General features: G+C 48.5%; 103 protein-coding genes, 1 tRNA gene and 2 rRNA genes (1 of these 106 running past the window's edge). 33 read left to right on the top strand and 73 right to left on the bottom strand.

What is annotated here, in order from left to right:
- Both EDI28_RS20825 and bolA read right to left on the bottom strand, forming a co-directional pair.
- A protein-coding gene (locus EDI28_RS20825) for a TRAP transporter substrate-binding protein (protein ID WP_199287469.1) crosses the window boundary here: on the bottom strand, positions 1-896 show its 5' portion. It extends 190 nt beyond the left edge of the window; the window shows 896 of its 1,086 coding nt (coding positions 1-896); the start codon lies at positions 894-896; its stop codon lies off the left edge, out of view.
- A 257-nt stretch (positions 897-1,153) separates the two neighbouring features.
- Positions 1,154-1,471, bottom strand: coding sequence for a transcriptional regulator BolA (bolA, locus tag EDI28_RS20820; protein ID WP_128785813.1), 318 nt, complete (start codon positions 1,469-1,471; stop codon positions 1,154-1,156).
- Between the two features lie 174 nt (positions 1,472-1,645).
- Here bolA and EDI28_RS20815 point away from each other — a divergent pair, with 174 nt between their 5' ends.
- From EDI28_RS20815 to yajL, 9 genes are all read left to right on the top strand, one after another.
- On the top strand, positions 1,646-2,770 hold the full coding sequence (locus EDI28_RS20815; protein WP_128785812.1) for a methyltransferase: 1,125 nt from the start codon (positions 1,646-1,648) through the stop codon (positions 2,768-2,770).
- Positions 2,771-2,834: 64 nt separating this feature from the next.
- Positions 2,835-3,404: a YajG family lipoprotein gene (locus tag EDI28_RS20810; protein WP_128785811.1), complete on the top strand. Its 570-nt coding sequence runs from the start codon at positions 2,835-2,837 to the stop codon at positions 3,402-3,404.
- The gene (locus tag EDI28_RS20805) at positions 3,404-3,958 is read left to right on the top strand and encodes a peptidylprolyl isomerase (protein WP_128785810.1); all 555 of its coding nucleotides are present in this window, start codon (positions 3,404-3,406) and stop codon (positions 3,956-3,958) included. Before EDI28_RS20810 ends, EDI28_RS20805 begins: the two co-directional genes overlap by 1 nt.
- A gap of 42 nt (positions 3,959-4,000) precedes the next feature.
- Positions 4,001-4,363 (top strand): hypothetical protein, encoded by a 363-nt coding sequence (locus EDI28_RS20800; protein ID WP_128785809.1) that lies wholly within the window; start codon positions 4,001-4,003, stop codon positions 4,361-4,363.
- A 194-nt stretch (positions 4,364-4,557) separates the two neighbouring features.
- On the top strand, positions 4,558-5,940 hold the full coding sequence (locus EDI28_RS20795) for an AmpG family muropeptide MFS transporter (protein WP_128785808.1): 1,383 nt from the start codon (positions 4,558-4,560) through the stop codon (positions 5,938-5,940).
- Positions 5,941-6,303: 363 nt separating this feature from the next.
- A complete protein-coding gene (locus tag EDI28_RS20790; RefSeq protein WP_128785807.1) occupies positions 6,304-7,089 on the top strand; it encodes a nucleoside-specific channel-forming Tsx family protein in 786 nt (261 codons plus the stop codon).
- 365 nt (positions 7,090-7,454) lie between these two features.
- Positions 7,455-8,294 carry a nucleoside-specific channel-forming Tsx family protein gene (locus tag EDI28_RS20785; protein WP_128785806.1) on the top strand — a complete coding sequence of 280 codons (840 nt, stop codon included), beginning with the start codon at positions 7,455-7,457 and terminating at the stop codon, positions 8,292-8,294.
- 134 nt (positions 8,295-8,428) lie between these two features.
- Positions 8,429-9,334, top strand: a complete 906-nt coding sequence (panE, locus tag EDI28_RS20780) for a 2-dehydropantoate 2-reductase (protein ID WP_128785805.1) — start codon at positions 8,429-8,431, stop codon at positions 9,332-9,334.
- Complete coding sequence (gene yajL, locus EDI28_RS20775) at positions 9,324-9,947, top strand: protein deglycase YajL (RefSeq protein WP_128785804.1); 624 nt, start codon at positions 9,324-9,326, stop codon at positions 9,945-9,947. Before panE ends, yajL begins: the two co-directional genes overlap by 11 nt.
- Before the next feature lie 151 nt (positions 9,948-10,098).
- Here the strand turns inward: yajL and thiI are convergent, their stop codons facing one another.
- From thiI to pomA, 3 genes are all read right to left on the bottom strand, one after another.
- Positions 10,099-11,547 carry a tRNA uracil 4-sulfurtransferase ThiI gene (gene thiI / locus EDI28_RS20770; protein WP_128785803.1) on the bottom strand — a complete coding sequence of 483 codons (1,449 nt, stop codon included), beginning with the start codon at positions 11,545-11,547 and terminating at the stop codon, positions 10,099-10,101.
- 160 nt (positions 11,548-11,707) lie between these two features.
- Positions 11,708-12,625, bottom strand: coding sequence for a flagellar motor protein MotB (locus EDI28_RS20765; protein ID WP_128785802.1), 918 nt, complete (start codon positions 12,623-12,625; stop codon positions 11,708-11,710).
- Positions 12,626-12,636: 11 nt separating this feature from the next.
- Positions 12,637-13,398 (bottom strand): flagellar motor protein PomA, encoded by a 762-nt coding sequence (gene pomA, locus EDI28_RS20760; RefSeq protein ID WP_128785801.1) that lies wholly within the window; start codon positions 13,396-13,398, stop codon positions 12,637-12,639.
- Positions 13,399-13,610: 212 nt separating this feature from the next.
- On the opposite strand from pomA, the gene xseB reads away from it, so the two are divergent.
- From xseB to dxs, 3 genes are read left to right on the top strand one after another with little or no spacing between them, the layout of a single operon-like run.
- Positions 13,611-13,853: an exodeoxyribonuclease VII small subunit gene (xseB, locus tag EDI28_RS20755; RefSeq protein ID WP_075763721.1), complete on the top strand. Its 243-nt coding sequence runs from the start codon at positions 13,611-13,613 to the stop codon at positions 13,851-13,853.
- On the top strand, positions 13,846-14,748 hold the full coding sequence (gene ispA, locus EDI28_RS20750; protein ID WP_128785800.1) for a (2E,6E)-farnesyl diphosphate synthase: 903 nt from the start codon (positions 13,846-13,848) through the stop codon (positions 14,746-14,748). The genes xseB and ispA overlap by 8 nt, the downstream gene beginning before the upstream one ends.
- Positions 14,749-14,772: 24 nt before the next feature.
- On the top strand, positions 14,773-16,632 hold the full coding sequence (gene dxs, locus EDI28_RS20745) for a 1-deoxy-D-xylulose-5-phosphate synthase (protein WP_128785799.1): 1,860 nt from the start codon (positions 14,773-14,775) through the stop codon (positions 16,630-16,632).
- 51 nt (positions 16,633-16,683) lie between these two features.
- Here dxs and EDI28_RS20740 read toward each other — a convergent pair whose 3' ends face one another.
- From EDI28_RS20740 to glyA, 10 genes are all read right to left on the bottom strand, one after another.
- Positions 16,684-18,801 (bottom strand): hypothetical protein, encoded by a 2,118-nt coding sequence (locus EDI28_RS20740; RefSeq protein ID WP_128785798.1) that lies wholly within the window; start codon positions 18,799-18,801, stop codon positions 16,684-16,686.
- A gap of 131 nt (positions 18,802-18,932) precedes the next feature.
- Complete coding sequence (gene pgpA / locus EDI28_RS20735) at positions 18,933-19,418, bottom strand: phosphatidylglycerophosphatase A (RefSeq protein WP_128785797.1); 486 nt, start codon at positions 19,416-19,418, stop codon at positions 18,933-18,935.
- A 3-nt stretch (positions 19,419-19,421) separates the two neighbouring features.
- A complete protein-coding gene (gene thiL, locus EDI28_RS20730) occupies positions 19,422-20,396 on the bottom strand; it encodes a thiamine-phosphate kinase (RefSeq protein WP_128785796.1) in 975 nt (324 codons plus the stop codon).
- Between the two features lie 64 nt (positions 20,397-20,460).
- Positions 20,461-20,931, bottom strand: coding sequence for a transcription antitermination factor NusB (gene nusB, locus EDI28_RS20725; protein WP_128785795.1), 471 nt, complete (start codon positions 20,929-20,931; stop codon positions 20,461-20,463).
- The gene (gene ribH, locus EDI28_RS20720; RefSeq protein WP_128785794.1) at positions 20,931-21,401 is read right to left on the bottom strand and encodes a 6,7-dimethyl-8-ribityllumazine synthase; all 471 of its coding nucleotides are present in this window, start codon (positions 21,399-21,401) and stop codon (positions 20,931-20,933) included. Before ribH ends, nusB begins: the two co-directional genes overlap by 1 nt.
- Positions 21,402-21,631: 230 nt before the next feature.
- Positions 21,632-22,735 carry a bifunctional 3,4-dihydroxy-2-butanone-4-phosphate synthase/GTP cyclohydrolase II gene (gene ribBA, locus EDI28_RS20715; RefSeq protein ID WP_128785793.1) on the bottom strand — a complete coding sequence of 368 codons (1,104 nt, stop codon included), beginning with the start codon at positions 22,733-22,735 and terminating at the stop codon, positions 21,632-21,634.
- 23 nt (positions 22,736-22,758) lie between these two features.
- Positions 22,759-23,415: a riboflavin synthase gene (locus tag EDI28_RS20710; protein ID WP_128785792.1), complete on the bottom strand. Its 657-nt coding sequence runs from the start codon at positions 23,413-23,415 to the stop codon at positions 22,759-22,761.
- A gap of 25 nt (positions 23,416-23,440) precedes the next feature.
- Complete coding sequence (gene ribD / locus EDI28_RS20705) at positions 23,441-24,568, bottom strand: bifunctional diaminohydroxyphosphoribosylaminopyrimidine deaminase/5-amino-6-(5-phosphoribosylamino)uracil reductase RibD (RefSeq protein WP_128785791.1); 1,128 nt, start codon at positions 24,566-24,568, stop codon at positions 23,441-23,443.
- Positions 24,569-24,624: 56 nt separating this feature from the next.
- Entirely contained in the window at positions 24,625-25,074 is a 450-nt protein-coding gene (gene nrdR / locus EDI28_RS20700) for a transcriptional regulator NrdR (RefSeq protein ID WP_075763701.1), read from the bottom strand.
- Positions 25,075-25,359: 285 nt separating this feature from the next.
- Entirely contained in the window at positions 25,360-26,610 is a 1,251-nt protein-coding gene (gene glyA / locus EDI28_RS20695; RefSeq protein WP_128785790.1) for a serine hydroxymethyltransferase, read from the bottom strand.
- A 450-nt stretch (positions 26,611-27,060) separates the two neighbouring features.
- Here glyA and EDI28_RS20690 point away from each other — a divergent pair, with 450 nt between their 5' ends.
- Positions 27,061-27,672, top strand: a complete 612-nt coding sequence (locus tag EDI28_RS20690) for a DUF6198 family protein (protein ID WP_428431536.1) — start codon at positions 27,061-27,063, stop codon at positions 27,670-27,672.
- Between the two features lie 197 nt (positions 27,673-27,869).
- On the opposite strand, the gene glnB is transcribed toward EDI28_RS20690, so the two are convergent.
- From glnB to purL, 4 genes are all read right to left on the bottom strand, one after another.
- Positions 27,870-28,208 carry a nitrogen regulatory protein P-II gene (glnB, locus tag EDI28_RS20685; protein WP_128785788.1) on the bottom strand — a complete coding sequence of 113 codons (339 nt, stop codon included), beginning with the start codon at positions 28,206-28,208 and terminating at the stop codon, positions 27,870-27,872.
- A 120-nt stretch (positions 28,209-28,328) separates the two neighbouring features.
- Entirely contained in the window at positions 28,329-28,736 is a 408-nt protein-coding gene (locus tag EDI28_RS20680; protein WP_128785787.1) for a hypothetical protein, read from the bottom strand.
- 187 nt (positions 28,737-28,923) lie between these two features.
- Positions 28,924-29,601: an HAD family hydrolase gene (locus EDI28_RS20675; RefSeq protein ID WP_128785786.1), complete on the bottom strand. Its 678-nt coding sequence runs from the start codon at positions 29,599-29,601 to the stop codon at positions 28,924-28,926.
- Positions 29,602-29,840: 239 nt separating this feature from the next.
- A complete protein-coding gene (gene purL / locus EDI28_RS20670) occupies positions 29,841-33,761 on the bottom strand; it encodes a phosphoribosylformylglycinamidine synthase (RefSeq protein ID WP_128785785.1) in 3,921 nt (1,306 codons plus the stop codon).
- 418 nt (positions 33,762-34,179) lie between these two features.
- Between purL and mltF the strand changes: the two genes are divergently transcribed.
- Both mltF and EDI28_RS27035 read left to right on the top strand, forming a co-directional pair.
- Complete coding sequence (gene mltF / locus EDI28_RS20665) at positions 34,180-35,709, top strand: membrane-bound lytic murein transglycosylase MltF (RefSeq protein WP_128785784.1); 1,530 nt, start codon at positions 34,180-34,182, stop codon at positions 35,707-35,709.
- A gap of 246 nt (positions 35,710-35,955) precedes the next feature.
- Positions 35,956-36,108: a hypothetical protein gene (locus EDI28_RS27035; RefSeq protein WP_164918599.1), complete on the top strand. Its 153-nt coding sequence runs from the start codon at positions 35,956-35,958 to the stop codon at positions 36,106-36,108.
- Between the two features lie 106 nt (positions 36,109-36,214).
- Here EDI28_RS27035 and tadA read toward each other — a convergent pair whose 3' ends face one another.
- A complete protein-coding gene (gene tadA, locus EDI28_RS20660; RefSeq protein ID WP_128785783.1) occupies positions 36,215-36,736 on the bottom strand; it encodes a tRNA adenosine(34) deaminase TadA in 522 nt (173 codons plus the stop codon).
- Between the two features lie 370 nt (positions 36,737-37,106).
- Here tadA and EDI28_RS20655 point away from each other — a divergent pair, with 370 nt between their 5' ends.
- Complete coding sequence (locus tag EDI28_RS20655; RefSeq protein ID WP_128785782.1) at positions 37,107-38,237, top strand: S-(hydroxymethyl)glutathione dehydrogenase/class III alcohol dehydrogenase; 1,131 nt, start codon at positions 37,107-37,109, stop codon at positions 38,235-38,237.
- Positions 38,238-38,319: 82 nt separating this feature from the next.
- Entirely contained in the window at positions 38,320-39,165 is an 846-nt protein-coding gene (fghA, locus tag EDI28_RS20650; RefSeq protein ID WP_128785781.1) for an S-formylglutathione hydrolase, read from the top strand.
- Between the two features lie 73 nt (positions 39,166-39,238).
- Here fghA and EDI28_RS20645 read toward each other — a convergent pair whose 3' ends face one another.
- The 4 genes from EDI28_RS20645 to guaB form a co-directional block, all read right to left on the bottom strand.
- Positions 39,239-40,798: an AbgT family transporter gene (locus EDI28_RS20645; protein ID WP_128785780.1), complete on the bottom strand. Its 1,560-nt coding sequence runs from the start codon at positions 40,796-40,798 to the stop codon at positions 39,239-39,241.
- A 219-nt stretch (positions 40,799-41,017) separates the two neighbouring features.
- On the bottom strand, positions 41,018-41,146 hold the full coding sequence (locus tag EDI28_RS27565) for a hypothetical protein (RefSeq protein ID WP_267900013.1): 129 nt from the start codon (positions 41,144-41,146) through the stop codon (positions 41,018-41,020).
- A 60-nt stretch (positions 41,147-41,206) separates the two neighbouring features.
- Complete coding sequence (guaA, locus tag EDI28_RS20640; RefSeq protein WP_128785779.1) at positions 41,207-42,790, bottom strand: glutamine-hydrolyzing GMP synthase; 1,584 nt, start codon at positions 42,788-42,790, stop codon at positions 41,207-41,209.
- Positions 42,791-42,903: 113 nt separating this feature from the next.
- The gene (gene guaB / locus EDI28_RS20635; protein ID WP_128785778.1) at positions 42,904-44,367 is read right to left on the bottom strand and encodes an IMP dehydrogenase; all 1,464 of its coding nucleotides are present in this window, start codon (positions 44,365-44,367) and stop codon (positions 42,904-42,906) included.
- Positions 44,368-44,625: 258 nt separating this feature from the next.
- On the opposite strand from guaB, the gene xseA reads away from it, so the two are divergent.
- Positions 44,626-45,975 (top strand): exodeoxyribonuclease VII large subunit, encoded by a 1,350-nt coding sequence (gene xseA, locus EDI28_RS20630; protein ID WP_128785777.1) that lies wholly within the window; start codon positions 44,626-44,628, stop codon positions 45,973-45,975.
- An 81-nt stretch (positions 45,976-46,056) separates the two neighbouring features.
- On the opposite strand, the gene EDI28_RS20625 is transcribed toward xseA, so the two are convergent.
- Complete coding sequence (locus EDI28_RS20625) at positions 46,057-47,670, bottom strand: ABC transporter ATP-binding protein (RefSeq protein ID WP_128785776.1); 1,614 nt, start codon at positions 47,668-47,670, stop codon at positions 46,057-46,059.
- Between the two features lie 197 nt (positions 47,671-47,867).
- Positions 47,868-48,092 (bottom strand): zinc ribbon domain-containing protein, encoded by a 225-nt coding sequence (locus EDI28_RS20620; RefSeq protein ID WP_128785775.1) that lies wholly within the window; start codon positions 48,090-48,092, stop codon positions 47,868-47,870.
- 227 nt (positions 48,093-48,319) lie between these two features.
- Here EDI28_RS20620 and EDI28_RS20615 point away from each other — a divergent pair, with 227 nt between their 5' ends.
- Positions 48,320-49,756 carry a GH1 family beta-glucosidase gene (locus tag EDI28_RS20615; RefSeq protein WP_128785774.1) on the top strand — a complete coding sequence of 479 codons (1,437 nt, stop codon included), beginning with the start codon at positions 48,320-48,322 and terminating at the stop codon, positions 49,754-49,756.
- Between the two features lie 126 nt (positions 49,757-49,882).
- Positions 49,883-50,887: a LacI family DNA-binding transcriptional regulator gene (locus EDI28_RS20610; RefSeq protein WP_128785773.1), complete on the top strand. Its 1,005-nt coding sequence runs from the start codon at positions 49,883-49,885 to the stop codon at positions 50,885-50,887.
- Positions 50,888-51,067: 180 nt separating this feature from the next.
- On the opposite strand, the gene EDI28_RS20605 is transcribed toward EDI28_RS20610, so the two are convergent.
- From EDI28_RS20605 to trmJ, 21 genes are all read right to left on the bottom strand, one after another.
- Positions 51,068-51,943 (bottom strand): alanyl-tRNA editing protein, encoded by an 876-nt coding sequence (locus tag EDI28_RS20605; RefSeq protein ID WP_128785772.1) that lies wholly within the window; start codon positions 51,941-51,943, stop codon positions 51,068-51,070.
- 139 nt (positions 51,944-52,082) lie between these two features.
- Positions 52,083-53,570, bottom strand: coding sequence for a ribosome biogenesis GTPase Der (gene der, locus EDI28_RS20600; RefSeq protein ID WP_128785771.1), 1,488 nt, complete (start codon positions 53,568-53,570; stop codon positions 52,083-52,085).
- Positions 53,571-53,751: 181 nt separating this feature from the next.
- Positions 53,752-54,909: an outer membrane protein assembly factor BamB gene (gene bamB / locus EDI28_RS20595; protein WP_128785770.1), complete on the bottom strand. Its 1,158-nt coding sequence runs from the start codon at positions 54,907-54,909 to the stop codon at positions 53,752-53,754.
- A gap of 11 nt (positions 54,910-54,920) precedes the next feature.
- A complete protein-coding gene (locus EDI28_RS20590) occupies positions 54,921-55,532 on the bottom strand; it encodes a YfgM family protein (protein ID WP_128785769.1) in 612 nt (203 codons plus the stop codon).
- 13 nt (positions 55,533-55,545) lie between these two features.
- Positions 55,546-56,814, bottom strand: coding sequence for a histidine--tRNA ligase (hisS, locus tag EDI28_RS20585; RefSeq protein WP_128785768.1), 1,269 nt, complete (start codon positions 56,812-56,814; stop codon positions 55,546-55,548).
- Between the two features lie 103 nt (positions 56,815-56,917).
- Entirely contained in the window at positions 56,918-58,033 is a 1,116-nt protein-coding gene (ispG, locus tag EDI28_RS20580) for a flavodoxin-dependent (E)-4-hydroxy-3-methylbut-2-enyl-diphosphate synthase (protein WP_128785767.1), read from the bottom strand.
- Positions 58,034-58,050: 17 nt separating this feature from the next.
- The gene (rodZ, locus tag EDI28_RS20575; protein ID WP_128785766.1) at positions 58,051-59,034 is read right to left on the bottom strand and encodes a cytoskeleton protein RodZ; all 984 of its coding nucleotides are present in this window, start codon (positions 59,032-59,034) and stop codon (positions 58,051-58,053) included.
- The gene (pilW, locus tag EDI28_RS20570; RefSeq protein ID WP_128785765.1) at positions 59,024-59,779 is read right to left on the bottom strand and encodes a type IV pilus biogenesis/stability protein PilW; all 756 of its coding nucleotides are present in this window, start codon (positions 59,777-59,779) and stop codon (positions 59,024-59,026) included. Before pilW ends, rodZ begins: the two co-directional genes overlap by 11 nt.
- Positions 59,780-59,855: 76 nt before the next feature.
- Entirely contained in the window at positions 59,856-60,977 is a 1,122-nt protein-coding gene (rlmN, locus tag EDI28_RS20565; protein ID WP_128785764.1) for a dual-specificity RNA methyltransferase RlmN, read from the bottom strand.
- A 235-nt stretch (positions 60,978-61,212) separates the two neighbouring features.
- Positions 61,213-61,641 (bottom strand): nucleoside-diphosphate kinase, encoded by a 429-nt coding sequence (gene ndk, locus EDI28_RS20560; protein ID WP_128785763.1) that lies wholly within the window; start codon positions 61,639-61,641, stop codon positions 61,213-61,215.
- A gap of 88 nt (positions 61,642-61,729) precedes the next feature.
- Complete coding sequence (gene pepB, locus EDI28_RS20555) at positions 61,730-63,007, bottom strand: aminopeptidase PepB (RefSeq protein WP_128785762.1); 1,278 nt, start codon at positions 63,005-63,007, stop codon at positions 61,730-61,732.
- Positions 63,008-63,107: 100 nt separating this feature from the next.
- Complete coding sequence (pepB, locus tag EDI28_RS20550; RefSeq protein ID WP_128785761.1) at positions 63,108-64,397, bottom strand: aminopeptidase PepB; 1,290 nt, start codon at positions 64,395-64,397, stop codon at positions 63,108-63,110.
- A gap of 495 nt (positions 64,398-64,892) precedes the next feature.
- Entirely contained in the window at positions 64,893-65,093 is a 201-nt protein-coding gene (gene iscX, locus EDI28_RS20545; RefSeq protein WP_128785760.1) for a Fe-S cluster assembly protein IscX, read from the bottom strand.
- 102 nt (positions 65,094-65,195) lie between these two features.
- On the bottom strand, positions 65,196-65,534 hold the full coding sequence (gene fdx, locus EDI28_RS20540; RefSeq protein ID WP_128785759.1) for an ISC system 2Fe-2S type ferredoxin: 339 nt from the start codon (positions 65,532-65,534) through the stop codon (positions 65,196-65,198).
- A 2-nt stretch (positions 65,535-65,536) separates the two neighbouring features.
- Positions 65,537-67,393 carry a Fe-S protein assembly chaperone HscA gene (hscA, locus tag EDI28_RS20535; RefSeq protein ID WP_128785758.1) on the bottom strand — a complete coding sequence of 619 codons (1,857 nt, stop codon included), beginning with the start codon at positions 67,391-67,393 and terminating at the stop codon, positions 65,537-65,539.
- A gap of 38 nt (positions 67,394-67,431) precedes the next feature.
- Entirely contained in the window at positions 67,432-67,947 is a 516-nt protein-coding gene (gene hscB / locus EDI28_RS20530) for a co-chaperone HscB (RefSeq protein WP_128785757.1), read from the bottom strand.
- 73 nt (positions 67,948-68,020) lie between these two features.
- A complete protein-coding gene (gene iscA, locus EDI28_RS20525) occupies positions 68,021-68,344 on the bottom strand; it encodes an iron-sulfur cluster assembly protein IscA (protein WP_128785756.1) in 324 nt (107 codons plus the stop codon).
- Positions 68,345-68,362: 18 nt separating this feature from the next.
- Complete coding sequence (iscU, locus tag EDI28_RS20520) at positions 68,363-68,749, bottom strand: Fe-S cluster assembly scaffold IscU (RefSeq protein ID WP_075763642.1); 387 nt, start codon at positions 68,747-68,749, stop codon at positions 68,363-68,365.
- Positions 68,750-68,783: 34 nt separating this feature from the next.
- Positions 68,784-69,998 carry an IscS subfamily cysteine desulfurase gene (locus tag EDI28_RS20515; protein WP_128785755.1) on the bottom strand — a complete coding sequence of 405 codons (1,215 nt, stop codon included), beginning with the start codon at positions 69,996-69,998 and terminating at the stop codon, positions 68,784-68,786.
- A 31-nt stretch (positions 69,999-70,029) separates the two neighbouring features.
- A complete protein-coding gene (gene iscR / locus EDI28_RS20510) occupies positions 70,030-70,536 on the bottom strand; it encodes a Fe-S cluster assembly transcriptional regulator IscR (protein ID WP_128785754.1) in 507 nt (168 codons plus the stop codon).
- A 112-nt stretch (positions 70,537-70,648) separates the two neighbouring features.
- The gene (gene trmJ / locus EDI28_RS20505; RefSeq protein WP_128785753.1) at positions 70,649-71,380 is read right to left on the bottom strand and encodes a tRNA (cytosine(32)/uridine(32)-2'-O)-methyltransferase TrmJ; all 732 of its coding nucleotides are present in this window, start codon (positions 71,378-71,380) and stop codon (positions 70,649-70,651) included.
- A 232-nt stretch (positions 71,381-71,612) separates the two neighbouring features.
- Here trmJ and suhB point away from each other — a divergent pair, with 232 nt between their 5' ends.
- Both suhB and EDI28_RS20495 read left to right on the top strand, forming a co-directional pair.
- Positions 71,613-72,413, top strand: a complete 801-nt coding sequence (gene suhB / locus EDI28_RS20500) for an inositol-1-monophosphatase (protein ID WP_128785752.1) — start codon at positions 71,613-71,615, stop codon at positions 72,411-72,413.
- Positions 72,414-72,578: 165 nt separating this feature from the next.
- Positions 72,579-73,271 carry a leucine-rich repeat domain-containing protein gene (locus EDI28_RS20495; protein WP_128785751.1) on the top strand — a complete coding sequence of 231 codons (693 nt, stop codon included), beginning with the start codon at positions 72,579-72,581 and terminating at the stop codon, positions 73,269-73,271.
- 87 nt (positions 73,272-73,358) lie between these two features.
- Here EDI28_RS20495 and secF read toward each other — a convergent pair whose 3' ends face one another.
- The 6 genes from secF to EDI28_RS20465 all read right to left on the bottom strand — a co-directional run bounded on the left by secF (position 73,359) and on the right by EDI28_RS20465 (position 80,211).
- The gene (gene secF, locus EDI28_RS20490; RefSeq protein WP_128785750.1) at positions 73,359-74,306 is read right to left on the bottom strand and encodes a protein translocase subunit SecF; all 948 of its coding nucleotides are present in this window, start codon (positions 74,304-74,306) and stop codon (positions 73,359-73,361) included.
- 12 nt (positions 74,307-74,318) lie between these two features.
- Complete coding sequence (gene secD / locus EDI28_RS20485; RefSeq protein ID WP_128785749.1) at positions 74,319-76,172, bottom strand: protein translocase subunit SecD; 1,854 nt, start codon at positions 76,170-76,172, stop codon at positions 74,319-74,321.
- A gap of 25 nt (positions 76,173-76,197) precedes the next feature.
- Positions 76,198-76,533, bottom strand: coding sequence for a preprotein translocase subunit YajC (gene yajC, locus EDI28_RS20480; protein WP_128785748.1), 336 nt, complete (start codon positions 76,531-76,533; stop codon positions 76,198-76,200).
- 22 nt (positions 76,534-76,555) lie between these two features.
- Positions 76,556-77,683 carry a tRNA guanosine(34) transglycosylase Tgt gene (gene tgt / locus EDI28_RS20475; protein WP_128785747.1) on the bottom strand — a complete coding sequence of 376 codons (1,128 nt, stop codon included), beginning with the start codon at positions 77,681-77,683 and terminating at the stop codon, positions 76,556-76,558.
- Between the two features lie 254 nt (positions 77,684-77,937).
- Entirely contained in the window at positions 77,938-78,990 is a 1,053-nt protein-coding gene (queA, locus tag EDI28_RS20470; protein WP_128785814.1) for a tRNA preQ1(34) S-adenosylmethionine ribosyltransferase-isomerase QueA, read from the bottom strand.
- A gap of 75 nt (positions 78,991-79,065) precedes the next feature.
- A complete protein-coding gene (locus EDI28_RS20465; protein WP_128785746.1) occupies positions 79,066-80,211 on the bottom strand; it encodes a S1 family serine peptidase in 1,146 nt (381 codons plus the stop codon).
- A 217-nt stretch (positions 80,212-80,428) separates the two neighbouring features.
- Between EDI28_RS20465 and EDI28_RS20460 the strand changes: the two genes are divergently transcribed.
- Together EDI28_RS20460 and EDI28_RS20455 are read left to right on the top strand one after the other, a co-directional pair.
- On the top strand, positions 80,429-80,887 hold the full coding sequence (locus EDI28_RS20460; RefSeq protein ID WP_128785745.1) for a CBS domain-containing protein: 459 nt from the start codon (positions 80,429-80,431) through the stop codon (positions 80,885-80,887).
- A gap of 14 nt (positions 80,888-80,901) precedes the next feature.
- Positions 80,902-81,486 carry an acyl carrier protein phosphodiesterase gene (locus EDI28_RS20455; protein WP_128785744.1) on the top strand — a complete coding sequence of 195 codons (585 nt, stop codon included), beginning with the start codon at positions 80,902-80,904 and terminating at the stop codon, positions 81,484-81,486.
- A gap of 200 nt (positions 81,487-81,686) precedes the next feature.
- Here EDI28_RS20455 and aceA read toward each other — a convergent pair whose 3' ends face one another.
- The 3 genes from aceA to EDI28_RS20440 form a co-directional block, all read right to left on the bottom strand.
- Positions 81,687-82,991, bottom strand: coding sequence for an isocitrate lyase (aceA, locus tag EDI28_RS20450; RefSeq protein ID WP_128785743.1), 1,305 nt, complete (start codon positions 82,989-82,991; stop codon positions 81,687-81,689).
- Between the two features lie 132 nt (positions 82,992-83,123).
- Entirely contained in the window at positions 83,124-84,737 is a 1,614-nt protein-coding gene (gene aceB / locus EDI28_RS20445) for a malate synthase A (protein ID WP_128785742.1), read from the bottom strand.
- 600 nt (positions 84,738-85,337) lie between these two features.
- A complete protein-coding gene (locus EDI28_RS20440) occupies positions 85,338-86,234 on the bottom strand; it encodes a hydrogen peroxide-inducible genes activator (RefSeq protein WP_128785741.1) in 897 nt (298 codons plus the stop codon).
- Positions 86,235-86,365: 131 nt separating this feature from the next.
- Here EDI28_RS20440 and EDI28_RS20435 point away from each other — a divergent pair, with 131 nt between their 5' ends.
- Positions 86,366-86,974, top strand: coding sequence for a peroxiredoxin C (locus tag EDI28_RS20435; protein WP_075763625.1), 609 nt, complete (start codon positions 86,366-86,368; stop codon positions 86,972-86,974).
- 216 nt (positions 86,975-87,190) lie between these two features.
- On the top strand, positions 87,191-87,928 hold the full coding sequence (locus EDI28_RS20430; RefSeq protein ID WP_438942810.1) for a copper homeostasis protein CutC: 738 nt from the start codon (positions 87,191-87,193) through the stop codon (positions 87,926-87,928).
- Positions 87,929-87,988: 60 nt separating this feature from the next.
- Here EDI28_RS20430 and EDI28_RS20425 read toward each other — a convergent pair whose 3' ends face one another.
- Positions 87,989-89,128: an alpha/beta hydrolase gene (locus EDI28_RS20425; protein ID WP_164918598.1), complete on the bottom strand. Its 1,140-nt coding sequence runs from the start codon at positions 89,126-89,128 to the stop codon at positions 87,989-87,991.
- Positions 89,070-89,474, bottom strand: coding sequence for a hypothetical protein (locus EDI28_RS20420; RefSeq protein WP_128785738.1), 405 nt, complete (start codon positions 89,472-89,474; stop codon positions 89,070-89,072). Before EDI28_RS20420 ends, EDI28_RS20425 begins: the two co-directional genes overlap by 59 nt.
- A 291-nt stretch (positions 89,475-89,765) precedes the next feature.
- Here EDI28_RS20420 and ppk2 point away from each other — a divergent pair, with 291 nt between their 5' ends.
- Positions 89,766-90,569: a polyphosphate kinase 2 gene (gene ppk2, locus EDI28_RS20415; protein WP_128785737.1), complete on the top strand. Its 804-nt coding sequence runs from the start codon at positions 89,766-89,768 to the stop codon at positions 90,567-90,569.
- A gap of 5 nt (positions 90,570-90,574) precedes the next feature.
- On the opposite strand, the gene phoU is transcribed toward ppk2, so the two are convergent.
- The 4 genes from phoU to EDI28_RS20395 are packed head-to-tail and all read right to left on the bottom strand — an operon-like array spanning position 90,575 to position 96,021.
- Positions 90,575-91,288, bottom strand: coding sequence for a phosphate signaling complex protein PhoU (gene phoU, locus EDI28_RS20410; protein ID WP_128785736.1), 714 nt, complete (start codon positions 91,286-91,288; stop codon positions 90,575-90,577).
- An 11-nt stretch (positions 91,289-91,299) separates the two neighbouring features.
- Positions 91,300-92,118 carry a phosphate ABC transporter ATP-binding protein PstB gene (pstB, locus tag EDI28_RS20405; RefSeq protein ID WP_128785735.1) on the bottom strand — a complete coding sequence of 273 codons (819 nt, stop codon included), beginning with the start codon at positions 92,116-92,118 and terminating at the stop codon, positions 91,300-91,302.
- A gap of 18 nt (positions 92,119-92,136) precedes the next feature.
- On the bottom strand, positions 92,137-93,750 hold the full coding sequence (pstA, locus tag EDI28_RS20400) for a phosphate ABC transporter permease PstA (RefSeq protein ID WP_128785734.1): 1,614 nt from the start codon (positions 93,748-93,750) through the stop codon (positions 92,137-92,139).
- 45 nt (positions 93,751-93,795) lie between these two features.
- Positions 93,796-96,021, bottom strand: a complete 2,226-nt coding sequence (locus tag EDI28_RS20395) for an ABC transporter permease subunit (RefSeq protein ID WP_128785733.1) — start codon at positions 96,019-96,021, stop codon at positions 93,796-93,798.
- A gap of 181 nt (positions 96,022-96,202) precedes the next feature.
- Here EDI28_RS20395 and EDI28_RS20390 point away from each other — a divergent pair, with 181 nt between their 5' ends.
- From EDI28_RS20390 to ppx, 3 genes are read left to right on the top strand one after another with little or no spacing between them, the layout of a single operon-like run.
- Positions 96,203-96,706: a glycine cleavage system transcriptional repressor gene (locus tag EDI28_RS20390; protein ID WP_128785732.1), complete on the top strand. Its 504-nt coding sequence runs from the start codon at positions 96,203-96,205 to the stop codon at positions 96,704-96,706.
- A 46-nt stretch (positions 96,707-96,752) separates the two neighbouring features.
- A complete protein-coding gene (gene ppk1, locus EDI28_RS20385; protein WP_128785731.1) occupies positions 96,753-98,849 on the top strand; it encodes a polyphosphate kinase 1 in 2,097 nt (698 codons plus the stop codon).
- Positions 98,842-100,341 carry an exopolyphosphatase gene (gene ppx / locus EDI28_RS20380; RefSeq protein ID WP_128785730.1) on the top strand — a complete coding sequence of 500 codons (1,500 nt, stop codon included), beginning with the start codon at positions 98,842-98,844 and terminating at the stop codon, positions 100,339-100,341. Before ppk1 ends, ppx begins: the two co-directional genes overlap by 8 nt.
- Here ppx and EDI28_RS20375 read toward each other — a convergent pair.
- The 5 genes from EDI28_RS20375 to EDI28_RS20355 form a co-directional block, all read right to left on the bottom strand.
- Positions 100,338-101,312 (bottom strand): PstS family phosphate ABC transporter substrate-binding protein, encoded by a 975-nt coding sequence (locus EDI28_RS20375; RefSeq protein WP_128785729.1) that lies wholly within the window; start codon positions 101,310-101,312, stop codon positions 100,338-100,340. The two genes, ppx and EDI28_RS20375, sit on opposite strands and share 4 nt — an antisense overlap.
- A gap of 80 nt (positions 101,313-101,392) precedes the next feature.
- Positions 101,393-102,697, bottom strand: a complete 1,305-nt coding sequence (gene phoR, locus EDI28_RS20370) for a phosphate regulon sensor histidine kinase PhoR (protein ID WP_128785728.1) — start codon at positions 102,695-102,697, stop codon at positions 101,393-101,395.
- A 102-nt stretch (positions 102,698-102,799) separates the two neighbouring features.
- Positions 102,800-103,489, bottom strand: a complete 690-nt coding sequence (gene phoB, locus EDI28_RS20365; protein ID WP_128785727.1) for a phosphate regulon transcriptional regulator PhoB — start codon at positions 103,487-103,489, stop codon at positions 102,800-102,802.
- A 176-nt stretch (positions 103,490-103,665) separates the two neighbouring features.
- Positions 103,666-107,451 (bottom strand): AAA family ATPase, encoded by a 3,786-nt coding sequence (locus EDI28_RS20360; protein ID WP_128785726.1) that lies wholly within the window; start codon positions 107,449-107,451, stop codon positions 103,666-103,668.
- Between the two features lie 20 nt (positions 107,452-107,471).
- On the bottom strand, positions 107,472-108,707 hold the full coding sequence (locus EDI28_RS20355) for an exonuclease SbcCD subunit D C-terminal domain-containing protein (RefSeq protein ID WP_128785725.1): 1,236 nt from the start codon (positions 108,705-108,707) through the stop codon (positions 107,472-107,474).
- Between the two features lie 154 nt (positions 108,708-108,861).
- Here EDI28_RS20355 and rdgC point away from each other — a divergent pair, with 154 nt between their 5' ends.
- From rdgC to EDI28_RS20340, 3 genes are all read left to right on the top strand, one after another.
- A complete protein-coding gene (gene rdgC, locus EDI28_RS20350; RefSeq protein ID WP_199287470.1) occupies positions 108,862-109,773 on the top strand; it encodes a recombination-associated protein RdgC in 912 nt (303 codons plus the stop codon).
- A gap of 207 nt (positions 109,774-109,980) precedes the next feature.
- Complete coding sequence (gene trhP, locus EDI28_RS20345; protein ID WP_128785723.1) at positions 109,981-111,372, top strand: prephenate-dependent tRNA uridine(34) hydroxylase TrhP; 1,392 nt, start codon at positions 109,981-109,983, stop codon at positions 111,370-111,372.
- A gap of 5 nt (positions 111,373-111,377) precedes the next feature.
- The gene (locus EDI28_RS20340) at positions 111,378-111,632 is read left to right on the top strand and encodes a YfhL family 4Fe-4S dicluster ferredoxin (protein ID WP_128785722.1); all 255 of its coding nucleotides are present in this window, start codon (positions 111,378-111,380) and stop codon (positions 111,630-111,632) included.
- Between the two features lie 111 nt (positions 111,633-111,743).
- Here EDI28_RS20340 and mepA read toward each other — a convergent pair whose 3' ends face one another.
- The 6 genes from mepA to rrf (EDI28_RS20310) all read right to left on the bottom strand — a co-directional run bounded on the left by mepA (position 111,744) and on the right by rrf (EDI28_RS20310) (position 115,312).
- Positions 111,744-112,568 (bottom strand): penicillin-insensitive murein endopeptidase, encoded by an 825-nt coding sequence (gene mepA / locus EDI28_RS20335; RefSeq protein WP_128785721.1) that lies wholly within the window; start codon positions 112,566-112,568, stop codon positions 111,744-111,746.
- Between the two features lie 145 nt (positions 112,569-112,713).
- Positions 112,714-113,694: a sugar-binding transcriptional regulator gene (locus tag EDI28_RS20330; RefSeq protein ID WP_128785720.1), complete on the bottom strand. Its 981-nt coding sequence runs from the start codon at positions 113,692-113,694 to the stop codon at positions 112,714-112,716.
- Positions 113,695-113,979: 285 nt separating this feature from the next.
- Positions 113,980-114,699, bottom strand: coding sequence for a 4'-phosphopantetheinyl transferase family protein (locus EDI28_RS20325; protein WP_128785719.1), 720 nt, complete (start codon positions 114,697-114,699; stop codon positions 113,980-113,982).
- Positions 114,700-114,893: 194 nt separating this feature from the next.
- Positions 114,894-114,970, bottom strand: a tRNA-Asp gene (locus EDI28_RS20320).
- Between the two features lie 31 nt (positions 114,971-115,001).
- Positions 115,002-115,117 (bottom strand): 5S ribosomal RNA (rrf, locus tag EDI28_RS20315).
- Positions 115,118-115,196: 79 nt separating this feature from the next.
- A 5S ribosomal RNA gene (gene rrf / locus EDI28_RS20310) occupies positions 115,197-115,312 on the bottom strand.
- Positions 115,313-115,343 lie beyond the last annotated feature (31 nt).

Below are 115,343 nucleotides of genomic sequence, written 5' to 3'. Positions count from 1 at the left end.
TGTTCATTGATCAGAACATCCAGCGCCTGCACGTTCTTAACCATATACTCATCCAGCATATCTTGATTAATCGCACGGGCGGCAACTTCTATAATCTTTTTTAAATCATCCGGTAACGCTTGATACGCATTTTTATTAATCAAGAACTCCAGCGTCGTGCCCGGCTCTTGCCATCCCGGATAATAGTAGTACCTCGCAGCATTATGTAAACCAAATGCCAAATCATTATAAGGACCAACCCACTCAGTGGCATCTATTGCACCGGTTTCTAGCGCCGTAAACAGCTCGCCGCCGGGTAGACTAACAGGGATCCCACCGGCACGCTTCAAAACATCAGCAGCATAGCCGGGCAATCGCATTTTTAATCCTTTCAGATCAGCGATCGTCTTAATCTCTTTGTTAAACCAGCCGCCCATCTGAGCACCGGTGTTCCCCCCAGCCATGGGGACCACACCATAGGGCTCATAAAGCTCCTGCCATAATTCAAGGCCACCACCATAGTGCAGCCAGGCATTCATTTCCTGGGCCGTCATGCCAAAGGGAATAGCAGAAAAAAGCGATGCTGCCGGAATTTTCTCCTGCCAATAAAATGCTGCCGAGTGCCCCATTTGCGCCGTTCCTTTAGAAACAGCGTTAAACACTTCAAAGCTCGGTACCAACTCGCCAGCACCGTAAACTCTAATAACCAGCCGGCCGTGGCTCAGTTCATTAACTTTTTCGGCAAACCTCTCGGGTGCCAGTCCCAGGCCAGGAAATCCTTTAGGCCATGATGTGACCAATTTCCACTCCACAGCCTTAACCTGCTGTTGATAACTCTCGCTGTCCTGTTCTCCACACCCAACCAGGCCGATGGCCAACAGTAATCCAACTACGATTTTACGGCTACGTCTTATCATTCACTACCCTTCTACCCTCTGAACTTACCTCTGCTATTAATCGCAATGGTTCAAGTTCTTACAAGTATAGCCAGCTCACCGACACTGGCTGGCGCCAATCACACAGTACTTCGATTGGCATAGCGCTTCGCTCTCTGAGAATGAATATTCAATAATACGTGATTGATAAAGATAATGATGCTCGTCGATTCAAAGTTTATGACTAAAAAAACCGCAACAAAATGCGGTTTATCAATTAGTTCAACTTGGGTATAAACTCAATCGGTCAGTTTAGAACCGCCTCGGCAAGAAGGTGACAAGGGGGCTCCATCAAACAGATTCTGCCATTCACTTTCAGTGTAGGTGTGCATAGCCAATGCATGAATGTCATTTGCCAGCTCATCAGAAAGCGCCTTATTTACAGCGCGGTGACGGCCAATCAAGCGGACACCTTCAAACTGCTTACTCACTATCACGACTTTAAAATGGCTTTCGGAGCCTGCCGGGACATTGTGCATATAACTTTCATTCACCACTTCAAGGTGTACAGGTTCAAATGCTTGCTGCAATTTTTCTTCGATACGATCCTGAATCATAACTCTCACCCTCATCGCTACTATAGCCAAACAACAATTTTTTACTTTGATATCCGACCTTAAGACCTCAGACCGTAATAAATAAGCCATAAAGGCTGTGTTTTTGTTTGCAGCGCAGGCATGTTCTGCGAAAATGGATAACTAAATTGTAAACATACCTTAAAGTAATCGGTAATGAAACCAGAGCTAACCCTGCACGAGCGTACGCTGAAACTTACGCGTTACCCGGTACGAAAAAACGAAACCCTACAAGCATGGGATGCGGCAGATGAATATCTCATCAACCATACTCAAGAGATGGAGCTGGATCCGAAGCGACCAATCCTTATCATGAATGACAGTTTCGGTGCGCTAAGTTGCTGGTTCTCTCAAAATTGCAAAGTCACCAGTGTAACCGACTCGTTCATCACCAAGAAAGGAAGCATTGCCAATCTCGAAGCCAATCAACTGCCACATGTTAAAATCGTTGATTGCCTTGCAGACCTGCCGGATAACCCGCAGCTGGTTTTGCTGAAGCTACCAAAAAACAACCGTCTGCTCACCTGGCAGCTTCAACAGCTATGCAACTTGCTGCCAAAAGACTGTAAGGTAATTGGCGCTGCAAAAGCCAAAGATATTCATACTTCGACGCTAAAGCTGTTTGAGAAATTTCTAGGCGAAACCAAAACATCGTTGGCTGTAAAAAAAGCACGCCTGGTTTTCTGCGAGCCGGATTCTGCACTGGCAAAACCGTTGCCGGCACCGCAGCAATGGGATGTCCCAGAACATAATCTAACGATGACGAACCATGCCAATGTCTTTTCAAGCGACAGCTTAGATATTGGTGCTCGCCTGCTACTTGACAATATCCCGCAAGATGGCAAATACACTGAGATTATCGACTTAGGTTGTGGAAACGGAATCATTGGCCTCAAAGCCGCCCAACTGAACCCACATGCAAACGTTACCTGCGTCGATGAGAGCTATATGGCAGTTGCCTCTTGCAAAGCCAACGCCAAACTTAATCTGGAAACACCGGAACAACTAACTGCTATGGTGGCAAACTGCTTAGAGGATGTTCAGCATAACAGTGCCGATCTCATCTTATGCAACCCTCCTTTCCACCAGCAGGCGGCCATCACTGATCATATAGCTTGGCAAATGTTTTGTGACTCAAAGCAAGTTCTCAAAGGTAAAGGCCAGTTAATTGTGATTGGTAACCGCCACCTGGGCTACGATGAGAAACTGAGCCGCTTATTTGGTAATGTGTCGGTCATCGCTCAGAATAATAAGTTTGTGGTTTATCAATCTGGAAAATAACCCATTGTTTTACTATTTAGCTGCTGTTTGCCCGCTGCAGCTTTTGTTAAGGATAGAAATAAGTATGAAGAAGCTCTTTGTTGCCGCCACTGTTTTGGCCCTGACTGCCTGTACGGCTCCATCTGAACCTCAGCTAACAATTGCACCGACTCCTGTCATTGCCACACAAGCTACCGCGCACGGGAAAGCCCTGAGCCTGGAAAGCCGTGATCTACGAACCGCCCAATTTATTGCTGTTGTCGATAGCGGCCGCCAGAATGTTCAGCCACTGCATGCAACGCAGAATTTACGTATAACGCTTGAAGATGCCTTGTCACGCCAGCTGAGATCACAAGGTTACGTGATTACACAGGACAGCCAGGGAACCCTACGCCTTGATATCCTGGAAGCGATGATCAACGTCAAGCACAGCATGATGAGTCATGAGCTAAACAGCAAGCTACAACTTCAGCTAGTTGTTGAGTCCACTGCCGGCAAGTTCGTCAAGCGATACTCAGGCAAGTCCGAGCGCACAGGCACAATGAGTGCTTCTATGGGAGATATGGAAGAGGCGATGAACAGTCTAATCACTGCCGTACTGAAAGACATTCATGCCGATCCTGAACTGAACAACTACATGCAGGAGAACCTGTAATGCACCGCTACCTTTTCGCTTTGCTACTGAGCTTTGCGTTACCAGTCAGTGCTGCCACACAAGTACTGGTTACGACTAACCTCGGTGAACTGACTGTCCAGCTGGATGAAAAGAACGCGCCGCTATCAAGCCAGAACTTCCTGCGTTATGTGGAAGACGGCAGCTACGTCGGTACTATTTTTCACCGCATAATCCCAGGATTTATGGCACAGGGAGGCGGTTTCGACAAAGATTTACAACGTCGACCAAGCTATGAGCCGATAAAAAATGAATCTGCCAACGGTGTTAGCAATGCTCGAGCAACCATCGCGATGGCGCGTACCCAGGATCCTGATTCGGCGACTCGTCAGTTTTATATCAATTACCAGAACAATTCATTCTTGGATGCTCAAGGCAGCCGTCCGGGTTATGCTGTATTCGGAAAAGTTGTGAAGGGCTTCTCAGTTATAGAAAAAATGGCTGAAATTCCTACCACAACTATCCGCTCTATGGGTATGAAAGATGTCCCGCAACAGCCTATAGTTATTAAAGCTATTACTATTATCAAAGAGTAGACTAACGTCACCTGGCCGTTAGTCTACGACCAGGTGACTGCTATGCTTACACTGATCTCATCTCGGCCAGATGTTTCTTCTGAATTGGTCAATCAGCATATCTCTGACTATGCGCCAGCCTTGGCATTAAGTGCACTCGGAACACTGAGTGGCGATGTCAGCTACAACTCCATGACAAAAACCTGTACCGAGCATCTGCATGATTGGTGGAAACTTTCTGTAGCATCAGGCCCCCCCACAGACAGCTATGAATCCGCCTATTGGTACCTGCTCCATTTACTCGAATCGCTGGAAGAACATGAACTGTTGGGTAACAACTTTATTCAGTTCAAAGTAACAACCACAGCCCAGTTTTTACTTGGACTCGGTGAACACCAGAAAAAAATGCAGGGGATTCGGCCGTAATAAAAAACAGAATTCCGCAGCCCCCCACCCTAGCCCTCCCCTTCAAAAGGGAGGGAACAAAAAAATCAGCGACTCACTCCTCCTTCGCTCTAGGATTGCCCCCTCAATCTTTTACTGTCTTTTTACTGAAGTTCTCCGTAGCTTTATTTTATAATCGGGAAAAGCGGTAACGCTGTAATGATTTTGAGGAAGACATGGAACAATCAATCAACGGTAACAATTTAGGCTGGCGCGTTTATTTCGAAAAGAAAGTGCTAATCATGCTCGCTCTGGGCTTTTCTTCCGGTCTTCCTCTACTACTGGTATTTGGCACCTTGTCATTCTGGCTTCGCGAAGCCGAAGTCAGCCGCACGGACATCGGCTTTTTTAGTTGGGTGGCTTTGGCGTATGGCTTTAAGTGGATCTGGTCACCGTTAATTGACCGTTTTCCTGTTCCGATTCTGTCCGGTCTATTAGGTCGCCGCCGTGGTTGGATGGTATTTTCACAACTCCTCATCATCGCCTCGTTGTGTGGCATGGCGATGAGCAACCCGCAGCTCGACCTCGTACAATTGGCTGTCTTTGCCGTAATTGTTGCCTTTTCTTCAGCCTCGCAAGATATCGTCATTGATGCTTACCGGATTGAAATGGCCTCAGAAAGACTTCAGGCAGCCCTTGCAGCAGCCTATATGACAGGCTATCGGTTAGCGATGATCTTAGCTGGTGCTGGTGCATTGGCTTTTGCTGCCTGGTTTGGCTCCGACAATGGCTATGATGTCAATGGATGGAAGCATGCCTACTTCATCATGGCAGCCTTCATGCTTGTCGGCCTAATCACAGCATTGTGCATCCACGAACCGAGTATTGACAGTGCTGAGATTGACAATATTGAACGTAACTACCGTCGACAACTCACTGAAAATGGAATGGATCCGAAACTAGCAAGAGTCGCAGCATGGTTCTATACCGCCGCGGTAATGCCATTTAAGGACTTCTTCTCCCGCTATGGCCGTGATGCCCTACTCATTCTCGTACTCATTGGCTGTTATCGAATTTCAGATGTTGTTATGGGTGTGATGGCAAATGCCTTCTACGTCGATATGGGATTCAGCAAAACCGAAGTAGCCTCTGTATCCAAAATATACGGAGTGATCATGACCTTGTTGGGTGCAGGCCTCGGCGGTATTTTAGTCAGCAAGTTCAATACACTACGTATTCTTGCCCTGGGCGCAATATTGGCAGCAGGCACCAATATCTTGTTTATGTTGTTTACCTATATGGGCAATAGCCTACCTATGCTGACATTGGTGATATCAATCGATAACCTGAGTGCCGGTATTGCGACCGCAGCATTCATCACCTATATGTCCAGCTTGACTAATGTTGCATTCTCAGCAACTCAATATGCCCTGTTCAGCTCTATTATGTTGTTGTTTCCAAAGTTTATTGCCGGTTTTTCAGGCCTGTATGTCGATACGTTTGGATATAACATTTTCTTTTTAACAACAGCGCTTATTGGTTTGCCTGTTTTATTGTTGATCTATGCTGTCGACAGAAACTCAAACTCAGCTTCTGAAACCAGTTCTGAAGCGGGTTGATCAACAATACTCACCACAAATTCGAGTGCATCGCCAAAACCGAAAGTATTCTGTTGACGAATAATGCCTTCACCTTCCATTTATAACCCTTTAGTGCCTAAAAAAGCCCCTTCAAACCGCTCTTAGATGAGCGGTTTATCACTTGGTTCAGAAAATATTCATTAAAAACATCAAAAATAACGATCGAGATCACTATCACCCCACATTGTAATCGATTACAGAAGATCGAGTTCACGTTTGGAAAAGGATCGCGCAATCGTTACATTCACAAGAGTGACATAAAGCAATAGAATCACCGCCATAAATACGGACAACCCCAAAACTATAAGTCCGACTCTTAAAAACAATTAGCGAGAATTAACCATGCGTAAATCACTAGTAGCACTGAGCGTATTAGCGGCAACCGCTCTACCAGCAGCAGTAAATGCAGCAGACTATTCTGATGACATCCACAAGAACGACTACAGCTGGTCACAGTTCAACCTGATGTATGCTTTTGACGAGCTACCAGGCGAATCAAGCCACGACTATCTTGAAATGGAATTCGGCGGCCGCTCTGGTATCTTTGATCTATACGGTTATGTTGATGTGTTCAACCTGACTAGCGATCCAGATAGCGACAAAGCAGGCAAAGAAAAAATCTTCATGAAGTTCGCTCCTCGTATGTCTCTTGATGCGGTAACGGGCAAAGACCTGTCTTTCGGTCCAGTTCAGGAGCTTTACCTTGCGACTCTTATGGAGTGGGGTGGTAACTCTGGCGTTAACTCTCAGAAAATTGGTCTTGGTTCTGACGTAATGGTTCCTTGGTTTGGCAAAGTAGGCCTAAACCTATACGGAACATACGACTCAAACAAAAAAGATTGGAACGGTTACCAAATCTCAACTAACTGGTTCAAGCCATTCTACTTCTTCGAGAACGGCAGCTTCATCTCTTACCAGGGTTACATCGATTACCAATTCGATATGAAAGATGAGTACTCTACAGCGAGCAACGGTGGTGCGATGTTCAACGGCCTGTACTGGCACTCTGATCGCTACGCAGTGGGTTACGGCCTGAAAGCGTATAAAGACATCTACGGTATCAAAGACTCTTCTGGCTTCAAGTCTAGCGGCGTTGGTCACTACGTAAGTGTAACTTACAAGTTCTAAGTGAATATTGTACCTAACATGATAAAGGCACCTGATGGTGCCTTTTTGCTATTTGCCATAAATTAATCTCGAAAATAAGATTGAAATTACTTCCGAGACACCTCTGCTTTCTATTTCTTTTTCTTCCATATTTTTCCTGTCTCTTTTACCAGTAACTGAGAAAAACGGCTTAGCAATAAGACGGAAAAACAGCGCTGAGAATTTGCGCTAGCCTTTGCTGTATGAGTGCGAAGTATATTTTTACTCCTATAACACGCTCACGACATACTTCTTGTTCTGTCTATTCTGACAATTGCATTTTGTAAAAATGCACAAAATGGCAAGAAGAATTACAAGCAATGGCAAATGGTTAGCGAGAAGTCATCATGTATAAAACTCTGGCAGCTCTTAGTATCAGTACCGCCCTCGCCCTACCCGGTGTGAGTTTCGCCGTCGATTACTCCGACGACATCAGAAAAAATGACTACAAATGGTTCACTTTTAACCTGATGCAAAGTATCAATAACCGCATCCCATTCGGGTTTCAGGATGATACCTACTTCGAGATGGAATTCGGGGGACGATCCGGCTGGCTGGATCTCTATGGCTATCTGGATGTGTTTGATGTTCTAAACTCCAGCAACTCAGACCGTAACAAACCCGAAGGCAGTAACGACTTTGCGGATAACTTTTTCTTCAAATTTGCACCAAGAGCTTCATTAGACGCTATCACAGGTAAGGACCTGTCCTTTGGACCAGTACAAGAACTCTATATTTCGACCGTCACGAACGTTGGTGACAACGCTTTATTCGAACACTACATCGGAATTGGTTCTGATGTTCAGGTGCCGTGGTTCGGAAAAGTGGGACTCAACACCTATGCCCGCTATGTCCGCGAGAATTTTGGGGCGGACAATGAAAGCGAATGGGATGGTTACATGATATCCACCAACTGGTTTAAACCGTGGTATACCCTCAGCAGTGGTGACTTTATCACCTACCAGGGCTATCTCGATTACAAGTTTGGTGCTTCGAAAATTTCAGATGACGTCAACCGAACAACCACAGCCGTAGAGTGGTTCAACGGTATTTACTACCACACCCCGCAATGGGCTTTTGGTTACGGACTGAAGTATTACCACAATATGGCACTATTTAAAGATGGCGGCTTTGCAGGTGATACAACAGGTTGGGGCCACTACTTTTCGGCTAACTACAAGTTCTAGCATTCCTTGTTACGCTAAGATAAACACTCAGAAGGCACATCCTATGATGTGCCTTCGCTTACCTGTTCAACCCTAACGACAGAAAATGCTATCCTGAGCCCAATACAAAATTAGACAACAAAGGGAGAGTTCAGGTGAAATTGACCGTTGTCGGTGCGGGGGCCGTAGGCCGTTTATGGGGATGTAAACTAGCGGTGCATCACAAGGTACATTTCTGGACCCGGGATAGCACCCCAACTCTAGCTATACAGCTGAACCCACTTGAGCCACAAAGCCCACATGAATCCTACTCTTTTTCAGCCAATCAACCTGAAGCGCTGAAAGACTCGGACTGTGTTCTTATTACCGTCAAAGCCTTTCAAGTCGAACAGGCCATTCGCGATATCCAGCCCTATCTTAGGCAGGAAACATCCGTGGTCATCATGCACAACGGGATGGGGAGCCAACAAGTCACCCATCAACTGTTGCCTGATAACCCCCTTTTATATGCCACTACCTCACAGGCGGCATTTCGTCCTGACAGCCAACAGGTAAGCCACACCGGACTAGGACAAACCTGGATTGGTGCCCTGAATACCGCAGGCAAGGCACACCACTATTTGTCCTTGGTACTTGATGACGCCCTATCTCCCTGCCAGTGGCACGAAGATATCAACCTCCCGCTATGGCAAAAGCTGGCGATAAACTGTGCCATCAACCCGCTGACGGCTATCTACCAATGCCGTAATGGCGAACTGGCCGGTAAGGCATTCACCCATCAACTCAATGATATCTGTGACGAGGTTGCCCAAGTTATGACGGCAGAAGGCTACTCAATTAACAGCGGCGAGCTCAGACAGTTGACGAGCAAGGTCATCAATGCCACAGGCCAAAACTTTTCTTCTATGAATCAAGACATTTGCCAGCATAGAACCACAGAAATCGACTATATTACTGGCTACCTAATTGCACGGGCACAAGCACACCGGATAGCCGTTCCGGTGAACACCCGGCTATGGCAACAAATTAAACAACTGGAGCAACAATATAATGACCAATGACGCTCAGCTGCAACGACCTATCAAAGTAGCAGTATGTATCGCCCCCGGTACCGAAGAGATGGAAGCGATCAATACTATCGATATCCTGATCCGTGCTGGCTTTGAGGTTACGACTGCCAGTGCAGCATCTGACGGCGCATTAATCGTAGCGGGCTCGCGTGGTATCAAGCTTGTTGCTGATGTCGCACTCGTTTCTATTGCCGATGACCCGTTTGACTGCGTGGTGCTGCCAGGCGGTCTCGGCGGCGCCGAGTGCTTCCGTGACAGCCCGTTACTGATAGAATTTGTCAACCAGCATAAATATGACGGCAAGCTGGTTGCCGCTATCTGTGCCGCTCCGGCCGTTGTTCTTGAGCATCACCAGATGTACCCAAAAGCCATTATGACTGCCCACCCGGCTTTCATGGAACAGATCCCAGAAGATCGCCGCCGTACCAAGCGTGTGGTCTTTGATGTCAACGGTAACCTGCTAACCAGCCAGGGACCGGGTACCTCGCAGGAGTTTGCTTTGGAAATTATCGTCCGTCTGGCAGGCAAAGAAAAAGCCGCAGAAGTGGCCAAACCGATGGTCGTATGGCCGAACATGCATTATGACGTGTTGCCGAGGGTGTAGGCTGTTTCGCTTAACCCCACCCTCCCCTTCAAAAGGGGAGGGAACTAGTACTGCTCATCATGTCTTGCCTCCACTTTTCCTTGGATCCAAAAAAAACGAGAGCCGAAGGGGCTCTCGTTTGTATTGGTCAGCGTTTCAGGCACTATCCCAATTAAGGGCGATAAACCTTAACGTTATCAAAACCGTTTTCTTTCAGGTACAGTGCCTGCAGGCGACTCATCACACCACGGTCACAGTACAGAAGGTAAGTATTGTCTTGCGGAAGATCTCCGAACTGCGTCGCCAGCTTGTAGAACGGCAGATGCTTAATCTCGACATTTTCAATTTGCAGCGGATTTTCATCTTCTTCGTCCGGGCTGCGGATATCCAAGACAATTGAGCCACTATCGATCTGATCAACCAGCTCAATCTCCGGAGCCTGCTCTTGGCTTTCTTTTTCGATATCACGAATATCAATCACACGGGCCTCTTGAACCACACGATCGAGCACTGCAAAATCAAATTTCGCCTCTTCAGCTTCCAGCTTGTCTTTTACCGCTTTCACTGTCGGGCTTTTCGAGATCACACCGCAAAATTCCGGCATAGTCTTGGCAAAATCTTCGGTGCCAATATCACGAGCGACATTAATGATGTCTTCTTTGTCCCAGTTGATCAACGGTCGAAGAATCAAGCTGTCGGTCACGCCATCAATCATACGGAGGTTGGTCAAAGTCTGGCTTGAAACCTGGCCAAGCGCTTCACCTGTTACCAGTGCCTGGATACCAAAGCGCTCTGCAACCTGACCGGCAGCACGCATAAACATACGCTTAAGTACAACGCCCATCTGGCCATCGGCAACATTTTCCAAGATTTCAGCAACTACCGGCTCAAAATCAATCGCAATGAATTTAACTTTGGCTGAGGAACCGTATTTCTTCCAGATAAAATGTGATACCTGCTTTACGCCGATTTCATGAGCCGGACCACCTAGATTAAAGAAGCAGTAATGGACCTTGCTACCACGCTTGATATGCAGGTAACTCGATACACCGGAATCAAAACCACCGGAAATCAAACTCAGTACATCTTCCTGTGTACCTAGCGGGAAGCCACCCAAACCTTTATGGCGAGCCAATACTTGGTTCAAAATACCGTTTTCAATCTCGATATTTACCGTCACATCGGGCTTTTTCAGTTTAACCTTGGCTGATTCTACCGCCTGGTTCAAGCCACCACCGACATAACGCTCTAACTCAATAGAGGTGAAATCATGCTTACCGACACGTTTCGCGCGGACACAGAATGTTTTGCCGACAAGATCATCACGAACAAGATCCAGTGTTTTCTCATAGATATCATGCATATCTGTGAAGTCAGTTTGATTAACTTCCAGCACATGATGAATACCCGGAGTCTGCGTTAGTGCAGCCAGTACCTGCTCACGAATAGTCTCATCCTTCACCGTGACTTCAATGTAAGTACGGCGGTTAACGACCGACACAGAATCAGACAAACGCTGAAGAATAATGCGAATATTACTCTCTAGGATTTTAGTAAAGCGCTTACGAATAGATTCACTCTTTACAAAAATCTCAGGATGGGGTTTAACGATAAATTTCATAACACGCTTCGCTACACAGGGCCAAACACAATACCAAAAGGAGCAATACCCAAAGGAATCAAAGGCGCGGATTATACAGCAAGCAAGCAGTTGCTGAAACAAGGATATTCAAGGCAGTCTCACCCGCCTTGTATCCAATCCCAATAGATTTAGTGTAGGCTTAATTTTCAGCACTAGGCACTTCATCAGAATAATAGGGTTCACCCTGCATAATAGAAATCTCGACTCGGCGGTTCTCTTTGCGCAGAGCCTCGGTCTTGTTGCTGTTAAGCGGTGCCGTATCCGCCAGACCAACCACTCGCAAACGCTTATGATCAAAGCCGTCCACCTTTTCCATCTCCTGAGCAACCGACACCGCGCGTTGCGCGGACAAATCCCAGTTAGAACGATATAACTCAGAATCCAGCTTCTGGTTATCAGTGTGGCCGGATACACGGATCACGCCAGGCACATCTTTGACTAAATCGGCAACCTGTCTTACCAGCGGTCGAAACTTCGGCTGCAAAAATGCCGAACCTGCAGGAAATGAGCCTTTCTCCTTGATCCGAATCACCACCTGCTGACCAAAACTTTCAACTTCAACCGCACCGTCTTGAATTTCTCGGTCTAGTGCTTTTTGCAAGACCTCCAGCAACTGCTCCTGCGCCTCAGACGATTCTGACTGACTGTTCTGATTCAGCTCTGTCGATACCTCGGCACTCTGGCCCCCCGTTAGCTTGCCCGCGTCACGTTGGGTACCACCAGCCCGATCTGACTCTCCTTCATGAAAATCCAAAGAACGCTGAGTCATATCAATCGTCTGCTGCATGATCACCTCAATCGGCGTCGGTTCTGGGCGGCCAGGTCTGAATTCCTGGGCAATCACGCTGGTTCCCTTCGGAATATCTTTGACCTCTAGCATGTTCTGCACACCAAAGGCAAATTTCATCGAGCCGGCTATCTGCTTAAACTTCAGTACATCCATCTCAGAAAATGATAGCAAGAGTACAAAGAAACACATCAACAGCGACATCAGATCGGCGAACGTACCCATCCATGGTGGTAGCCCCGGGGGGGGACATTTGCATTCATCTTCCATAATCCCTCCCGTTACTCATCGCCGTCTATGCTACGTTTTTTCTCATTCAGGTAGTTTTTCAGGTAACCATCGATAACCCGAGGGTTTTGGCCATCCTGAATCGCTAATACCCCATCCAAAATCAGGCGACGATTGAGCTTCTCTTCATCTTTACGCAACTCAAGCTTGGCCGCTATAGGCAGCATCACCATGTTTGCCAAAACTGCACCGTACAGCGTGGTCAATAGGGCAACAGCCATCGCAGGACCGATCGATTTCGGGTCGTCCATATTTGACAGCATCGCAACCAGGCCGATCAACGTACCAATCATCCCCATCGCAGGTGCGACATCACCCAATGCTTTAAAAATACCCGCCCCCTGCTCATGACGCTCGTTAGTCAGGGCAATATCTTTCTGCAACGTCGCCCGGACCACATCCGCATCATGGCCGTCGACCAGCAAATCTATCCCCTTGCGCAAGAAGGAGTTTTCCACTTCCATTTCTTCCAGCGCAAGAAAGCCCCCCTTACGTGCGGCATCAGCCATCTCGACAACCTTGGCAATTAAATCCTCAGGATTATCTGTTTTGAACATAAAGGCCTTGGCGGCAATTTTTGCTGCGCCAAAAAACTGCCCGATGCTGTACTGCATTAACACTACGAACATCGAGCCACAAAATACGATCAGTATCGACTGCGTATCAATGAACATACTGATACTACCGCCCAGTACCATCGCCATGATGACAAAGGCAAATGACCCGATTAAACCTATGAGGGTAGCCAAATCCACCGGTAATTCTCCAACTTGCGACACGTAGCCAAAATGATTTATCTGGGTATTCTATCGAACTCAGACTATATCGGCAGCATTGAATTTTGATTTAGCTTTCTTGATAGCAAAAGTCGAAAATTACTGTTTGTGACACACAATCCTGTGACATAATTTGACGCTGTAAACTCTCTACGTTATTTTTCCAGCACTTAAATCAAAGTGAACCCTTTATGGCAGCTAAAAAACCTGAAAATATGGCATTTGAAGCCGCACTGGATGAACTAGACAGCATCGTAAATGAGCTGGAATCCGGTGACATTGCGCTTGAAGACGCATTGAAGAAATTTGAGCGTGGCATTGCGCTGGCTCGTAGCAGCCAGCAAAAACTGACTCAGGCCGAGCAACGCGTGGAAATTCTGCTTCAGGCAGATGATGAGGCTCCCCTGACTGAATTTGATGCAGACAATGAATAAAAATACCCCCCTGTCACAGTCTCTGCAGTATTACCGCCAGCGTAGTAACCAACAGCTGGCACAATGGCTGTCGGCTCAGCCTTACGCTGAACAACCTCTGATCGAGGCCATGAAGCACGGTACATTGCTTGGTGGCAAGCGAGCTCGCCCTTTTCTGACCTATGTAACAGGTCTGATGCTGGGTGCCGACTATGCTAATCTAGATACTCCAGCGGCAGCAGTGGAATGCATTCATGCCTATTCATTAATTCATGACGACCTGCCGGCAATGGATGATGATAATTTGCGTCGTGGCCAGCCAACCTGTCACATCGCCTTTGACGAGGCAACAGCAATTTTGGCTGGTGACTCTCTGCAAACGTTGGCCTTTGAAATTTTGGCCTCTGGCACGTTGAGTGAAAGCGGCGAAAAATACCGCATCCGGATGGTTCAAGAATTGGCGCAGGCGTCAGGAGCCGCAGGTATGTGTATGGGACAGGCACTGGATCTGGCCGCAGAAGGCCAAGAAGCGACACTGCAGCAACTTGAAACAATACACAAACACAAAACGGGGGCCTTGATCCGCTGTGCTATACGCCTAGGTGCGCTGGCCGCAGGAGATAAAGGAGCCGAGATATTGCCCCAGCTCAACCAATATGCAGATGCTATCGGGTTGGCTTTCCAGGTTCAGGACGATATTCTGGACGTTACCAGTGATACGGAAACCCTGGGAAAACCGCAAGGTTCAGATCTTGAGCTAGAAAAAAGCACCTACCCGGCCCTGCTCGGATTGGAAGGAGCGAAACAAAAAGCTCAGCAACTTTATCAAGAAGCGCTACAAGCATTGGACGCAATACCCTACAATACAGACCAATTAGAAGTTTTTGCCCGATACGTCATCGAGCGCAATAACTAAAATCAGTAAAAGCGCCGAAATGTTATGACACTGGATATTTCAAAATACCCTCATCTGGCTCTGGCAAACACTCCAGATGAACTTCGCTTACTGCCAGCTGACAGCTTGCCGACAGTCTGTGATGAGCTACGTTCCTACTTACTGAAATCAGTAAGCCAAAGCAGCGGCCATTTTGCCTCTGGCCTGGGTGCCGTCGAACTGACGGTTGCCCTACACTATGTCTACAATACCCCGTTTGATCATCTGATTTGGGACGTAGGCCATCAGGCATACCCGCATAAAATTCTTACAGGCCGCCGCGAAGCGATGCCGACAATCCGCCAGAAAGACGGGGTTCACCCTTTTCCATGGCGTGAAGAAAGTGAGTACGACGTACTCTCCGTCGGCCACTCCTCCACGTCGATCAGTGCCGGCCTTGGCATGGCGATAGCCGCCGAGAAAGAAGGTCTTGGCCGCAAAGTCGTTAGCGTTATCGGTGACGGAGCGATCACGGCCGGTATGGCATTTGAAGCAATGAACCACGCCGGTGATGTACATTCGGACATGTTAGTGATCCTGAATGACAATGAAATGTCCATTTCGGAAAACGTCGGAGCGCTGAATAACCACCTTGCTCGCTTGCTGTCTGGCAACCTCTATACCACCATCCGAGAAGGTGGCAAGAAAGTACTGGCAGGGGCTCCGCCAATCAAAGAGCTGGTCAAGCGTGCGGAAGAACACATTAAAGGCATGGTTGTCCCTGGCACCATGTTTGAAGAGCTGGGCTTTAACTATATCGGTCCTGTCGACGGCCATGACGTCGAAGAGCTGGTCAAAACCTTGAAAAACATGCGTAACCTGAAAGGGCCGCAGTTTCTCCATATCATGACCAAAAAAGGCCGAGGCTATGCGCCAGCCGAGGCGGATCCGATCAACTATCATGCGGTTCCAAAGTTTGATCTAACCCAGAACCCAATTCCGAAAGCGAAGAGCCAACCGACATTCTCCAATATCTTTGGTGATTGGCTATGTGATATGGCAGAGCAAGATAGCAAGCTAATGGCTATCACACCGGCAATGCGAGAAGGCTCTGGCATGGTACGGTTCTCGAAAGAATTCCCGAAACAATACTTTGACGTTGCCATTGCCGAGCAACACGCAGTTACGCTGGCAACGGGTATGGCTATCGGAGGCTACCACCCCGTTGTCGCCATTTACTCGACGTTCTTGCAGCGCGGCTATGATCAGCTGATCCATGATGTCGCCATCATGGATTTGCCGGTTATGTTTGCCATTGATCGTGGAGGCCTGGTCGGAGCAGACGGCCAGACACACCAAGGGGCATTCGATCTGAGCTTCATGCGCTGTATTCCTAATATGGTCATAATGGCGCCAAGCGATGAAAACGAATGTCGCCAGATGCTCTATACCGGCCACCAGCACCAAGGGCCAAGTGCCGTTCGCTACCCTCGAGGCAGCGGGACAGGTATCGCACCTAATCGCGAAATGACAGCACTCAATATCGGCAAAGGTATTGTTCGACGTCAAGGCGAGAAAATCGCTATTCTCAATTTCGGTACAACCTTAAGTTATGCACTTGAAGCGGCTGAAAGCCTCAATGCCACCGTTGCTGATATGCGCTTCGTCAAGCCTTTGGACGAGGCATTGATCCTTGAGCTGGCAGCGAGCCATGACATACTGGTAACCACCGAAGAGAATGCCATTGCCGGCGGTGCCGGTAGCGGAGTTAACGAATACCTGATGAAGCAGAAAGTACTCAAGCCGGTGCTTAACATAGGCCTGCCAGACCGCTTTATAGAACAAGGTACACAAGCCGAACTTCATGCCCTGCTTGAAATTGACGGTCCGGGTATCGAGAAACAAATCAGAGCATATATCGACTAAATACGAAAACCTAGCTCCTTGATTCCTATTGCAGGAAACGGGAGCTAGGCGCTAGAAATCAACGCCAACCACACTAACATTGGGCCAAGGGACTTTTTTAAGCACAACACCTTCGTAACCGCCAAGTTCAATGTAGCGCACTGGCTCACCTAACGAACCATCATAGTAAATCCTCTGGTATTCTCCCGGCAGAGATACCCGCAATGGCTTTGCTAACAAAAAACCTTTGTTATTTCTTTCATTGATGCCTCGGTATAAAACTAACCCTTCACTATAACGCCGCGCAATCACGCCTTCTTTGGGAAAATCACCGAACCAGCCTGAGCGGTACAGCCAAAACCAGTTAGCCGGTCGGAGCGGAATATCAGATATCGAAGAAGCGGTTGTCTTTGCCTTGTCACCTTTATTTTCCCAAGTTACAGCTTTGTACCCCTTAGGAATACCGCTAGGCAAACCAATATCTATTTCAAGCATTCCTGTAGGCTGGTAGACCCAGTTTTTCGGTATTCCCTGTCGGTACCAAGTGCGTAATGTAGTATTGCCGCTGCCATAGAAATAGCTCTGGTTCCAACTATGGAAAAAAGTGTAGCCCGGTAGGTTAAAAAAATAATACTGTGCTAATCCGGTTTCAATATCACGTTGCCAAGCATCGTCAGATGACGGCGTCAGTTCACTGCGCCCTCCTTTCACCGATGACATGATCAGGCTTTTATCCCCGGCTTTTGCCAGGGCAAACGTCTCCCAAGCTTGCTGCATTCTCAGCAGCCCCATGGCAGGAGTGAGATAATGCTCTCTCAACCAAAGATCAACAACTTCTCTTAACTGCACCGGCCACACGGAATAATGCCAAAGGTTAAGTTCCGATATGTTTGCCGCCAGCCAGTTGGTCTGAGTCTTCTTTTTCACCAGCTGTAAGAAGCCAGCCAGCTGTATCGCATATTCCGTTGCTGCCTCTGCCGTACCAGCCTGAAGCGGCAACTCACTAAGCTTCCCCCCCTCAAGGACGGTAAACTGATTTTTATCGAGCAACTTGGCCATATCATCATTATACGCCCCGCTTAACCCCTGCTTTTGCCAATCGTAGTGATACCAGCGTGAATGAAGCTTGTTAAAAGCGTCATTGGCGAAATTAACCCGGTACCAGCAAGTTCCCGGCCACATATGCCCGGCAGGGATCAACCGAGCCTGATGCCTGAAACGGGCACTGGCCTTTACATTGATGCGATCTCTAAACTCAGTTGCATCGACGTAACCGTTTCTATCTTTATCATTATCAGGATCCCAACCGGGGAGCAGCAACTGCTGTGCCTCTAGTCTCAGCCACGGCTGGATACTTAACGCGCTTAACCGAACTTCCTCCGGCCAGGCTAATTTCACCATCCACGTTTTTAGGCCATTATCCAACCCGATATGACCACTGTTAAGCTTGCGCTCTTGGTAATAAGGCCATGCACTCTGCCAGTGGTCTTTCAGGTCAATTTGACCGGTCAGGATTTGCTGCTCTTGGCCACTTTGATACGGGTCAGAAACCATCCCCCCCTTAGTCCCGGACCAATCAACCTTTGCTTTTTTCCACCCGGCAACATTTCCTTTTTCATCAGTCATATTCAGCTTGAGCAACGGAGAACCATCAGCTCTAAGCTGAATGGCATCAAAGGGATAGGAGGAAAAAAGGATGACTTCGTCGTCAGGCTGAAGTGTCAGCGGCAAACGTGCGGTGGAAAACTGGTTATTGCGTACCAGCAATAGGTGGTAAGGCTGTCCTTCAAGCAAGTAATCCAAGCCGGAACTGGCCTTTTCAACTTCAAGCCGGGTATCTTCCGCAAAATGCAGGAATCCGTCTTCCATGTCGATCCCAGACAAAGAAGCCTGTTTGCTTAACCATGCCGACTGTTTTCCCGGGCGACAATCCAGCTTTTGGCTATACATATACCCAACAGCAATCGTCTGCCGATTAGTATCGACATCCTGCATACTGCCAAAGATAATATCGGCATGGCTGAGCTCCCAATCTTTCACATCTTGGGCTGTATTGAAAAATGAAGTCGCCAGCGGCTCGTCCCAGCTTCCCGGCAATACCCAAGCAGTCCCTGTTGAAGGGTATACCTGTGCCATCACCGGACATGCCAATAGTAACCCTGCAACCACTTTTACCCAGCGCCACAGCATAGCTCACCACTAAATCGTTCTGAAAACCTTAATAAAGCCTAGACGAACAATTTATAGCGCGTTGATTTAAAGCTCATTTAAAAAGCCGCACAATTGCGCGGCTCCGTAGTATGTCAGATCAGGCCTTTGTACTACCAGCCCATCCAGTAGCCGACTCCCCAAAGCGATATCATCGCCATAAAGCCTGCCAGAATATCGTCCACCATAATACCCAGACCACCGTGGACATGCTTATCCAGCCAGCTTATCGGCCATGGTTTAACCATATCAAAGAAACGGAACAGTACGAATCCTGTCAGCACCCACTCCCAGCTGGCTACAGGAACAACAGCCATAGTGATCCAGAAACCGACAAATTCATCCCAGACAATGCTACCGTGATCATGCACGCCCATATCATCCGAGGTTTTCTGGCAAATTGTAATCCCGATTAATGCTGCCGCCAGGGTGATTATCAGGTATGCAGCAAAAGGAAGGTTTACCATCAGCAGGTAAAAAGGAATTGATGCCACCGTACCCATTGTTCCCGGAATAATCGGCGATAAGCCGCTACCGAACCCTGTTGCCAACAAATGCCAAGGATTTTTCAGGTTAATGTTATCTTTAGGATTTCCCACGTATTACTCCGCAAAATGGTCATAGCCGTGCAATTGCCAGTCAAGCTTCTGATCGCCCCTGCTCAACGAGATCCCACGACCAGGTCGCAACTGGCCGATACAAGTCGCTTTCACGCCACAGTGTGCCAAAGTGGTATCAATTGCACCACGATTCTGCTCGGGAACAGTAAAACAGAGCTCATATTCTTCGCCACTGCCCAGTGCCAGCTGCAGCGCTTTATCAACGACAGTTTCGAACAAGCGCAATTCCGGTGAAAGCGGTAATTTATCAACTTCTATATTGGCTGCAAGCCCAGAGCGTTTCAAAATATGACCGAGATCGGAAATTAGGCCATCAGAAATATCTAATGCCGCGGACGCTATCCCCCTTAATGCCTGTCCGGCCAGGATCCGGGGTTGTGCCTTGTAATGACGATCAAGCAAGGTTGCTCGAAGTTGCGGATCGCTAACTGTTTTTTCGCCAAGGAGCAAAGCAAGCCCGGCTGCGCTATCACCCAGGTTCCCGGTCACATAAATCCAGTCACCAGACTGTGCACCGCTTCGGGTTAACGCCTCGCCCTGAGGGACAAAGCCATGTACGGTGATCGTTATGCTCATCGGCCCTTTGGTGGTATCTCCACCGACTAACTGAACATTGTAATAATCCGCGAGCGCAAAGAAGCCCTGGCAAAACGGACGTAGCCAGTCTTCATCTGGTGTTGGCAAAGTCAGGGCTAGCGACACCCAGGCCGGGGTCGCGCCCATTGCTGCCAAATCACTCAGATTTGAAGCCAACGCCTTATGGGCCACCAAAGCCGGATCGGCATCAGGCAAAAAGTGGGTACCTGCTACCAGCGAGTCCGTACTGACAGCCAGTTGGCTGCCTGCCGGAACATTAAGCAAGGCACAATCATCGCCGATAGACAAAGCCACATCCCGGCGGTTTACATTCTGGTGCTCAAAATACCGAGCAATGAGGTCAAATTCGTTACTAGCCATACTGTTTTTCAAATTAAAGACAGAAAAAAGGCCAGCTAAGCTGGCCCTCTAGAATCGTATTCGATTACTTCTTATTGCGAAGTGTTGGTGCTGCTTTATCCAGCACACCGTTCACAAATTTGTGGCTGTCTTCTGCACCGAAGGCTTTCGCCAGTTCGATAGCTTCGTTGATAACCACTTTGTATGGTACGTCATCACGCTTAGTCATCTCGTACATAGCAAGACGAAGCAGCGCAAGTTCCATCTGATCCAAGTCCTGTAGCGGACGAGACAGGTACGGACGCATTTTGCTGTCCAGTTCCTGATGGTTCAGAACCACACCCGTGAACAGATCACGGAAGTAAGCAACGTCTGTATGCGGTGCTGCTAGCTCAGGCGCGTCGGCCTGATGCTCTTCTTCTTCAAATTTGTCACCAGAAAGGAAGTATTGCTCGATATCGGCAACATTACCTTTCGTGATTTGCCAAGAATAAATAGCTTGGATAGCAAAGTGACGTGCATTTCGACGTGCGGCTGGTTTCACAGTAACCCCCATTAGGATTCGATTTGGGACAGGACATTAACCATTTCAAGCGCGCTTAGTGCAGCCTCTGCCCCTTTATTACCAGCCTTGGTACCGGCACGCTCAATGGCTTGTTCGATAGAATCTACAGTCAGAACACCGAACGCGACTGGAGTATTAAACTCTAGAGCGACCTGTGCCAGACCTTTATTACACTCACCGGCAACATAATCAAAGTGTGGAGTACCACCACGGATCACAGAGCCTAGCGCCACGATAGCATCGTAACGATCGCTCTTGGCAACCTGCTGAGCAACCAGTGGAAGCTCGTATGCACCAGGGCAACGAACAATAGTGATATTGTCATCGCTTACCTGACCTTGACGTTTCAGTGCGTCCAATGCGCCTGAAAGCAAGCTTTCGTTGATAAAGCTGTTGAAGCGTGCGATTACGATAGCAACCTTTGCGTTTGGTGCCGCGATGGCGCCTTCAATTACCTTCATGGGCCTTCCTGTGACTATGTCTTTCCGGTTTGAGAAACCGCGGGAGTCTACCACACTTTAAAAGTTATACCAATTCGCATCTCATCCAGCTCAAGCAGGACAGGCAAATAGCCACCCTTGTGTGGTGAGCACGACTTTCTCACCGGTATTTTAAAATTACCTCCTGCTCAACCATCTAGCTGCAGCAGAAGAAAAAAGGCAGGCCGTTCCAAACAGGCCCGCTTATTCATTTACTCGCAGATATACTCAACAACTTCCAAGCCGAAACCTGACAGTGAGTGATAGCGCTGGGTAGAAGAAGATAGCAAACGCATTTTCGTGACTCCCAAATCTGACAAAATTTGAGAGCCAACCCCAACCTGACGAGACTGATCTTTCGGATTTAGTTTCACCAGTGGTTTGCCTTCCTCCTGGGCAGCCAAGTGCTTCACCTTGGTGATCACCGCCTCTTGAGGCTCGTGCTTGCTCAGCACCACCAGCACACCGCCCTCGTCAGCAATACGCTTCATGGCTGCAGACAGAGTCCACTGTGATGCTCCGGAATGGAGTATATCCTTGAAAGTATCTTGCAGGTGAACACGAACCAATGTCGACGGCTCTGATGCCACATCACCTTTGCACAACGCATGATGAATTTCATTATCGATAGTGTCACGGTAGGTGATCATGTCAAAGTCGCCAAACTCAGTCGGCAAACGGCACTCGGCAACACGTTCAATCGTGGTTTCGTTATTATTGCGATATTCAATCAGATCAGCGATGGTTCCCAGCTTAAGGCCGTGTTTTTCAGCGAACACTTCCAAATCCGGGCGACGTGCCATCGTGCCGTCTTCATTCAGAATTTCCACAATCACACTGGATGGTTCCAAGCCTGCCAGACGGGCAACATCACACCCAGCTTCAGTATGACCTGCACGAGCGAGTACCCCGCCCTCCTGTGCCATCAGCGGAAAAATGTGCCCCGGCATGACAATATCAGCCGCAGTGGCATTTTCAGCCACGGCCGCCTGAACGGTACGGGAACGATCTGCAGCAGAGATCCCAGTGGTAACACCCTGTGCAGCTTCAATCGAAACGGTAAAATTGGTACTGAACTGCTCGGTATTTTCCTGCACCATCAGTGGCAGGTTAAGCTGCTTGCAGCGGTCTTGGGTCAGAGTCAGGCAAATGAGGCCTCGGCCGTTAGTCGCCATAAAGTTCACCGCTTCAGGGGTAATCTTTTCCGATGCCATAATCAGATCGCCTTCATTTTCGCGATCTTCATCATCCATGAGGATAACCATCTTACCCAGGCGAATATCTTCGATTATTTCTTTTGCACTGCTTAACGCCATAACAATACCCTTATCCTAATGCTTTATCCCAAAAACCCAGTTTTTGCCAGTAGGTCCATAGTAACTTCAGATTTTTTATCTGCGGCTTTCTCACCTAGCATCAAACGTTCTAGGTAACGGGCAATGACATCAACCTCAAGGTTGACGCTGCGCCCCGCCTTAAAAGATTCCATTGTGGTTTCTGCCGCGGTATGCGGCACAATCGTCAATTTAAACTCGTTGCCACGAATAGCATTGACTGTCAGGCTAATGCCATCGACAGACACCGACCCTTTCTCTGAAATATATTTCGCCAGATGATCGGGGGCTTTAACCCAAAACTCAATCGCCCGCCCCGTATGGGTTCGCTCGATAACTTCGGCCACGTCATCAACATGGCCCGACACCATATGGCCGCCAAAACGAGTTGTTGGCAGCATCGCTTTTTCCAGGTTGGCCTTCTGTCCGGCTTGGTAATTGGCAAACGCAGTACGCTGTATCGTTTCCAACGACAGGTCGGCAACATAGCCACTACCGGTCAGTTCAACAACAGTCAGACACACGCCGTTGGTTGCAATACTGTCACCCAATTTTACATCGGATAAATCGAGCTTGCCGGAATCTACCGTGACAGAAATATCAGCACCTTTCGGTGTCAGCGCTGTAATCGTACCTACAGCTTCGATAATGCCAGTAAACATGAATTTAAATTCCTTGATTTGCTCGTTAGACTTGTTTGATTCGGGCGGTAATTCGAATATCCGGCCCGACCATCCGAACATCACTGATATCCAGCTCGGGAACTTGGGACATCGCCGTCAGCCCCTGTAGATCGATCAGCCCCCGGCTATCGCTTCCCATCAGTTTAGGTGCCTGGTAGATAATGAGCTCGTCAACCAGTCCGGCTGACAGTAACGCTCCGGCTAATCCGGCACCGGCCTCAACCCAGATATGATTAATATCTCGCTGTGATAAGGCACTCATCAAGGCCTGCAAATCAATCTGGCTTTCAGCTTTGTTTCTTGCAGGTACCAACAGCTGTTCAACAGACTGTGGCCATTCCTCATTGCCTTGCTCACTACGTGCCAGAATCGTATTGCCCGGCAAATGAACAAGTCTATGCGCCGGAGTCACCCGATTCTGGCTGTCAATCACGACACGGCAAGGCTGACGCACCGCCGACAGCGGATAATCACGCTGAACCTCTTCGCCAAGTTCATCCCAGCGAATATTCAGCGATGGATCATCAGCCAGCACGGTGGCACTGGTTGAAAGAATGGCACCAGCCTTGGCACGAAAGCGCTGCACATCAGCACGGGCTGCAGGCCCGGTGATCCACTTGCTCTGGCCATTCGACAATGCCGTTCGGCCATCGAGACTCGCAGCCAGTTTAAGCTGAATATAGGGCATACCGGTTTTCATTCGCTTGATAAAACCAGGATTCAACGCCTGGGCATCGGCTTCAAGCAGGCCTGTTTGCACTTCCACCCCGGCAACTTGCAGCATTTCGATACCACGTCCTGCAACTTGCGGGTTGGGATCAACCATTGCACATACTACTCGCGACACCTTGGCATGGATAAGAGCTTCGGCACACGGCGGTGTGCGTCCATAATGGGAGCAAGGCTCAAGCGTCACATAGGCAGTCGCTCCCTCGGCTTTATCGCCTGCGGCACGCAGAGCAAAAACTTCAGCATGCGGCTGACCTGCCTGATAATGGTAACCCTCTCCGACAATGTTATCGCCGTGAGCAATCACACAACCAACATTAGGGTTCGGAGCCGTGGTAAAACGACCGCGTTTTGCCAATTCAATGGCACGCAGCATCATGGCATGATCAATGGATGAGAACATCAGACTTAGTATTCACTTCATGGTGTTAGTCAGCTGAAAGCTGCCGCCAACTCCGCTTATTTTTCCAATTTGGCGATTTCTTCACCAAACTCTCGAATATCTTCAAAACTACGATAAACAGAAGCAAACCGGATATAGGCAACCTTATCCAGCTCTTTCAATGCTTCCATGACTAAGTTTCCAATCATTTCCGACGGCACTTCGCGTTCTCCCGTTGCGCGAAGGCGGGATTTAATCGTGTTGATGGCACGCTCTATATCATCGGCACTCACCGGACGTTTTTCCAGTGCACGCTGGATCCCGCCACGAAGCTTATCTTCGTTGAACGGGTCGCGGTTTCCGTTGGTTTTAATCACCCGAGGCATGACTAACTCAGCGGTTTCAAACGTCGTGTAACGCTCATTACAAGCCAGACACTGACGACGGCGACGGACTTGATGGCCGTCTGCAACCAGACGGGAATCGATCACTTTGGTGTCATTTGCACCACAAAAAGGACAATGCATCTTGCCTCCTAAAATTCGTCGACTCAGTGTAACCCATTTCAATCGGTTATTGAGAGTATAAGAATGGTTTTTCTTATTATTCTGACCGACAAAAGCAAAACGGCACCTTAAGAAGGTGCCGTTTTATTCGGTTATAGCAGTGCAATGTACTCGACACGTAACCATATAGTGCTTCAGCTCGACGCTATTCCATTCAAGAGCAAAAAGGAAGCGCGCAGTTTATTAAGTATAAATGAGCACTTCCGATGCTGGTATCGGACTAAATAGCAAAGAGGTGAGGTGCTATTAAGCGTAAACAGGTAGACGCTGACAGATCTCTAGTACCTTCGCCTTGGTCGCTTCAATCACTTCAGGCTTGTCGATATTATCCAGAACATCACAGATCCAGCCTGCAAGCTGCTTGCTATCTTCAACCGAGAAGCCACGACGGGTGATCGCAGGCGTACCGAGACGGATACCCGAGGTCACAAATGGGCTGCGCGGATCATTCGGAACACTGTTCTTGTTAACGGTGATATTAGCTTCACCCAGTGCCGCATCCGCTTCTTTTCCTGTAATGCCTTTGTCGATCAGATCAACCAGGAACAGGTGGTTTTCAGTACCGCCGGAAACGATCTTGTAACCACGCTCCATGAATTCAGCAACCATCGCTTTGGCATTTTCAACCACACGCGCCTGATAGTCTTTGAACTCAGGCTCCATTGCTTCCTTAAAAGCGACCGCCTTGGCTGCAATAACATGCATCAGAGGACCACCCTGGCCGCCAGGGAATACCGCTGAGTTAAGCTTCTTGTACAGCTCTTCCCCCTCGCTTGACAGGATCAAACCACCACGAGGACCCGCCAGTGTTTTGTGCGTTGTTGTCGAAACAACATGCGCATGAGGAACTGGATTCGGATAAACGCCAGCGGCAATCAGACCGGCGACGTGAGCCATATCGACAAAGAAGTACGCGCCAACTTTGTCGGCAATTTCACGCATGCGCTTCCAGTCAACAACTTGGGAATAGGCAGAAAAGCCACCGATGATCATCTTCGGTTTGTGCTCAAGGGCAAGGGCTTCCATCTCTTCGTAGTCAATTTGACCGCTTTCATCAATGCCGTATGGAATGATGTTGTAAAGCTTACCTGAGAAGTTTACCGGTGAACCGTGAGTCAAGTGGCCGCCGTGCGCCAGGCTCATACCTAATACCGTATCACCGGCATTCAAGAGTGCCATATAAACAGCATTGTTGGCCTGCGAGCCCGAATGCGGCTGGACGTTCGCATATTCTGCACCGAATAGCTGACAGGCACGTTCAATCGCTAGCTGCTCAGCCTTATCGACATACTCACAACCACCATAATAGCGTTTGCCCGGGTAGCCTTCGGCATACTTGTTCGTCAGCTGAGAACCTTGCGCTTCCATTACACGTGGACTGGTGTAGTTTTCAGAAGCAATCAACTCGATGTGCTCTTCCTGACGCGCAGTTTCTTCCTGAATGGCTGCAAAAAGTTCTGCGTCATAATCGGCAATATTCATGTCGCGTTTTAGCATCTGTATCTCCTGACTCAGATTGTTCTCATACAAATTCACAGAAGCGCCTGAGATCTTCAGACCCTTGTGTCAATTGGCAGCAAGCAATTCCTGGTGAATATCAACATATCGTAAAGCTAGGCGGCGCCTAGACGCAAACGTTTTCGTCCCGCCAACATCTAATGCAATATGTTACAGAATTTGATCTAAATCAGATAGTCCTCAAAGAACTTTTTATTCTTAATTCTGTATGTTTATTTTCAACATCAGCATGAATTGTTTTCATCTTGACGAATCAACCACCATCATGCTTCCTCTTAGTTGCAGCATATTACAAGGAAATAAGGAAATTAATATTTTACGATTCCGTACAAAATACCTTACAGCTATGTTTTCTCTGTTTGCAACAACAATTTCGCTTTCAGTATGGTTCCCCTTATTATGCGCGCTTCTGATATAAGGAGTGTACTTTTGAGCGGTTATCATCATTCACTGAAAGAAAACATCATTGCTATTCTTACCGGTACGTTTGTCGTTTCCCAGGGTGTTTTTTTTCTCCAGCAGGCTGACTTACTGACAGGCGGGACAACCGGGCTGGCACTGCTGCTAACCCAATTTGTCGATCTTTCTTTCGGCCAACTGTATTTTCTACTGAATACTCCGTTCTACCTCATGGCATGGTTTCGAATGGGCAAGGGCTTTGCTGTTACCAGCATCATCTCTGGCGGCTTAGTCTCAGTAATTACCGATAACCTTCATCATGTACTTGAAATCAGTCGCCTTGAACCGCTCTACTGTGCCGCTATCGGGGGCTTGCTTATGGGGCTAGGCATGCTGATTTTATTTCGTCACCAGACCAGCCTCGGCGGCTTCAATGTCTTGGTATTGTATCTACAGGAAAAATTTGGCCTGTCGGCTGGCAAGCTACAAATGGGGATTGATATCAGTATCCTCGTCGCCTCTTTCTTCCTGGTAAGCCCTATGGTCTTGGCTTTATCCGTTTTCGGCGCAGTGCTGCTGAATTTAGTGTTGGCAATGAACCACAAGCCAGGCCGATATAGCGGAAAAATGGTTACGAGTTAGAAAGAGTAGCGAAACGACTAAAAAGGCTTGCCTTGATGGCAAGCCTTTTTTGTTCCACAAGGGAAATCAAAACCAGCAACTTGTATTAGTGCGAAGGGATTTCGCTCAAGAACAAAAAAAGGGGCGCGGAGTTTATACGCATAAATGAGCACCCCTGATGCAGTTATTGAGCGAAATAACGAAGCAATAATGCAAATTTAGATGGCGTCTTCGTCTTCCTCGCCAGTCCGGATACGCACCACACGCTCAACATCAAACATAAAGATTTTACCGTCACCGATCTTTCCGGTTTGCGCTGTCTCGATGATTGTATCGATGCATTGCTCGGCGACTTCGTCAGCAACGACAATTTCCAGCTTCACTTTCGGCAGGAAATCCACCATGTACTCTGCACCGCGGTATAGCTCAGTATGGCCTTTCTGACGACCGAAACCTTTCACTTCCGATACCGTCATCCCTGTGATGCCTACTTCTGCTAGGGCTTCACGAACATCATCAAGCTTGAATGGCTTGATAACGGCTTCAATTTTTTTCATTTTTCATCGTCCTTTGCTGAGCAGAGGTCGCTGGTGCATAAATCGGCACCAACTGCCTGATTAATATTGAGGGTATTATCACAGATCTGAGGCAATAAGCTCAATGCGTTGTTACGCGATTCAGTACTTTTCAGTTGGCAATATGACATCGGAGTCCATCATTCTTAGCAGTAAAAATACGGCATAAAGCAAGACACAACTGTTAATAGCGATAACCAACAACCTACGATATTCAGGCTCGATCAGCAAGGGAAGATAGGGGATCAGACTGAACCCGAAGAACATGGTAGCGGCAGGTATGAAAAAGTACAGCGGGATAAACCCCCACATATCGCCACGGACCAAACCGGCAATTGCAGACACGCCGGAAAGCAATACCAACGTCGCGATGATACTTGGAACAATGCCCACTTGATTAATGCTGAAGATAACCGCAAAAGTATCTAAATAGCGGAGCAAACAGATAACAACGAGTGCTGCCAGCCCCTGAGCGGCAGTTACCATTCCATTTCTTTTAGGGTATTCCATTCCCTTCTCTCTTCCATGAAAGCATTGATATCAGGAGCCATTAGCATAAAATAAACCACACATTTTATGCGTGAATAGCATTTACCTCAATCAAAATCACAATAAATCTCCGATTCATATTTGTTATTTTGATTACTGTACTTTTTGACATTCCCAGCCTGGAAAGTTCAGCCTATTGTTATTAATATCAATGATGTATTTTTACCAAATCCACAAAGCCGCTTAACGAGCGCACAACTCGGGTGTTGACCTTTTCCCTTGATCCGCAGCGATTTAACCATACTGTTTTCATTCCTACTTTCTGTGCAGCATGGGCATCGTTTAATGGATGATTACCGATAAACCAGCATTCATCGGCACTTTTATTGGCAAACTGCAAAGCGGCCTGAAAAATACGAGGATCTGGCTTTGCGGCACCCGCCTGCTCGGAAGTCATGATAAAGCTAAAATACTCACGAATACCGGTCTCGGTAAGCTTAGCCTCCTGCTGAATGCTTAGGCCATTGGTGATCACAGCCAAGGGGGAGCAATCCCGAAGTTGCCTTAAAGCCGGTTTAACATCAGGAAATAACCGCCAGTGCTGGCGATATATCGCATAAAATTCAGCAAATAATTGATCGGCTTCAGCCACGGTTAACGGCCGTTCAAATAACTCGCTGATCCGAGCCCGTCGCTGCCCTTCGAAAGTTAACTCACCAGCGCGCCATCGTGCACGTTGCCGGTCTGTGATCTCACGCCAGATAGCCTCTGGACTGCCTTGGAACGGGACGATGCTATCACGGTAACGGGAAGCAAAACTTCGGATCGCATCCTGCTCGGCACCGTCATGATCAAGCAAGGTATTATCAAGGTCAAAGAAAATCATGCACCCTCCTATAAACACCCTACCCTCAGCTTAATCACAGATTATCCACAAAGGCGAGTAAATTCAGCGAAAAAGGTTAACCACTACAAATTTTACAATAAACGAGCTTATTAGATGCGCAACTTATACCCAAACGACCTCCTGGCTCCTGGGTATAGAATAGCAAGAATAAAAAAACCGCTCCGAGGAGCGGTTTTCATTTGTTGGTTAGTTAAACCTGTATGCAATCAATAGAAAATTTAGCCAATGTTAACGCGGGCATTACGGAACATACGCATCCACGGGCTATTTTCGTTCCAGTCATCTGGGTGCCAAGAGTTTGCCACGGTACGGAATACACGCTCCGGATGCGGCATCATGATAGTTACGCGGCCATCCTGCGTTGTCAGACCAGTAATACCATTAGGTGAACCATTCGGATTCGCCGGATAATTCTGGGTCACATTGCCGTAGTTGTCGAGATAGCGCAGTGCCACCGTACCAGATTGCTCTATCGCATTCAGGTGCTCACCACTTCGAACCTCGACTCGACCTTCACCATGAGAAACCGCTATAGGCATACGGGAGCCTGCCATACCATTGAAGAACAATGAATCACTTTGCTGGACTTCCACGAGGCTAAAGCGGGCTTCAAAACGCTCAGATTCGTTACGGACAAAGCGAGGCCACAGCTCTGCGCCCGGGATAAGATCGCGCAAGTTCGACATCATCTGACAGCCGTTACAAACACCCAGTGCGAAAGTATCGTTGCGATTGAAGAAACTCTCGAACTGATCCCGTGCCATGTTGTTGAACAGCACAGACTTAGCCCAGCCTTCACCGGCACCCAGTACGTCACCGTACGAGAAACCACCGCAAGCAACCAAACCGTTGAAACCATCAAGTTTCACGTTGCCCGACAGAATGTCACTCATGTGGACATCCTTGGCATCAAAACCTGCTCGGTCGAAAGCTGCCGCCATTTCGACATGGGAGTTAACCCCCTGCTCTCGCAGAATCGCCATCTGCGGCTTCGCCCCCTTGTTTATAGCAGGAGCGGCGATAAAAGGTGCAGCTACATCACTGTCGATATCAAAGCTTAGGTGGGTACTCAGACCCGGATCCTGACTGTCTTTTTTCGCTTCAAACTCTTGCAGGGCACCTGCCGGGTTGTCGCGCATAGCCTGCATCTGGTAGGTCGTCTCGGCCCAGATAGTACGCAGCTCAGTACGGCTTTGCTCCAAGACACGATCGTTGCCATTCCAGATACGAACGATATCTTCATCAACCACAGTACCAATCACATGACTACATGCTTCAAGACCATTCGCCGCCAATACGGACTGTACCGTATCGAGATCGTCAGTGCGCACCTGAAGCACGGCACCTAGCTCTTCGTTAAATAACGTCGCGAGAACATCTTCGCACTCGTCGCCATCGGTTGTATTGAGATCGACTTCAACACCGGTATGGCCGGCAAATGCCATCTCAGCCAGCGTAACATACAAACCGCCGTCACCACGGTCATGGTAAGCCAGCACTTTTTCATCGCGGACCAAAGACTGTACGGCAGTAAAAAAGCCTTTTAGCAACTCGGGACTATCCACATCAGCCGGCTTGTCGCCCAGCTGCTTGTAGACCTGCGCCAGCGCGGTCGCGCCCAGACGGTTCTTCCCACAGCCCAAATCTACCAACACCAGCGTTGAATCACCTTTATCAGTACGGAGCTGAGGCGTGACTGTTTTGCGGACATCTTCAACACGGCCGAAGGCGGTAATGATCAGAGACAGCGGCGAGGTGACTTCTTTCTGCTCACCGCCCTCTTCCCACTTGGTCTTCATCGACATCGAGTCTTTGCCGACAGGGATCGTCAGACCAAGAGCCGGACACAGCTCTTCACCCACCGCTTTAACCGCTTCGTACAGACCCGCATCTTCTCCCGGGTGACCTGCTGGAGACATCCAGTTGGCCGACAAGTTAATACGTTTCATATCGCCGATATCGGCACTGGCAATATTGGTAATTGCCTCACCAACAGCCAAACGGGCTGAGGCCCCGAAATCAAGGAGAGCCACCGGCGTGCGCTCACCCATCGACATCGCTTCGCCATGATACGTATCGTAGCTGGCAGCCGTTACGGCACAGTTTGCTACTGGCACCTGCCAAGGGCCTACCATTTGGTCACGGGCAACAAGGCCAGTTACCGTTCGGTCACCAATGGTGATCAGAAAGGTTTTCTCGGCAACGGCTGGCAGACGAAGCACACGGTGTGTCGCTTCTTCTAACTCGATACCGTCACGATCAATTGCCTGACCTTCCGCTATCTGTGTTTTCACATCTCGATGCATCTTGGGTGCTTTACCCAATAAAATGTCCATCGGCATATCAATTGGCGTATCGTCGAAATGGCTATCTTCGAGGGTTAAATGGCGTTCTTCGGTCGCTTCACCTACCACCGCATACGGTGCACGCTCGCGCTTACAGATAGCATCAAACGCCGCCATATTTTCTGGTGCAATTGCCATCACGTAACGTTCTTGCGATTCGTTACACCAGATCTCTAACGGACTCATACCTGGCTCATCATTAGGTACATCACGTAGCTGGAACTTACCGCCACGCTCACCGTCATCAACCAACTCCGGCAGGGCATTAGAAATACCGCCGGCACCGACATCGTGGATAAAGGCGATTGGGTTGTTTTCACCCATCTGCCAACAACGGTCGATCACTTCCTGACAACGACGTTCCATTTCAGGGTTTTCACGCTGTACCGAGGCAAAATCCAGATCTTCTGCCGACTGACCGGATGCCATTGAAGATGCCGCTCCGCCACCCAGGCCAATGTTCATCGCCGGGCCACCCAGAACGATGAGTTTGGCACCAACCGGGATCTCTTTCTTCTGCACATGCTCGGCACGGATATTACCCATACCGCCGGCAATCATAATCGGCTTGTGGTAACCACGTACCTCTTCGCCGTTGTGAGACGTCACTTTCTCTTCGTAGGTACGGAAGTAGCCAAGTAGGTTCGGACGACCAAATTCATTATTGAAGGCTGCCCCGCCCAGAGGACCTTCAAGCATAATATCCAGGGCGTTGACGATACGCCCAGGTTTACCAAAATCAGTTTCCCATGGCTGCTCAAAGCCCGGTACGCGTAGGTTGGAAACGGTAAAACCGACCAAGCCCGCTTTTGGCTTACCACCAATACCGGTTGCGCCTTCGTCTCGGATTTCACCGCCGGAGCCGGTTGATGCCCCCGGCCAAGGCGAAATCGCGGTTGGGTGGTTGTGGGTTTCCACTTTCATCAGGATATGTGCCGCTTCCTGATGATAATCATATTGACGAGATTCAGGGTTCGGGAAGAAGCGGCCGACATGAGAGCCTTCCATAACCGCCGCGTTATCTTTATAGGCAGACAGCACGTAGTCGTGGTTTTTCTCGTAGGTATTCTTAATCATCTTAAACAGTGACTTTTCCTGATCAACACCGTCGATCGTCCAGTCAGCATTAAAGATTTTATGACGGCAATGCTCCGAGTTGGCCTGAGCAAACATCATCAGCTCGATGTCATTCGGATTACGGCCCAGCTTGGTGAAATTATCAACCAAGTAGTCTATTTCATCTTCGGCCAGCGCCAGACCGAGGGTGACGTTGGCTTCTTCAAGTGCCTTACGTCCACCCACAAGGATATCGACACTCTGTACCGGTGCGGGCTCAGCCTGCTTGAACAGCGCAATTGCCGCTTCCAGCTCAGTGAACACCACTTCCATCATACGGTCGTGGATCAAGCTTTTCAGTTCAGTAAGCTGAACGTCAGTCAAAGCAGCGCTGGTCTCAACGTAATACGCCGTACCACGCTCGAGACGCTTCACGGCGTCAAGGGCACAGTTATGGGCAATATCCGTTGATTTGGAAGACCATGGAGAGATAGTACCAGGACGAGGGGTAACCAGTAGCAGGGTGCCTGTCGGCTCATGCTCTGCAATCGTTGGACCGTAGGTTAGCAGACTTGTCAGCTTGCTTTGCTCATCAGCATTCAGGGGAGCAGATACATCAGCAAAATGCATAAACTCAGCGTAAATGCCTGACACAGGCAGATCTAACTCGCGGCAACGCTGTAATAGCTTGTTAACGCGAAACTCAGACAGTGCGGGTGAACCACGCAAAATTTCCATGTGCGTACGTCTCTCGATTAGCAGTTGAATGAAGGTGATATTGGCCTAACACCCAGTTCAATCACTGGGCTAATTACGTCAATGCCACCTTTTTACACCGAATTGACCCGATTGAATCGAGGCGAGTAACTCATGATGATGCGTAGTATAAAGTAATTTTTTTTGTGACGTAACACCTGACGCAACCGTTTGCGTGTTTTTTTTCATTCCCTGGTAAATCAAGGAAGATAAAATGATGATTTGCTCTGGGAAGACTGAGGGAGTGTGTATTTTTCCCACCAAATAGCACAAACCGAGGATCTAGCAGATACACTTAATTATATTTGAAAACAGAGAATTCCTCACAGTGAACTGTCGAGCGACTTTGCTGATATGACGAGCTTTGGTATAAAGAACACCTAATTATAACGATGAGCACATGTTGTTGAACAATATTCGATTAACCCCTCACCTCCGGTACGCTCTTGCAATATTGCTGAGCTTGTTACTGCTTAGCGGATGCAAATGGCTGGAACCCCCTGCCCGCAGTGATCTGGAAAAGATCCGCGAAAGCGGAGTATTGCGCGTCGGGACACTGAATAACCAGCTAGCATACTTTATTGGCAGTGACGGTCCGACCGGTCTGGACTACGAGCTTGCACAGCGGTTTGCAGCCAAGCTAGGTGTAAAATTGGAAATGCAGCCGATGTTCACCCTCGCAGGTCTCTTTCCGAGCCTAAAACGAGGTGATGTTGATATCGTTGCTGCCGGACTGACCATGACCGATGACCGACTGGAAACATTTCGGGCAGCACCGGCCTATTACTATGCCAGCCAGATTGTGGTCTATAAAAAAGGGCAATGGCGTCCACGCAATACCGAGGATTTGGCACAAAACAAAGGCTCGCTAATGGTTGTTAAAGGTTCAAGCCATGAAAAAAGCCTTAATACTCTGCAAGTCCTTTACCCGCAACTAAAATGGCAAGCCGTTGAAGAAAGTGACAGCGATGAACTCCTTCGTATGGTCGCCACAGGGGAGCTGGACTACACCATTGCCGACTCTGTCGATGTTGCGCTGAGCCAACGTATCCACCCAGATATAGCTACCGCCCTAGAGTTAACTGAAGATGAGCCCATCGCCTGGTTTGTCAACCAGACCACAGATGACAGCCTGTATGCGCTACTCATCGAGTTCTTTGGCGAAATGCAGCAAGACGGTGAGCTTGCCAAGCTGGAAGAAAAGTATTTCGGCCATGTCGCGACATTCGACTATGTCGATACCCGGGCTTTCTTGCGTGCCATCGAGAAAAAACTGCCGCGCTGGGAATCACTCTTCAAAAAATATGCTGAAGAGTTCGACTGGCGTCTGATTGCAGCCCTGTCCTATCAGGAGTCGCATTGGAACCCAAAAGCCGTTTCTCCAACCGGTGTCCGTGGGATGATGATGCTGACATTGCCAACCGCAAAATCTGTCGGCGTGAATAATCGTCTTGATCCTGAGCAGAGTATCCGCGGTGGTACTCATTACCTGCGGAAAATGATCAACCGGATCCCTGATAGTATCGAAGATCACGAGAAAGTCTGGTTTGCCCTCGCGTCATACAATGTCGGTTTCGGCCACTTGATGGATGCCCGCCGCCTGACAAAAAAGCAAGGCGGTAATCCGGATGCCTGGAGCGATGTAAAGCAACGACTGCCGTTGCTGCGTCAGCGAAAATATTACCAGCAGACTCGTTATGGCTATGCCCGTGGAGATGAGGCCCTGAATTATGTCGAAAATATTCGTCGTTACTACCAGAGCATTATCGGTTACGAGCAGGCCCACAATCAGCCCCCTCAGCAGCAGGATATTGCGGTTATTGACGGCTTACACACCATCACCCCACCGTTGATTCCGGAGGCAGCCCTTCAGACAACTGGCACCGAGGCGGTCAATACGGCAACGCCGACCAAAACAGCCAGTAAATAGCGCAATACGATACTCAACGGCCATACTCAGATAGGGCCGTTGAGTGTCGGCCTTATAATCACATTCGGTGTTTATCTATTTGTAAGGCCAAACCTTAATCTGCGACTCAGATCATTCTTAATCATCGCTAATTAGGTGACAATCGACCCAATATTCGGGCTCGGCTCAAAAGCCAACATCCTTGCCATTTATTCAGGCACATCAATCTTCAGGCATAACAATGCCATTGCTTTGTGGGAAGAACCTATGCGATTTACCAGACAAAAAAAGGCGGTCAGAAGTCTTAAACAGCGAATGACATCTATCGCAACTCGACGTAAGCGTTTAAATGCCAATATCCGAAAAAAGATCCTCTGGCGTCAGCGTAGCTACATTGTTGCGGCCAGTATAGTCAGCTGATCTGTTACTCGCCTTACTCGCGAGCATCATCACGACAAAACCAATACAGCAAAGCCCGACATTATGCCGGGCTTTGTTGTATATGAACGGTACTAACTTTAAGTATTTATGCTTTAGCCTGGTGCTCGCCCAACGCTGCCTGACGGGCTTTTTTCTCTGCTTTCTTCTCAGCCCTACGGCGCTTGAAAAAGGCCTGTAGCTGAGCGCGGCACTCGTCGGCCAGCAAACCTGATTCACAGGCAACATGATGGTTGACCTGCTCGTAGCTAAGCAAGTTCATAACACTGCCGGCAGCTCCCGTCTTTAGATCACAGGCACCGTAGATCACTTTGCCAACCCGGCTATGTACCATCGCCGCCGCACACATCGGGCAGGGCTCCAAGGTCACGTACAAGGTTGCTTCCAGCAGGCGGTAATTCTGGATCACTTTCCCTGCCTGGCGAAGCGCCATGATTTCCGCATGTGCTGTTGCATCATGCTGACCTATCGATCGGTTCCACCCTTCTCCGATCACCTGACCGTTATACACCACCACCGCCCCGACAGGCACTTCACCTTCTTCTTCGGCTTTGGCTGCCAGCTCAATAGCTCGGCGCATAAACAATTCGTCTTTGTTCTGATCGGTCACGTGGTCTCTCAAATCATACTTTCAGTAACAGGAGGCGCATTATAATGCCAAGCCAGCTCTGCTCCAACTGCTTGGGCCAAGGGATTTCGCGTCATCATAAGAATCAGCACCTTGCCAATTTCCCTCTGATGATGATTATTACCACCTCGTAAAGGTAATTTACCTTACAAGGTAATTATCATTCATTTGGAAAGAAATATAATACTCACCATCACGACAAATGATGTTAGATAAAAAACTGTCGTCGATGACGAATTTCTTTTCTACAGTGTACTGATACCGCTCGCGATCTTTTGATTCGCTCAACCGTTCAAAACGCGAATAAGACGGTTCTCTGTAGACACCAAATCATTAGATAAGAGAGTACAGAATGTCTGATCAATTTATTAAATCCAAAGCCGCTGTTGCCTGGGGCCCTAATCAGCCACTGTCGATTGAAGAAGTGGACGTAATGCTACCAAGAGCCGGTGAAGTACTCGTACGCATCGTCGCAACCGGTGTTTGTCATACCGATGCTTTCACTCTTTCTGGTGATGATCCTGAAGGTATTTTCCCGTCAATTCTTGGCCACGAGGGTGGCGGCATTGTCGAGCAGATCGGCGAAGGTGTAACCAGTGTTCAGGTCGGCGATCACGTTATCCCTCTTTACACCGCAGAGTGCGGCGAGTGTAAATTCTGTAAATCAGGAAAAACAAACCTGTGCCAGGCTGTTCGTGAAACGCAAGGCAAAGGCCTGATGCCTGACGGTACAACCCGTTTTTACAAAGACGGCAAGCCTATCTTCCATTACATGGGCTGCTCAACGTTTTCTGAATACACTGTACTACCTGAAATTTCGCTGGCAAAAGTCAACAAAGATGCACCGCTAGAAGAAGTTTGCCTGCTGGGCTGCGGAGTAACAACCGGTATGGGCGCAGTGCTTAATACGGCAAAAGTCGAGAAGGGCGACACAGTTGCTATCTTTGGCCTAGGCGGAATCGGCCTGTCAGCTATCATTGGCGCAACAATGGCTGGTGCGAGCCGTATCATTGGTGTTGATATCAATGAGAGCAAATATGAGCTGGCGAAAAAGCTAGGCGCGACTGACTGCATCAACCCGAACGACTACGATAAGCCTATCCAGGAAGTGATCGTTGACATGACTGACGGCGGCGTAGATTACTCTTTCGAGTGTATCGGTAACGTGAATGTCATGCGCTCGGCTCTTGAGTGTTGCCATAAGGGCTGGGGTGAATCTGTGATCATCGGTGTTGCCGGAGCCGGTCAGGAAATTTCTACCCGTCCGTTCCAGCTGGTAACAGGTCGAGTGTGGCGTGGTTCTGCATTCGGTGGCGTTAAAGGCCGTTCTGAACTGCCGGAAATCGTTGAGCGTTACATGGCTGGCGAATTCGCATTGGATGACTTCATCACTCACACCATGGGACTGGAAGATCTCAACCACGCGTTTGATCTCATGCACGAAGGCAAGAGTATCCGCAGCGTTATTCACTTCGACAAATAATCCTGGTACCGGTAATGATTACCGGCGTGATTGATAAGCGCTGCTCCGGCAGCGCTTTTTTGACATAAGAGATCCCCCCCTCATGACTTTAGAAAATATCAGCGCCAACAAAAGTTTCGGTGGTTGGCATAAACAATACAGCCACCGCTCTGCAGTATTGAACTGTGAAATGCGCTTTGCTATTTACTTACCCCCTCAAGCAGCTACAGGCGTCAAGGTACCGGTAATGTACTGGCTATCCGGGTTAACGTGCACTGACGAAAACTTCATGCAGAAAGCCGGCGCACAGCGTATTGCGGCAGAGCTTGGTATCGCTATCGTGGCACCAGACACCAGTCCACGCGGTGAAGGTGTTGCCGACGATCCGGAAGGCAGCTATGACTTCGGTCTGGGAGCGGGTTTTTACCTCAATGCCACTCGCGAACCGTGGAACCGCCACTACCAAATGTATGACTATGTCGTCAAAGAGCTACCAGAGCTTATCGAAAACAACTTCCAGGTAAGCCAGCAACGGGCGATCAGTGGCCACTCGATGGGCGGACACGGTGCCCTGATGATTGCTTTGCGCAACCCGGAACATTTCAACTCGGTATCGGCCTTCAGCCCGATCACCAACCCGGTAAACTGCCCATGGGGCAGAAAAGCATTTGCAGGCTATCTGGGAACAAATCAGGATATCTGGAAGCAGTATGACAGCAGTGAGCTAATGAAGCTGTCAACCAACCCAGTTCCGGCACTGGTTGATCAAGGCACCAAGGATGATTTCCTGACCGAGCAGCTAAAGCCTGAAATGCTTCAAGCAGCAGCCAAGCAAAGCAGCTACCCGTTAGAGCTACGGATGCAGGAAGGCTATGACCACAGCTATTACTTTATTGCGAGCTTTATTGAAGATCACCTTCGCTTCCATGCCAGCCACTTCAAGGCATAAAGTGCACTAGAGCCAACAAACAATAACAAGCCCGGCAGATGCCGGGCTTGTTAATAAGACTAAATGATAGTGGTTACATACTGTACGTATATGGCGCCTGAATTCCCAAAGGAAGACCAATAGCCCAGTAAACCAGCAGGAAGATTGTCCAGCCAATCAGCATCGCAATCGAGTACGGCATCATCATCGATGCTAACGAACCAATCCCTGAGTTCTTCACATAACGCTGCATATAAACAACCACCAGCGGGAAGAACACCATCATCGGAGAAATGATATTAGAAACCGAGTCACCGACACGGTAAGCAGCCTGAGTCAGCTCAGGAGAGATTCCGACCGCCATCAGCATTGGAACCATGATAGGGCCAATCAGAGCCCACTTCGCTGATGCCGACCCAACAAGTAAGTTCACAAAAGCAGTCAATAGGATCATACCTATAATCGTCACCTGACCAGGCAGATTCATTGCCTGCAAGAACTGAGCCCCTGATAGCGCCAATAGTGTACCTAGGTTCGACTGGCTGAATGCAACAAGGAACTGGGCAATAAAGAACGCCATAACCATGAAGCTACCCATGCTGCTCATTGTTGCAGACATCGATTTAATCACATCGTCACTGGCTTTAAACGTACCTGCGACCTTACCGTATACCACACCAGGAATGACAAACAGAATAAAGATTAACGGTACGATAGACTGCATTACCGGCGCGTTAAATGCGGTGATCTCACCGGCTGGAGAACGCAGCGGAGAGCTCTCTGGGATCAAGGCTGCAACCAATACCGCGATACCGGCCATCATCGCCCAGCCAGCCCGAGAAAAAGCTTTGCTTTCAAGTTCGCTGAACGAGCCCATATCTGGCGCTTCTTCAGCATCTTCATCAATTTCAGTATTCGCCAGGCGCGGCTCAATAATACGGTCAGTGATGTACCAGCCGATACTGACAATCAGTAACGACGACAGGCCCGTAAAGAACAAGTTCGATAGCGGGTTGACCACATATTCAGGGTCCAGGATCTGAGCCGCTTCCTGCGTAAATCCGGCCAGCAGCGGATCGATACCAGAAGGAATGAAGTTAGCCGCAAATCCACCCGAGACGCCAGCAAAAGCGGCGGCAATCCCGGCAAGCGGGTGACGGCCAGCAGCATGAAAGATGATACCACCTAGCGGAATAACCAATACGTAACCGGCATCAGCCGCAGTATGCGAAACAATCGCGACCAAAATCAGCACTGGCGTAATAAACTTTGCCGGTGTGACATTCAACATTTTCTTCAGGCCGGTATTAATAAAGCCGGATGCTTCAGCAACACCGACCCCCAACATTGCGACCAACACAATTCCCAAAGGTGCAAAGCCAGTAAAATTTTTCACCATTGTTGCCAAGAAATTAGCGAAGGATTCGCCGGTTAACAGATTATTGACTTCGACGGCCTGACCGGAAACCGGATGAATTAAGCCAAATTGAAACTGTGAAAGAATTGCGGATAGAATCCAAACTAGGATCAACCCCCAAAAGAAGAGCAATGCCGGATCAGGGATCTTGTTGCCGGTTCGCTCGATAAAGTTGAGAAACTTGTTCATCGCACTCGGCGAGGTATCCGGTGCCTTGTGTACTGCTTGATTACTCATGGGAACTCCATGGCCGTTGATGATGTGTATGGTTGCGGCGGTGCATTAATAGTTTTGTCGCCAATCAATCTGGAACTTTTCCTTGCGGAAAGCCCTGCAGATAATTGTAATGAAAACTAAGCATCAAAACGCACATCAAACCAACAATTGAGCAAACAGCGCAATGATATTTTGTAATAAAGTATTAACGCAAAACATAGCGCAAACACGAGCGCAACATCAGAACACCATCCCTACAACAGCAATACCTACAAGCCAAATACCGCCCCCATCATCACCGTCTTCTGACATAACCAACAAAATTAAAAATAATAAAAACAAAAAAGACACCCGAAGGTGCTTTTTCATGTTCTCCGCCCTACAAACGACAAGGGCGAAGCTTCAATTTCTTCTGTCAGAGAAGAAAATTTATTCCCACTCGATCGTCGCTGGTGGCTTACCAGAAATATCGTAAACAACACGCGAGATACCATCAACTTCATTGATAATACGGTTCGATACTTTACCGAGGAAATCGTATGGCAGGTGCGCCCAATGTGCGGTCATGAAGTCGATTGTTTCTACTGCACGTAGAGATACAACCCAATCGTACTTACGGCCATCACCCATAACGCCAACAGAACGTACCGGTAGGAAAACAGTGAATGCCTGAGAGACTTTGTTGTACAGGTCCGCATTGTGCAGCTCTTCGATGAAGATTGCATCGGCACGGCGCAGTAAATCACAGTACTCTTTCTTCACTTCGCCCAGTACTCGTACACCGAGACCAGGTCCAGGGAACGGGTGGCGGTATAGCATGTTGTATGGCAGACCAAGTTCAAGGCCTATCTTACGCACTTCATCTTTAAACAGCTCTTTAAGCGGCTCAACCAAACCCATTGCCATATCATCTGGCAAGCCACCCACATTGTGGTGAGACTTGATGACGTGTGCTTTGCCGTTTTTCGATGCTGCAGATTCGATAACATCCGGGTAAATTGTACCCTGAGCCAGCCATTTTGCGTTCTTCAGTTTCTTCGATTCTTCATCAAAGACATCAATAAAGACATGACCGATGATCTTACGTTTCGCTTCTGGATCATTCTCACCGGCCAGTGCGTCAAGGAAACGATCTTCAGCTTTAACATGAACAATGTTCAGACCAAAATGATCACCAAACATTTCCATTACCTGCTCGCCTTCGTTTAAGCGAAGCAAGCCGTTGTCGACAAATACACAGGTCAGCTTGTCACCGATCGCACGGTGAATCAGCATTGCAACAACAGATGAATCAACACCGCCTGACAGGCCAAGGATAACTTCATCGTCACCGACCTGCTCTTTAATGCTAGCAATAGCGTCATCGATAATGTTGGCTGACGTCCAGAGCTTCTCACAACCACAGATGTTCAGAACGAAATTTTCGATAATACGCATACCCTGGCGAGTGTGCGTCACTTCCGGGTGGAACTGAACACCGTAGAAGTGCTTCTCTTCGTTGGCCATTGCCGCATACGGACAGGTCTCCGTTTCAGCAACTTTGACGAAACCAGACGGGATCTCGACCACTTTGTCACCGTGGCTCATCCAAACGTCAAGCAACGCTGTACCGTCTTCAGAAACTGCATCTTCAATACTTTTGAAGAAATCTGTAGGCTCAACAACGTTCACTTGTGCGTAGCCAAATTCACGCAATGTTGAACCCGCAACCTTACCGCCCAATTGTTCTGCCATGGTCTGCATACCGTAGCAAACACCGAACACAGGGACGCCCGCTTCAAATACGTATTGCGGAGCACGCGGAGAACCGTTCTCCGTTACACTCTCCGGACCACCAGAAAGAATGATGCCGTTAGGGTTGAAGTCACGAATATCGGCTTCATCAACATCCCAGCTCCAAAGTTCACAATACACACCGATTTCACGGATTCGACGTGCGATTAACTGAGTATACTGAGAACCAAAATCCAGGATCAGGATGCGTTGGTCATGAATATTTGTGGTTGTGGTCATTATCGAGCAGTCTCAAAATAATTGAAATTTGGGGGCTAAAAACGCCCCCGATCTTATACAAGTTTCCCGTTTAGGCAAACGTTTTCCTCAAGCAACAGTGCGCTTGGTGAAAATTAACCCATACGGTAGTTTGGTGCTTCTTTGGTAATTGTCACATCATGGACGTGTGATTCTTTGATACCGGCACCAGAGATACGTACAAACTCAGCCTGAGTACGTAGCGCTTCAATCGTTGCTGAGCCTGTTAGACCCATGCTTGAACGTAGGCCGCCCATTTGCTGGTGAACGATTTCTTTAATGTGGCCTTTATAAGCAACACGGCCTTCGATACCTTCTGGTACCAGCTTGTCTGCTGCGTTATCGGTCTGGAAGTAACGATCAGAAGAGCCTTGAGACATCGCACCTAGCGAGCCCATGCCGCGGTATGATTTGTAGGCACGGCCTTGGTATAACTCAACTTCGCCCGGCGCTTCTTCAGTACCCGCGAACATTGAACCGACCATGACACATGATGCACCAGCCACGATAGCCTTGCACATGTCGCCAGAGTAACGGATACCACCATCAGCGATAACTGGAACACCAAATTCAGCAGCCGCATCAACGGCATCCGAAATAGCAGTTAACTGAGGTACACCTACGCCGGTAACAATACGGGTTGTACAGATAGAGCCAGGGCCGATACCCACTTTGACAGCATCTACACCGGCTTCAATCAAGGCACGAGCCCCCGCAGCCGTTGCAACGTTACCACCAACAATTTGTAGTTCAGGGAATGCTTCGCGGGTCTCGCGGATACGCTGAAGAACACCTTCAGAATGACCATGTGACGAGTCAATCAGCAATACATCGACACCTGCTTCAACCAACGCTTTAACGCGATCTTCGTTACCAGCCCCTGCACCAACGGCAGCACCCACACGTAGACGACCTCGTTCGTCTTTACATGCATTTGGCTTACGTTCTGCTTTCTGGAAATCTTTTGCGGTGATCATGCCCTTAAGCTGGAAGTCATCATTCACAAGCAACACTTTTTCAACACGGTGCTCTTGCATGATAGCTTCAACGTCTTCACGTGAAGCTCCTTCTTTTGCCGCCGCCAATTTACCTTTTGGCGTCATCACATCTTCAACCAACATCGAAAGATCAGTAACAAAACGAACGTCACGGCCAGTAATAATACCCACTAGCTCGTTGTTGTCTGATACGACTGGGTACCCTGCAAAACCATTTTGAACAGTCAGCTCTTTCACATCTGCAATTGTTGCAGTCGGTTTGACCGTTACAGGTTCAGCAACCACACCAGCTTCGAAATTTTTCACCATGCGAACTTCATTCGCTTGCTGTTCGATAGACATATTTTTGTGGATAAAACCGATGCCACCTTCCTGAGCTAACGCAATCGCGAAGCGCCCTTCGGTTACTGTGTCCATTGCAGCAGAAACCATTGGGATATTCAGCGAGATTTTTTTCGTTAGCTGGGTGCGCAGATCGGCAGTGTTAGGGAGAACAGTAGAGTGTGCTGGAACCAGCAGAACATCATCAAAAGTTAGAGCTTCTTGTTTGATACGTAACATTGCAATATCTCACACCGAGTTATGGTTTAAAGGAGGATAAAATATTGCGAACAAATTATACGGGGAGAGCAATCGTTTAGCCACAAAAAAATTACTTTTTTTTCTTGACACTTTTTGCTTGATGCGTAATATATTTCGGTTAAGTTTCCGGTGCTACGGTTATGACAATACGGCCAAGATCTGTCCAATGATCTGCCTACTCATTTATCACCACTTTCTCGCTCACTACTTAACCTCTCATAACAGGTGTCTCGCCTCGTGACTATGTTCGCCCAACAGACCCAATCCAACGATCGTATCTATACCGTTTCCAGCCTTAATGCACAGGTTCGTTTCATTCTAGAGAATGAAATGGGCGTTGTCTGGCTAGTCGGTGAACTGTCGAATCTGTCAATGCCTGTATCTGGCCACTGGTACTTTACGCTCAAAGACTCACGGGCTCAGGTCAAATGTGCCATGTTCCGGGGCAGCAACCGCCGCGTCACATTTAAACCAGCCAATGGCTCCCAGGTATTAGTGAAAGCGAGGCTCTCTCTGTATGAACCTCGAGGTGATTACCAGCTGATCATCGAAAGTATGCAACCTGAAGGTGACGGTCGCCTGCAGCAGCAATTCGAACAACTAAAGATGTCACTGGCGGCTGAAGGGCTGTTTGCCCAGTCACAAAAGAAGCCTCTGCCTGAGCAACCGAAACGCGTCGGAGTCGTCACCTCGAAAACCGGTGCCGCCCTGCACGATATTCTCAATGTTCTGCAACGACGGGATCCCGGCCTGCCTATCATCGTATATCCGACGATGGTGCAAGGTGAAGGTTCTGCAATTTCAATCGCCCAGGCAATTGGCCGAGCCAATGCCCGCCAGGAGTGCGATGTCCTGATTGTTGGCCGTGGTGGTGGCTCGCTGGAAGATCTGTGGGCATTCAACGAAGAAATCGTTGCCCGAACCATAGCCGCCAGCCAGATCCCGATTGTCAGTGCAGTCGGCCACGAAGTGGATGTCACGATTGCAGATTTTGTTGCCGACGTAAGGGCCCCGACGCCATCAGCGGCGGCTGAGCTGATCAGTCGTGATATGACCCACCAGATCCAGAAAATCAACCAGAAAACCCAGCAGTTACATCATGCAATGCGCCACTACCTGACAGGCAGACAGGCAACGGTGGTGAAGCTGCAACACAGGCTAGACCGCCAGCACCCGCAAGTACGGCTGAACCAACAGCAACAGCACCTTGATGAACTGTCGAACCGGATGGAGCGGGCAATGCACCAGCTGCTCAGCAATCACCAACAGCATATCAGCCGTGCCGATCATAAGCTGGCCCTGCACTCGCCGGCCCAGACGCTAAAACTACAGAGCAACCGGCTTGAGAAAGCACATCATCGTCTGCTAGATACGATGGATCGTCGCCTGCTCAATGCCAGCCATAAACTGGCCATGGCCGCAGAAAAACTTGAAGCAGTCAGCCCGCTGGCAACCTTGGGACGAGGCTACTCCATTACTCGCAACGATAAAGGCAAAGTGATCCGCAGTGCTGATCAGGTTCAATCCGGAGATACCTTGCATACCAAGGTGGCTGACGGTGAGATCCGCTCTGTCGTCAGCGAGTAAGTTACACAGCCAGAATCAAAAAACGCCGCAAAAACGGCGTTTCTTTCTGTATTTATCAGATTAGCACATTAACTTCGCCGATCAGGCTACATCATCAATTAACATACAGGCGTTAATCAAACGTTGGGTATACGCCTGCTGCGGCGCATCAAACACTTGTTGTGCCGTGCCTCGCTCTACCACTTCTCCGTGCTGCATCACAATCACTTCATCCGATATCGCCCGTATTACCGACAGATCATGGCTGATAAACAGATAGCCAATATTATGTCGTTTCTGAATATCTTTCAGTAGCTCCAATACCGTCAATTGCACAGAGCGATCAAGTGCTGATGTAGGTTCATCAAGCAGGATAAACTGCGGCTCCATGATCAATGCCCGTGCAATAGCAATCCGCTGCCGTTGTCCTCCCGAAAACTCATGAGGATAGCGATTGATACAACTCGGCTCCAAGCGGACCTCTTCCAATGCCTGACGGGCACGCTGCATACGCTCTTGCTTGGTCAAATCAGAAAACACCGTGAGCGGCTCGGTAATAATTTCTCCGACCGTCATTCTCGGCGACAACGAACCATAGGGATCCTGGAACACCATCTGCATGTTTCGCTTCAGTTCATAACGCTGTTTCTCAGTCATCGTGCGGACACTCTGTCCTTCGAAAAGAATGTTGCCGGTAGAGGGGAGTAACTGCATCAAAGCCCTGCCCAACGTTGATTTTCCGGAACCGGACTCACCGACAATTCCGACCGTCTGCCCAGGGCGTACAGCCAAACTGATCCCTTTTACCGCCTCAAGGTACTCCGTTTCTACACCGAACCAATTCGTTTTCAGTACATACTTCACTCTGATGTTTTCAGCCTCCAACACGTTTGATGAGTGAGTCTCTTCGGAAGGTCCATGAGCTTTAGGCTCAGCATCCAGTAACATTTTGGTGTAACTGTGACGAGGGTCATTAAATATCTGGCGAACATTCCCGGTTTCAACGACCTCGCCCTTGCACATCACCACCACATCATCGGCAAAGTGCTTTACCACTCCCAGATCGTGGGTAATAAATAAAATCGCCATTCCCATCTCGGCCTGGATGTCTTTCAGCAACTTCAGCACTTCACCCTGTACCGTCACGTCCAATGCCGTGGTTGGCTCGTCGGCCACAAGAATATCGGGCTTATTCGCCAGCGCCATGGCAATCATGATCCGCTGCAGCTGGCCACCAGAGAACTCATGCGGGTAATGTCGCAGTCTTTTTTCTGGCTCGGGCAACTGCACCTTATTAAATAGTGCCAATGTTTCGGCCAAGGCTTCTTTGCGTGACACCTTACGGTGGCAAACAATCGCTTCAGCCACTTGTTCCCCTATCGGCATATACGGGTTAAGCGAAGTCATCGGCTCTTGAAAAATCATCGCAATCCGATCGCCACGAACACGTCGCAGTGATTTTTCAGACATCGTCAGCAACTCCTGCTGCTGAAAGCTAACGGAGCTCTCGGCTGAAATCACCGCATTGGATGGCAACAGCCCCATAATACTGCTGGAAGATACCGACTTGCCCGAACCGGATTCACCGACCAGTGCCAGCGTATGACCCTTTTCAAGCTGAAATGAAATATTCCTCACCGCCTCGACGGTTTCATCTTCCATTTGAAACGAAACAGAAAGGTTGTTGACTTGCAAAAGTGGAAAAGCTGATGTCATACCAATAATCCCTATCAGTGAACACAGGTATCGTAATGATAACCATTATCAATGAAGATTACCTTGCTCTGACAAGATTTGCCACTGTTAAGTATTAGTCTGTATCGACTCTTTAGCTAGATATACAACCAGATATAACCAAGAAGGTAAGGGAAACCAATACAGATGCTACGGTTAACCACCAGTCATCATATTGATCAAGCGAACTCGAAAACCACTTTGACACGAGACTTGGACTTCAGCTCATTACAGTGATTGCAGAAATAGCTCGCTGAGCCGCAAGCCTGCAGCTTTTCCAGCTCGTCTTCACAATCGGGACAAAATGCCTTTTTCTTTACCGGGTGCTGACAGGCTTCACAATAATACTGACCGTCTTTCCAGCTCAGAGGACTTTGGCAGCCTGGACAGTTATTTTCGTTCATCGTCTTTTTCCTATTTAAATGGTTAATTCCCCCAATAATCGGTGATTCACCAACATAGCGCAACGAAAAAGCGAGGAGATACAATTGCCATTTGATCCATCTCATTTTCACGATCTTTCCGATCAGGTTCACGCTACCGATAAAAATGAAACCGGTTTCTGTGACCGGTTTCATTTTTAAGCTAGAGTAATGCTGTCCTGTTCATTAATCACGAAGGTAATCCAGCTATGACTAGAGAAAAGAATGCGTCTGTGTTCCCTGACAGTTTCTTGTGGGGAGCTGCATCAGCGGCCTACCAGATAGAAGGTGCCCATGATGCTGACGGGAAAGGACCGTCAATCTGGGATGTTTTTTCTCACCAGCCAAATACCACCCACGAAGGCACCAACGGTGATATCGCCGCGGATCACTACCATCGCTTTAAGGAAGATGTTGCGCTCATGGCGGAGGCTGGCCTGCAAAGCTATCGCTTTTCAATCAGCTGGCCGCGCTTGCTGCCTGAAGGCCATGGCAAGGCCAACGCCGCTGGTATTAAATTCTACAGCGACCTGATTGATGAACTACTAAAGCACGGCATCAAACCCATGATCACGTTATATCACTGGGATTTACCTCAGGCCCTGCAAGACATCGGCGGCTGGGAAAGCCGCAAAACCATCGATGCATTCGAGCAGTATGCCCGTTTGTGCTATAACGAGTTTGGTGATCGCGTCGAGCTTTGGTCAACCTTCAATGAGACCCTGATTTTTATTGGTATGGGTTACTTTACTGGCGCGCACCCACCGGGGCTAGCGGATCCCAAGCGCGGTATCCAAGCCTGCCACCATGTCTTTATCGCCCATGCCAAAGCCGTCAAGACATTCCGCCAGTATCGGGCCCAAGGACTTATTCCGGACAATGGCCAAATCGGTTTTGTAAACGTCATGCAACCACATGATCCGATCACCAATAGCCCGGAAGATATCGCCGCCTGCATACTGGCCGATGATCTTCTGACCCACTGGCTCTACGATCCGGTGCTCAAGGGCGAATACCCGCCGCATATTCTTAATATGGCTCAGCTAACTTGGGGCGTTCCCGAGTTTGCCCCTGACGATGAAGCACTGCTCAAAGACAATATTTGTGACTTTATCGGCGTGAATTACTACAAACGAGAATGGGTTGCGGCCAACCCAGATATAGATAACACCACAATCAATACCACAGGCACAAAAGGGTCGGGACAAGCATTTGGCTTCAAGGGACTGTTCAAGTTCGTCCACAACCCCGAATCAACCTATACCGACTGGGACTGGGAAATTTATCCAGAAGGGCTTTGCATCGGCATGATGCGGCTGAAAGAGCGCTATGGCGATATTCCTTTCTATATCACCGAAAACGGACTGGGAGCCAAAGATCCTATCGTAGACGGTGAAGTACTTGACAACCCGCGTATCGATTACCTGTCGAGCCACATTGCTGCCGCTGAATCAGCGATTAAGCAAGGCATCGATGTACGTGGCTACTATCCGTGGTCTTTCATTGACTTGCTTAGCTGGCTAAACGGATACCAAAAACAATATGGTTTTGTCTATGTCGATCGCGATAAAGAGCTGACACGTCAACGCAAGAAATCATTCTTCTGGTATCAAAAAGTGATCCAGTCGAATGGCGTGACTCGATAGCACCACTCAACAAAAGATAAATCATTGTTGATCCAAACAAGGATCATGCCCGACAATACGCCATCTCGTGCTTTGCTCGGGCATTACCCTTTCAGTTTGGCACTATCTTCAGGAATCGATTTACCCATGGCAACGATTAACGATGTATGTAAGCTTGCCGGAGTCTCCAAAGCCACGGTATCCCGTGTGCTCAACAACACCGGACAAGTCAAAAAATCCACTGCCGATGCCGTTTATCAAGCCATAAACACATTAGGGTACAAGCCCAATAGTCTGGCCCGCGCGTTGGCGACCAACTGTACCAATACATTGGGGCTGGTTGTTTCTGCCTTTGAAGGTGCCTATTTCAGCAGCCTAATGCGCAAGGCATCTGAAACCAGCGCCAATGACGGGAAACAGCTGCTGATCATGGATGGCGGCCACAGCCCGCAGTCAGAGGAGAAAGCCATCCACAGTCTGGTCGAACGCAAAGTCGACGCAGTTATCCTCTACACCCGAAAAATGCCCGCCGAAAAACTAAAGACGCTCATGGAAAGCCTGCCAGTTCCTTTGATTGTGATAAACCAGATGGTCGAAGGTTTTGAGCCGCGCTGTATCTGTTTCGACCAATATCAGGCTGCCTGTAATGCCACTGAGTTTTTAATTGCAAAGGGGCACAACAAGATTGCCTGCATCAGCGGCCCTGAAAACTCGGTTAATTCCAGCCTGCGACTACAGGGATTCAAAGATACGCTGGCCAAGCATCATCTGCCGCTTTGCGGTATATATCACGGCAACTATTACACCCAAAGCGGTTATCACGCCTGTCAGGCCCTGCTTGACAGCAATCAACCGTTCAGTGCTCTCTTTGCTGCCAATGACAGCATGGCGATGGGTGCCATCCGCGCATTGCACGAGGCAGGCATCAACGTACCGGAAGAAATTTCAGTGATGGGTTTTGACAACGATCCTGCAGGCCCATTCTTGATACCTAGCCTATCGAGCATCATGCTTCCGGTAGATGCCATGGCACAAACCGCTATTGAGCAAGCAATGCGACTGTTAAAAGGGGATAAGATCAGCGAAGTTGATTTATTTTCAGGCAGCTTGATCGTTCGTGAATCTGTTGATCAACTTAAAAAGCCACGGTGATCAGCGATCAGGTATCAAAAGAACATTTATCAATACACATCCCGAAAGCATAAGTTACATGTTCTGTTTTTGGATTTGTGGCGATATATATATCTTATTCTTTTGAGTTTAACGAGAAGATCAAGCAAGAAATAAATCACTCCGATGCATTTCTTGCCTGCACATTTATCGCGGTAGCATTTAGCCATCTGTTTTGGTTAGCATCACCAGCTCTTGGTCGCTGACTTGCTGAAACTCAACCTCCAGCTTGCTGTAATCGGTCAGAGACTGAATATGTGTTCCGCCACACGGAATTTCAATCAGCACTCCATTTTCAATCTCACAAAGCCAGTATCTTGAATCGGTCAGCGCCTTCCCTTCGCAACGTATCATCACGGCAGCACCAGCCTGACGCCATACTTCCAGCTGCTGATTAACCTTGGCCTCTACCTCGCTCAGGCGCTGCAGAAGATCAGCACTATTCAGGCCTCTTTTACGCAACGTTTTGCCCAGACGGTAGGTATCCGTACTGCAGTCTTCCGAAACACGGCTTTGGATCTGAGCGTAGCTATGAAAGTCGTAGTGCCCTAATTCATCTTTGCGTGACGCATCTTTACGCCAGAAGTCATGATGCAGCACCTTATTCAATGCCAATGAAGATAGGTGTCCTCCGCTGTGCCCTCGGCTCAGCGCCTGCTGATAGATTTTATCAACTATCAGCTCAACCTGGCTGCCGACAACAAGTTCCATAACAGGTTGAATATGATGAACAACGACAAATGCCCAACCTTCCGTATCGCGTTTAACGGGGATAGCAGCGCCGACATACAGTTCGCCGGTAGCCAGATCAACAGCTCCCGTATAGCAGCCGACAACATCATGGCATTTGCCATCAATAATGACCACACCCTGATCGGCAGGATGGTCAGGCCAAATGTGGCTAACAGGATGAAAAGGGGTCTGATCGGTTACCAACCAACTTCCCTCTTGCTCGGCTGGAATACATAACTGAACTTCAGCCATCGCTTGCCACTGTTGTTTGGCAAATAACACTTGGGTTGGGGTAACACCTGACATTGTCTTTCCTTTGCAGCTACATGTAATCTCGGTATTTTATACCAATATACAAACTCCAACGCATAAAAAAACCCAACCTAAGGCTGGGTTTCTCGAAACAGAAAGCGATATAAGATCACTCCGCGTACAGATACTACGCTTACTTGTCTCGGTTTTTAATTACGCTGGTTAGACGCTTGCGCTGACGCTCTTGAGACACAGTCAGCTTTTGCTTCTTACCTTCAAATGGGTTTTCGCTGCTCTGGAAATGAATACGAATTGGCGTACCCATCATTTCCAGCGACTTACGGTAATAGTTCATCAGATACCGCTTATATGAACCCGGAAGTTCATTCACTAGGTTACCGTGAACAACAACGATCGGCGGGTTATAACCACCAGCGTGTGCATATTTTAGTTTCACTCGACGACCACGTACCATCGGCGGCTGGTGATCATCCTGAGCCATCTGCATGATACGAGTCAGCATCGAGGTACTGATACGCTTCGTCGCTGACTGGTAGGCTTCCTGTACTGACTCATATAAATGACCAACACCGGTTCCGTGCAGAGCAGAAATAAAGTGAATACGGGCAAAATCAACGAAACCAAGACGGCGGTCCAGTTCAGACTTAACGCGCTCTTTCACTTCGTTATCCAGTCCGTCCCACTTATTAACAGCAATAACAAGAGAACGACCGGCATTTAGAGCATAACCCAGCAAGCTCAGATCCTGATCCGAGATATTCTCACGTGCATCAATAATAAGCAGCACCACGTTGGCATCTTCAACCGCTTTCAGCGTTTGAATCACTGAGAATTTCTCTACGGCCTGGTGCATGTTCTTACGGCGGCGAATACCTGCAGTATCAATCAGGACGTATTCCTGACCATCTCGCTCCATCGGGATATAGATAGAGTCGCGCGTTGTACCTGGCATATCGTACACAACGACACGTTCTTCACCGAGAATACGGTTCGTCAGGGTTGATTTACCAACATTCGGACGACCGATAATTGCCAGCTTAATCGGCTGCTCCTGCAGGCGCTTATAGGCCGCCTCTGCATCTTCCTCCGACAAGTTGGCTTTTTCAATATCTTCAACCGAATCAAGCTCAACAATGTCGCCGTCTTCATCCTCAGATGCTTTCAGTGACTCTGCAAACGGTGCCAGTGCACGTTCCATCAGGGCCGTAACCCCACGGTTTTGAGCCGCTGCCATTTGGAACATTTCATCCACGCCCAGCTTCCAAAAATCAGCACAGGCACTGTCGGCATCAATACCATCAACCTTGTTAACCACAAGGAAAGTCGGCTTTTCGCGGCTACGAAGGTGTTTGGCAATACCTTCATCGGCTGGGGTCAAACCTGCTCGGCCATCAACCATGAACAGCACAACATCGGCTTCTTCGATAGCAGCCAATGACTGCTCAGCCATTTTGGTTTCAACACCTTCTTCGGTTCCATCGATACCACCGGTATCGATAACAATAAATTCGTGCTCTTCGAGCTCAGCTTTACCGTACTTACGATCCCTTGTTAAGCCAGGAAAATCTGCAACCAGCGCATCCCTTGTACGGGTAAGACGGTTGAATAACGTCGATTTACCCACATTCGGGCGCCCGACAAGGGCAACAACAGGAATCATAACTACCTCTTACTTTTCATAGTCTTAATGACATATTTTCCATTCATTCTTGTCTCCAGCAGCCTCTTTGGACTTCCTTCACCCGACAATAATATAGTGAATGGATATAACGATAACGGCTCCTGACTGTATGACACAGCAGGAGCCGACAAATTTTATACGGGCGCATTATACCGACAATTTACGGCATTTGCATTTTGTTAATACGTCCATCCCGTGTCACGACGAGATACCCGTCGTTCAGCGGCTGTGGCGGAATAGCAATCCCACTACCATCGGTAGCCTGTTGAGCAACAAAATCACCGGTGTCCGGATCGAGCCAGTGAAGATACCCTTCACTGTCACCGAGAACGACATAACCATTAATAACAGAAGGTGCACTGAGCAGACGATGCTCAAGGTGTTGATTCTGCCATAGCTCTGTGCCGCTTCGGATATCAACCGCAACCACATGATCTTTATCTGTTACTAAATATAGCTGGCTGCCATCAATAACGAAATCTGTCGCAGACGAGTAGCTACGCTTCCAGGCCGCCTGACCGGTTCGCAGTTCAATTGATACCAGGTTACCATTATAACCAACCGCGTACAGACGCTCACCGGCAATAATCGGGGTAGCATCAACATCAACCAGACGGTCTATTTCTGTTCCGCCTTTCGGCGAACCAACAGGTTGCTGCCACAACATCTGGCCATTGTTCATCAATGCACCGGCAAGTCGGCCATTAGCCTGGCCCCAGAAAATACCGCCAGAGATCGCAACAGGTGAACTATCACCGCGCAATGTCAGGTTTGGCACTTCGCTGCTAAGCTGCCATTTAGGTTCACCGTTATCGGCATCCAACGCCTGCAAGATACCGCGACTGGTATTAACAACAACAAGGCCTTCATCTACAAGAGGTTTGGCAAGCACTTCACCCTCGACGGTAGTACGCCAAGCTTCTTCGCCCGTTTCTTCATCTAGGGCAATAACTTCCGCATTCTCGGAACCAATAAACAGCTTACCGTAGGACAATGCTATCCCACCGGCCAGCTTCGCTGTTATCTCGGCTTCCAAGTCCTGTTCCCAGAGAGTCTTACCTGTTTCTGGATCCAGCGCTTTCACTAACCCACTGCGATCGGCGACAAAAATCTTGCCGTAACCGACTGCAGGAGCCAACTTAGAAAAATAATGTCCGACGCCATCACCAACAGATTGAGACCAGCTTTGCTGAGGAGAAAAGGAACTTTCAACCTGCGGCAATGGCGCCATCTGTATGGTGTCTTCTTCGCCGGCGCAGCCAGCAAGAATGCCAACAGCCAATGCGACGGATACGGCTTGCTTCAAAACCTTCTGCATACATATCAACCTTACTGCGCCAGATCGTCAAGTTTGATCTTCAGCGCAGGCGATTCGCCCAACTGCTGGGCCTGCACATATGCTTCACGGGCAGCAATAGCATCGCCTTTTTGCAACAGCACATCCCCGCGTAGTTCGGCAACCTTAGCCTGCCAGCTCTCGGCTGAAACCTTATCCAATTCTGCCATCGCCAAATCAAACTTCTGCTGCTCGGCATAGATACGGGCAAGACGTGTCTGCGCAATCGGTAAGATTGCTTCGTCCTGAGTATTGCCAATCGCCCAGCTCAGCTGCGCGGCAGCTGCATCCAACTCACCCTGCATCACTTGTGCCTTGGCCAGCTGCAACGCAGCCAGCACTGAATACTGGCTACTTTCATGAGCGGTGATGAAAGCCTGAACATCCGCCACAGCGTCAGTGCTGCCGCTTTCCAGACGGTTTATCACCTGAGTGTAAGCATCTGATGCCTGCTCTTTGCCTGCCTGTACTTCACCCTGATAATAACGCCAGCCGTACAGGCCCCCCAGACCAATCACAGCGCCTAGAACAACGGCTTTACCGTTCTCTTTCCACCAAGCCTTAATCTGTTCAACCTGTTGCTCTTCTGTGATGTTGACGTCCACTTCCTGTCCTCTCTTAAATCAATTCTGCAAGCTTCGCTGCTACGCTGTCCTGTGCCATGGTTGTTTGCTCGCCACCACGAAGATCTTTAACAACCACCGTGTTTTCGGCAATCTCGTTCTCACCAAGAACAAGTGCAATAGCAGCGCCAACATTGTCGGCACGTTTAAACTGTTTCTTAAAACTACCGCCACCAAAGTGACTCATTACGCGCAGGCCCGGTACTTCTTCGCGAAATTTTTCTGCCAGCTTCATACCAGCCATCATAGTACCTTCGCCGGCAGTTACTATGTAAACATCTACCGAGCGGCGTACATCGGTCAGCTCGAGAGTTTCCATCAGCAAAACCAGACGCTCAAGGCCCATCGCAAAGCCAACCGCTGGGGTTGCTTTACCGCCAAGCTGCTCAACCAGACCATCGTAACGACCACCGGCACATACGGTACCCTGAGCACCCAAGCTTTCGGTGACCCACTCAAATACAGTGCGGTTATAATAATCTAAACCACGTACAAGACGTTCATTTACTTGATATTCGATACCAGCAGCGTCTAATAGTTCACATAAACCGGCAAAATGTTGCTTAGATTCTTCATCTAAGTACTCAGACAGTTTAGGCGCGTCGACCAAAATCTCCTGAACAGCTGGATTTTTAGTATCAAGCACACGTAGCGGGTTGGTGTGCATGCGGCGCTTGCAGTCGTCATCCAGTACATCCAGATGCTGCTCAAGAAACGCCACCAGTGCGGTACGGTATGTTGCACGCGCTTCCAAAGAACCGATTGAGTTCAGTTCCAGACGAACGTGCTCAAAAATCCCCAGTTCACGCCAGAAGCGTGCCATCATCATGATTAACTCGGCGTCCACATCTGGACCATTTAGACCAAATACTTCGACGCCAAACTGATGGAACTGACGATAGCGGCCTTTCTGCGGACGCTCGTGGCGGAACATTGGGCCGGTGTACCACAGGCGCTGCTCCTGGTTGTACAGCAGACCATTCTGGATCCCCGCACGAACACATCCAGCCGTGCCTTCAGGACGCAGGGTCAGGCTGTCACCGTTGCGATCGTCAAACGTGTACATCTCTTTTTCAACGACATCCGTCACTTCACCGATAGCACGCTTGAACAAATGCGTAGATTCAACGATAGGCATACGTATTTCATTATAGCCATATGCGCTAACTACTTGCTTAATAGTATCTTCCACTTTGTGCCAAAGCGGTGATTGTGTTGGTAGGCAGTCGTTCATGCCTCGAATTGCTTGAATTTGTTTCGCCACGTGTATTCTCGTTAACCGATGGGGAATTGAATCGAATATATAGGTTCTGGCAAAAATAGTGAACCACGCCCTGAGGATCAGAGCGTGGTTCAGGCATATTTTGCTATTTTTCCGTTATATCAATGCGATTATTGACATCTAGCATTGATGCTTTTGCACGGATTTTGGTTTCTAGCTGATCGATAACGTTATCATTATCAAAACGTTCTTTCTGGCGGACCCCGTCATCATAGAACGCACTCTTGCGGTTACCGCCAGCAATACCCAGATGTGAAACTTCTGCTTCGCCAGGGCCATTAACCACACAGCCAATTACAGATACGTCCATAGGGATAGTGATATCTTCTAGGCGTTGCTCTAACTCGTTCACGGTGCCAATAACATCAAACTCCTGACGCGAGCAGGTTGGGCAGGCGATAAAGTTAATACCGCGGGAACGAATACGCAAGGACTTGAGGATATCAAAGCCGACCTTGATCTCCTCAACCGGATCGGCGGCAAGAGAAACACGCAATGTATCACCGATCCCCTCGGACAGAAGCATACCCAAGCCAACCGCTGATTTCACCGAGCCAGCACGCAAGCCACCCGCTTCGGTGATCCCTAAATGCAACGGCTGCTTAATTTGCGCCGCCAGTTTGCGGTATGACTCGACAGCAAGGAAGACATCAGAAGCCTTAACGCTGACCTTGAACTGATCAAAGTTCAGACGATCAAGGATATCAACATGGCGCATCGCCGACTCAACCAAAGCTTCTGGTGTTGGTTCGCCATACTTCTGCTGAATATCTTTCTCCAGCGAACCACCATTGATACCGATACGGATCGGAATATTTCGATCACGCGCACAATCAACCACCGAGCGGATACGGCTCTCATTACCGATATTGCCCGGATTAATGCGCAGGCAATCGACACCATACTCGGCCACTTTCAGGGCGATACGATAATCAAAATGGATATCGGCAACCAGCGGGAGATTCACTTGCTGCTTGATCTGCTTAAATGCCTCGGCAGCATCCATTGTCGGAACTGATACTCGAACAATATCTGCCCCAACGTTTTCCAAGGCTTTGATCTGCGCGACAGTGGCTTCAACATCAGTCGTACGCGTATTGGTCATCGACTGAACAGCAATTGGGGCGCCATCACCAATAGGGACATCCCCGACATAGATCCGGGTAGACTGACGACGTTTAATTGGAGACTCGTTATGCATTACATTCACTCTGTTTACTACGGCAGCTTCAATCGGGCTACTTTACCAACCGGATATTTACTAAGATCAACCGGTTCACCTTTGTAGCTTATTTTAACAGCACCCGGAGCACCTAGCACCAGTTTAAATGGTGCAGTACCATCTAAATTAAGCACCTCACCCGACTTCTTGATCCCGGTGTCGAGTCGCTTGCCGTTGGCATCACGTATATCGACCCAGCAATCAGCACTGAAAGTCAGTTTCAATTCGGATTCGATAACCGCTACCACGGCATCTTCCGCGGTTGTGACTGGCGTTTGAAGAGAAGCCAGACTATCGGCGCTATCAGTCACCTCACCATCCAGATCGGAAGGTGCAGGCTCGCTACTGAAACTATCATCAAAACTTACAATAGGTTCAACGGACTCGGAAGAGGAGTCGACAATCAGGGGGGCTATCCCCTCCAGAGCAGTACCTTCTGCCGCGGCATTGATATCGGCGGCTGAAAGCTCTTCATTGCTAACTGTTGGCGAATTGGCACCAGCCAAAGATTCGTCCAACGGTTGGCTCTGCTCGGCAAGCTCCAATGCATCGGTCTCAGGTTCCATCTGCAAGTTCTGCCACCACCAAATCCCCGTCAATCCAACTAAGATGATTGCCAGCGCCCAAGTCAGACGCATAATACGGCTATCATGAGCCTCTCGTTTGGTTCGACGAGAAAAACTCTGCATCTCGTGCTCTTGAGGCTGTGCATGTCCGTGCAGATCCAACTTGGCCAGCACGTCTGCTTCATCCAGCCCGACAAACTTGGCGTATGAACGCACATAGCCACGTGTAAACGTGGCTAGCTGTGATTTTTCAAAGTTATTATCTTCGATGTCATTGATCACCGAGAGGCGAAGCCTCAATCGGCTGGCAATATCCTTCTGTGAATAGCCAAGCTGCTCACGAGCCTGACGTAGCATATCCCCCGGACGAATGACTTCTTCTGTTGATAGATCTTCGTTCTGTTCAGTATTCATTGGCTAGATATTTTTGATATTGCTGTGAGTTCGGGTAGCGCTCTTTGAGCAGGCTGCCATACTTCTCAACATGGGTTGAGCGTCCGGCATCACTCTCAAGCTGAAGCAGCAGCAATAAGCTGTCTGCATTGTACCCGTACCTCTTATTAAATTTAAAAAGCATGGCGCGCGCATCGTCTAAATTGTGGGAGTCTATTTCCAGCTGCGCCAGCTGTAACATTGATTTCGGCTGATAAGGTTCATAAGCCAGGGCCTTCTCAAAGTAGCCTTTAGCTTGCGGTTTGTTACCACTTTTAAGGCTACAAAAAGCGGCATTTTCATAGCTCGCCGAAGTCTGATAGTAATCTGGTTGTTTTATGGCTTTCTCGAAAGCAGTGATAGCATCATCATAGCGCTGCTGACTACACAAGAATACACCATAGTTATTCTGAACATCGCCATTTTCTGGCGAATCGCGCAATGCCCGTTGATACATTTTCTCAGCGGCAGCCGGTTCATCGACTTGCTGATAGTAATAGGCCATCGCATTCTGTGCTCGATAATATCGCGGCGCGTAGTCAAGCGCCAGCTCAAGGTTATCACGAGCTCGTTGCCATTGCCCAGATTCTAGATAGCTAAGACCAAGAGATATCCTGGCCTCAGACACTTCTATATTGTCAATTTCGTTTCTATTGCCAGCTTCATCGACTGTGACACAGCCCATTAACAAACTACACAATAGAGGGGACATCGTCCACCGTACCATATTTTCCCCAAGCCAACGTCCATGTATTAGCTAATACCAGGCTACATCAATCCAGACCTGGTACAGGCATCTGTGATTAGACTGCTTTTACAGGGATTTGTTCATCTTTTTGTTGCTTCGCTTGTGTCCGTTTCGTGCGGTCAATCACATCGCCGACCAATTGCCCGCATGCAGCATCGATATCATCACCACGTGTTTTACGCACGGTTACGGTAAAGTCATACTCCATCAACGTTTTCATGAAGCGATCTATACGCGAGTTGCTTGGTTTCTTGTATGGTGAACCCGGATACGGATTAAATGGGATCAAGTTAATTTTCGCTGGGGTATCTTTCAATAATTTAGCCAGCTGGCGCGCATGGTCCATATCGTCATTAACATGATCCAGCAGCACATATTCCACTGTGACACGGCCACGGTTCGCATTCGTTGAATCAACATAGCGACGCACCGACTCAAGGAACGTCTCAATATTCCAACGATCATTGACCGGCATAATTTGCGAACGCAGCTCATCAGTCGGTGCATGCAGCGAAATGGCCAACGCCACATCAATGTTCCCTGTCATCTGATCAAGACCTGAAACGACACCGGATGTCGATACTGTTACCCGACGCTTCGATAGGCCAAAACCCAAGTCATCAAGCATGATCTCTAGCGCAGGGATCAGGTTTTTCATATTCAGCAGCGGTTCGCCCATCCCCATCATGACTACGTTGGTAATTGGACGGCGTCCGGTCTCTTTCTCGATACCGATCTCTTTCGCTGCACGCCAAACCTGTCCGATGATTTCCGATACGCGCAAGTTACGGTTAAAACCCTGTTGGGCCGTCGAGCAGAACTTGCATTCCAATGCACAGCCTACCTGAGAGGAAACGCAAAGCGTTGCTCGATCTTCGTCTGGAATATAAACCGTTTCTACGTCCTGATCACCAACCCGCATCGCCCACTTGATGGTACCGTCAGAAGAATGCTGAGCTTCAGATACGTAAGGCGCACGAATTTCAGCAACACGTTTCAGCTTCTCACGTAGCTTCTTGTTGATGTTTGTCATCTGATCGAAGTCGTCACAACCGAAATGGTAGATCCACTTCATGATCTGATCAGCACGGAATGGTTTTTCACCAAGCTCGTCAGCGAAATATTTTCGCAGACCCTTGCGATCAAAATCCAGCAGATTAGTTTTGACTGTTGTCATCGGTTGTTGCCTCACTAAATAATGACTGATTCTGCACCTTGGCAACCTCAAGTAGGGTGGCTGCATGTAACAGGACAATTCAAGGCGCGAAATTGTACAGCCTTTGCTGCTCAGTTTCCACTAGGATACCCATAAGGATATTTTAGCAACCGCGGCAATTTAAGTGCACAAAACAAAACGGGAAGCCAAGGCTTCCCGTTAATAATCTGTTTCGATTGAAATTTAACCAGCACTTCTAGCCGCGAGGACATATCTCGTCATCCGCAAAGAAATATGCAATCTCACGCGCTGCAGATTCAGGGCTGTCTGAACCGTGTACTGAGTTATGACGCATACTCAAGGCAAAATCGGCACGAATTGTCCCGCATGCAGCCTCTTCAGGATTGGTTTTCCCCATCAGTTCACGGTAACGCACAATCGCATCTTCACCTTCCAGTACCTGCACCAACACAGGGCCAGATGTCATAAACGACACTAAATCGTCGAAAAAAGGTTTATTTTCATGCTCGGCATAAAAGCCCTGGGCTTTTTCAGCATTTAAATGCAGCATCTTGGCAGCAACAATTTTCAGGCCTGCATTTTCAAAACGCTGGTAAATAGCACCAACCAAATTACGCTTTACGGCATCAGGCTTAACGATGGAAAATGTTCTTTCAATTGTCATTATTATTCTTCCTTTTGAATCAGTTCATCACTATGACGTGAGTCCAATGGAGGCTCGAGCAACTAGCCTCCTCCGCCCACAATAAAAGCTACAGCAGCAACGCTGCAATGTTCGCGACACCCAATCCTGTCGCTCCAGCCGCCCAGCGACTGTCTGCGCTATCCCGGAAACATGCAGCCAAATCAAAATGGATCCAGCGACTTGACTCGGTATCAACAAATCGAGACAGGAAGGCAGCAGCATTCGATGCTCCCCCCATTCCACCGCCCTTCTGCGTCCGGCTGTTGGCAGTATCTGCATAATGGGACGGGCAGTTTGCCTGGTGCCACTTTTCCAGCGGGAGCGGCCAGGCAGGCTCATTAACTAGCTCTGAAAGCTGCTGCGCGTGTTGCAACAAAGCTCTATCAAGACCAAACAAGGCATTGTAATCGGTTCCTACCGCCATCATCGCCGCGCCAGTTAATGTGGCTGCATCAATAATCAGCGGAGCTTTGGTCTCACCAGCAGCAATCAGGCCATCAGCCAATACCAAACGCCCCTCTGCATCAGTATTGACCACTTCTACCGTCAGCCCGTTCTTGTACGTTAGCACATCACCAAGCTTATAGGCGTTACCCGCAACCATGTTTTCTGCACAACATAAGATCAACGTCACACGTTGGCGCAAACCTTGCTCAATCGCATAGCCCAGCGCAGCAGTCACGGTTGCCGCACCGCCCATATCACACTTCATCGACACCATGCCCGCACTGGATTTTAGGCTATACCCACCTGAGTCAAAGGTAATGCCCTTGCCTACCAGGCAAGCCGACACGGGAGCATCAGGATCTCCGGTTGGGTTAAAATCCAGTGTCAGCATAACCGGTGGTCGGCTGCTGGCCCGGCCTACGCTATGAGTCCCGATCCAGCCCTTATCCAACAGCTGATCGCCGATCAGGATCTCGTGGCTAATTTTATCACCCGCAATGGATGACAAAAACTCAATGGCATCGTTGGCGAGCTTCTCCGGATACATATCTTCCGGTGTCGCATTGACAACCTGGCGTACCCATTCGCTGCAACGACGACGGGCATTAAGGAGCTCCAGCTCATCTTCGTCAACCGACGCCCACTTTAGCTCAACAGGCTTCATGGTAGCGGCAAAACCGCAGTAAAATGCCCATTGGCGCTCATAGCTCCAACCACTACCCTCAAGGTTAATCTGCTCGGCACCTTGGGACTGCAGCCGGCGAGCAGCCTGCTGAACGCGGCGTAGCGGGTAATCGCCACTATAATGGATCACCGCGCCGTCTTCCTGATACGACAGCAACGCTTTCTCGCCCCACGCTCCTGCGCTTGGCTCAGCCGAAAGTGTAATCCTTAACATAAACACCCTTTCCGTTTTTAGTGACAAATCACCGCATCGGCGTCCGCAGCGGTGATTTGATATCAGTGTATCTCGCTTATTCTACCGCTAGTTCGATTGCTTACTCTTCGTCACAGAGAATGTTTGCCAGGGTACGTACCCCCATTCCCGTTGCCCCTGCACACCACTTATCGTTAGCCGTCTTACGGTATGTACCGCTGGCATCAATGTGCATCCAGCCGTTTTTGTAATCATCAACAAAATAGGACAGGAATGCCGCCGCAGTACTCGCTCCTGGTAGGAAATCCCCCATAGAAACGTTCGACAAATCGGCAAAACTAGATGGCATCATGGCACGGTGATGATCAGCCAACGGCAACGGCCATAGTCCTTCCAGCTCATCACTTGCTGCCATCAACGCCTGTTGCGCCAACGCATGGTCGAAACTGAACAGCGCATGGTAATCATTACCCAGTGCATTTTTCGCCGAACCAGTAAGTGTCGCACAATCGATGATCACTTCAGGGTTTTGCGAACTGGCGTAAATCAAGCCATCAGCCAGCACCAAACGGCCTTCGGCATCAGTATTGAGGATCTCAACTGTTTTACCATTCTTATAGGTAATAATGTCACCTAACTTGAAAGCTCGCCCCGAAACCATATTCTCGGCACAGCACAAGATAAGCTTGATACGCTTGGTAGTACCGCGTGCAATCGCCAGTGCCAAACCACCGGTAGCCATTGCAGATCCGCCCATATCAGCCTTCATAGCAGTCATACCGGCTGACGATTTCATGCTGTAGCCACCAGAATCAAAAGTGATCCCTTTACCGACCAGACAAGTATGCACTGGCGCATCAGCATCACCTGTTGGATTATAGTCCAGGCGCAGCATAGCCGAAGAGCGCTCAGACCCACGTCCCACGGTGTGAATACCATTCCATCCTTCATCCAGCAAATCGTTGCCCTTGATGATCTTATAGGTCACATGCTCCGGTGCCAGCGATTTGATAAACTCACCGGCACGTGATGCCAGCTGCGACGGACGGACAATTTCTGCAGACTGGTTGATGATCTCACGTACCCAGTTCGTCGCTGTCAAACGAGCCTGAAGCTCGGCTTCGTCCGCTTCGCTCAGTCCATCCCAGCTTACTTCGTTGCCCGGCTTGGCATTACGGTGACCCTGAATAAATGCCCAAATACTCTCTAGATCCCAGTTATCACCTGCCAATGTTACTTGCTTGATACCTTGTGCATCCAATTTGCGGCCCGCACGCTGGATAGCGGCCAATGGGGTTTCATCCGTCAGATGAACGATTGTGCCTTTGGCTTCAAACGTCACTAGTGCATTTTTGCCCCACTTATCATCGGCAACTTCCTGGGATAAAAATACGAACATATTGGCAGACATGAATTACTCCTTGGGTTCTGCTATTCACTGCAATGCTAGAACCATTGATTGTGAATACCAATTATAGGGTAGCCGACTCCAAAACCGACTCAGCCCCCAACTTCTGTATCGTGATCAGGCAACAAAATGATGACATCACTGTTACCACACCTAGAGAAGTTATGGGGGCATTGTACTGTAATGCAAGGGAGTGACTGGCTGAACAATTACAAAGCAGACTATTGAGCCTGCTTATCACGGAAATCATGGTTGATCATATCGTGAAAAACCAAAATACCAGAAATTTTCATTACTGTGCCTTGGCATCTCAAAATAAACAAGGTGTTTACATCAAGAGTAAGAGCAAGATCGTGTTGCAGATGCCACTAGTTGAGTAATGAGCGTAAGAGGAACAGTTTCGAGAAGGCGGGGGGTAGATCCAATGGTGCTAGATCTAACGACAAAAGATGTGATATCGATAAATGGATTGCTAAAAGTGAACGGGATAATGGGATATCAGTCTGCTTCTTCTATCCAACACGTCTGTACGGCTTCAAGAATACGCTCGTTACAGTGCTCAGGATCATCATCAAAATCCTCCAGCGCCAATATCCACTCGCGAAGGTCGGTAAACCTTACCGTTGCCGGGTCAATCTCTGGGAAATGTTCAGCCAGCTCAATCGCCAGTTCTTGTGAGTCAATCCACTTCAACCCCATAACACTCACCTTCTATCAACCAAAGAGGAATACTTTATTGTATACCCAAAACACCTGCCTGTTCATCTATGAACGATGAACAGGCAGACCCAGCCGCTAGTCCTAATGGTTCTCAGAAGCTAGGTTAAGGGTGTACTTCGGAATTTCTACCACCAAGTCCTCATCAGCGACTACTGCCTGACAACCCAAGCGAGACTCTGGCTCAAGGCCCCATGCCTTGTCCAGCATATCATCTTCCAGTTCCTCACTTTCTTCCAGTGAGTCAAAACCTTCGCGAATGATCACGTGGCAAGTGGTGCAAGCGCAGGATTTTTCGCAGGCATGCTCAATACCAATGCCATTTTTAAGCGCGACATCCAGTACCGTTTGGCCGCTCTCGGCTTCCAGTACTGCGCCCTCAGGGCAAAGATCTTCGTGGGGTAGTACAACAATTTTAGGCATGCCTAAACCTCATCAATCGATTGGCCAGCCAGTGCCTGACGAATGGACTTATCCATTCGGCGAGAGGCAAAATCCTGACTAGCTTTATCTGTTTTCTTAATACCTAGCTCAATCGCATACGGGTCAGTACCCTGGCGCAATTGAACAAGTTCCATCATGACAGCTTCTAGCTCATCACGCTCTTCTTTGGTCAGCAGGGTATCACCGTCTGCAGCCAGTGCCGTAATCAATCCTTCAAGGACGCGGTCCGCTTCAACCTGTTGCTCGGCCAGAGTACGGGCGTTTTTATCTTCCTGTGCATGGGTCATCGACTCGCGGATCATGGTGGTGATTTCATCATCGGTCAAACCATAAGACGGCTTCACCTGAATGGAGGATTGTACTTCGCTACTTTTCTCCATTGCTGTCACTGATAGCAAACCATCCGCATCAACCTGATAGGTCACGCGAATATGGGCAGCCCCTGCCGCCATGGCAGGAATGCCTCGTAGCGTGAAACGTGCCAGCGAGCGGCAGTCGCTCACCATTTCACGTTCGCCCTGTACAATATGCACTGACATTGCTGTCTGGCCATCTTTGAACGTGGTAAATTCCTGGGCACGGGCTACTGGGATCGTTGTATTACGAGGAATAATTTTCTCGACCATTCCCCCCATCGTCTCGATACCCAGTGATAGTGGGATAACATCAAGCAGCAGCATATCGGAATCTGGCTTGTTACCCGCCAGGATATCGGCCTGAATAGCAGCACCGACAGCAACAACCTGATCCGGGTCGATCGAGGTCAGTGGCGTCTTGCCAAAGTAATTACCGACCATCTCTCGAACCATAGGAACGCGCGTCGAGCCACCGACCATAACGGTTTCAATAACTTCGTCAATTTCAATCGCCGCATCTTTGATAGCTCGGCGACAAGCCATCAGGGTTTTCTTCACCAGCGGCTGGATCAGCGTATTAAACTGTTCGCGACTAACCGCTCCCTGCCAGCCCAACACGTCAACAGCCGCTTCATCGGCATCACTCAGGGCAATTTTAGCTGCCGTTGCGGCATCATGTAATGCACGTAACTGCTGTGCCGATAAGTTACCGTCAAAACCTGCTTTCTCGGCAATCCAACCAGCCAGCAAGTGATCAAAATCATCCCCGCCCAGCGCAGAATCACCACCAGTCGCCATCACCTCGAAGACGCCTTTCGACAAGCGTAGGATAGAAATATCGAATGTACCGCCGCCTAGGTCGTATACAGCGATGACACCTTCCTGACCAGAGTCCAGCCCATAGGCTATCGCTGCTGCAGTCGGCTCATTGAGCAGGCGAAGTACATTTAAATTCGCCAGTTTCGCCGCATCTTTGGTACCGGCACGCTGAGCATCGTCAAAATAAGCAGGAACGGTGATCACCACGCCTTCCAAATCACCACCGAGGGTCTCTTTGGCACGATCGCTGAGTGATTTCAAAATCTCTGCCGATACCTGAATCGGATTCACCGTCCCGTTACGGGTTACTAGCTGGGGCAGGCCATTGTCGGTCGCCTCGTATTGATATGGCAGCTGTGGATAGCGCTGCTGAATATCAGCTAATGAACGACCCATCATACGTTTTACGGAAAAAATCGTATTTTCAGGATCCTGCTGGGCTAAATCTCTAGCTTGTTGGCCAACCAATACGGCTTCATTTTCACCGTAATGTACAACCGACGGCAAAATCGGCCGACCTTGCGCATCCTGTAACGTTTCCGTAACGCCGCTGCGAACCGTAGCCACGAGAGAATTTGTAGTACCCAGATCAATACCCACCGCCAGTTTGTGTTGGTGCGGTGCTGCACTTTGACCTGGTTCAGCAATCTGTAACAGTGCCATTATCGTTCCTGTGGAGTTAGTGCTGGAATCGGGAAAGATCAGTCAAGCAACGTGTCTTCAAGACGCTCGACCTCATAACGCAGCTTATCAATAAATTTTAGCTTGCGCACGGCATCTGCCGCTTGGTCCCAGTTTTCATTATTTAACAGTTGCTCAAGATCCTTCACCTGTGATTTATACATCGCCGACGCCTGCTGTTCAAAGTCAAACAGCGCCGTTTCAGGATCACTCGCATCTGGGATTTCTTCAAGAGCTTCACGCAGTTCCATCTGCTGCATTAAAAACTCAGGATCTTGCAACGTCTTATGCTCGCCGCGAATATCCACATGTTTCTCTGATAGCATATACTCTGCACGAGAAATGGGTTGTTTAAGCGTTTGAAAGGCATCGTTAATTTGCGCAGCTTTTTGAACGGCCATCAAGCGGTCCCGTTCTGAGGAAAGCGCGAAATTATCTGGATGGAAACGACGTTGCAGTTCCCGGAACTGAGTTGAAAGAAGGCTACCATCCAGTTCAAATTGGAAAGGTAGCCCAAATAATTCGAAATGATTCATATTGCGTCTGATATCTATAAATACCAAACCTGAAAGCGACACAGGTAGCAATCAGGCTCAGTTGATGCAGCGATTAGACGTTGAAGCTCTCACCACAACCGCATTCGCTTGATACGTTCGGGTTGTTGAACTGAAAACCTTCATTTAGCCCTTCTTTGGCAAAATCCAGCTCGGTACCGTCGAGATAAACAAGGCTTTTGGCATCAATAATGACCTTAACGCCCTTCTCTTCGAATACCGTATCCTCTTCATTCAGTTCATCAACGAACTCAAGGACATATGCCATTCCTGAACACCCTGAAGTCCGGACACCCAAGCGCAGGCCGATGCCTTTGCCTCGGTTCTCTAGAAAAGTAGCTACGCGACTTGCCGCCGCTTCAGTAATAGTAATGGCCATACAACAACCCTCAGGAAATTAATTTTCTTCGTGTTTCTTTTTATAATCACTAACTGCAGCTTTAATTGCATCTTCAGCAAGAATCGAGCAGTGAACTTTTACAGGTGGGAGCTCAAGTTCTTCAGCAATCGCTGAGTTCTTAATCGAAGCCGCCTCGTCCAGACTCTTGCCTTTCACCCACTCGGTGATCAGCGAGCTCGATGCAATAGCAGAACCACAGCCGTATGTTTTAAACTTCGCATCTTCAATGATGCCTTCTTCAGTCACTTTGATCTGAAGTTTCATTACATCGCCGCAAGCCGGTGCTCCCACCATGCCGCTGCCGATGCTCTTGTCGTTTTTGTCAAATGAGCCCACGTTACGCGGGTTCTCATAATGATCGATGACTTTTTCGCTATATGCCATGATATATCTCCTCGAATACGTTATGACCGCAAGATTAGTGGTGTGCCCACTCGACTGTGTTCAGGTCAATGCCTTCTTTATACATATCCCACAACGGAGACATTTCACGCAATTTCTCAACCGCATCACGGATTTGCGAAACTGCATAGTCTACTTCTTCTTCCGTAGTGAAGCGACCGAAAGAGAAGCGAATTGAGCTATGTGCCAGTTCATCGTTCAAACCCAGCGCACGCAATACATACGAAGGCTCCAGACTGGCAGATGTACAAGCAGAACCAGAAGACACCGCGAGATCTTTCAGTGCCATCAACAATGATTCACCTTCAACGAAAGCAAAGCTGATATTGAGATTGTTCGGGAGACGCTGCTCCATATCACCGTTGACAGTCATTGCTTCAAGATCTTTGACACCGTCAAGCAGACGATTACGCAGTGCGAGTGCATGCTGGTAATCTTTGTCCATGTCTTCTTTGGCAATACGGAAAGCTTCACCCATACCGACGATTTGATGGGTAGCAAGGGTACCGGAGCGGAAACCTCGCTCATGACCGCCACCGTGCATCTGGGCTTCCAGGCGGATACGAGGTTTACGACGCACGTACAGGGCACCGATACCTTTTGGACCGTAAATTTTGTGTGCAGACAGTGAGATCAGATCAACTTTCATTTCCTGAACGTCGATTGGCAGTTTACCGGCAGACTGAGCGGCATCGACGTGGAAAATTACTTTCTTCTCTCGACACATCTCACCAATAGCTGCGATATCCTGAATCACACCAATTTCATTGTTCACATGCATGATAGAAACCAATACCGTGTCTTCACGTATTGCATCACGCAGCTTCGCCATGTCAATCAAACCGTTTGACTCAGGCTCAAGATAAGTTACTTCGTAGCCTTCACGCTCGAGCTGGCGGCATGGATCCAGAACAGCTTTGTGCTCTGTTTTACAGGTAATGACATGCTTACCTTTTTTACCGTAGAAGTGCGCTGCACCTTTAATCGCCAGGTTGTCAGATTCAGTAGCACCTGACGTAAAGACGATTTCGCGTGGATCTGCATTCAGCAAATCAGCAATATTTTCACGTGCCGTATCGACTGCTTCCTCTGCCTGCCAACCATAACGGTGAGAACGAGAAGCCGGGTTGCCGAAGTTACCATCCATAGTAAGACATTGCATCATCTTCTCGGCAACACGGGGATCTACTGGGCAAGTAGCGGAATAATCAAAATATATTGGCAGTTTCATCTTCATCTCCGAAAACACGGACGTCTAGTCTCTAGGAGCGAACATCGACACCTATAGTGGCGCTGTCGTGTGTATTATTATTTACAAATGATGCTTTATGTCGCCCCTGATCCTGTCGACCAGAGATTTCTTGTACATCATTGTCTTTCATCAGCTCGCCAAGAGTGATGTTGTTCAAAAAACCGCTGATGCGGGAGCTCAAATCATGCCACAGAGTATGTGTCAAACAGCGTACACCGCCCTGACAATCCCCTTTACCATGACACTTGGTGGCATCAACCGATTCATCAACAGCCGCAATAACCATACCAACCGCAATACTGTCAGCATCATCACCCAGGCGGTAACCACCACCGGGACCACGAACACTGGCTACCAGGCCAGCTTTGCGCAGGCGAGAGAAAAGCTGCTCCAAATAAGACAGTGAAATCCCCTGACGCTCTGAAATATCGGCCAGAGGGACAGGACCATCTTGAGAATGCAGAGCCACATCCAGCATGGCTGTTACTGCGTATCTTCCTTTTGATGTCAATCTCATAACACACCGCTACCCACTTAAATGTATGGGAGGAGTGTCGCATACCTGACTAAAACGGTCAAGTATTTACCTGACTGTTTTAGTCAAGCTTTTAACCATACGGTTTATGCGTCTATTTATCGCGACTTTCTAACGATTTTTCAACTGAGGATAAGATGCCTCGTAGGATATTTAACTCCTGCTGCTCTGGACGAGCACGGGTAAATAGCCGGCGAAGTTTCGCCATCACCATTCCCGGATGCTTCTTATTTATAAATTGGGTCTGCGTGGTAACTTTTTCAAGATGCTCGTAGAACATTTCCAGTTCTTTGGTACGCGGGTACTCTTCCACCTTGGTTTCACCGGAGTATTTTTCCTGCTCCAGGTACGCCATGCGGATCTCGTAACTGACAGTCTGTACTGCCATCGCAAGATTCAGTGAGCTGTAGTCAGGATTGGCCGGAATATAAACATGGCAATGACACTTTTGTAACTCTTCATTAGTCAGGCCTGTACGCTCTCGGCCAAATAAAATGGCAACATTGTGGCTACTCGCTTCGGCAATCGACTTGATCCCACACTCACGCGGGTCGAGTTGTGGCCACTCCAGTGTACGAGAGCGCGCACTTGAACCAACCACCAGGCCGCAATCAGCAATGGCTTCATCCAGGGTCGAGACAATTCTGGCATTTTCAACAATATCAGCAGCACCTGCAGCCAAAGCATAAGATTTCTCATCGATTTCGCATGCAGGATCGACCAACACCAGATTGGTCAGGCCCATCACTTTCATTGCACGAGCCGCCGAGCCGATATTGCCCGGATGAGAGGTACCTATTAAAACAACACTGATTTTATCTAACATGAAAAAGCTATTATCCGACGAATTCTTAAAGCGGAAGGATTTTAACACACCCTTTCCAAAAATGGAGAAAACATGTAAAAACATTATACCTATGACTGGGATTTTATACCTTTTTGTATGATCTTTGAGAGTTAGATTTATCTCGAGCAAAAAATAACCACTTCCTTTTTGCCCTAGCTCTGATATACTCGCCGCCGCTTTTTAGTTCTTTAACATCCGTTGGGAAGATCCTATGCATCCGATGCTTAATATCGCCATTCGCGCTGCGCGAAAGGCCGGTGACCATGTCATTAAATCTCTAGAAAAACCTCAGTCAATTGAAGTTGCCAATAAAGGTAATGATGTTGTTACCAACATCGATCAAGAAGCAGAAGCTATCATCATCGATACTATCCTTAAGTCTTACCCTGATCACTGCATCATCGGTGCAGAGACTGGTAACAAAGAAGGTAGAGACAAAGAGTGTCAGTGGATCATCGACCCAGTGGATGGCACCAAAAACTTCGTTCGCGGTTTACCTCACTTCGCAATCTCTGTAGCGCTACGTATGCGTGGCCGTACAGAAGTTGCTGCTGTTTACGATCCTGCTCGTAACGAACTATTCACTGCAACCCGCGGCTCTGGCGCTCAGCTTAACAGCCAGCGTGTTCGTGCTTCCCAGCCTCGTGACCTAAGCGGCACTACGCTGGCAACAGGCCTTCCTTTTGCTGCCAAGCAGCATGCTGAAAGCTACATGAAGATCCAAAACGCACTATTCATCGAGTGTGATGACATGCGCCAGTGTGGTTCTACTGCACTTGATCTTTGCTATCTGGCAGCTGGCCGTGTTGACGGTGTATTCAAACTAGGCCAGAAGCCTTGGGAACTGGCTGCGGGTGAGCTAATTGCACGTGAAGCAGGTGCTATCTGTACTGACTTTACTGGTAACACTAACCACCTGACGTCTGGCAACATCGTTGCTGGTAATGCGCGCGTAGTGAAGCCAATGCTTGCTAAGATCCGTGAACACGGTAGCGACGCACTAGCTAAGTAATTATCGGTTATTAACCGAAAGCCAAACCCCGTCAGTTTTGCTGACGGGGTTTTTCTTTGTCTACGGCTCATCTTCCTTATTTAATACAGTTACTTATAACGAACAAGAGTGCTTTTATGATACCCTGCGCCTATGATGATAATGCATTCTATCTAGGTGACATTGATGCCCGTATTCAAAAAACATCCTCTGCCTCTCGGCGCCCTATTTGCCTGTTCACTGCCTTTGCTACTAAGCGGTTGCGAGCAGCATTATGATACAATCGAGGCTATTCCCTTTGCCGATCAAAACTTCCGTGCCTGCGTACTAGAAACCGGCCATACCTACCCCGAGGACATCACCGAGCTAGACTGTGATGACAGCAACATCCGATCTGCAGCCGAGGTCAAATACTTCGAGAACCTTCGAAAACTGTCATTAGGGGATAACCACCTAGAGGATTTAGTTCTTTCCGAAAGCCCAGAGCTGCGCCAACTAAACCTCAGTGATAACCAACTTAACAGCCTAGATTTGTCAGAAAACCATGAGCTTCGTGAAGTTCGCCTTAGCCATAACGAGATAAGTACCCTGACACTTCCTGAGGCCAAACGCCTTGAGAAACTGGTCCTGACTGATAATGAACTTGAAACATTAAATGTTTCCCAGCTCCCTAAGCTGCGTGCACTCTTTGCAGCAGATAACGAACTGACTGAGTTGGACCTGTCCCTGAACCCGGCGTTGTCAGAGCTCAATGTAAGAAACAATGCATTGAAGGCTCTGGATCTTTCCCACAATAAAAAGCTCAGCCAACTACTCGAGCAGGGTAATCCGATGAATGGCGGCAAACAGCGCCCAGTTAGTGAATGGCAGGCGAAATAACCACTTTTTCTCGGCGGATCAAATCAATACATAAAAAAACGGAGCCTTGCGGCTCCGTTTTTTATTCAGCGAATGTACACGCTACCTTTACGGCATCGCGTCAAACTCTTCGCCTTCCTTGTCCACTTGCGGTGGCATCAGGTGCTCACGGGTAATACCCAGTTTCAGCGCCAGAGCCGAAGCCACATAGATAGATGAGTACGTACCAACGGTAATACCAATCAGCAATGCAGCTGCAAAACCGTGGATCATACTACCGCCCTTCAGGAACAAGGCGATAACCACGAACAGGGTCGTAGCAGATGTGATCAACGTACGGCTGAGTGTCTGGGTGATCGAGTTATTCATCACCTCAACTGGACCGCCCTTACGCATCTTACGGAAGTTCTCTCGAATACGGTCAAACACAACGATGGTATCGTTGAGCGAGTAACCGACAACGGTCAGCAATGCCGCCACAATCGTCAGATCAATTTCAATCTGAGTGAAAGAGAAAATACCAATTGTGATTATCACATCATGGGCAAGTGCCAATACGGCACCGGCAGCCAGACGCCACTCAAATCGCATCGACACATAGAGCAAGATACAGATCAACGAAACCAAAATCGCCAAGCCGCCCGCTTCAGCCAATTCGTCACCGACGTTCGGGCCAACGAACTCGATACGGCGCATTTCAACGCTCTGACCGGTGCCGACTTTCAGGGCATCGATAATCTGGTTACCCAGCTTCTCACCCTTTGCATCTTCACGCGGCTGCAGACGAACCATGACATCACGTGCCGTACCGAAGTTCTGAACAATGGCATCGCCAAAACCAGCATTTTCCAATGAGTCTCGGATTTTTGCCAAGTCAGCAGGCTGCTCGAAGCCAACTTCAATCAACGTACCGCCGGTAAAGTCCAGGCCCCAGTTCAGTTTTTGGGTAGTGACCGTACCAATTGCCGCGATAATCATAATAATCGAAAGAACAAATGTAACTTTCGACCAACGCATAAAGTCGATCACTTTATCCGCTTTCATAATTTGAAACATGTCAGCGTCTCCTTAGATCGACAGTTTATCGACGCGCTTACCGCCATAGACAAGGTTGACCATCGCACGGGTCCCTATAATCGCCGTAAACATCGACGTCAAGATACCGATAGAAAGCGTAACAGCGAAACCTTTGATTGCACCAGTACCGACAGCAAACAGAATAATCGCCGTGATCAAGGTAGTAATGTTGGCATCGGCAATCGTACTAAGTGCGTTTGCATAACCTTGCTGAATCGCATGCTGAGGGCTGCGACCTTCACGAAGCTCTTCACGGATACGTTCAAAAATCAGTACGTTGGCATCGACTGCCATACCGACGGTCAGAACAATACCGGCAATACCCGGTAAGGTCATCGTTGCACCCGGGATCATCGACATCACACCGATAATCATCACCAAGTTCATCAGCAATGCCATATTGGCAAATAGACCAAATCGACGGTAATACACTAAAGTGAACAGCATTACGGCAACCATGCCCCAGATCATTGCCTGAATACCCATATCGATATTCTGCTGACCCATTGACGGACCGATTGTACGTTCTTCAACAATAGAGATTGGCGCAATCAACGCACCGGCACGCAATAGCAAAGCCAGGTTATGCGCTTCAGCCTGAGAGTCGATACCGGTAATACGGAAGTTACGACCCAGTGCAGTCTGAATAGTTGCCTGGTTAATCACTTCTTCGTGTTTCTCTAGAATCACTTTACCGTTAGGATCGCGATCACCGCTGTCTTTGTACTCGGTAAACACAGTCGCCATCAGCTTACCCACGTTGTTACGCGAGAACGCTGTCATCTTGCTACCACCTTCGCTATCTAGCGAGATGTTAACTTGCGGACGGCCGTATTCATCAGCGCTTGAACTCGCATCGGTGATGTGAGAACCCGACAGAATAACACGCTTTTTCAGCACAGCCGGGCGTTGGTCACGAGTGTATTTCACCTCGCTGCCAGCCGGTACACGACCAGATACAGCTGCTGCTACATCTGCAGTGCTGTCAACTTCACGGAACTCCAGTGTCGCTGTCGCACCCAAAATTTCTTTTGCACGCGCGGTGTCCTGAACCCCCGGAAGCTCAACCACAATGCGGTTAGCGCCCTGGCGCTGTACCAGAGGTTCTGCCACACCCAGCTCATTCACACGGTTACGAAGGATGGTGATATTCTGATCGACGGCGTAGTTGCGGATTTCCTGCAGACGAGCATCAGTAAACAGTGCCGAAAGGACAAAGCGGCCATTGCTGTCGCTATCGCTGAACAGCATGTCCGGATGAAGCTTCGATAGCTCGATCTTTGCCTGTGCCAACTGCTCGGCATTACGCAAGCGAACTTCAACCGAGTTATCAGTTTTGCTGATAGCACGGTAGCGAATTTTTGCCTCGCGCAGCTCAGTACGGAACGTTTCTTCCTGCTGCCCCAGCAACTTCTCCATTGCTGCGTCCATGTCTACTTCCATCAAGAAATGCACACCACCGCGCAAGTCTAGGCCCAATTTCATTGGGGTTGCGCCAACGGATTCAAGCCAGTCAGGAGTAGAAGCGGCAAGGTTAAGTGCGACGATAAAGTCGTCACCAAGCTGTTCATTGAGAATATCGCGGGCACTGATTTGAGTATCAGTATCGTTAAAGCGGACCAGTACTGTACCGTTTTCGAAAGCGACAGATTTGTATGAGAGTTGATATTGATTTAAATCTTCGGTGACTGCATCCAGCGTCGACATATCTGCCGAGGCGCCACGCGCCCCGGAGATTTGAATTGCCGGATCTTCACCGTAAACATTGGGAAGTGCGTAAAGCAAACCGATGAGCAGTGTAAACACCACCATCAGGTTCTTCCACAAGGGATAACGGTTTAACACTGCTGTGATCCTTTAGAGCAAAAAATTACAGAGATTTCATTGTGCCTTTCGGCAATACTGCAGAAACGAAATCTTTCTTGATTGTGACTTCCGTCGTGTCATTCAGCGCAATCACAATGTAGTCGTTCTCTTCAGATACTTTAGTGATTTTACCCACTAGACCACCGTTGGTTAGCACTTCATCACCTTTGCCCATGGAAGACATTAGGCTCTTATGATCCTTAACGCGCTTCGCCTGTGGACGGTAAATCATGAAATAGAAAATTACTGCGAACAGACCCAGCATGATGAAAAGTTGCATGCTGCCGCCCTGTGGAGCACCTTCAGCTGCGGCATGTGCCTGAGAAATGAAAAGACTCATTTATTAACGTCCTCGTTTATTGTTAAGCGTTTTTTAACGGTGGAACTTCACGGTCTCGACGCGCGTAGAACTCTTCTACAAAGGCATCGAAACGATCTTCTTCAATCGCCTGACGGATACTTGCCATCAAACGCTGATAGTAACGTAAGTTGTGGATTGTATTAAGGCGCGAACCTAGAATTTCATTACACTTATCCAGATGATACAGATACGCCTTCGAATAGTTGCGACAAGTGTAACAGTCACAGTGCGGATCGAGAGGGGTTGTATCCGTTTTATGTTTCGCATTACGGATCTTGATCACACCACCGGTTACAAATAGGTGGCCATTACGGGCATTTCGGGTCGGCATCACGCAATCAAACATGTCGATACCGCGACGAACACCTTCAACCAAATCTTCTGGTTTGCCGACACCCATCAAATAACGTGGTTTATCTTCAGGCAGTTGCGGACAAGTGTGCTCAAGAACACGGTGCATGTCTTCTTTAGGCTCACCGACGGCTAGGCCACCCACAGCATATCCATCAAAACCGATGTTAGTCAGGCCTTCAACAGAAACATCACGCAAGTCTTCATATACACTACCCTGAACAATACCGAATAGCGCATTTTTGTTATCAAGCTTGTCAAAGTGGTTACGGCTACGCTGTGCCCAGCGCAGTGACATCTCCATTGATTGCTTCGCTTCGTCGTGTGTTGCCGGGTATGGCGTACACTCATCGAAGATCATCACGATGTCAGAGCCCAGGTCTTTCTGGATTTCCATCGACTTCTCGGCATCCATGAAGATCTTGTCGCCATTCACTGGATTACGGAAATGAACACCTTCTTCGGTAATTTTGCGGATATCGCCAAGGCTAAATACTTGAAAGCCACCTGAATCAGTCAGGATCGGGCCCTGCCACTGCATGAAATCATGCAGGTCACCATGCATTTTCATTACTTCCTGACCCGGACGCAGCCATAGGTGGAAAGTGTTACCAAGGATGATCTGAGCACCGGTGTCCTGAACCTCTTCCGGGGTCATTCCCTTTACTGTGCCGTACGTACCGACAGGCATAAATGCTGGCGTTTCAACAGTACCACGTTCAAACTGCAGGCGACCGCGACGAGCACGTCCCTGAGTTTTATCTAATTCAAATTTCACAAAGCCTCCAAAAGCCAGAGAAACAATCTGACGTCAATTCCCATCTCGGGACTCAAGTACAAAAGGCCATTCGCCTAATATACGTATTTTACTTTTCTCGCCACGCCATAAAGCCTAGCGGAAGAAAACAAAGAATCATGACAAATCATTATCCGATCTGTCTTTACTATATTGTCGATGCTATAGAGCCGACAAAGGCTGCAATTTTAGCAAAAGCAGCCTTAAGAGACACTGACTTAACCAATTAAGTTCAGTTATTTATTGTTACGGGTAATAAACATTGAATCCCCGTAGCTAAAGAAACGGTATTTATTTTCAACGGCCTGCTGGTAAGCATGCATTGTATGCTCGAAACCAGCAAAAGCACTGACCAACATGATCAGCGTTGATTCCGGCAGGTGGAAGTTAGTAACCAGTACATCCACTAGCTGGAATTCATAACCAGGGAAAATAAAGATGTCTGTATCGCCAAAAAATGGCTGTAGCTCAGTCCCTTTTTTCACCGCATCCTGTGCCGCACTTTCCAGTGAGCGTACAGAGGTAGTACCAACTGCCACGACACGACCACCGTTGGCTTTGGTTTCATTGATCGCCGTAACAACCTCTTCAGGTACCTCGACGTATTCAGAATGCATGTGGTGATCATCGATACTGTCAACACGTACCGGCTGGAAGGTCCCAGCGCCAACGTGCAGGGTAACAAACGCAAACCTTGCACCTTTGGCCTTAATTGCCTCAAGGATGGCATCGTCAAAGTGCAGCCCCGCAGTCGGGGCAGCTACCGCACCTGGTTTGGCGTTGTAAACTGTCTGGTAGCGCTCTTTGTCTGAATCTTCATCCGGACGGTCAATATAAGGCGGCAACGGCATGTGGCCAACCTCTTCCAGGATTTCCAACACCGTCTTGTCACTGTTAAAGCGAATTTCAAACAGTGCATCATGGCGTGCTACCATTTCAGCCTGATATTCATCATTTTCACCCAGCAGTAACTCTGTTCCCGGCTTAGGCGACTTAGAAGCCCGAACATGCGCCAAAATGCGCTTATCATCCAGCATACGCTCGACAAGGACTTCCAACTTTCCACCAGACACCTTGCGACCGAACATTCGGGCTGGAATCACTCGGGTATTGTTAAATACGAGCAAATCACCAGGCTGAACCAAATCCAGCACATCTTTAAACCCTTTGTGCTGAATCTCACCGGTGTCTCCGGTCAGCTGAAGCAAACGGCTAGCAGTACGCTCTGGTTGTGGATAGCGAGCGATCAACTCGTCAGGAAGGTCAAAGTGGAAATCAGAAACTTGCATCATTCAGGCCCTAAATTACAGCAGGCAGCTAGTATAGGCTGCCCGACTGCAATATCAAGCAAAGATAGTCGCGGATCAAGAACGCAATCGTACTCCTCGTGCTATCGATGTACGATACAATCGAATATAGCCAACTATCAGCAAAAACCACAGTGTTCCCCAGCTCGTAGAACCACCACCGCTGTCACCACCGCTGCTACTGCTACCGCTATCGGTTGGAACAGTAATCCCAGCTCCGGCATTGGCAAAGTTACTGTCAAAAGGGTTCACTGAAAAAACTGACACAGGCTGGCTCAGTACCGCCCTTCCGGCTTCTCCCTCAATCCAGCTTATATAGTCCGCCACTTCGGTGTATACCCCAGGTACTTCACCGGCACATCCGTTACCAAAGCTTACAAGCCCGACAAGTCGTAAGCCAAAATCACTATCACTCGCAGCTTGCGGATCCTGCCACACTAACGGCCCGCCTGAATCACCGAAACAACTATCTCGCGCCAGATCGGGCGAGGTTGAACCAGCACAAAGGAAAATGGGATAGTCGCTGGCATTTATATTCGCCCCCCAATGAGCATCACAGGTCGTGTCAGGTACACCAGACATCAATGTCTCTCTTAGTCGAATAGTACCAGAGTTTGAATCTTGCGGGTCTGTCGTCCCCCAACCAGAGACTAGCAGGTTTGCCTCCCGTACTCCGTTGGCAACCCAGCCGTTCGCAAAAGCATTATCTGCCCGATCTTGAGTTGTTCTATCGGCTATTTGAATCGGGATAGCAGAACTAGGCAATGGGCTTGCTAACTTCAACAGTGCGATATCGTTGGTAAAACGCGAAGAGTTATAAGAGGGATGCATTATAAACTCACTAACAGAAACTGCATTGAGATTACTGGCAAAAAAAACGCTGACAATACCGCCCCACACCTTAATATTCTGGGGAGTAACTATTGATGAGCCATTGCGTAAACAGTGCGCTGCCGTTAACACTAGATCAGCACTGATCACTACGCCACCACAAACAAAGGTGCTCTCCCCCCCCTCTCCGTTAGGAAATGTAAGGTTCAAGTATGCCTGCCAGGGGATTTCATTATCAGCAGATTCAATCCCACCAATAATTTTAGCCGTTACCTTATTTTCATTTTCACTTCCTGCGGCTTCATTGCCTACGGCCCCAAAAGGCAGCCATACAGTCCAACATAACAACAATCTTATCAATAGCTTATGCATCGAATAATACCTATGTGGAATGCTGTTTATTGATTATATGACATAATTTCACGCTTAACCCAACAAACACACATATGAAACATCGTTATAACTTGTGTATTATTTGACTAGGGTCATAGGTAGCGAGACGAGGATTAGCTACATTCAAAGAGCAAGCAAAATAAAACCGGTAAGTTGACGATAAATAGATTAATTACTAGTCACTACGGAGGCTTATATGTTTACTGTCGCAGATATGATGACACCGCACCCACATACCCTAACCTCTACCCATACTTTGGCTGATGCTAAAAGACTCATGGAAGAAAAAGGGATCCATCACGTTCCCGTTACCGACAAAGACAATCACCTAATTGGCCTGGTCAGTCAGCGAGATATCCTTTCAGCCCAGGAATCCAGTCTTGAGCAGATCCACCGTTCGAGCTTTATTTCCGCTCTCGATATTCCTCTGAAGCAATGCATGCACAAGAGCCTGAGCAATGTGGAGCCGCATGCGGGGTTGAAAGAAGCGGCAACCTATATGCAAAAGCACAAAATTGGCTGTTTGCCCGTTTTGCGCCACAATAAACTGGTCGGGATCATTACCGATTCTGATTTCGTAGCCATTGCCATTAACTTGCTTGAGATACAGGAAGAAGTGGAGCCGACTGACGAAGGTAACACCAGCCTCTATTAGGGATCTGGGATGGTATGAATTTTCTTGCTCACCTGCACCTTGCCGATCGCTGCCACAGCCATCTGGCGGGAAATTTATTGGCTGATTTTGTCCGCGGTGATCCTTATCATCGGTATAATCGAGCAGTGGCTGATGGCATAAAGCTACACCGTTTTGTCGATAGCTATATAGACGCGATGCCTGAAGTGCTGCAGTGCCGGCAGCTATTCACCGCTGACACGAGAAGAGTTAGCGGTATTGCCCTCGATATTGCATGGGATCACTTCCTTGCCAAGCACTGGCAACATTATCATGAGCTTTCCCTTGCTGATTTTGTTGCACAGGCCAAACAACGGGTTGAGCAATACCAGGAAAATGTGCCTGATACCTATCGCCTGACCATGTCACGCATGTGGCAGCAGCAGTGGTTACTGCAATACCGTGATCAACACACAATCACCACAGCATTGGAACGCATGGCACTCCGCCGGCCAAAACTGTACCAGCTGGCCAACTGTCCAAAACTGATTGACCGGCATTACGGTACACTCGATGACCGGTTTCAGGAGATTTACCCGCAAATAATCCAAGCAGCTCAGACCTATCGCTCACAACAGTAAGCGAGCCCGCTACAAACTTGTTGTTGCTATGATTTGCCTTCTCTTCAACCTCCAGACTTCAGACAAAAAAAGGGAGCGCTAAGCGCTCCCGAATCCATAACATAGGAAGAGATCTTCTATTGCTATGTATCACATCAATCTCTGTAGCAATCGCTACTAATAACGCAAATATAACAACATGTTGCTAGGATAAGATTAAATTAAAACTGGTCTTCTTCTGTCGAGCCTGTCAAAGCAGTGACGGATGACTGCCCCCCCTGAATAGTATTGGTCATCTTGTCGAAATAGCCGGTTCCCACTTCCTGCTGGTGAGCAACAAAGGTATAGCCTTTATCTGCCGCCTCAAACTCAGGACGCTGTACTTTCTCAACATAATGGCGCATACCTTCACCCTGAGCGTAAGAGTGGGCCAATTCAAACATGTTAAACCACATATTATGGATACCGGCCAGAGTAATGAACTGATACTTATAGCCCATATCTGCCAATTCCTGCTGGAATTTAGCAATGGTTTCAGCATCCAGGTTCTTCTCCCAGTTGAATGATGGCGAACAATTGTAGGCCAACAGCTGATCCGGATACTGCTCGTGGATAGCTTCTGCGAACTTGCGTGCTTCTTCAAGACATGGCTTGGCCGTTTCACACCAAATCAAATCCGCATACGGCGCATAGGCCAGGCCACGAGCAATCGCCTGATCAATACCTGCACGTACCCGATAGAAACCTTCCGCACTACGTTCGCCTTCAATGAAATCTTTGTCATACGGGTCGCAGTCTGAAGTTAGCAAATCAGCAGCATTGGCATCGGTACGGGCAATAACTAGTGTTGTTGTACCGGCGACATCTGCAGCCAAACGTGCCGCGACTAGTTTCTGCACCGCTTCCTGGGTCGGTACCAGCACCTTGCCCCCCATATGACCACACTTTTTCACCGAGGCCAGCTGATCTTCAAAGTGAACCCCCGCAGCACCGGCATCAATCATATTACGCATCAGTTCGTAGGCATTCAGCACGCCGCCAAATCCCGCTTCGGCATCGGCAACAATCGGCAAGAAATAGTCAATACCATTTTCCGGACTACCACCATTAGACCACTGGATTTGGTCAGCACGGCGGAACGCATTATTGATACGGCTCACAACCGCTGGCACCGAGTCAACGGGGTACAAAGACTGATCTGGGTACATAGTCGACGCTGTGTTGTTATCGGCCGCGACCTGCCAACCTGACAGATAAATCGCTTCAATGCCTGCCTTTGCCTGCTGGACTGCCTGACCTCCGGTCAGCGCCCCTAGACAATTGACATATCCTTTTTTCGCCGAACCATTGACCAGATCCCAAAGCTTGTCGGCACCACGCTGAGCAATAGTATTAGCCGGGGCAAATGAACCACGCAGGTTGATAACCTCTTCAGCGCTATAGGTACGCTTCACATGCTTCCAACGTGGATTCTCAGCCCAATCTTTTTCAATAGCTTCGATTTGTTGCTGGCGAGTCAATGTCATAATGATGTCCCTCGTTTCATTTGGCGATAATCCGTTTAACGTTTTCGTTATCGGTAGACTTCTTTTCTCAGGCTTATTCAGGCACTGCCAACAACCAAACAAGCAGTTACCTGTTTATTTACAATTCTTGTATTACTTCAGATACTCATAACCGGACAAAGTCAGGAAATTCACCAACTCGTCGCTGGTCGTTAGCTGCGACATCAGCATTGCCGCTTCCTGGTATTGGCCCTTATTGAATGCTTCAGTACCTAACTCCTGTTCCAGTACTGTCATTTCTTCGTTCAGCATCTGCTCAAATAAGGCTTTGGTGACCACATCCCCATTACTTAGCGCTTTGCCGTGCTTGATCCACTGCCAAATCGATGCCCGGGATATTTCCGCCGTTGCGGCATCTTCCATCAGGCCATAAATCGGCACACAACCATTGCCGGATATCCAGGCTTCAATGTACTGCACCGCAACTCGAATGTTATGACGCATGCCTTCTTCCGTACGCTCTCCGTCACAAGGGGCCAGTAGTTCTTCGGCCGTAATAGGTGCATCGTCTTCTCGACTGACATCCAGTTGGTTTTGGCGCTCACCCAACACATCGTCAAAAATGGCACAAGCCGTATCAGCCAACCCAGGGTGTGCAACCCACGTTCCATCGTGGCCATTATTGGCTTCCAACGCCTTGTCAGTCTGAATTTTATTCAGTACCCAAGCATTACGTTCCGGGTCTTTCGATGGAATAAAGGCTGCCATTCCCCCCATAGCAAACGCTCCTCGGCGATGGCAAGTACGAACCAACAACCGCGAGTAAGCATTCAAAAACGGTTTCTCCATGGTTACCACCTGACGGTCAGGCAAGATCCGATCGGGATGGTTTCTTAATGTCTTTATGTAGCTGAAAATGTAGTCCCAACGACCACAGTTCAGGCCGACAATATGATCTTTGAGGCTATGGATAATTTCATCCATCTCGAAGACCGCTGGTAGCGTTTCAATCAGCACTGTTGCTTTAATCGTTCCTCTTGGCAGCTCGAACTCGTCTTCTGCAAAGCTAAATACATCGCTCCACCATGCTGCTTCCTGATAAGCCTGCAACTTGGGAAGATAAAAATAAGGTCCACTACCTTTTGCCAATAACTGCTTGTAGTTATGGTAAAAGTACAGGGCAAAATCAAATAAAGATCCGGGAATTGGCTCGCCCTGCCATAACAGGTGCTTCTCGGGCAGGTGCAATCCGCGAACCCGGCAAATCAGAACGGCCGGATCTTCGCTCAACTGATATTCTTTGCCTGTATCGGGATTGGTAAAGGCAATCGTCCCATCCACTGCATCACGTAGGTTGCGCTGGCCTTCCAATACTTCATCCCAAGCAGGTGCGAATGAATCTTCAAAGTCAGCCATGAATACTTTGACGTTGGCATTCAAGGCGTTGATCACCATCTTGCGATCAACCGGACCGGTAATTTCAACCCGGCGATCCTGAAGATCCTCAGGAATATTGCGAATCGTCCAGTTACCTCCGCGAATATCGGCCGTATCTTCGAGAAAGTCGGGTAATCCCCCTGCATCAATAGCCAACTGACGACGATCTCGAGCAGCCATCAGCTCCGGAATACGTGAAGCAAAACGCTGCACCAATCGCTCCACAAACTGAAAGGCACCTTCATCTAAGATTTCTTTTTGTTGTTCTGTCAATAACGTTTGCAAAGATAGCTTTACTTCATGGTTGGGTGGAGTCTGTGTATCCGTCATTTCTACGCTCCCTCGCAGCTTGTAACTTAATCACTACTTTTATCAGCAGTCATTTCCAGGTCATTCTGTTGTAAGTTGACTTAACGCTTTGTTTACGTTGCCGCAACAAATTAACAATTGCAAATGCCATTGTTTATCAAGACAAAATAAGCACACTATCAACCACTTTAAAATCAACAACTTAATCAATATAGAGTAATAACTCAAAACACTGAATTAAAACAATTTTCAGAGAAATACTCGGTTTTTGAAGATAAAGATGAATCGACATCAAAATGTAACCAGTTACGTAATTAAATTACCTAACAGCATAATTCAAACCTGTGTGTAAAAAAGCGTTTCAAACACAAGAGAGAAGAAAAGGTGTTTACAATAGGTTAAATAACAACCATTTATATCGAAAGATAAATTGCTGTTCATACACTAGGGGAATAGTTGCTTACTCAATCAATTTCATTCATTCGCAAAGCGAAACAAAATAATTCTACAAAACAGCTATTATTCAAACGAATATTAACCAATTAAAAATATCGAGGTGAGCATTCGAAGTAGTGAAAAATGCTGACAGCGCGGGAATCTGCCAGCACACTGTAGGAAGGACTACAAAAGCCCCTCAACAATCTCGGCAAGCCGGTTAAAGGTACGACTACGACTTGAGGTAGGGCGCCAGACAAGGCCTATTTCTCGGTATGCCTCCTGGCCAGGTGGTTCAATAACCACCAAATTCTGGTTATCCAATATTCCATGATCAATAGCCATCTGCGGAATAAAGGTTGTTCCCAATCCGTTCGCAACCATTTGAACTAACGTATGTAGACTGGTTGCCGTAAACGGGTTGATCTTCTCCTTACTTGTCAGCTTGCAGGCAGAAACTGCATGCTCTGTCAGGCAATGCTCTTTCTCTAGCAAAAACACCGACTCATCCGGCAAATCGGCATAACGAAGTGGTACATTGACCTGTTCAGCCTGATTTTTGCTTATCACCATCTTAAAAGCGTCTCGCCCCACCGTCTGGCTGTACATGCCATTGATTTCCACCGGTAAAGCCAAAATCAGCACATCCATTTCACCGTTACGTAATGCCGCCAGTAAATTGGTTGTCGTATCTTCCCGCAGCAACAGATTCAGGCTTGGGTGCAGGCGGTTCACCTCCTGCACTAAGTCACACAACAAGAAGGGGGCAATAGTGGGGATACAACCGACCCTCAACTGACCGTCCATCCCGTCGCCGGTACAATTCGACAGTTCCATTAAATCCTGGCTGCGAGCAAGCAGTTCACGGCTGCGGACCACAACATCTTCGCCCATCGAGGTAAACACCAATGACTTGTTGTCTCGTTCAATAAGCTGACAGTCAATTAATTCTTCGAGATTCTGGACTCCCGAACTCAGCGTCGACTGGCTGACAAAGCACTTCTTGGCAGCTTCGCCGAAATGTCGGGTTTCAAATAAGGTAACTAAATAATGCAGTTGTTTGAGAGAAGGAAATTTGTTCATCGTATTTTTCGATTACATCAATCTATTTATTCCGCTTTTTTCAATCTAACAGTTTCGCTATAGTTTGTCTCGTCCAAACATGGAGCCAACCGAAAAGGTCGGCGACAAACCGAATATTTTAGGAGCACCAAATGGTACTAGTAGGTCGTCAAGCACCAGATTTTACTGCTGCAGCTGTTCTAGGTAACGGCGAAATCGTTGATAACTTCAACTTTGCAGAGTTTACTAAAGGTAAGAAAGCTGTAGTTTTCTTCTACCCACTAGACTTCACTTTCGTTTGCCCATCGGAGCTAATCGCTTTTGACAAGCGTTTCGAAGATTTCCAGGCAAAAGGTGTTGAAGTAATCGGTGTTTCTATCGATTCTCAGTTCTCTCACAATGCATGGCGCAACACAGCTGTTGAAGACGGCGGTATCGGTCAGGTTAAGTACCCGCTAATCGCTGATGTTAAGCACGAAATCTGCAAAGCTTACGATGTTGAGCACCCAGAAGCAGGCGTTGCTTTCCGTGGTTCTTTCCTAATCGACGAAGACGGCCTTGTACGTCACCAAGTAGTTAACGACCTGCCACTAGGCCGTAACATCGACGAAATGCTACGTATGGTTGATGCTCTAAACTTCCACCAGAAAAACGGTGAAGTTTGCCCAGCACAGTGGGAAGAAGGCAAAGCAGGTATGGATGCATCACCAAAAGGTGTTGCTGATTACCTATCAGAGCACACTGCAGACCTGGGTAAGTAATTACCATTAACACCACGCTCACGGTGTTAATTAGGCAACAAACGCAATAGCGTAAAGCCAAAGTCAGCCAATAGGCAAAAATAGAATGAGGCCCGGACACACCGGGCCCTTTTTGATCTCACATCTCGGCTTATTCTTGATCTGATTAACCCTCTAGCAAGTAAAGATCCTCTACACTGCCTTCTTCATCTCCTGCCTTGATACATCACAGTGAAAATTGAACATATTGAAGTCTGTATCGATAACATCGAATCACTCCACTACGCCCAGCTAGGTGGTGCAACCCGTATTGAACTCTGTTCCTCCTTGGCTCTTGGCGGATTAACCCCGAGTATTGGCCTGATGAAACAAGCCGCGAAGATCTCGTCAATTCCGGTCTATGCCATGATCCGTCCACGCCAAGGCGACTTTTTATTCTCAAGCCAAGATATCGAGATCATGCTGGAAGATATTCATGCCGCCAAGCAAGCTGACTTGCAGGGTGTCGTCGTCGGCGTACTTAACGCCCAAAGCCAAGTTGACAGCGACGTGTTATGCAGCCTGATAAATGAAGCAAGGGGGTTGGGTATTACGTTCCACCGAGCTATAGACCAATGCACAGCTCCAATGGCGGCATTAGATAGCATCATGAGTGCAGGCTGCGAGCGAGTGCTCACCTCCGGCCTGCAACCTAATGCGCTGGACGGTACAGGAATGCTGGCGAAGATGGTTAATTACTGTGGCGAGAACCTCAGCATAATGGCTGGCGCCGGGGTCACGGCAGGCAATGTCACAGATATTATTGAAAGAAGCGGCGTACAAGAAATTCATCTATCGGGGAAAAGTACCCGTCCAAGCAAAATGCTTCAGTATACCAATCAGATTCACATGGGCAGCAGCGATGTGGATGATTTCAGCATCCCCGTCACCTCGGCTGAGAGGATCGCAGCGGTTATTCGCTCACTAGAGCAATAGTTAATAATCAAACAGCCTGCATTAAAGCAGGCTGTTTGATTACCCATGCTCCGTGGCCAACTACCAACCGATAACATCTTTCGCTGGATGCTGAATGTCAGGTGCAATCATAAATGACTTGCTCTGTGAAAGCGCACTAGCATTACATGTCTCCTCTACTATCTTCGTTTCCGGATCAAGTAGGTATGCGGTCGTCTTCTGGTCAACACAGCTAATTTTGCTATAACTGAAACCATGATCGACATAATTATCAACTGTTACCTTTGAAGCCGAAGCACCAAAGTTCGCAACCATCTCCTCTGTCCAGGTGTATGGCGTAGCCGGATCATACAAGCCACCAATAATCAAAATCTGCTTGCCGCCCAGTGCCGAAGCCATGTCTGTGACAGGCGCAATAGGATCACGCCGTGCTGACCAGCCATTACAAAGCTTGGCAGTCTCAGCGTATGTCTTGCCCCCAAAAAGAGCTGACGCATTTTTATAACCCAGTTCGGATGCCAACATTTCGTTTTCTGACAACGGCAACCTTTCATCGGTACAGACCACGGCCTTGAACAAGGCACTACCACGCAATTCATCATTCAAGTTTGAGTAGCCTGAATTATAAGAAGTTATACGATGAATCGATAATTCATTTTTCAGCGTAATAAGCTTATCGTTATCCAGTAACTCTTTAAGTCCACTACGAATCGCCGACCATTCCTTCTTACGAGATGAATCGCGGGCAACTGTATAGTCCATCACATCAGCCCCATCTTTTTTACTCAGTGCCTGGCCATCATTGGCTGTATAAACCTGGGCTGAGGAGTACAAAGTGGTGGCAATATCTTGATAGCGCGTTTCCCGACTAGGGTAAGTTGCGTAGTCTAAACGAAATGCTGCAACTTTATCGTAACCAGCAGTATTACCGATCCTAAGCTCAACATTATTCGCTGCTGTTGGCGACATCGGCGAATCAAGCACAATTGCACGAACTCTGTCAGGGAAAGTATGCGCATACAAAGAACCCAGTCGGGTACCGTATGAATAGCCCAAGAAGGTCAGCTTTTCATCACCAAGATGGTTACGTAAACGATCGATATCTTTTACAACTGAATTGCTGCCTAGATAAGGAGCATACTGCTGGTACGTTACCGTGCAGTCACCTTGGCCTCTGTTTTTCGCTACTGCACAGTCCGTTAGCACTCTGGCCGGTACCACGAGGATCCATTCCTACAATATCAAAGCGGTTCAAAATTTCCTGTGGCAAAGCATAAGTAGCCATTTTGGACGCCCCTACTACCGCTTCCGCACTCGGCCCACCAAAATTAAGAATCAGCGAACCGATTCTGTTGGCAGGATCTAGAGCTTTATGCACCCCATAGTAAATATCAACCTGCTCACCATTAGGGTTATTATAATCTTTGGGTGCTTTCATGAAGCCGCAGGTCATATTTGACGGGCAGCTTTGCGTCGCATAGTTATTTTTGGAGAACTGATCATCACTTCCGCCACCACACCCAGCCAAGACGAGGCATGTTAATAGCCCTGACATTAATTTATACATTATTCTTCCTTGGTCCTTTTAATTATGAGTATTATCAATAATGTATTGACAACCTCACAGTTTACAAATCAACACATCAGACCACACAATAACCCAGCGTGCAATTATAATTAATTCAAATACCTACATACTTAATAGTATTTATTTTTTTATAAATGCCTCAACGTCTACCTCTGTCTAATTTACAGTTCAGACAAAAAACACCCGGTTTCTAATTCGTCATCAGTTTAATTGGGGATTATCCTTTAGAAGAAGGCAAAACAATAAAATTACGTTCAAACGGAGTGCGGTATGACGAATAGTAACCCCGTTAAAAAAATCAAAAAGAAAGACTACGAAAAAGAACTTGAACGATTACAGGTTGATCTCGTTAAGCTACAAGAATGGATAAAACACAGTGGACTCAAAGTTGTCGTCATTTTTGAAGGCCGGGATGCAGCAGGAAAAGGTGGGGTTATCAAACGGATCACAGAAAAACTAAACCCGAGGGTATGTCGCATCGTAGCCCTGCCAGCCCCCACCGAGAAAGAAAAAACCCAATGGTATTTCCAACGTTATGCAGCCCACCTGCCATCGGCTGGCGAAATGGTGCTGTTTGATCGCAGCTGGTATAACCGGGCCGGCGTCGAAAAAGTAATGGGGTTTTGCACCGACGACGAATACGAAGAGTTTCTCCGTTCTTGCCCTGAATTTGAGCGCATGCTGCAACGCTCCGGTATCATACTACTGAAATACTGGTTCTCGGTATCCGACGAAGAGCAGGAAGCCCGCTTCCTTGAACGGATTCATACCCCGATAAAACGTTGGAAGTTCAGCCCGATGGATCTTGAATCCCGCGACCGCTGGGCTGAATACTCAGCCGCCAAAGACCGCATGTTTGCCTATACCGATACCAAACAGTGCCCGTGGTGGGTGGTTAACGCCGATGATAAGAAGAAAGCCCGAATTAACTGTATTTCTCATTTGCTATCCCACATCCCGTATGAAGAGATCCACTACCCTCATATCGACCTACCAGAAGTCAACAAGGAAGGTTATGTAAGGGCACCAGCGGACAGCCAGACATTTGTCCCGGATCTGTTTGCCAAAAGCTAATTGAGTCAGCGCTTCAGAATACTCTCAATTTCTTCCTGGCTGGTATGGCGGATATCCTTGCCTTTGACGAAGTAGATAATGTACTCGCAGATATTCTGGCATCGGTCACCCACCCGCTCGATGGAGCGGGCTGACCACATCACCTGCAGCACATTCGGAATCGAACGCGGATCTTCCATCATATAAGTCATCAGTTGACGAATAATGGCTTCGTATTCGCGGTCAATCCGATCATCTTCCTGATAGACGTCAATCGCAGCTTTAACGTCCATTCTAGCGAAGGCATCTAGTACTTCATGCAGCATCCTGACCGCATGCTGTCCTAGTGCTTCCAATGACACCAGCAAGTTATATTGCTTGTTGGTGAAATTCTCCAGCGCCACCTTGGCAATGCTTTCCGCCACATCACCGATGCGTTCCAAATCAGTAATGGTCTTGATGATCGCAATCACCAGCCGCAGGTCACTCGCCGTCGGCTGACGCTTGGCAATAATGCGGGTACAGGCTTCATCAATGGCCACTTCCATCGCATTGACCTTGTGATCATCTTTTATCACCCGCTTGGCCAGTTCGGCATCCTGTTTATGCATTGCCTTGAGCGCGTCGGCCAATTGCTGCTCGACCAAACCGCCCATCGCCAAGACATGAGTACGGATACTTTCCAGCTCCGCGTTAAACTGGCCTGAAATGTGGCGACCAAGACTTAAATTATCCAACATGATCTGATTCCTTAACCGTATCGGCCAGTAATGTAATCTTCCGTTCGTTTTTCTTTGGGCGTAGTGAAAATATCGTTGGTATTGGCGTATTCCACCAGCTCCCCCATATGCATAAATGCCGTGTTATCCGATACTCGGGCGGCCTGCTGCATATTATGGGTAACAATAATCACGGTGTACTTGGTTTTGAGCTCATTGATCAGCTCTTCAATCGTCAGGGTCGAAATTGGATCCAGTGCCGAGGTCGGCTCGTCCAGCAGCAAGACTTCAGGCTCAATCGCAATCGCCCGGGCAATCACCAAACGTTGCTGCTGACCTCCAGATAGCCCAAAAGCATTTTCATGCAAACGGTCTTTGACCTCATCCCACAAAGCGGCACCGCGTAGTGAGTTTTCGACTGCATCATCCAGCACTCGACGCTCTTTGAGCCCTTGTAGACGCAGCCCATAAATCACATTTTCATAAATGGATTTTGGAAACGGATTCGGTCGCTGGAATACCATCCCGACCCGTCTCCTCAGGGTGGCAACATCAACCTTGCTGTCATAGATATTCTGGCCGTGGAGCATAATCTTGCCTTCGACCGTACATCCCTCCACCAGCTCGTTCATCCGGTTGATACAGCGCAATAAGGTTGACTTACCGCAGCCTGACGGACCGATAAACGAAGTCACCTGACCTTTGGCTATCCGCATATTGATATTATACAGAGCCTGTTGATTACCATAATGCAGATCAAGCCCCTCAATCGACATCGCCGTTTTCTCTTCGGGTAACGCGGCTAAATCTTCTGGCTCAAACAGGCCCATGGTCGAGTTAATTGAAAACATGTAATTTACTGTGTCCCGTTATTGTTCCAAAGAGCGGAATTTCTCACGTAAGTGATTTCGAATACCAATGGCCGTCAGGTTCAGCCCGACAATCACCGTCACCAGCAAAAACGAGGTGGCATACACCAGAGGCCGAGCGGCTTCGACATTGGGGCTTTGAAACCCGACATCATAGATATGGTAGCCAAGGTGCATGAACTTACGATCCAGATGCAAATAAGGAAACTGATCATCCACCGGCAAGGTCGGGGCCATTTTGACGACCCCCACCAACATCAGGGGAGCAACCTCACCTGCCGCCCGAGCAACCGCCAAGATAAGCCCTGTCATTATAGCCGGACTGGCCATCGGCAGCACAATTCGCCACAGGGTTTCTGCCTGTGTCGCTCCTAGCGCCAATGAGCCGTGACGCACCGAATTCGGTATCCGCGCCAAGCCTTCTTCCGTTGAGACTATAACGACTGGCAGCGTCAGGATTGCCAGCGTCAATGCTGACCATAAAATACCAGGTGTACCAAAGGTTGGGGCTGGCAGCTGATCAGAGAAAAAGACATCATCAATCGTGCCGCCGACCATATAGACGAAAAAACCAAGGCCAAAGACACCATAAACAATAGACGGAACGCCGGCCAGGTTGATCACAGCAACCCGAATCAACTTGGTAAAAGGGTTTTTCCCTGCGTACTCATGCAAATAGATCGCCGCCATGACCCCGAGTGGAGTCACGATAACACTCATCAGCAACACCATGAAAACGGTACCGAAGATAGCAGGAAAAACCCCGCCTTCCGTATTGGCCTCTCGGGGATCCTCGCCGACAAACTTCCCGATCTGGCTGCCCCAGTGGGCCACTTTTTCAAGTGTCGTTAAATTGTTCGGATACCAAATATCCAACATCTGCTCGATAGGTAATTTCACTGTGGTACCGACCATGTCGCGAACCAGCAAGGCATCATTTTCCAACCGCAACCGCAAGTCTAACAGCCGTTGCTCAACAGCAGCATAACGCTGATCGAGTTGCTGACGCTGCAGGGTAAATTCCGGCTGCTTGCCATGTCGGCGTTCCTGCTGGCGCAGTAATTCAAGCTGATGGTTAATTGCCGCAATATCTGTCTTCTGCAACACCTTAATTTCATCCCGAACCTGCTCGGCGGCCAATAGCCCCTGCGCTAATCCTTCGATCGGCTTGCTTTCACCATCATCAATAAAGCTAATGGGATAACCGTAGAATTTACCGTTTTTAATTCGGTCAATCACCGCGATATCATCGGCAAGCGCCCGGCTGTTGATCTGAGTTTCAAGCAGAGTTATAAAATCGAGTTCTACACGCTCACGGTTTCCTGTTTTGATCAGATATCGAAAAACCCGCTCGCCTTCTATTGCCGACACATCGACACCGGCCTCGGCCAACTGACGAACCGATACCGACTTTGTCTCATAAACCTCACCGATAATGACCTGCTTGTGACCGTTGATATCAACATCAAACTGATACACAGGGGCCGGCCAGAAATAACTCAGCCCCTTCCAGCCTATCAGTAACAACAAGCCCAGTACGGCAACCAGGCTCAGGCTCACCGCTCCAGCAGTCAGCCATATCCATGGAGAACCCGATTTAAACCAATTTCCCATCACTTTATCTGTTTCATTCTATCTGTCGGTTAGTGGGCGTTCACATTACAGTGAGCTGTATTTTTCTCGCAAACGCTGACGAACAAGCTCGGCAATCGTGTTGAAAATAAAAGTAAACACAAACAATACAAATGCAGCCAGGAACAAGACCCGGTAGTGCGAGCTGCCTACCTCGGTTTCGGGCATCTCAATCGCAATAGTTGCAGACAAGGTCCGCAAGCCTTCCAGTATGTTCCAATCCATAATCGGGGTATTCCCCGTAGCCATCAGTACAATCATTGTTTCGCCAACCGCCCGGCCAAGCCCCATCATGATGGCCGAAAAAATGCCCGGGCTGGCCGTCAGCAAGACGACACGAGTCAGAGTCTGCCAATGTGTCGCTCCCAGAGCCAATGAACCGCTGGTGAGATGTCCTGGTACCGAAAAAATGGCATCTTCGGCAATCGTGAAAATGGTCGGGATCACCGCAAATCCCATCGCAATACCCACAACGAGCGTATTGCGCTGGTCATAGCCAACTCCCCACTCATTGGTAAGGTACATCCGCATATCACCGGCAAATAACCATTGCTCAACATGCGGGCTCGCTTCAAGGCAGCCATAGCCTAGCAGCACAATCATCGGCATCAGCAATATAATGTGCAGTCCGTTCGGCAAGCGATGTCGCCACTGCCCCGGAAGCAGTGACCAACCGATCCCAACCAACAACATCATTAATGGGAAGGCCACGATAATCATCGCAATGCCAGGCAGATACTCTTCAACGATCGGTGCAAGCCAAATTCCGGCCAAGAAACCCAAAATAACCGTCGGCAGGGCTTCCATAATTTCAACCGTTGGCTTAATCACCCGGCGCATTCTCGATGACATAAAATAGGCCGTATAAATCGCCCCGGCCAACGCCATCGGAATTGCGAAAAACATCGCATACACCGCCGCCTTGAGGGTACCGAAAACGACAGGAACCAAGCTTAGCTTCGGTTCAAATTCATCACTGGCAGAGGTCGACTGCCAAACGTAATCCGGCTCGGGGTATCCCTCATACCAAATCTTTTGCCACAGCGATGAAAAACCTATTTCCGGGTGGCGATTGTCAACCTGGTAGAGCTGCCAGCGATCACCGTTAACCGTCAGCAAACGATCGGCACGAGGAGAAATAGTGACCCAGTCAGGTACCCTGTCCAACATCTGATCGCGATAGATATGGCCTTTGACCGTGGTGTAGTATGCCGAAAGCGTACCGTCCTGGTGTACGGCAAAAAAACCTTTGCGGGAATATTCAGGTACTAACCGTACGACAGGGCTGTCAGACAAGACAAAATCTCGCGCATTAACCAGTGTTCGCTTGCCCTCGAGAAGGGTTTCGAACCACTGCGATACCGAGTTATCACTGGCCGTGATCAGCAAGGAGTTTGCGCCCGATAATAATGTCAACTTCTGCGGCGTACCCTGAGCTGTACTCACATCGACAACATTGCGGATCGTCGAGTTCACCCCGTCCAGTGTCACTACATATAAATTATCGCCGCTCAAAGCGTATAATGTCCGGGTATCGGGAGTCACAGCCAAAGCGGTGAGTGTTTCAGGCAATCCATCAATATAAAATGACTGCGATAACCAATCTGACACCTGTCCGGGCAGGCCATCCTGATGACGGAATATCATTGCCCTTACCCGATGATCCGCCGTCACTCCGACCACGACAGCATGATCGGCTCGCAATGATACAGCAAGCTGAGTAATAGGCAGGCCATCAGGATCAAGCTGAAACGACGCCTGTCCGAGAGGATAGGTAATATCAGGGGTTGTTTGTTTTACATTGCCGGAAAATGTGACTTGAAAGACCGGTTTGAACACCACCACCTCACCGGACTGCCCACCGTAGGCAAAAACCTCTTCACGAGGTAGCGAACGAGCAAAACTGGTTGGCTTTGCCATCACGGTATACTGGCTTATCTGCTCCCCGGCTTGCGGCGAGCTTAGGCTCACGAAGGTCAAATTTCCCTGCTGAGACATCCTATAGGCAATGTTATTTTGCTCATTGAGATAAATGGCTGCAGGCTGGTCTGGGAAATCAATGGAAAATGCCTGCTTGGGGGTCACTTTGACCGAAGCAAAAATCGGCATAATGACATAGAGCAAATAGAAGAAAATCAGGACTAAAGTAATAAGAACAAAAATACCACCAGCGGTCACTCCATAGCGCGCCAGTTTGTCTTTTACTCGACGGCCAGGACTGTCTCCCCTCAAAAGTGCACTGGCGTCTGCCATTATTACCTCATAAGATTTATACGTTTATCAATAATATTTCTTTTAGATGACAATTATATGACAGCCGGTACGGGTCAGGCCAATACTCCTTTCATTTCACTGGCCGTTCTACCGTTGCTTCTGGACAGATATTGTACTTGCTCACATAATGAACAAGCCTACTACGAATAAGGAAGTTGTTATGAAGCATCTCGTTATTACTGTTATTGGTAAAGACCGTCCTGGTTTAGTCGAAACGCTCTCCGATACAATTTACCAAAATCATGGTAACTGGCTGGCCAGCAGCCTCAGTAAACTTGCCGGGCAATTTGCCGGTATACTGCAGATCGAAGTCGCAGAGCAATATCTTCCTGTATTAAGTCAAACCCTATCAAAGATCGATGAATTGCAGATCCATATTGTCGAAGATGACAGCAAAGCAGTTCCAGTCACCACACTGCACAGCCTCACTGTTACCGGCAATGACCGACTCGGGATTGTCAAAGAGGTCACCGCCAAGCTCAACCAGCTCGGGATCAATATAGACAAACTCAAAACAAATACCCAAAGCGCACCTAACTGGGGCTACCCCCTTTTCACGGCAAACTTTCAACTTGAATTACCTTCAGAGCTTGAGCTCGAAGTGGTCCAGGAGGAACTGGAAAAGCTGGCTGACGATCTAAACATCGACATCGATGAAAACTAACTAAAGAGGCACAGCTTTAGCCCATAGCTTATTTAGCAGGAAAACAATGAGTACGGAATCTCTCTATATTGAAAAAGAATTAAGCTGGCTATCATTTAATGAACGCGTTCTCCAAGAGGCGGCAGACAGATCAGTGCCGCTAATTGAGCGCGTCCGCTTTCTTGGTATTTTTTCCAGCAATACAGATGAATTTTACCAAGTTCGCTTTGCCGATGTAAAACGCCAGATACTGATCAGCCAAGAACAAGGCAGCAACGACAGTGCTAAGCAGCTGCTCAGTAAAATCCAGAGCCGAGTCCTAAAACTTAACCAGGACTTCGATAGCCTCTATAACGAAATACTGCTGGAAATGGCCCGCCGGCATATTTTTCTGGTCAATGAACTACAGCTGGATAACCATCAGAAAGCCTGGCTACGCAAATACTTCCGCAATGCAATTCTTCCCCATATCATTCCAATTCTACTCACTGAAGATATTAACCTGCTCGAATTTCTAAAAGATGAGTATTCCTACCTGACGGTTGAGATGCAACAGGGAGAAAAGAAAGGCCATGCCCTGATCGAAATTCCGACCGATCAGCTACCACGCTTTATCGAGCTACCTGAAGCAAAGGGAAAAAGGCGCAAGACTCTTATATTACTGGATAACATTATTCGCTTTTGCCTTGATGATATTTTCAGTGGCTTTTTCGAATACGACAGCCTTAGTGCCTATTCAATGAAGATGACCCGGGATGCCGAATACGATCTAAGCCTAGAGGTCGAGCATAGCCTGCTGGAACAAATGTCAGAAGGGCTGAACCAGCGCCTTACGGCAATGCCGGTTCGCTTTGTCTATCAGCGCGATATGCCGAGCGAGATGATCGACGTACTCTGCGGGCTGCTGAAAGTGTCAAGTTATGACAGCATTATTCCCGGAGGCCGTTATCATAATTTCAAAGATTTCATCGGCTTTCCGAATGTTGGCCGTTACTATCTGGAAAACAAACCTCTGCAGCCGATACAAAGTTATCATTTCACCTCTGCCCGCAATGCCTTTGACGCGATTCAGGCGCAGGACATACTGCTGCACTACCCGTACCATACCTTCAACCATATGACCGAACTGGTTCGCCAGGCGGCCTATGATCCCAAAGTCCTCGGCATCAAGATTAATATCTACCGAGTTGCGAAAAATTCCCGAATCATCGAGTCAATGATAGATGCAGCCAACAACGGCAAGCGGGTAACCGTCGTTGTGGAACTGCAGGCTCGATTTGACGAGGAAGCGAATATTATCTGGGCACGTCGTCTGACCGAGGCGGGGGTACACGTGGTATTTGGTGTACCGGGTTTAAAAATTCATTCCAAACTATGCCTCATCACCCGTAGGGAAGGCGAAAAGTTGGTACGTTACGCCCACCTAGGCACGGGAAATTTTCACGAGAACACGGCGCGCCTCTATACCGACTTCTCGCTAATGACCTGTGACGATGAAATCACCAATGAAGTCCGGCAGGTCTTCGAATATATCGAAAACCCTTACCGGCCAGTAAAATTCAACCACTTAATCGTATCTCCGCGCAATTCCCGCTCGCGCCTGTATGATCTGATAGACAGGGAAATTGCCCATGCCAAGCAAAACCTGCCATCGGGTATTACACTTAAGGTGAATAACTTGGTTGATAAGGGATTGATTAACATGCTTTATCAGGCAAGCAGTTCCGGAGTCGCCATCAAGCTGATTGTGCGAGGAATGTGTTCGCTGATCCCGGGAATCAAGGGGATCAGCGAAAATATTACGGCAATCAGTATTGTCGACCGTTTCCTCGAGCACCCGCGTGTGGTGGTATTCGAGAACAACGGCGATCCCGAGGTGATGATCTCGTCTGCCGACTGGATGACCCGCAATATCGACAACCGAATAGAAGTTGGCTGCCCGATCAGGGATCCGGCGCTGAAAAAGAAAATTATCGATATTCTGAATATTCAGCTCACCGATACAGTCAAAGCACGGGTTATCGATAAGGAAATGAGCAATCAATATGTTCCTCGGGGAAACCGCCGTAAGATCCGTTCCCAAATTGCGATCTATGATTACCTGAAGCACTCTGAAAAACAGCTCAGAAAAAAAGCCGAGAAAGCGATGGTTAACAATGATTGAGAACCCACGTCCACGAGAGATCGCCGCAATCGATATTGGCTCGAACAGCTTCCATATGGTTGTTGCTCGCGTCATCGGGCAAAGCCTGCAAATTATCAGCCGCCATAAGCAGCGCGTTCAGCTGGCTTCCGGACTCGATGAACAGCACAACCTAGATCAGTCCGCTATCCAACGCGGCCTAAACTGCCTGGCCATGTTTGCTGAGCGCCTGCAAGGCTTTGAGCCAGAGAATGTTCGTATTGCTGCAACCTACACCCTGCGCCAAGCCCAAAACGCCCATGTTTTTCTCAAACGTGCCGAGGGCATCATCCCCTATCCGATTGAAATCATTCCAGGCACCGAGGAAGCCCGCTTGATCTATCTCGGCGTCGCCCATACCCAACCGGAAAATGGCCGTAAACTGGTTATAGACATCGGCGGAGGAAGTACCGAACTGGTTATCGGCGAAAACTTTGATACCCACTTGCTCTATAGCAAGCATATGGGGTGCGTTAGCTACAACCAGCACTTTTTTGCCAAAGGAAAAATCAATGCCAAGAATATGGCGGCAGCAACACTGGCTGCCCAGCAAAAGATGGAAAGCATTGCCAATCAATATCGAAAGAAAAGCTGGCAATATGCCGTTGGTTCATCCGGAACCATCAAAGCCATCCGGGAGGTGTTGATTGGGATGGGGTTCAGCGATGGCATCATTACAGCCAAACGCCTTAACCAACTAACAGACAAAATACTCAGCTACAAAAACGCCGATGAAATGGATTTGACCGGCTTGAGCGAAGATCGCAAGCCAGTCTTTGCCGCGGGTGTGGCAATACTCAATGCTGTCTTCTGTTCGTTGAAGATTGAAGAGATGACGTTTTCAGACGGGGCGCTGCGCGAAGGACTGTTGTACGAAATGGAAGACCGATTTCGTCACAGCGATATCCGTACCCGAACCGCCAGTGCGATGGCAACACAATATAACGTTGATATGGCTCAGGCCGAACGAGTCAAAGACACCGCGGAATACCTCTATAGTCAAATCGAGCCACAACCGGGGCTGACAAAATCAGAGCTGTCGACACTATTAGGCTGGGGAGCATTGCTCCATGAAGCCGGGCTAAGTATCAGTTATCCGGGGTTTCATCGCCACTCTGCCTACCTGTTGCGTTTTAGTACGATGCCTGGATTTAACCTTGAACAACAAACTGTACTCGCCACTTTGGTCCGCTTTCAGCGTAAGGCATTGAAGCTCGATGAGATGCCGGAGCTCAGCATCTACAAGCGCAAACACTTATACCCGTTAATCCGCACACTACGCCTTGCCGTTGCCCTTAACGGTCAACGTAGTGAGGAATCCCTGCCGGCTATTGCGGTTGAAGCCAATAAAGAAAACTGGCGTCTTGCCTTGCCCGAAGGCTGGGAAGAGAGCAATAAGCTACTCGCGGCCGATTTACGGCAAGAGCAAGAATACTGGGCCAAAGCCGGCTGGCAGCTAACTATCGATACCTAGTATTCGGCCATCAGTCCAAGCAACACCAAATCAGCCGTCACAATCGACGAAGAAAGCGGAACATAACCGTCTTTTTCAACCATATTCTGGCCAAAACGAGAAAGAATAAACTTGATAAATTCAGCCTCTAACGGAGCCATGGGCTTGTTTGGATGCTTATTGACATAAATATACAGGTAGCGTGCCAGTGGATAGCTGCCATTGAGTGAGTTTTCAATTGATGCCTCGACATACTCACCACCGTCTTCCCGGGCGACGGGGATGGCCCGGATCCCCGTCGTTTTATAGCCAATTCCAGAGTAGCCAATCGAGTTCAGCGAACTCGATACCGATTGCACAACAGAAGCCGAGCCCGGCTGCTCGTTGACATTATTCCTGAAATCCCCCTGACAAAGAGCACGCTGCTTGAAATACCCATAGGTTCCTGATACAGAATTTCGACCAAACAACTGAATATCACGGTGTGCCCAGCTCCCTGTCAAACCAAGCTGCCCCCAGCGGGTAATTGGTCCGGCACCACCACAACGCATTGTCCGTGAATAAATCGCATCGATCTGGGTAAAACTGATCCCCTGTAGCGGGTTATCCTCATGAACAAAAACAGCCAAAGCATCAATCGCGACCCTGATAGCTGTCGGCTTGTAACCATATTCATGCTCAAAAGCCTCAACTTCCTTGGCTTTCATCATTCGGCTCATCGGCCCCAGCTGAGCCGTGGCCTCGGTTAATGCCGTCGGAGCTGTCGACGAGCCTGCAGCCTGTACCTGCACATTCACATTAGGATAGAGGCGTTTGAACTCTTCAGACCAATAGGTCATCAAATTAGCAAACGTGTCCGAGCCAACCGACGACAGATTACCGGAAATACCACTGATCTTATGGTATTCCGCAAGTTCGTCATCGGCAGCAGCTACCCCCAAACTACCGATTAGTGCCAGTAAATATCCCAGTTTACGGTACAGGCTTGTCATAAGTTCCGGTGATCCCTCTAAAGGTAGTAAACGACAATAGCGGCCCGAGGGCCGCTATCTTCAATCTCTTTTTCGCAGGCTTAGGCGGCTTCAGCCACCAGCCTTTGTGGCAAGGTAAAGGAAAACGTGCAGCCTTCACCAACCACACTTTCTATTTCAAGCTGGGAATCATGGTGGCTCAAAGCATGCTTCACTATCGCCAGTCCCAGGCCGCTGCCCCCCGTCTCCCGTGAACGGGCTTTGTCGACTCGATAGAAACGCTCCGTCAGACGATGAATATGCTGTGGTTCAATTCCTTCGCCGCTATCGGTCACTTCCAGCCGCGGGCCGGCTGCCGACAGGTACCACCGTACCGACACTTCGGCATTTTTCGGGGTATGTTTCACCGCATTGTAAACCAAGTTGGAAATCGCACTGCGCAGCTGATCTTCATCCCCCAAGACCTTTAACGACTTATCAACGCTGAAGCTAAATAGCTGTTCATTGCCCCCACTGAGAGAGACCGCTTCTTTTTCAAGAATATCTAACATGGACGGCACGTCGATCGTCTCTTCCAGCTCAATATTCGGAGCGGCCTCGATCTTGGACAAGGTAAGCAGCTGTTCAACCAGCGAATTCATACGCAGCAGCTGCTCTGTCATCACCCCGTGTGCCTTATCCCACATCGGGCCAACCAGCATTTCCGGGTCTTTCGACATTTCCAAATAGCCCTGCAACACCGTCATCGGGGTCCGCAGTTCGTGGGAGACATTAGCAAAGAAATTACGGCGCATACCTTCTAGCTGTTTAACCTGCGAAACATCCCGCACCACCATCAGGTACTCCCCCTCGGTGTAATGCATGATCCTCAGTTCCAGCGTTCGGTCATAATTGAGCGGAGAGGTAATTTCCAGCGGCGAATCAAACGACTGCTTGGCCAGATAGCGGACAAAATCGGGGCTACGCAGAAGGTTACTGATAGGCTGCCCGGCATCATCCGGCCAGCGAAAACCCAACAGGTGCTGGGCCAGTTTGTTGCACCAGACAATATTCCCTTCGCTGCGAAAGACAACAACCGCATCAGGAAGGGATTCCGCTCCGTTGCGGAAACGGCGGATCAGTGTCGCCAGCTCTTTGCGACGACGGCGATTACGCTGCTGCAAGCGGTAAATCCCGTTAAACAGCGGTTCCCAACTGCCAGAACCTGATGGAGGGGTCATGCTACGCTCTTTCCACAGCCAGTCGGACATCTTCAGCTGATTGTGAAAATGCCAGATCAACTGGATCCAGGTCGCCACCAGCAAAAACCAGGGCATGTATCCAAAAACCAGACCCAAACCTATCCAGGGCAAATAGAAAAAGGCCAGTTCCCAGACCAGCTTTTTCCACGACAGCCGTTCTACCATCGACCACTCCATCTCAACGAAAGCCTTCGCTCACTTCCGTATCTATTTCAAACTCAGTGCTATCTATTAAGCAGTGTATTGCGCTATGTATTGAACAATAGCTTACATACGGGTTGAGAAACGGTAACCCGCACCACGTACCGTTTGTACCATTTTATCGTGTCCACCGGTTTCCAATGCTTTTCGCAGACGACGGATATGAACGTCGACGGTACGGTCTTCAACATACACATTGGTACCCCAAACATTGTTCAGCAGCTGTTCGCGGCTATAGACACGCTCTTGGTGAGTCATAAAGAAGTGCAGCATCTTGAACTCGGTCGGCCCCATGTCCAGAGGCTCTTCGTTGGACGTCACACGGTGAGAAACCGGATCCAACTTTAGGCCATGTACATCGATCACATCATCCAACGAGGTTGGTGATACACGGCGCATAACTGCCTTCAGACGAGCCATCAGTTCTTTGGGTGAAAAAGGTTTAGTGATGTAGTCATCCGCACCCACTTCGAGGCCACGAACCTTGTCTTCTTCCTCACCACGAGCAGTTAACATTACTACCGGGATCTGGCGTGTCATTTCATCACGCTTGAGGTGTTTGATCAGGTTAATCCCAGAGCCGCCCGGCAACATCCAGTCCAGAAGCACTAGCTCCGGATATGGTTCGCAGATTTTCTCCAGCGCCGTATCGTAATCCTCGGCCTCAATCGCCTCATATCCCTTTTGTTCGAGAACAAAGCACAACATCTCGCGGATTGGTGCTTCGTCTTCTACTACAAGAATCCGTCTTACCATAGTGGTCTATACCTAGTAGTTGTTGTCTGTCGAGCGTCATTATGTGTTTTTATTATGACACTTTTGTGACCCAACACGATAAAAGCGTAACCATATGTTTATCATTTATTAATGCAACTGCTCTCTTATCGTGTTGTGGCGACTTTATCCATTTCAAGAAGTTACTGAGGTAGAGCCTAACCTCTAATAGAGATCTGGCTTCTACCGCCTCCTTGCGCCTCAACGGCAACCTGCACCCCAATTCGCTCAACCATAGTACCAACATGGGAGATCACTCCGATTTGACGACCATCCGCCTGCAGGGCATCAAGGCAAGCCAGTGCCATTTCCAAACTATCCGGATCAAGGGTACCGAAACCTTCATCGATAAATAGCGAGCCTAACTGGCGGGTATCAGCCGCCAGTGACGCCAAGGCCAGAGCAAGCGCGAGCGAAACGAGAAAGCTCTCGCCGCCAGACAAAGATTCCACACTACGGACCTCATCGCCCATATCGTGGTCAATCACCTGCAGGGCCAACGGACTGCCCGGTACAGGCTGAAGCGCATAGCGGGGGGCGAGATCCTGCAAGTGCTCATTGGCCAAAATCACCAGCTGCTGCAACGTCAGACCCTGTGCCAGCGTACGGAACTTATTACCGGTAGCCGAACCTATAAGCTCACTCATTTGCAGCCACAGCTCAGTCTGCCCCTGCTGGGCCATCAACTGCTGGGTTAACTCACCCGATTGACGCTCAGCGTTAACCGCGAGATCTAGACGCTGACGTTGCTGGTAATACTGTTCATCGAGATCCGCTTTTTGATTATTCCAATCAGCGACCAGCTGCGCTTGCTGAGCCATACCGTCCGCAGAGCCATACTCCTCTACACCAAGTTCATTGAACCATTGGTGCGAAAGTGCAGCCAATTCCTGATGCTCAACAACCGCCTGCTCGCGCTCCGCCAGCACCGTTTGCGCCGATGCTAGTCTCTGTCCAATCTCTTTTAGCGCTTCACGCTCACGTGTTAGCCACGCTTCATCTTTACTCAAGCAATCTGTCAGTTGCTGCTCACTCAGCCCAAGCTTTTGCTGCCAATCCAACCACCGCTGAACCAATAGTTTTTGTTCACCTTCAGCATGGGCCTGCTGCTGCCTCACACCATTGAACGCCGCCTCTGCCGCAGCCTTAGCCTCTGCTGATTTACGCTGGATCACATGTACTGCGTCTAGTGCCTCTTGCTGGGCAACTAAAGCCTGTTTTTGTTGTTGCTCTAGTTGTTGCAAGTTTTGCTCACCAACCAGTGCAACACGAAGCTGCCAGACATGCTGAATATCTTTTTTCAGCAGCTCGGTTTTCTCAGTAAGTTCCGAACATTGCTTCTGGCCGTTTTGCAATGATGTTTCCAGTTCGGCGATTTGAGGTGCCAGCTCGCTTAATAGCTTCTCGGTATCCACCAGCGCCTGCTGATTTTCCGTAAACTGCTGAACCTCAATATCCAGCTGCTGGAAAAACTGCTCTGAGCCAAGTTGCTTCAGCTGCTCTAGCCATACATCACAGCCATATTGCTCACTCAAAGTACTCGCTCGTGCAGTAAGAATACCTTGCTGTACACTGCCCTGATCATCCAGTGACTGAAGCCGCTCCAGCCATTGGGTCGAAGTCTTGGCCAAGGCATGTTGCTGCTCTTTCAGTTCGGCTTCCTGCTGCTGAATCTGCTGCAACTGTGCCACTAGTTGTCGACCTTGCAGGATCTGTTGCTGACGCTGTTCACCGCTTTGCTGCAATGCGGTTAATTCAAGCATTGTCTGTTCGACATCCTGCTGCCATTGCACTAGCTGCTGATTCAGGGTTTGAACGTCACTATTCAGACTCAGGCGATCTGACACATTCAGTGAACTCAGTACCGTTTCAAATTGACGGTAAAGATGTTCAACTTGAGTATCCAGCTGCTGTCGATCATTTTTCAGGCCATCGACTCGCAGCTGATCTTTCTGGACAACTTGCTGCAAATGACGTCGCTCGGCTTGGCCATCCTGAAGTTGCTTGGTCAAGGTATCCAGGCGCTGTTGCTGAGTATGCAATAATCCATCGGCAACAGGATTTTCAGTGGCATAAGGGTGATCATGAGAGCCACACAGCGGACAGGCATCATTCGGCTGCAGTTCATTACGGTAATCTTCTAGATTCATTACCGCACGGCTTTGCTGCAGCATGCGTTCAACTTCTTGATGCTGTATCGTCTGTATATCCAGCTCGGGGAGCAATACAACCAGTCGTTGCTCAGCCTGGCTGATACCCGTCTGTAACTCATGCTGTTCTACACGTATTTTATCAGCCTGATGTAGCAATAACGTCCACTCTTTTGCACCCGAAATAGCCTGTCGAAGAACATCCCTTCGCTGCTGCTTTTCCGAATACTGGCTGCGCCCCTGAGTTTGCAATTGCTCAAGCGCAACCAAGTCAAACTGCTGGCTCTGCGCCTCACAATCAGCTTTCCTGGCTAGCAATTCTTTTAATTGCCCTTCGACATCGGCTTGCTGGCGCCCATGATCTTGCTGGGCAGCCTCTATTTGCTGTTTTTCTTTGTGCAGCTTAGAGCGTGTGCGGTGAGCGGAAAGATACTGCTCAAGATTATCCCTTACCGAGGCATACTGCTCTGCCACCGCTTTGAATGTTTGGTTTTGCTCAAGGGTTATAGATAGCTGTTGCTGACGCTGTTGTTGCGTCAGCTGTTGCTGCTGAACCTGCTGGAATTGCTGTTGCTGAGCCGATACAGACTCATTGCGTTGTTGCAGCTCTTTCTCATGATCACTTAACTGCGCGCGCAAACCGTCAGCTTGCTGATCCCACTTCGCAGCCTCTTTCAATTTGGGCTCTACCTGATCCCATTGCTGTCGGGTTTGATTCAATTTGTCTTGAGCCGTTGTCGCTTGCAACTCTGCTTTAGCTAACTGTTGTTTCTCAGCCAATAAAGCAGCCTCAGCCTGAGCCAACGCGTGTGCCAGTTTGGCTAACTGTGCAGTTGTCTGTTGTAGCAACGAAAAATCCCGGTGTGCCGGTTGCACCTTTTCAATCAGCGCTAATTGTTCGTAGCGAGGTTGAGCATCGGCTTCTTGTTGCTTGGCTTGTAACCATTTCACCTGTGCTTCAGCAACCCGTTCTGCGGTCGCTTTTTCGGTTTTAAGCGTTTGTTGATGCAGCTTGAATTCATTCTGCTGTGTCTCTAACTGCTGCACCTGCTGTTTTAGTTGCTCGATTTGCTCAATCAGCAGTTGCTTGTCGTCATCTGACAGCACAGTGATCTCACCCAGCTTTTCCTGTAGTTGAGTCAGCTTTAGTTTTTCACCTCTTGCCCGCTCATAGGCAGCAACAGAGAGTCGACCATAAACTTCACCACCGGTCATACGCTCAAGCAGCGCTGCTCGTTCATCGGCTCCGGCTTTCAGGAAAGCAGCAAACTCCCCTTGCGGCAGCATGACCGCTCGGCGGAATTGTTCAAACGATAAACCAATCAACCGCTCCATTTCTATCTGAAGCTCTTGCTTTTTCCCTGCAAATCGCTGGCCGGTTTCAATACTCTCCAGCCATTGCTCCGAAGCCTGAATTCGGCCTTCGGCACGGCCACGGGCACGGCGGACATGCCAATGAGCCCGCCAGTGACTGCCGTCATTCGCTACAAAGTCGACTTCAGCAAAGCCCTCGGCCTTGCCCCGAGACAAAATGCTACGGACATCATTGGCTTTGATCCGGCTGGTATCATCATCACGACCAATCTCAGCATCATTTTTCTTGTTCGACTGCAAGCGAGGAATGCGGTCAAACAATGCCAGACAGATAGCATCAAGCAACGTCGATTTGCCGGCTCCGGTTTTTCCGGTAATGGCAAACAGGCCAGCCTCGCCCAATCGACCATGGGCGAAATCAATCTCAAATTTATGTTGTAAGCTGGCAAGGTTCTCGCCACGTAGCGCTAGAATTTTCATCGTTATTTTTTTCTCACTACTTAAGCTTCAGTATCTTCAAGCTGAAACAACAAACTTTCGAATGCCGCCGACATTTCCTCGTTCGGCTCGCCGTCGTATTTCTTTGACCAGCTCAACGCAAATACCTGCTGAGGCGAAACATCTGACAACCGTCGATGCCCCAAAGAATCTTGTTGATCCTGCTGCTGGTAATGCGGGGTAATTTTAGCTAATCGTACGGGTTTACCATCCAATGCCTGCAGCACCTTTTCTCGCAATAGCGCCTGCGGTTTATCAAGCAGCACATGGACTTCAAGCAGCGGTTGCTGTTCGCGGGGCATCTCCTCGCTCTCCAGTGCAATCAGCTCATCCAGGACCTGATCCAATGGCGCAGGAGAGGCCGGTACTTTCAGCATGTCCACAACCCGTGGGACCATGACCGATTCAATCTCAACCACTTGTTCACCATCAAGTTCTACGACAACGACCTGATGTTTATATCGACGCTCAGACATCGATAAAGGTAATGGCGAACCGCTGTAACGAATATGCTCTTGTTTGGCAACCATCTGCGGTAAATGCAGGTGTCCCAGCGCAACATAGCTAACATCATCAGCAAAAATCGACGCTGGCAGTGCATGTTGGTTTCCTCCCAACACACGGCGCTCCGACATCTCGGACAACTTACCTGAAGCCATAAAGGCATGACCCATCCCAATCAGAGCCTGATTCATTTTTTTTTGTTCGCGAGCTGCCTGGGTCATTTCGGCGTACAGGGTTTCGACCCCTTTGATCAGACGATCATCATCTTCACCGAGATCTTCGGTACGCAAATCCGCGCTGCGCAGGAACGGGACCGCCAGCACCCATGCTGTCTGCTCACCGGATTTATTTGTCAACGGCACCAACATCCGCTGATGGTCAAGCTGGCCATTTTCATCACGCTGAATACCGCCAACCATATGCAAATCAAACGCCTTCAGCAGCTCGTGCGGCGCATCGAGTTTGCTTGGCGAATCATGATTACCGCCAATCATCACAACATCCAGCTGAGGCATTGTTTTAGCCAGGCGAGCCATAAAGCGATACAGCATTCTCCAGGCACTCGCGGGCGGGTTGGCAGTATCAAAAATATCGCCAGCAACCAACAGTGCATCGATCTGCTGTTGCTCTAGCGTTTCAGCCAGCCAGTCCAGAAAAGCCTGATGTTCATAGTCACGGCTATAGCCATGCAGCTGATGGCCAAGGTGCCAGTCAGAGGTGTGAAGGATCTTCATTATTGGTGTATATGCCAGTCAGGAAAACTGGATTGATTGTATCGCAATTTTTACCTCGTCCCACCCAATCGTTGAGAGAAAAATTGCGACAAAGACAGTGCAATGCAATAAGATTGTCAGCCAAATGCACAACCTAGGATTCGTAACTACCATGATGTGGTTTAAAAACATACTGACCTACCGCTTTACCCGAGAGATCGACCTCAACCCAGATCAGATTGAAAAGCAACTGGAAGAGTTCTGCTTTACCCCTTGTGGTAGCCAAGATATCCAAAAGTTTGGTTGGGTACACGCGCTGGGTAAGCATGGCGATATGTTTACACACGTAGTAGGCGACAACATCCTTGTCTGTGTCCGTAAAGAAGAGAAAATGCTGCCAGCATCGGTAATTAAGGAATCCCTTAATGCCAAAGTAGAAATGCAGGAACAAGAGCAGGGTCGTAAGCTGAAGAAAAGCGAAAAAGACACCATTAAAGACGAAATCGTGATGGATTTACTGCCACGCGCATTCAGCCGTCACTCGCAAACCTATGCGTTGATCATGCCGAAAGAAGGCTTCATCATCGTTGATGCGGGTAGCTACAAAAAAGCTGAAGACTTATTGGCACTATTGCGTAAATCGATTGGTTCTCTACCCGTTGTACCTGTAACGCCAGAAAAGCCGGCAGAACTGACCATGACCGAATGGGTACGCTCAAATACCTCACCAGACGGTTTTACCGTGGGTGAAGAAGCTGAGCTTAAAGCCATTTTGGAAGATGGTGGCGTGATCCGCTGCAAGCAGCAAGACCTAAGCTGTGATGAAATTCTTGCACACATCGAAGCCGATAAGCTGGTTACTAAACTGGCTCTGAACTGGCAGGATCGTATCGACTTCGTCCTAGAAGCGGATCTTGGTATCAAGCGCCTGAAGTTCTCTGATGAAATTAAAGATCAGAATGAAGATATCGATCGCGAAGAAATCGCAGCACGAATCGATGCCGATTTATCATTGATGTGCGGCGAGTTCTCGGCCTTCCTGCCAAATGTATTCGAGGTACTGGGCGGCCTGGAAGCAAAAGAATAATTTAAAAGTGGCGAGGTACGAATGGTTAATTTTAAGCCTTTGTACCTCCCGTCTTCTACAACTCCCTCGCCACTCGCTTCTCTCTGCTCGAATCTAAACTCTGTTTTAATTGCCTTTGTGGTACTGATCACAGTAAAATCCCGCCTCACATCCGTATCCCCTGCAGATACGGCCTGATTTGGAATCAGACACTGGAATATAAGAGATATGTTTAAACCTGAATTGTTATCGCCTGCCGGCAGCCTGAAAAATATGCGTTATGCATTCGCATACGGCGCTGATGCTGTCTATGCTGGTCAGCCACGTTACAGCCTTCGTGTACGTAACAACGAGTTCAATCACGAAAACCTAAAAATCGGTATTGATGAAGCCCATGCCCAGGGCAAAAAGCTTTACGTGGTCTGTAACATTCAACCGCATAACTCTAAACTTAAAACGTTTATTCGCGATCTCAAGCCTATCGTCGACATGGGCCCTGATGCCCTGATCATGTCTGACCCGGGTCTTATCATGATGGTTCGCGAAAACTTCCCTGAAATGCCAATTCACCTTTCGGTTCAGGCCAACGCCGTTAACTGGGCAACTGTGAAGTTCTGGTCTACTCAGGGCGTTGAACGTGTGATCCTGTCGCGCGAGCTTTCTCTGGAAGAAATCGAAGAGATCCGCGAACACTGCCCGGAAACCGAGCTGGAAATTTTTGTTCACGGCGCGCTATGCATGGCTTACTCAGGCCGTTGCCTTCTATCTGGTTACATCAACAAGCGTGACCCGAACCAGGGTACTTGTACTAACGCCTGTCGCTGGGAATACAAAACCGAAAAAGCGACCGAGAACGATGCTGGCCAAATCGTTGAAGTTCAGGATGCATCTGTACAGGTACAAGATGTTGAAGAACGCCCTGACAATACACTGGGCCTTGGCAAGCCAATCGACGATGTTGTACTACTGAGCGAAGCCCATCGCCCTGAAGAAAAGATGGCAGCATTCGAAGACGAGCACGGCACTTACATCATGAACTCCAAAGATCTGCGCGCCATTCAGCACGTTGACCGTCTGACTAAGATGGGCGTTCACTCGCTGAAGATTGAAGGCCGTACTAAATCGTTCTACTACTGTGCACGTACTGCGCAGGTTTACCGTAAAGCAATTGATGATGCTGTCGCCGGTAAAGAGTTTGACGAGAGCCTAATGGGTACATTGGAAAGCCTGGCACATCGCGGCTATACCGAAGGCTTCCTGCGCCGTCACACCCACGATGCATACCAGAACTATGACTACGGCTACTCAATTTCTGACTCTCAGCAATTTGTTGGTGAGTTCACGGGCAAACGCCGTGGCGACTTAGCTGAAATCGAAGTTAAGAACAAGTTCATTGTCGGTGACAGCCTTGAAGTCATGACACCAAAAGGGAACGTGATCTTCAACCTAGAGATGATGGAAAACCGTAAGTCAGAGTCCATTGATGACGCAAAAGGCAACGGCCACTTCGTCTTTATCCCTGTCCCGCAGGATATGGATCTCGATTATGGTCTGCTGATGCGCAATCTCAATACTGGTGAGAATACCCGTAATCCACACGCTCCAAAAGACAGTAAGTAATCGTTATGGCACTACTTATTACCAGTAAGTGCATTAACTGCGACATGTGTGATCCCGAGTGTCCTAACGAGGCGATCACCATGGGCGCAGAGATCTACGAGATCGACCCGGATCGATGCACTGAGTGCAAAGGGCACTACGACAAACCGACTTGTCAGTCCGTTTGTCCTATTAGCAACTGCATTATTGTTGATCCGGAACATGTAGAGACCGATGACGAACTACTAGAGAAGTTCGTTACCCTACAGGGCCTTGCATAAGCGTTCGGGTAAGCAATAGCGATATGAAAAAGCGCCTCATGGCGCTTTTTTATTACTTGCTCATATCAAGACTCTTCGAAAACTGTCCCTGAGTTCATAACTGTTCCAAACCTACTTTCGCAATAGAACCAAACATTGTTCAGGCGGCCTTGGCGGCTTCTTCTTGATTTTGGCTACTTTCTTCTTGTTTTTTGCGGGTTCCGATTTTGGTTTCCACGATGCAAGCTCGGCCCCACAGCCATCACCAGCAGGCGGTGCCTTCTGTGGTTTACAGTTTTTGTTTCCATCCGGACAATGCAACCTGACATGAAAATGGTAATAATGTCCCCACCAAGGACGCACTTTTCTCAGCCAGGCTCTATCAGTCCATTCGCGCTTACAGAGCTGCTCCTTAATCACAGGGTGAACAAAAATACGCGCAACCCGCTCATCGACAGCGGCCAGTTGTACCAACATAGCCTGCTCTTCGCCCCAGTTTTCCTGATGAATTTTATAATCCTTGATGTGGACCATTGGCAGAGGCTGAACATCAATTAGCTGCTGTTGAGATAAAGGACTATCGGTAAGTTTGAGCCAAATATCAGCATCAAGACCAGTTTGATGACTTGCATGACCGGAAGAAAATCGACCTCCGCGTGGCATAGCAATATCACCGACCAAAAGTTGCCCGAGCTCGAGCTGCCGAACCCCGTTAGAGAGATCGTGGAGAAATTGGATCATACTCTGATGGCCAAAATAGCGTCCGCGGTGTGAACGCATAACCTGGTAACCATCACCTTGCAGCGCTAAATCTTCCCCGCCAGCCAGACAGCCATTGTTGTAGGTACCTATAGATTCTGACTTACCCGTACTCGGGGAGCTTATCTTCTCCCAAGGGCTGGCTTCCAAAGATTGAAGCGGTACCAACCATAGTAATATTGATAATATGAACCTCAACGCTGCCCCCCTTTGCCGAGATATGTTCGAGGAAAATAACTAACCCCAAGCCACTAAAAAAGCATAGCAACCAATTTTCTAATCCGCACAAACAGGAAAGGCTGCATAATTGCAGCCTTTGTCGTATCTTTGCCTAATGCTACGGCTATTTCATCTGCTGATCCAGGTTCAGAATCGTCAGGGCATTGCTCACGCTTGTAGCCAACACATCGACAATTCCCGAGCGCAATGCGCCAAGCAAGGCCAATGCTTTGCTATTCTCTGCAGCAGTAACCACTACCGTCGGAATGTGGCGTAACTCTTCCATGCTCAGGCCAATCACCCTATCACTCATCATGGTATCGGCTTTCTGGCCCTGACTATCAAAAAAGTCATAGCCGGCAATATCACCGACAACACCCCGACGAATACGGGCTTCAACAATCTCCTGAGGAGTAAACCAGCCGAGCTTAACCATATGGCTGTTCTCGTTCATATCACCAACGCCCACCAAAGCGACGTCAGCTCTTCGGGCACGATCCAGTGTTTCCTTGACCGTACCGTTTTTCATAAAAGCTTCCTTAACCTTGATGTCTTCGACATAAGCAGGGGCATACAAAGTTTCACTGATACCATCATACTTCTTGGCCAACTGACGGCAGATATGGTCGGCATTAATTGCATTACCCGAACGGTGAGTGCCGCCAATACCACACACAAAGCGGCATTTTCGATGCGCTACCACCCCGACATGATTGGCAATCGTGGCAATATTTCGCCCCTGTCCGACAGTCACTACCATATCATCGGTCAAAGTAGAAGCCAGATAACTAGATACCAAGCTCGCGACTTGTTGACGCTGAGCTTCATCGTCAGGCTGATCCAAGGCAATCAATGCACGCTTTAAGTTAAATCGCTCTATCAGTTGTTGCTCAAGTTTTTCACTGAATACCGGGTGGTACTTTACAGTGATCTCCACAACGCCTTCATCACGTGCTCGACGCAACAAGCGGCCAACTTTAGCCCGCGACATCCCAAACTTTTTCGAGATCTCCTCCTGCGTGGCCCCGTCCTGATAGTAAGCAATGGCTATCTCTGTCAGCAGATCGCTATCAACATGGGTATTGTCATTGGTGGCTACTGTCATCACCTTTCCTTTCATGCTCAGCATGCTTTAACTATGTTGGTATTTTACCCTGAAGCCCCCTATGGTGCGAGCCACATCCAAACTCCCTAAACGTACAGCTTTGGATAACATGGCAGGGTAAAAGCTGCCCCTCCCGAAAGCCTTCTTTTAATTCAGCAATAAATAAAATTAAGCCATTGAAATATAAAAACTAAAAACCCGTTCAGCTTTTTGACTATAATGTTACTCGAGCTCATAAAGCTGTACAGCCTAGCAATAAATAGCAAAACTTTTTGCCAGAACATTTTATATTGTAACTAATCGCTCAGTGTTAGTGGTCGCCTGAACAAAAGTCAGCACTTCATTCCCCGAAATCCGATAATGAACTTTAAAAGTACGCCCTGCGGATAATTCCGGGGTTAACTGAGTAAGCAGCTTAAGTGTCATAGATTGTTGCTCAATAGCAATAACTTCAGCATCTAGGAAGTCAAAATAACGCTGAACCTGTCTGTAGAGTGCTTTAAACAAGCTTTCTTTGGCAGAAAAAATCACAGTTAGCCACAGTGATTGACTACCAGACAAGGGCATAATCAAAGCATTTTCTCTAGAGCAAATAATGGTTGAACACACTCCTTCAACCATATCATTGGCAATGAGTCTCTCGGTATCAATACCGATACCATCACCCGCTCCGGTGCTATGCTGGATAGCACAAATGGCTTTGCTCTGATGATGACTGATTGTACCTATAACACCTTCAGGCCAAACAGGGGCGCGGTTATGACCGATCGCAACTTCAACCTGCGGTAAAGACATTTGGGTTAGGATTATTTTCGCCAAGTATCTGCCTGCCAGAAATTCAGCTTGTCGCTTGCTCACAGCTGAACGGAGGCTATCTGGCATGGAAATAGCCAATTGTTGAAAAGCCGATAGTGAAAACTGCTCTAGTGAAAAATCACACTGATAGCAAATGCCTTTAAAATCAGGAATATCGACTGTTTGAGGTTGAGATAGAAATGATGACATACCAATACATTAGCAACTAAATACTAACCAAGCATCATAACAATTAATCTCAATAACGTTGAACATTCCACGCGAATAATAGAAAGATATCGCAGATTCTTTATTTAGACTCATTCGGCCTTTGGCAGCGTGACAGGTCGCTCTGTACTGCGCATACAAAAAATCCCCAGCATTTCTGCTAGGGACTTAATGATTGGCGGAGTGGACGGGACTCGAACCCGCGACCCCCGGCGTGACAGGCCGGTATTCTAACCAACTGAACTACCACTCCGCAGTGTCTATTCAGCATAAAGCAATTTGGAACCTGGCGATGACCTACTCTCACATGGGGAGACCCCACACTACCATCGGCGCTACTATGTTTCACTTCTGAGTTCGGCATGGGATCAGGTGGGTCCATAGTGCTATGGTCGCCAAGTAAATTCTTTGTTTTCAGCAAAGCTGAAATTCAATCTTTATACAGTTCACGTTTATAGCAACGTAAACTTAAATTGGGAGCCTGGCGATGTCCTACTCTCACATGGGGAGACCCCACACTACCATCGGCGCTATTACGTTTCACTGCTGAGTTCGGCATGGGATCAGGTGGGTCCATAATGCTATGGTCGCCAAGCAAATTCTGGTTTATTCACCGCCGTCAGGCA

This window comes from Photobacterium chitinilyticum, assembly GCF_004104355.1.
Lineage (GTDB): Bacteria > Pseudomonadota > Gammaproteobacteria > Enterobacterales > Vibrionaceae > Photobacterium > Photobacterium chitinilyticum.
Note: the sequence above shows the minus strand (reverse complement) of the source record. Positions and strands in the feature narration are given on the sequence as shown.

What these genes read in the sequence shown, in the direction of transcription:
- bolA (WP_128785813.1), bottom strand. Translation starts at nt 1,471, where the DNA reads ATGATTCAGGATCGTATCGAAGAAAAATTGCAGCAAGCATTTGAACCT.
- EDI28_RS20815 (WP_128785812.1), top strand. Translation starts at nt 1,646, where the DNA reads ATGAAACCAGAGCTAACCCTGCACGAGCGTACGCTGAAACTTACGCGT.
- EDI28_RS20810 (WP_128785811.1), top strand. Translation starts at nt 2,835, where the DNA reads ATGAAGAAGCTCTTTGTTGCCGCCACTGTTTTGGCCCTGACTGCCTGT.
- EDI28_RS20805 (WP_128785810.1), top strand. Translation starts at nt 3,404, where the DNA reads ATGCACCGCTACCTTTTCGCTTTGCTACTGAGCTTTGCGTTACCAGTC.
- EDI28_RS20800 (WP_128785809.1), top strand. Translation starts at nt 4,001, where the DNA reads ATGCTTACACTGATCTCATCTCGGCCAGATGTTTCTTCTGAATTGGTC.
- EDI28_RS20795 (WP_128785808.1), top strand. Translation starts at nt 4,558, where the DNA reads ATGGAACAATCAATCAACGGTAACAATTTAGGCTGGCGCGTTTATTTC.
- EDI28_RS20790 (WP_128785807.1), top strand. Translation starts at nt 6,304, where the DNA reads ATGCGTAAATCACTAGTAGCACTGAGCGTATTAGCGGCAACCGCTCTA.
- EDI28_RS20785 (WP_128785806.1), top strand. Translation starts at nt 7,455, where the DNA reads ATGTATAAAACTCTGGCAGCTCTTAGTATCAGTACCGCCCTCGCCCTA.
- yajL (WP_128785804.1), top strand. Translation starts at nt 9,324, where the DNA reads ATGACCAATGACGCTCAGCTGCAACGACCTATCAAAGTAGCAGTATGT.
- thiI (WP_128785803.1), bottom strand. Translation starts at nt 11,547, where the DNA reads ATGAAATTTATCGTTAAACCCCATCCTGAGATTTTTGTAAAGAGTGAA.
- EDI28_RS20765 (WP_128785802.1), bottom strand. Translation starts at nt 12,625, where the DNA reads ATGGAAGATGAATGCAAATGTCCCCCCCCGGGGCTACCACCATGGATG.
- xseB (WP_075763721.1), top strand. Translation starts at nt 13,611, where the DNA reads ATGGCAGCTAAAAAACCTGAAAATATGGCATTTGAAGCCGCACTGGAT.
- ispA (WP_128785800.1), top strand. Translation starts at nt 13,846, where the DNA reads ATGAATAAAAATACCCCCCTGTCACAGTCTCTGCAGTATTACCGCCAG.
- dxs (WP_128785799.1), top strand. Translation starts at nt 14,773, where the DNA reads ATGACACTGGATATTTCAAAATACCCTCATCTGGCTCTGGCAAACACT.
- EDI28_RS20740 (WP_128785798.1), bottom strand. Translation starts at nt 18,801, where the DNA reads ATGCTGTGGCGCTGGGTAAAAGTGGTTGCAGGGTTACTATTGGCATGT.
- thiL (WP_128785796.1), bottom strand. Translation starts at nt 20,396, where the DNA reads ATGGCTAGTAACGAATTTGACCTCATTGCTCGGTATTTTGAGCACCAG.
- nusB (WP_128785795.1), bottom strand. Translation starts at nt 20,931, where the DNA reads ATGGGGGTTACTGTGAAACCAGCCGCACGTCGAAATGCACGTCACTTT.
- ribH (WP_128785794.1), bottom strand. Translation starts at nt 21,401, where the DNA reads ATGAAGGTAATTGAAGGCGCCATCGCGGCACCAAACGCAAAGGTTGCT.
- ribBA (WP_128785793.1), bottom strand. Translation starts at nt 22,735, where the DNA reads ATGGCGTTAAGCAGTGCAAAAGAAATAATCGAAGATATTCGCCTGGGT.
- EDI28_RS20710 (WP_128785792.1), bottom strand. Translation starts at nt 23,415, where the DNA reads ATGTTTACTGGCATTATCGAAGCTGTAGGTACGATTACAGCGCTGACA.
- ribD (WP_128785791.1), bottom strand. Translation starts at nt 24,568, where the DNA reads ATGTTCTCATCCATTGATCATGCCATGATGCTGCGTGCCATTGAATTG.
- nrdR (WP_075763701.1), bottom strand. Translation starts at nt 25,074, where the DNA reads ATGCATTGTCCTTTTTGTGGTGCAAATGACACCAAAGTGATCGATTCC.
- glyA (WP_128785790.1), bottom strand. Translation starts at nt 26,610, where the DNA reads ATGCTAAAACGCGACATGAATATTGCCGATTATGACGCAGAACTTTTT.
- glnB (WP_128785788.1), bottom strand. Translation starts at nt 28,208, where the DNA reads ATGAAAAAAATTGAAGCCGTTATCAAGCCATTCAAGCTTGATGATGTT.
- EDI28_RS20680 (WP_128785787.1), bottom strand. Translation starts at nt 28,736, where the DNA reads ATGGAATACCCTAAAAGAAATGGAATGGTAACTGCCGCTCAGGGGCTG.
- EDI28_RS20675 (WP_128785786.1), bottom strand. Translation starts at nt 29,601, where the DNA reads ATGATTTTCTTTGACCTTGATAATACCTTGCTTGATCATGACGGTGCC.
- purL (WP_128785785.1), bottom strand. Translation starts at nt 33,761, where the DNA reads ATGGAAATTTTGCGTGGTTCACCCGCACTGTCTGAGTTTCGCGTTAAC.
- mltF (WP_128785784.1), top strand. Translation starts at nt 34,180, where the DNA reads ATGTTGTTGAACAATATTCGATTAACCCCTCACCTCCGGTACGCTCTT.
- EDI28_RS27035 (WP_164918599.1), top strand. Translation starts at nt 35,956, where the DNA reads ATGCGATTTACCAGACAAAAAAAGGCGGTCAGAAGTCTTAAACAGCGA.
- EDI28_RS20655 (WP_128785782.1), top strand. Translation starts at nt 37,107, where the DNA reads ATGTCTGATCAATTTATTAAATCCAAAGCCGCTGTTGCCTGGGGCCCT.
- fghA (WP_128785781.1), top strand. Translation starts at nt 38,320, where the DNA reads ATGACTTTAGAAAATATCAGCGCCAACAAAAGTTTCGGTGGTTGGCAT.
- EDI28_RS20645 (WP_128785780.1), bottom strand. Translation starts at nt 40,798, where the DNA reads ATGAGTAATCAAGCAGTACACAAGGCACCGGATACCTCGCCGAGTGCG.
- EDI28_RS27565 (WP_267900013.1), bottom strand. Translation starts at nt 41,146, where the DNA reads ATGAAAAAGCACCTTCGGGTGTCTTTTTTGTTTTTATTATTTTTAATT.
- guaA (WP_128785779.1), bottom strand. Translation starts at nt 42,790, where the DNA reads ATGACCACAACCACAAATATTCATGACCAACGCATCCTGATCCTGGAT.
- guaB (WP_128785778.1), bottom strand. Translation starts at nt 44,367, where the DNA reads ATGTTACGTATCAAACAAGAAGCTCTAACTTTTGATGATGTTCTGCTG.
- EDI28_RS20625 (WP_128785776.1), bottom strand. Translation starts at nt 47,670, where the DNA reads ATGACATCAGCTTTTCCACTTTTGCAAGTCAACAACCTTTCTGTTTCG.
- EDI28_RS20620 (WP_128785775.1), bottom strand. Translation starts at nt 48,092, where the DNA reads ATGAACGAAAATAACTGTCCAGGCTGCCAAAGTCCTCTGAGCTGGAAA.
- EDI28_RS20615 (WP_128785774.1), top strand. Translation starts at nt 48,320, where the DNA reads ATGACTAGAGAAAAGAATGCGTCTGTGTTCCCTGACAGTTTCTTGTGG.
- EDI28_RS20610 (WP_128785773.1), top strand. Translation starts at nt 49,883, where the DNA reads ATGGCAACGATTAACGATGTATGTAAGCTTGCCGGAGTCTCCAAAGCC.
- EDI28_RS20605 (WP_128785772.1), bottom strand. Translation starts at nt 51,943, where the DNA reads ATGTCAGGTGTTACCCCAACCCAAGTGTTATTTGCCAAACAACAGTGG.
- der (WP_128785771.1), bottom strand. Translation starts at nt 53,570, where the DNA reads ATGATTCCTGTTGTTGCCCTTGTCGGGCGCCCGAATGTGGGTAAATCG.
- bamB (WP_128785770.1), bottom strand. Translation starts at nt 54,909, where the DNA reads ATGCAGAAGGTTTTGAAGCAAGCCGTATCCGTCGCATTGGCTGTTGGC.
- ispG (WP_128785767.1), bottom strand. Translation starts at nt 58,033, where the DNA reads ATGCATAACGAGTCTCCAATTAAACGTCGTCAGTCTACCCGGATCTAT.
- rodZ (WP_128785766.1), bottom strand. Translation starts at nt 59,034, where the DNA reads ATGAATACTGAACAGAACGAAGATCTATCAACAGAAGAAGTCATTCGT.
- pilW (WP_128785765.1), bottom strand. Translation starts at nt 59,779, where the DNA reads ATGGTACGGTGGACGATGTCCCCTCTATTGTGTAGTTTGTTAATGGGC.
- rlmN (WP_128785764.1), bottom strand. Translation starts at nt 60,977, where the DNA reads ATGACAACAGTCAAAACTAATCTGCTGGATTTTGATCGCAAGGGTCTG.
- ndk (WP_128785763.1), bottom strand. Translation starts at nt 61,641, where the DNA reads ATGACAATTGAAAGAACATTTTCCATCGTTAAGCCTGATGCCGTAAAG.
- pepB (WP_128785762.1), bottom strand. Translation starts at nt 63,007, where the DNA reads ATGTTAAGGATTACACTTTCGGCTGAGCCAAGCGCAGGAGCGTGGGGC.
- pepB (WP_128785761.1), bottom strand. Translation starts at nt 64,397, where the DNA reads ATGTCTGCCAATATGTTCGTATTTTTATCCCAGGAAGTTGCCGATGAT.
- iscX (WP_128785760.1), bottom strand. Translation starts at nt 65,093, where the DNA reads ATGGGGTTGAAGTGGATTGACTCACAAGAACTGGCGATTGAGCTGGCT.
- fdx (WP_128785759.1), bottom strand. Translation starts at nt 65,534, where the DNA reads ATGCCTAAAATTGTTGTACTACCCCACGAAGATCTTTGCCCTGAGGGC.
- hscA (WP_128785758.1), bottom strand. Translation starts at nt 67,393, where the DNA reads ATGGCACTGTTACAGATTGCTGAACCAGGTCAAAGTGCAGCACCGCAC.
- hscB (WP_128785757.1), bottom strand. Translation starts at nt 67,947, where the DNA reads ATGAATCATTTCGAATTATTTGGGCTACCTTTCCAATTTGAACTGGAT.
- iscA (WP_128785756.1), bottom strand. Translation starts at nt 68,344, where the DNA reads ATGGCCATTACTATTACTGAAGCGGCGGCAAGTCGCGTAGCTACTTTT.
- iscU (WP_075763642.1), bottom strand. Translation starts at nt 68,749, where the DNA reads ATGGCATATAGCGAAAAAGTCATCGATCATTATGAGAACCCGCGTAAC.
- EDI28_RS20515 (WP_128785755.1), bottom strand. Translation starts at nt 69,998, where the DNA reads ATGAAACTGCCAATATATTTTGATTATTCCGCTACTTGCCCAGTAGAT.
- iscR (WP_128785754.1), bottom strand. Translation starts at nt 70,536, where the DNA reads ATGAGATTGACATCAAAAGGAAGATACGCAGTAACAGCCATGCTGGAT.
- trmJ (WP_128785753.1), bottom strand. Translation starts at nt 71,380, where the DNA reads ATGTTAGATAAAATCAGTGTTGTTTTAATAGGTACCTCTCATCCGGGC.
- suhB (WP_128785752.1), top strand. Translation starts at nt 71,613, where the DNA reads ATGCATCCGATGCTTAATATCGCCATTCGCGCTGCGCGAAAGGCCGGT.
- EDI28_RS20495 (WP_128785751.1), top strand. Translation starts at nt 72,579, where the DNA reads ATGCCCGTATTCAAAAAACATCCTCTGCCTCTCGGCGCCCTATTTGCC.
- secF (WP_128785750.1), bottom strand. Translation starts at nt 74,306, where the DNA reads ATGTTTCAAATTATGAAAGCGGATAAAGTGATCGACTTTATGCGTTGG.
- yajC (WP_128785748.1), bottom strand. Translation starts at nt 76,533, where the DNA reads ATGAGTCTTTTCATTTCTCAGGCACATGCCGCAGCTGAAGGTGCTCCA.
- queA (WP_128785814.1), bottom strand. Translation starts at nt 78,990, where the DNA reads ATGCAAGTTTCTGATTTCCACTTTGACCTTCCTGACGAGTTGATCGCT.
- EDI28_RS20465 (WP_128785746.1), bottom strand. Translation starts at nt 80,211, where the DNA reads ATGCATAAGCTATTGATAAGATTGTTGTTATGTTGGACTGTATGGCTG.
- EDI28_RS20460 (WP_128785745.1), top strand. Translation starts at nt 80,429, where the DNA reads ATGTTTACTGTCGCAGATATGATGACACCGCACCCACATACCCTAACC.
- EDI28_RS20455 (WP_128785744.1), top strand. Translation starts at nt 80,902, where the DNA reads ATGAATTTTCTTGCTCACCTGCACCTTGCCGATCGCTGCCACAGCCAT.
- aceA (WP_128785743.1), bottom strand. Translation starts at nt 82,991, where the DNA reads ATGACATTGACTCGCCAGCAACAAATCGAAGCTATTGAAAAAGATTGG.
- aceB (WP_128785742.1), bottom strand. Translation starts at nt 84,737, where the DNA reads ATGACGGATACACAGACTCCACCCAACCATGAAGTAAAGCTATCTTTG.
- EDI28_RS20440 (WP_128785741.1), bottom strand. Translation starts at nt 86,234, where the DNA reads ATGAACAAATTTCCTTCTCTCAAACAACTGCATTATTTAGTTACCTTA.
- EDI28_RS20435 (WP_075763625.1), top strand. Translation starts at nt 86,366, where the DNA reads ATGGTACTAGTAGGTCGTCAAGCACCAGATTTTACTGCTGCAGCTGTT.
- EDI28_RS20420 (WP_128785738.1), bottom strand. Translation starts at nt 89,474, where the DNA reads ATGTATAAATTAATGTCAGGGCTATTAACATGCCTCGTCTTGGCTGGG.
- ppk2 (WP_128785737.1), top strand. Translation starts at nt 89,766, where the DNA reads ATGACGAATAGTAACCCCGTTAAAAAAATCAAAAAGAAAGACTACGAA.
- phoU (WP_128785736.1), bottom strand. Translation starts at nt 91,288, where the DNA reads ATGTTGGATAATTTAAGTCTTGGTCGCCACATTTCAGGCCAGTTTAAC.
- pstB (WP_128785735.1), bottom strand. Translation starts at nt 92,118, where the DNA reads ATGTTTTCAATTAACTCGACCATGGGCCTGTTTGAGCCAGAAGATTTA.
- pstA (WP_128785734.1), bottom strand. Translation starts at nt 93,750, where the DNA reads ATGGGAAATTGGTTTAAATCGGGTTCTCCATGGATATGGCTGACTGCT.
- EDI28_RS20395 (WP_128785733.1), bottom strand. Translation starts at nt 96,021, where the DNA reads ATGGCAGACGCCAGTGCACTTTTGAGGGGAGACAGTCCTGGCCGTCGA.
- EDI28_RS20390 (WP_128785732.1), top strand. Translation starts at nt 96,203, where the DNA reads ATGAAGCATCTCGTTATTACTGTTATTGGTAAAGACCGTCCTGGTTTA.
- ppk1 (WP_128785731.1), top strand. Translation starts at nt 96,753, where the DNA reads ATGAGTACGGAATCTCTCTATATTGAAAAAGAATTAAGCTGGCTATCA.
- ppx (WP_128785730.1), top strand. Translation starts at nt 98,842, where the DNA reads ATGATTGAGAACCCACGTCCACGAGAGATCGCCGCAATCGATATTGGC.
- EDI28_RS20375 (WP_128785729.1), bottom strand. Translation starts at nt 101,312, where the DNA reads ATGACAAGCCTGTACCGTAAACTGGGATATTTACTGGCACTAATCGGT.
- phoR (WP_128785728.1), bottom strand. Translation starts at nt 102,697, where the DNA reads ATGGTAGAACGGCTGTCGTGGAAAAAGCTGGTCTGGGAACTGGCCTTT.
- phoB (WP_128785727.1), bottom strand. Translation starts at nt 103,489, where the DNA reads ATGGTAAGACGGATTCTTGTAGTAGAAGACGAAGCACCAATCCGCGAG.
- EDI28_RS20360 (WP_128785726.1), bottom strand. Translation starts at nt 107,451, where the DNA reads ATGAAAATTCTAGCGCTACGTGGCGAGAACCTTGCCAGCTTACAACAT.
- EDI28_RS20355 (WP_128785725.1), bottom strand. Translation starts at nt 108,707, where the DNA reads ATGAAGATCCTTCACACCTCTGACTGGCACCTTGGCCATCAGCTGCAT.
- rdgC (WP_199287470.1), top strand. Translation starts at nt 108,862, where the DNA reads ATGTGGTTTAAAAACATACTGACCTACCGCTTTACCCGAGAGATCGAC.
- trhP (WP_128785723.1), top strand. Translation starts at nt 109,981, where the DNA reads ATGTTTAAACCTGAATTGTTATCGCCTGCCGGCAGCCTGAAAAATATG.
- EDI28_RS20340 (WP_128785722.1), top strand. Translation starts at nt 111,378, where the DNA reads ATGGCACTACTTATTACCAGTAAGTGCATTAACTGCGACATGTGTGAT.
- EDI28_RS20330 (WP_128785720.1), bottom strand. Translation starts at nt 113,694, where the DNA reads ATGACAGTAGCCACCAATGACAATACCCATGTTGATAGCGATCTGCTG.
- EDI28_RS20325 (WP_128785719.1), bottom strand. Translation starts at nt 114,699, where the DNA reads ATGTCATCATTTCTATCTCAACCTCAAACAGTCGATATTCCTGATTTT.